Raw genomic sequence first — 115,343 nt, forward strand, 5'->3', positions numbered from 1 at the left:
ACATACACCCTTCTCGCCGATCGGATCGGTCTCGACGGCGGTGCTTTGAGCCAGGCGCTCGGAATGGTGAGCCGGTACTGCTCGCTGAAGCAGCTGCCTCCCCTTCCGGTCCTGGTGGTGCGCTCGGACGCCGGCATTCCCGCAGACGATCTCACCTGGACGACCGATGTCGACTTCGCGCGCGAGGCGGTCTACTCGACGGAGTGGTACAAGCTCAAGCCGCCCTCAGCGAACGACTTTGTCCTAGTAGAGAACATGGGCGTGGGAGAGAACTGAAGCCGGCGCCGAAAGGCGCAACTGCTGAAGACGCAACTGATGACGCGTCGTCCGGCAGTCGCGCCCTGCGTCTTCAGGATTTTTTTCGGGTCCTCTCGTCGACTTCACCGGTACGAGAATCCAGTGCGGCCTGCGTCGAGTCGAGTGACGTCATTCCTCGACCGATCACGCGACGGCCCGTCGTGGAACTGGAGGAGGCACTCCGCGAGCTACTGGTGCGCGACGAGCTGGAGGCGCTGCGTGCGCTGCTGACGTTCTTGCCTTGCGACTTGCTGCTGCCTTTACTCGAGCCGCCCTTTCCACCGCTCGCGCTCGTACCACCGCTGCTCCGTTTCGGCATGTTGATCCTCGGGTGAAAGACATCGGCATCGCGCGCACGCTGCGTGCCGCGCGGACGCGCGAAAATGGCGGGCGTTCAATCGGTCGTTACCTTCTTAGGCGCGCTTGCTTCTGATCGCAATCCAACGCCTCCGGTTCCGACTCTCGATGACGCTTCGCCGAGTCGCTCTGCTTCTCTTGCTTTCACCGATGCTCGCCGTCGCTCAGGTGCGGCCGCCGAGCGCCCAGAAACCTCCGGGTCCGCGCGTCACGCCGCCTAGCGAGCCTGGGAGCGAGCTGACCGTCACGCTGCTCACCATGGGTGTCGGCGAGCAGGTCTGGGAGCAATTCGGCCACAACGCGCTCTGGTTCCACCTCGAGCGAGCGCCCTCCCAGGGCGGTCCCGTCGATGTGGTCTACAACTGGGGAATCTTCGACTCGAGCCAGCCATACTTCATACCGCATTTCCTTCAGGGTCGGATGCTGTACTCGATGGGAGGCTATCCGCTTGAGGAAACCCTCATCGACTATCGCGAGCGGGACCGGGCCGTGTGGGCGCAGCAGCTCGACCTGACCAACGCGCAGAAGATTGCGCTGCGCGATTTCGTCGTCTGGAACTCGCAACCCCAGAACAGGAACTATCGGTACGACTACTACCTCGACAACTGCTCAACGCGCGTGCGCGACGCGCTCGATCGCGTGCTCGGCGGCGTGATCCGCGCGACGTTCTCCGGCCGGAAGACGAACTACACCTATCGGTCCGAGACGCTGAGGCTCACGCAACGCGAGGCTCTCCTCGCGTCCGGCATCGATCTCGGCCTGGGACGTCCCGCCGATCGCGACCTTTCGGCGTACGACGAGATGTTCCTGCCAATGCGGCTGCGCGACTACATCCGCGAGCTTCGTATCGACGACGGGCATGGCGGGACGCGTCCGCTCGTGAAGAGCGAACGCATGCTGCTCGGCACGGTGCGACACCCTGAAGCGACCGCGCCTCCCAACTGGCTGCCCGTCTTCCTGACACTCGGTATTCTCATCGCAGCGCTCTTCGCGGTGATTGGGTGGCGCGGCGCGCGTGGAAGCGCGCGGGCGAGAATTGGTGCTGGTGTCCTGTTCGCGACCTGGGCATTCGGCGCGGGTATTCTTGGTCTCATCCTCGCGCTTCTGTGGGGAGTGACCGATCACCACTTCGCCCATCGCAACGAGAACCTTCTCCTCTTCAATCCACTCTGGCTGCTGCTCTCGGTATTTGCGCCGATGACCGCGGTGAAGGGCGGGCTCGCACGAACGACGCGCTGGCTGACCTTCCTGCTGGCCGCGCTCGGAGTGATTGCGCTCTTGCTCCATCTCATTGGACTATCGCGCGAGTCGAATGGGCCGATTATCGCTTTTGTCTTGCCGCCGATGCTGGCGTTGGCGTGGGCCGTGCACCGAGCGACTGCGCGTCCCCGCGCGATCGAGCGTCGATGACGAGTTCACGCAAAGCAGTGGGAGACAAGTTCAAGGAGCGCAAGCAGGCAGCGGGACGCATCGGATTCGCAATGGGGTGTGTCGCCGCAATCGTTGCCACGGGCATCAACTTCGTTCGCGCGCCACGGCCACTCACGCTCGGAATCGAAATGCTGATCGTGCTCGTCGCGGCACTCAATATTCCGCTTGGCATTGCAATCGGTCTGTTAGGCGAACGGTTTTCGCGGCGCGTGGAGCGCTGAGGCCGGTCACGGCGCTATCTTCCACGCGCCCCCCGCCCCGCTCCCCGCATCACGCGTTCCGCTCAGATGTTCGCCGCAATTTCCCTCCTCGCACTCCTTCAAGCCCAAACGTCAGTCGAACAATCGCAGGCGCGCCCAGTGGCGCGACACGCGACGTACGACGGCCGCGCTAACCAGACGTCGCTTCGCGCGCCAAAGGCCGACGGACGCGACGCCGAGGTCACCATTGATGGGTCGCTCGACGAACCCATCTGGCGCGATGCGGCAGTACTCACTGGCTTTTCACTCTATGCGCCGATCGATCAACGACCCGCGCCGGATTCGACCGAGGTGCTGGTCTGGTATTCGTCGACCGCGATCTACTTCGGCATCCGCGGGTTCGAGCCGCACGGCGGCGGCGACGCCGTTCATGCGACGCTGGCCGATCGCGATCGCATCAGTGGAGACGACAACGTCGAGATTCATCTCGATACGTTCCACGACCAGCGCCGCGCATTCGTTTTTATAGTGAATCCCCTCGGCGTTCAAGCTGACGGGATGAAAAGCGAGGCCGGCGGCTTCATTCCCGGCTCGAATGTCATGCCCGGACAGAACGATCTCAGTGCCGATTTCATCTGGCAATCGAAGGGGCGCGTCACGCCATGGGGATTCCAGGTCGAGATTCGCATTCCGCTCAAGTCGCTGCGGTTCGCCGCACGCGACGTGCAGGATTGGGGACTTCAGATCCAGCGCAACGTCCAACACTCCGGATATCAGGAGACATGGACGCCCGCTCGTAAGGCATCGGCATCGTTCCTCGCGCAAGAGGGGACGATCGTCGGGCTCACCGGCATGCATCACGGTGAGGTGCTCGAGCTGAATCCGGAGCTGACGTCGACAACCGCCGGCGCGCCCCAGACGCTCGCGAACGGTGCGGCCGGTGCGTGGGGCTACGAGCAGTCCGCCACGTTAGGCGGCAACGTGAAGTGGGGAATGACGAGCAACTTCGTGCTCAACGGCACGATCAAGCCCGATTTCTCCCAGGTCGAAGCGGACGCGACACAGATCGCGAGCGATCTGCGCTTCGCGTTATTCTACCCGGAGAAGCGGCCTTTCTTCGTCGAAGGCAGCGATCAGTTCAACGTTCCGAACACGCTGGTCTACACGCGCCAGATCGTGCATCCGACGGACGCGGCGAAGATTACGGGAAAGGTGGGCGGAACGGATCTCGCCCTCCTTTCGGCCGTCGACGACCCGCAAGTGTCGCGAACGCCCGGCAGCAATCCCATCGCAACGATCCTTCGCGTTAGGCGCGACTTCTCCGGGCAATCGACGGCGGGCGTTCTCGTGAGCGATCGCGAGGAGGGATCGGCGTTCAATCGCCTCGCTGGTGGCGACGTCCGCTTCGTCTTCGGCCGGCTTTATTTCGCGCAATTTCAGGCGGTCGCAAGCACGACGCGTCTCAGCGATACGACGCGCACCGGCCCGATGTGGGAGGCGGTGCTCGATCGAACGGGACGCGCGTTTGGATTCCACTACAACATCATCGGTATTCATCCCGATTTCGCGGCGTGGAACGGCTTCGTGCCGAGAACGGGATATGTGCAGCCCAGCGTCTCCAACCGCTTCACGATCTATGGCCGGCCCGGTTCGGTCTTCGAGCGCTACAACGTTTTCATCACGACGAACGCGCTCTGGCGCTACGACGACTTCTTCTCGGGAAAAAGTCTGCTCGAGAGCAAGGCGTCGGCGAGCAACCAATTCCTCCTGCATGGCGGTTGGTCGCTCAACCTGAATCCGACGCTGGCGAGCTTCGCTTTTGATCCGGCTCAGTACGCAGGACTGGTGACCGTCGCTCCGCCCGGTCCGGGCTCGCCTCAGCTTACACCGTTCGTGCCATCTCCGCGCATAACCACATTCGTCATCGGCACGAGCGTGAATACACCGATCTATCAGGAATTCGACGCCTCGGTGAGCGCGACGGGAGGTAACGACGTCGACTTCAGCGAGACGTCGCGCGTCCACCGCTTCGACGCGGGCGCAACGGCCAACTGGCGGCCGACGGAAAAGGTCCGAGTGAATGCATCCTACGTGAGCTCGATGCTGACCCGCCGCGCCGACGACCGGATCACCACATTCATCCGCATTCCTCGGATCAAGGTAGAGTATCAGCTCGCGCGGCCCGTGTTCGTGCGATTCGTCGGCCAGTACACTGCTACCACGACTGGCGATACGCTCGTGCGCGACCCACGCACGGGGCTGCCGCTGACGACGATCGGCTCGTTAGGTCCGCAGAACGTCGAGCGGCTTCCATCGACGGCATTCCGCGTCGATTGGCTGTTCTCCTATCGACCGACGCCGGGCACGGTGTTCTTCGTGGGCTACGGAAGTAGCTTGACGGAGGATGATCCGTTGGCATTCTCGCGGCTACGGCGCGTCAACGATGCGTTCTTCGTGAAGGCGAGTTATCTGCTGAGGATGTAGAAAGCATGGCCGACCTTCTCGAGAATCTCTTCGCTCACATGTGGTGGGCGCATGACGAGTTGTTCGCGGAGCTTCGTAAGGAGCCGCCGGACGCGGAGACGCTCCGGCTCCTTGCACACGTCGTTGCAGCAGAGCATTTGTGGCTCGGTCGCATCGATCTCACCAAGGCAAGAGTCGCCGTGTGGCCGACACTGTCGCTCGACGACGTCGCGCAACTCGAGAGCGAGAACCGCGCGCGCTTTCGCGAACTGATCGGCCGGCGCGACGACACGCGTGAACAACGCGTGCGCTACCGGAACAGCGCCGGCAACGCGTTCGACAACAGTGTCCGCGAGATTCTCACGCACGTCGCGCTGCACGGCCATTACCATCGCGGACAGATCGCGCGCGTGATGCGAGCCGCGGGCCGTGAGCCAGTGTATACGGATTACATCGGCTTCGTGCGAAAGGGGCGCTAGCGTCCCATCGACTCAATCGACCGGCCAGCGCTCGCGGCGTTCGCGGTCGGTGAGAGCCGGTTTGCCGGACGACGACCGATCGGTGCTCGTCCGCTCGCCGCCACTCGAACTGTGGCGCCCGTTGCGGTACGAATCATCCTCCGGATTCGGCCCGCTCGGCGCTGAACGATTCGGCGGCGCGGTGTCACGATCCCGGTGTGTCCGGTCGTCCATGGCTCTCCAGCTCCTCGACTCTCGGGGACCTTTTCAGTTCCGCAGGCGATGTGCCGGATGCGTGTGCCAACCACGAAATTCTTGCGCTTAGCACCTACTAGCCCCTAGCCCCTAGCGTTACGCCCAGAGTCGAACGCCGCCAAGTATGCCAGCGGTGTTCGACACGACGCTCACGTCGCGAGGCAGAACGACGTCGAGCAAACGCGAATTGCCGCCGCCGATGTAGAGATGGTCGAAGTTCGTAAGATTGCGTAACGAGTCGATCGCTTCCAGCACGTGGCGCTGCCAGGAGTTGTCGCCGTCACGCTGGCGCGCAGCCTCGCCAAGCTCGTCCTCGTACGTCTTGTCTTTGCGGAAGTTGTGATGAGCAAGCTCGAGGTGTGGACCGAGATGTCCATCGACGAAGATCGACGAGCCGAAGCCGGTGCCGAGCGTAATCACCATCTCGACGCCCTTCCCCTTCACCGCGGCAAGTCCCTGCACGTCGGCATCGTTCTCGACGCGAACCGGCTTATGCAATCGTCGCTCGAGGGCCCGAGCCAGATTGAAGCCCTGAAAGCGCTCGGTGCCGAGGTTCGGCGCGGTACGAATGACACCGTTCCGGACGACGCCCGGAAAGCCGACAGATACGCGATCGAATCGCGGCAGTGATGGCACCAGCTGCGAAATCAGCGTCACGAGTTCCTGTGGCGTCACCCGCTTCGGTGTCTCGATACGCACCCGGTCGTGAATCATGCGACCGCGCGCGTCGAGCACCGACGCTTTGACGTGAGAGCCGCCAATGTCGACGGCGAGTGTCGCGGGGCCGGAGCGGGAGCGCGACTTCGCGCGCATCGCTCGCGAGGATTTCCTGGTCGCCGTTTTCTTCGTGCGTGGCATTGTGATCAGTCGTCTCGGAAGTCTCGAGAGATCGATTGTAAGCCAGTCGGAGCGTGCAGGCGAGGGCACCGGGCGAGGCGCTTGTAGGAATCATTGCTTGTTATGTTCCGGCGCGGCGTGCGGCACGCGTCGACCCATTGGTCGTGCTGAAGACCTGATGGCTATGCGCCGCGCACCACGCTCAACGCGCGCGGAATCTGGTCGACCGGCTCCGGCGCCGCGGCGAGCTTGCGAAGCGCACGTACGACGTCGGTGGCGAAGATCTGACCCGCACCACGCTCGATCTCCTCGACGGCGCCCCACGGCGAGAATGGCGGCCGGTTTGGGCTTGGCATCTGCAGCGTCTCGAATGCGTCGGCGACGGCGAGCACTTTCACGCCGAGGGAGCTGCGAACGAGATCGACGGGCCAATCAGCACCGACGTGCTCGTGGTAATGGCTGTACTCGCTCACGAGGTCGAGCGCCGCGCGCATCGACGTCGCGATTGGCAACTGGCGAACATCGCCAGGGAACTGCTCGAAGAGTCGCAGCAGCCGTGGGTCCTGCGGCCCCAGCTCATGGAGGAGTGCCGCGACACGAAGGTCTTCCAGCTCCTCACTGCGCATACCGAGTTCGCGGCCGAGCGTGACCGCGCGTGCGGCGACGCGGAAGCTGTGACCGGTATTGTGCCGTTCGCTGGACTCGAGATGGAACGTCAGCAGCTCCAGCATGGTCATGTACGCGCCCTTGAGATCCTCGAGCCGCGCACGCCGCTGATCGGCAAGCGTGCCGACGGCGTACCCGGTAAGGATGAGGAATCCTGCCCATGGGATCATCGTGAAGAGGAGCCGGATATTCAGCCCGCTTTCGAGCGCGGCCGAGCCATTGAGGCCCACGAACGCTTCAAAGAAGGCAACCAGGGCGACGATGAATACCGAAGACCAAACGGCGCTGCGCCGGCCGAGGTAGAACCCCGCGGCGATGACAGGGAGGTAGTAGAAGTTGAGAAAGGCGATCTTCTCGTCGATGAACCAGTGGATCGCGAGCATGCTGCTCACGAGCAGGAGCACGAGCACCAGCTCGAAATGCTCGAACACGAACCATCTGGCGCGATTGAGCGCCGTCTGGCGGATGGCCGGGTTGTCGAGAGAAGGTCGCATGCGGAAGATGGACGAGCAGCGATGCCGGCCTGCAACACCCAAAAGGGCTAGGGGCTAGGGGATAGGAGCCAGGGAGTGGCATTATGCATTGCTTCTTTCACTTCACCCTAACCCCTGGGCCCTAGCCTCTAGCTCCTCGTGAAAGCTTACGATTCCTCGTACTTCCACCGCTGGTATCGCGATCCACACACGCGCGTGACGTCGGAACGCACGCTCGAGCGGAAGGTGCATCTCGCGGTATCGGCCGCCGAGTATATGCTTGGCCGCCGCGTGCGAACGGTGCTCGACGTCGGATGCGGGGAGGCGCGATGGTGCGTCGCGCTCCGGCGTATGCGGCCCGGCGTCGGGTACATCGGCGTCGAATCGAGCGAGTACGCGGTGCGAACCTTTGGTGCGAGCCGAAACGTTAGGCAGGGAAGTTTCGGCACGCTCCGTTCGCTGAAGCTGCGCGGTCCGTTCGATCTCGTCGTCTGCGCCGACGTGCTGCAGTATGTGTCGAGGCCCGACCTGGGCCGGGGGCTCCGCGAGATTCGCCGCTTGTTAGGCGGCGTTGCCTACATCGAGGCCTACGCCCGCGAGGACGACATGGAGGGTGACATGGACGGCTGGATCTACCGCTCGGCTGCAACGTACCGGCGGGAGTTTCGAAACGCGGGTTTGACACACTGCGGGCTGTACTGCTTTATCGACGCGTTGAAGATCGAGGCAGTGAACGCCCTGGAGGTGTGCTCGTGACGCTTAGCGTCTTCGACCGACTCGATCTGTTGCGCCACGACCTACGGCTCGCCGCGCGTTCCTTGTCGCGGAGCCCAGTGTTCGTCGCGACGACTGTGTTGTCGCTCGCGCTTGGCATTGGCGCGAGCGCGGCGGCATTCAGCGTGCTCGAGGCCGTCCGCTTTCGCGCGCTTCCCTTCCCCAATGGCGACCGCCTCGTCGTCATTCAGGAAGTGCCGCTCTCGGCGAACGGCAGCGCGGCGGCCTGCCCGATCGGCTGCGATCCGTCGTACGAGACGTTTGCCCAGGTGCTGCGCAACCGTCCCTTCCATTCGCTCGACGCCGTCGCCGCGTTCACCTCCGGCGCCAAGGGTCTGGTCTTGGGCGACGAAATCGTCCCAATCCTCGGCGGCGTCGTGTCGCCTAACGTCTTTCCGCTTCTGAACGCACGAGCGACGCTCGGTCGCACCTTCAGCTCCGAGGATGACCGCCTCGGCACGACGCCGGTCGTGGTCCTGAGCTACGCACTCTGGACCGGGCGCTTCGCGCAGGATCCCGACATCCTCGGAAAGATCGTGAAGCTCAGCGACACGCGCTACACGGTAGTAGGGGTCATGCCGGCGGGTTTCGAGTTCGAGTCTGGCTCGCAGTTCTGGCTGCCCGTGGTGCCGACGCTCGATCCGAGCACGCGTCCGTCGATTCGAAATATGACGGTTGTCGGCCGACTCGCACCTAACGCGACCATCAGCATGCTTCGGAGCGAGCTGACGACGATCGCGCCCGCGGTGCAGATGACCGCGCGCGGCCAGCCGGTGTCGACGAAGCTCGCGGCCCAACCGCTTCGCGAGCGCTATGTCGCGTCGACGCAATCGCACGACGTGATTTTTGCCGGCGTCGTCGCGTGCGTGTTGCTGATCGCCGTCGCCAACGTCGCGACATTGCTGCTCGTTCGCACGGCGCACCAGGAGCGCGAGCTCGCGGTGCGAACCGCCCTCGGCGGCGGAACCGGCAACCTAACGAGATATCTTGTCGCACAGCAGGCGATGCTGGTCGCCGCCGGTGCCGTGCTCGGGCTCCTCCTTGCGAGTTGGCTGCTGCGCGGTTTGCGGTCGCTCGCGGTGCTCGACTCGATACGGCCGCTCGGCATGGAGTATCGAATCGACGGCACTGTCGCCGCCTTTGCCATTGCGCTCTCGCTCGGCATCGCGCTCGTGCTCGGCCTCTTGCCCGTACGCGCGGTGCGCCGGATGGATGTGCAGCGTGTCCTGCGTGAGAGCGCGAGCGGTGCGGGTGGTGGACGGCGCAGCCTCACCCAGCGGGCTTTTGTCGTCGCCGAAACGGCGGGCGCCGTCGTGCTGCTCGTCGGCGCGGCGCTCATGGCGCGAACGGTGCTCCGCCTAACGCAAGTCGACGTCGGCTTCGACGCCGCGCGATTGGTCCAGGGGACGCCGAGCTTCCCGCACAGCTGGCGCGTGAAGGAGACGTACGTGCCGGTGGCGAAACGGATCCTCGTGGATATGGGAGCGCTGCCTGGGGCGGCGTCGGCGGCGATGCGGGCGTCGAACTCGCTCGGCATACGCGGCGCGCCCGGTGAGATCCGCCTCGCGGGAGACGCGTCTCCGCTCGCGCCGTCGCTGACGCCGAAGAACGTCATCTCGGTGAGCTCTTCCTATTTCTCGACGGCCGGCGTTCGTCTCGTTGCCGGTCGCGAGTTCAACGACGCCGACCGCGAGACGACGGTGCCCGTCGCGATCGTGAACGAGTGGGCGGCGCGGAAGTGGTGGCCCGGGACGAACGCAGTCGGCCAGATGTTCCGCGTCGACAGCGCGCCGCGCGTGAGGGTAACGGTGACGGTTGTCGGCGTCGTCCGCGACAACAAGGCGACTCAGCCTAACGTGTTGCTCGCGATCGATGGACCCGAAGTGTATCGTCCGTATGAGCAGGCGCCCTCGGCCTTTCCGACTTATGTCGTTCGGGCCACGAATGGCCTGGCGCCACAAGCGCTGCTCCGTCCGACTCGTCAGGCGCTGATCCGCGCCGTGCCGGATCGGCCGCTCTTCACACAGCTCGTCGCCGAGCAGGTCGCGCTGCAGCTTGCGGGCGTGCGAACGAACGCGCTTCAGATCATGGCCTTCGCCTTGATCGGCCTTGTGCTCTCGCTCGTCGGCATTCACGGCGTGCTAGCCTACACGGTGAGCCGACGCACGCGCGAGATAGGAATTCGCGGTGCGCTCGGTGCAACTCGTGGAACGCTACGCGCGATGGTTCTGCGCGACGCGTTACTGCTCGTCGTGGTCGGGTTGGTGATTGGATTGCCGGCCGCCGCGCTTGCGGCGCCGGTGATCGGCGGCCTGATGCACGGCGGGCGTCTTGCGGACCCGCTGGTGTACTTCGCGGTCGCAGTGACTGTGCTGTTGGCGTCGTTCGTGGCGAGCTGGATACCGGCTCGGCGGGCGTCGAACGTCGATCCAAATATTGCGTTGAGGACTTGAGCGGCTCAAGCCTTACGAGCGTGCCATTCAGCAAGCACTTGCGCCTCGCGGTCCGCGGCAAGACCCGCGCGCAGCGTCTCCTGACGCGCGGGCGGCTGCGAGTGATAGTAGTCGAGCGTGTCGCGAGTCGTCACCGCGAGCGGGCGGAAGGTGATGCCTAACGCGAGCTCGGGCGAGATATCGAACCGCGCGAAGCCGAGATTCTTACCGCGCGCGGGCTGCCAGACGGGCATCTCTCGGTACGCGCGCACGTCACGGGCGATGAGGAAATCCGCGTCGACCCATGTAAATGTCGCCTCGGAGCTGGTCGCGGCCTTGATGCCATGGAGAAACTCGGCGAACGAACGCGGGTTTTTCGGACCGACGGCGTTGAACACACCAGGGGCATCTTGCTCGACCAGGCGAACCATCCATTCCGCGAGATCGCGCGCGTCGATGATCTGAACGGGATCGCTGCCGTCGCCAGGCGAGAGCACTTCTCCACCCCGCTCGATACGAACGGGCCAATAGGTGAAGCGGTCGGTTAGATCACCCGGTCCGATGATGAGCCCTGGTCGAACGATCGTCGTGCGACCCGGGAAATACTTCTGCGCCTCCTTCTCGGCGAGCGCCTTCACGAGACCATATGGCATCGGCTTGCTGCGATCCCAACGCGCCGTCTCTTCCGTGAAGACGGGTGCGTCCGAGGTCATCGGCACGCGGCTCAGGTCAGAGTAGACCGAACGCGTCGACACGAAGACGTACTGCTTGACGCTGTTCTTCAGCAGATCGGCGCTCAGCGTAACCCAATGCGGATCGGTCTGCACCGAGTTGTCGATCACCGCATCCCATTGGCGCCCCTCGAGCGACTTGAGGTCGCCATTGCGATCGCCGATGAGCTTCTCGACGGTCGGGAAGAGTTTCGGGTTCGTTTTGCCACGATTGAAGAGCGTGACCGTGTGACCGCGATCGAGCGCGTACTGCACCTGATAGGGCCCGATGAATCCCGTGCCGCCGAGGATGAGAATGCGGAGCGGACGCGGCGCCTTCTCTCGCGGTGGGGTGGTGAACTCGACGCGGTCGTTTGGTGGGATCTGCGCTGGATGCGCGCAACCATCGAGGTTGACGCCGAGGCCAACGGCGCCGCCAGCAATGGCCGTGGTTTTCAGGAAATCGCGGCGAGTGGTCATTCTGATCGCGGTGAGAGATGATGTTGGAGGCTACGTCTCAAGATGACCTACCGTTGTACCACGATCAATCGTAAGGCTTGCGCGATCCACGTACCCGGCCCATGCTCGTGCGTCTCCAACACCACCCTGACGAACCGATGAGAATTCGAGCCTTCCTCGTCTTCGCGCTCGCGGCGAATGTCGCCGGCGCGCAGCAGCCTGCGTCCGACAACGTACAGCGCTACGTGAAGACGAACGCCATGATCACGATGCGCGACGGCGTTCGCCTCAATACCGACATCTACGCTCCGCGAGATCAAGCAGGGCAGTTGCCAATCATCTTCCGACGCACGCCCTACGGCATCGACAACCTCGCCGGCGCGCTCGATGCCTCGTACAAGGAGCTCGCGGACGACGGATACATCTTCGTCTTCCAGGACATTCGCGGGCGCTTCAAGTCCGAGGGGCAGTTCGTAATGCAGCGCCCCGCGCGCGACGCAGCGCAGCGCAAGAACCCGAAAGCCATCGACGAGGCGACGGACGCGTACGACACGATCGACTGGCTCGTGAAGAACGTGCCCCAGAACAACGGCCGCGTTGGCATGTTAGGCGTTTCGTACGATGGATGGACAACCGCGATGGCGCTCACGGACCCGCATCCTGCGCTGCGCGCTTCGTCTCCTCAGGCATCGCCCTCGGACATGTGGCTCGGCGACGACTTCCATCACAACGGCGCGTTCCGCCTCAGTTACGGCTTCGAGTACGCGGCGATGATGGAGGCGGGCAAGGACGTCGAGAACTTCAATTTCGACAAGTACGACACCTATGAGTGGTATCTCACGTTAGGCCCGTTGTCGAACGTCAACGCGAAGTACCTGCACGGCAAGATTCCGACGTGGAACGACTACGTCGCGCATCCCAATTACGATCTCTTCTGGCAGCGACAAACGCTGATCCCGGCGTTGACGCAGGTCACCGTGCCCACGCTCAACGTCGCCGGATGGTGGGACCAGGAGGATTTCTACGGCCCGGTGCAGATCTACGAGCGACTCGAGAAGTTCGACACACAAAACAAGAACTTTCTCGTCGTCGGTCCGTGGAATCACGGCGGATGGAATGCGCAGTCGGGACAGAAGCTCGGCAACATCGACTTTGGCAGCCCGACGTCGAAGTATTTCCGCGATAGCATTCAGGCTCCGTTCTTCGCGTACTACCTGAAGGATCGCGGCAATCTGCATCAACCCGAGGCGATCACGTTCGAGGCCGGGTCGAATCAGTGGCGCCACTACGACGCGTGGCCGCCGAAGGCCAATGTCACCGCGCGCTCGATCTTCTTCCGCGATAACGGCGATCTGTCCTTCGACCCGCCCGTGGTGCAGCAGGGCGCGCTGGCTTATGACTCGTACGTCTCCGATCCCGCGCATCCGGTGCCATACCGGCATCGGCCGATCCAGGCGACGTACGATCCGCGGGGCTCCGGCTGGTACACCTGGCTCACCGAGGATCAGCGGTTCGTGCGGGACCGTCCCGATGTCCTGACGTGGGAGACGCCGGTGTTGACGCAGGACGTGACGATCGCGGGCGATGTCAGCGCCGATCTTTTCGCGGCAACATCAGGGAGTGATGCCGACTGGATCGTGAAGCTCATCGATGTGTACCCGGAGGAGATGCCTAACGATGCAAAGATGGGCGGGTACGAGTTCATGGTCGCGAACGAGGTACTGCGCGGGCGGTACCGCAAGAGCTACGAGCGCCCGGAAGCGATCACGCCCAATCAGACGACGGAGTTCAAGTACAGCCTGCACGGCCAGAGCTACCGGTTCCAGAAGGGACATCGGATCATGGTGCAGGTGCAGAGTACGTGGTTCCCGATCATCGATCGGAACCCGCAGACGTTCGTCCCGAACATCTTCGAGGCCAAGGCGTCGGATTACCGTCCGGCGACAATCAAGGTGTATCGCACGCCTCAGGCGGCGTCGCATCTCGTGCTGCCGGTCGTGAGCGATCTCAGGCCCGTACCATAGTCTCGCCGCGAGTTGAGCCGTTGCTGAACGTCGAACGGCGTTCGTCGATCATTGTCCGCATCATTGCGGTCTTCGTCGGCGTGCTCGGCGTGCCGCACGTGGCGCAGGCGGTGCTCGGCATGCGAGGAAATGGCGACCCCCGCCTTCTCGCACTCGAGCACCTCGACGTCGCCATTTTTTCGTTCGTCGCCGCATACGCGCTGTGGACCGGCAAACGGTGGGCGCCATGGGCGCTTGCCGTTGCCGGCGGCGCGACCGCGCTCCTCGTGTTTAGTCTCGGTCCGTTGCTGGCGCTGGATCCGGTGGCGCAGAAAGGGCTGTGGAGCGGAGCCGGATCGATCGCAGTGATGACCGCGATTGGGGTTTGGTACGTGCGCCGTCGCTCAGGATGACAAGAGGAGAGCCGCGGCAAAGCGTTCTGCCGCGTCAGGTGCGTGTAGCAAGAACAGCGACGGCTCGATCAGCTCGAGCTCGAGCAGCAGATACTCATCGCCAGCGGGTGCGAGGTCGACGCGCGAGTAGAGCAGTTCGTTAGGCGGGACGCCGGTGATCGCTCCGGCGGCCTCGAGGACGCGCTCCGCACACCGGCGAGCGCTCGCCGGCGCCTCGGCCGGAGCCGACTTCGGCATCAAATGTCCTTCGACCAGCGCCGAGCGACGCCGCACCGCGTGCGTGAACTGGCCCCGCGCGAAGAGCAGCGACAATTCGCCCTCCTCGGCGAGCGCCGAGAGGTGTGGTTGAATCATCACGTCGCGCGTCGCGAGCAGGCGATCGAGATGCACCTGACCTTGCGCGGTTTCGTTCGCATCGAAGCGGCGCGTCTCGTGTGCCGACGCGGAGACCGCGGGCTTCACGACGATGTCGGTCCAACCGTGGGCGCGAGCGACGTCGCTCAGGTCGAGACTCGCCCCCCCGTCGACGAACACCGTGTCGATCACCGGGACGCCGCGTTCCGCGATTGCGCCGAGATAGCGCTTGTGCGAGTTCCAGCGGACGACGCGTGCGTCGTTATGCAGCACGGTCTCGCTGCCGACGCGATCGATCCACCGGAGAAAATCCGGCCGACGCAGGTGATAGTCCCACGTCGACCGAATGACGACGGCGGCGCCGCTGGACCAAGCCGCCGCCGAATCGTCCCACACCACTGCCTTCACGCGCGCGCCGCGAAGCTCGACCGCGCGCGCGAACAACTGGTCGTCCTCGCTCAGCCCGGGCCGCTCGGCGTACGTCGCAAAGAGAACGAGTGGCCGCGCGTCATCGCTGGTCATTCCGCTTCGGCGCGCCTGCCTTGGTGTTCCCCGCCTGCACCGCTGCTTTGAGCGACTTGTTCGGATACGCAGGCGCGGCCGGCACCGGCACCGGATGCGCCTTGATCTCGCCCTGCAGATACGCGATCGCCGCGTCGAGCTGCGCGTCCTGACCTTTGAACGTCGCGTGTGGTTCGTTGTCGACGACCATGTCCGGATCGACGCCGTGGCCCTCGATGAGCCACTGCCGCTCGGGACCGTAGACGCCCATCTCCGCCGCCGTCGCGATGCCGCGATCGACGAGGTTGTTGCTCGACGAGAGCCAGATCTCGCCGCCCCACGTGCGGGTGCCGATCAGCTTTCCGAGGCCAAGCCGGCGGAAGCCTTCGCTGAACGCTTCACCGTCGGAAGCAGTATTCTCGTCGGTGAGCACAACCATGTGTCCGCGAAAAGCGTACTGCATGTTCCAGTACGGATTTCCGGTGCGGGCCTGCCAGAAGAACCACGCCTTGCGCATCAGCCGCTCGAGAAGCCAGCTGTCGATGTTGCCGCCGTTGTTGTGCCTAACGTCGATGATCAAACCCTGGCGGTTGAAGGCGGGGTAATAATCGCGGGCGAACTCCGCGATGTCGTTCTGTCCCATCGCGCGGAGATGCACGTAACCGATCTGTTCGGCGCTCTTCTTCTCGACCTCGACGCGGCGCGTGTACTCCCACTCCGAGTATCGAAGTCCCTGCTCGCGCTGCTGGCTGATCGGCGTGACGATGACTTCTCGTTCGCCACCGGTCTTCGGCTTGACGCGGAGCAGCACCTGTCGATCTGCTTCGTCGCGCAGGAGCGAGCCGATGTCAGCGCTGAGTGTCGGAATGCCGTTGACGGCTTCAATGATATCGCCTTCGTTCACGTTCACACCGAAGCGCGCGAGCGGCGACAGATCGCGCGGCGAGTCGGGATCGTTTTGATAGATGTGGTCGACGCGATAGCCGCCGCCGCTCTCGTCACGCGTCAGGCGTGCGCCGAGTGACGCGGGAGCGATGGCTTCGGAACCGCGGCGGAAGTCGCCGCCGTAGACAAAGATGTGGAGCGCCGAGAGCTCGCCGACCATCTGCGCGAGGATGTCGCTCAGCTCGGCGCGGTCGGTGACGCGGTCGACGAGCGGCCGATAGTGTTCTTTCATCGCCGGCCAGTCGACGCCGTTCATGCCGCGATCGTAGAAGTAGTCGCGCTCGAGTCGCCACGCGTCGGCGAACTCCTGCCGCCACTCGTCGCGCGGTTCGAAGTGCAACACCCAGTTCTGCAGATTGACTCCCGCCTTGGAGAGGTCGGTCGGCGCCTTCGCGCCGGCGTCGACGACGTAGATGTCATTGCCGCGCCTGACGAGGACTTTCTTGCCGTCGAGGGAGAGCTCGTAACCGCGGACGTCGGCCATGAACGTCTCTGGCTTCGGCTCCTTGTTCTCGATCGGGAAGGTCATGAGCTGCGGCCGCGCGGTGAAGCCCGCGTCGCGCGAGAGATAGTACAGACGCTTGCCGTCGGTCGAGAGGAGGCCGTAGTTGCCGGAGGGTGCGGGGACTTCGATGATGCGGCGGTCGATGCCGTCGAGGTCGACCGTTAGGCGCGGCGATGGCGGCACGCCCTGGCGCGTGGCGGGCGGCTTGATGCTGTCCGGTGCCGGCGACTTCGCCGTGCTGTCTGTCTTGATCGCGACTGGCTTTCCCGATCCGAGCTCGTCGTCCGGCTGGAAGGGGTTGCGCTCGTTGGGCGCGAGTGCCAAAGCGTAGATGAGCGTCTGCTTATCGAAATAGGGCTCCGGCGCACGGGCGCCCCACGGCCCGCCGACGAGCGATTGCAGGTTCCGATCGGACAGGAAATACAGCCACTTGCCGTCGGGACTCCACGTCGGACTCTCGCTGTCGTAGCGGTCGGACGTGACTGCCGTCGCCTTTCCAGTCTCGACAGAGTAGAGGAAGATCTGATCGAACTGGTTGTCGGCCGGCGCGGCGTAGGCCAGCCACTTTCCGTCGGGCGACCAGCGGACGCCGCTGAAACCGCCGTCCTTGTTCACCGCGAGGCGCGTGTTCTTCTTTGTCTGCGTGTCGAAGAGCCAGAGCTGCTGGTCTTTGTCCGTGTGCGCGATGTAGCGTCCGTCGGCCGACGGGATGCCGTCCCAGCGCAGCACCTTCGCGTCGTTCGTGATCTGCGTCGGCGTGCCGATGCCATTCGCCGAGACGCGCCAGAACTCGACTTCGCCACTCTGGTCGGTGAGCGCGAGGAGTCCTTTGCCGTCGGGCATGAAGCGCGCGTCGCGGACGCGGACCTTCTTGTCGCGGAATGCTTCGACGAGGCGGCCTTGCTGCACCGGCGCGACGAAGAGCTGGCCGCGCGCGGTGAGGACGACGCGATCGCCGTTCGGCGAGAGGTGAACGTCGGAGATCCATTCGACGGGATTCTTGATCCACTTCTCGCGCGTCTGGTCGAAATCGGAGACGAGGGTGATCGGCACCTGCGAGTCGTTGTTCGACGCGATGTCGTAGACACGGAGGTCTGCCCCCAGTTGATACACAATCTTTCCGTCGCCTAACGAGGGAGATTGGACGTCGAAGTTTGCGTGGCGCGTGAGCTGTTTGAGGTCTTTGCCATTCTCGTCCATCGACCAGAGGTTCATCGTCCCGTCGCGGTCCGAGGCGAAGTAGACGCGTCCCTTCCACACCATCGGCGAGCGGCTGGTGCCTTCGTAGTCTCCGGTGAGCGGCTGCGCGTGCTCGGCGTTCGAGGCGAAGCGCCAGATATTCTGCGCGGTGCCGCCGCGATAGCGCTTGGTGTTGCTGCCCTGCCAGGCAAAGCGCGTGAAGAAGAGCGTGGCGTTGTCATACGAGCCGTCGCTTGCCTGCGCGAGAGGCACGACCGCAGTGGCATTGGAGCGCGGATCGACGGTCGCGAGCTCGTTGTTGGGGAGCGTCGAGAAGTGGCGCGTCGAGTAGAGGACCTTGCCGTCGGGCGTCCACCCGGTGACGATGGCGGCACCGCCCTCGAATGTGCGTCGCGTCGGCGCGCCGCCGTCGATCGGCATCGTGTAGACCTCAGTCGGTCCTTCGTAGGACGCCGAGAAGGCGATGGTTTTGCCGTCGGGCGAGATGGCGGCGTGTGATTCTTCGCCCTGTGCGGTCGTTAGTCGCTGGGCGACGCCGCCGGCGATGGGGATGCGCCAGAGGTCGCCTTCGGCGGTGAAGACGATGGAATTGCCTGAGATCGTCGGGAAGCGGTAGTAGCCGAGCTGGGGCTGCTGCGCGGCGAGCGGTACCGCCACGAATAGTGCGGCAAGGATGCGATATGGATGCATGGTCAGTGTGGTACGGGAAGCACGAGCTTATCTGGTGCGCGCGCGCGGGGCAAGGAATTGGGATGAGGCGGCTTCGCCATGCGGTGAAACGATGGTGCGCGCTGCCGGTCGCACCGCAGACTGGAGTCGTGCTCATTCCCAAAGCGCATCTCGTTGGAGCGCCTGATCCGGTACGACGGTTTCGTCTGCTCGAACAGGTGCGTCGATGCGGTCGGGAGCGGCGGTATAGCGAACGGACTATCGCCGCGTACGTGCATTGGATTCGCCGGTTCGTGGTTCATTTTGGCCGGCGGCATCCGCGAGAGCTCGGGCCGCTGCACGTGCGTGAGTTTCTTGCGCACATGTGTGTGGAAGGGCGAGCGGCGCCGTCGACTCAGAATCAGGCATTGGCGGCGTTGACCTTTCTGTACGCAGGCGTGCTCCATGCGCCGTTCGATCGAATACCAGGGATCACGCCGGCGCGTCAGCAGCGGGGCGTTCCGATCGTCCTGTCGCAGCGCGAGATCGGACGTCTGCTCGAGCAACTCGAGCCGGTTCCGCGGCTCGCCGTATTACTGATGTACGGCAGCGGTCTGCGGGTGCTCGAGTGCCTAACGTTGCGCGCGAATGACATCGATCTCGATCGACGCGAGATCGTGTTGGGGAATGGGAAGGGTGGGAAGGACCGGCGCGCACCGATTGCGGTGGCGGCGCTGCCCGCGTTGCGACGTCATTTGCGCGAGCGGCAGCGCCAGTATTATCGTGACCTGAAGCTGAGCGTTCGCTGCACGGGACTCACCGTGGCTCTCGAGCGGAAGTATCCCAGGGCGAGCATCAGTTGGCCGTGGGCCTACCTCTTCGCGGCGACACGGACTTTTGTGGACACACTCGGCGTTCGCCGGCGTCATCATCTTCACATGACGGTCATCCATCGCGCCATTGCCCGCGCCGCGCGCGGTGCCGGCCTAACGAAGCGGGTGACGTGTCACGCCTTTCGCCATTCGTTCGCGACGCATCTCCTCGAGGCGGGCGCCGATATCCGCACGATACAGGAATTGCTGGGCCACTCGGATGTACGGAAAACGATGATCTATACGCAGGTGCTCAACCGGGGCGGGCTCGGTGTGACGAGTCCCGCCGATCTGCTGTGAGTATTGGCGCGTCCGACAGCGCGGCGAACGTGGTCGGGGCGGGGACTGGGGGTCCCTGCCGCGTGCTCGGCCTCGGGCGATGCCGCCGTACACCTTACATTGCAAGCGCGCGACATTAGACTGCAGGCGCTTCGGGAATGCGAGGCCGATCAGTCAGTGTTGTCAGCAGTTAAACAAAGAGGGAGCAATCCAGCTCGTAGCTTAGATTGCGAGCAGTGATGGGTTACGTATTTTCGAGTTTGTGAATCCCGCTATCTAATTAGCGTTGAACTCAATCCGCCTGCGGCGGATGGACGTTGCGCAGTGGCCACCCTTAGCGCGCGGTTGATGTTCCGCGGTCGCGCTGATCTGATCCTCTCCTCCCTTTCCCTGAGAGGATCATATGACGGCTCTACGCCGGCGCCTCACCGAGAACCTCCAGCTCCGAGGCTATGCTGAGCGGACGGTCGAATCATACGTCGCGGTCGTCGCTCGCCTGGCGCAGCACTATCGGCGTGCACCTGACCAACTGACGGAAGCCGAGCTGCGCGCGTATCTGCTCTATCTCACGTGCGAGCGTAAACTCTGTCGCGCGAGTTTCACGCAGACCTTGTGCGGGCTGCGCTTCTTCTACGAACAGACACTCGGTCGCCACTGGACCATCCTCGACGTGGCGCGGCCGAAACGGGACCGAAAACTTCCGGTCGTCCTCAGCCGGGACGAAGTCTGGCGCGTGCTCGGAGCGGTGCGCACGCCGATGTATCGCACCTGCCTCACGACCATCTACTCGTGTGGCCTCCGCTTGTGCGAGGCGCTCGATCTTCACGTCGAGCAGATCGACAGTGACCGCTTGCTCTTCCACATCCGGCGCGGCAAGGGGGGCGTCGACCGGATGGTGCCGATACCGCACGCCTTGCTCACGGTGCTCCGCGCCCACTGGCGCACGCATCGCAATCCGGTGTGGGTCTTTCCCGCGCCGCGTCGGCGGCCCCCACGCGCCGTCTCGGATCCGACGATTGGGCCAATCGATGCCACCGTTCTGCAGCGCGCGTTCACCCGGGCGGTGACCGATAGCGGCGTCCAGAAACGGGCGCACGTGCACACGCTTCGGCACAGCTACGCGACACATCTGCTCGAAGCCGGCGTGCCACTCGCGCTCATTCAGGAATACCTGGGGCATAGCAGTCCCAGTACAACGTCGATCTACACGCACGTGACCCGCGAGCTGCGCGACGCGGCCATCGATCCGATAAATGAGTTGATGCCGGCCCCGTAGCTCGCGTCGGCCGCGTCTCGTGCTCGAGCTGGCGGACATCATCCGCGCAGCAGGACCGGCGTACGTCGCTACGCACGCCGGCACGCTTCTGCCGTCCCAGCGCCGGGCACTCCATGACATCATCCAGTGTCGCACTGCAGCCCTCGGCGGCTCGCTGTATCGCTGTGACGATTGCGGCGCGCTCGACTACCGCTATCACTCCTGTCGCAGTCGCCATTGTCCAAAGTGCCAGACCGATCGTGCCCAGCGGTGGCTCGATCGAGTCCAGGAGCGCTTGCTTCCGTGCGATTACTATTTGCTCACTTTTACCTTGCCCGCGCAGCTGCGGACAGTGGCGCATCGTCATCAGCGCTCGGTTTATGGGGCGTTGCTCCGCGAGGCAGCTGCCACCGTACAACGCGTCGCCGCCGATCGCGCCTGGATCGGCGGGACGCCTGGCATCCTCGCCGTGCTCCATACGTGGTCACGCACGCTCGACTACCATCCGCACGTGCATCTCCTGGTGAGCGCAGGTGGTCTGACCGCGGATGGAGCGGCGTGGATTCGGCCAGCACACCCTCGGTTCCTTTTGCCAGGCTATGTGCTCTCCCGGATCTTTCGCGCGAAGATGCGCGATGCGCTGACACGCGCTGGTGTTGTCTCGAATATCGATGCCCGCGTATGGCACCGCCGCTGGACCGTCCATGTTGAGCAAGCTGGTACTGGTGCACACGCGACGCTATACCTCTCGCGCTATGTCTATCGCGTCGCGCTCACGAATCAACGACTCGAACGCTTCGCCGACGGGCGCGTCACGTTTCAGTACACGGACGCGCGGACGCACACAACACGCTCGCTCACGCTGCCAGTCGACGTCTTCCTGACTCGATTTCTGCACCACGTCTTACCACGAGGCTTCACCAAGGTCCGCTGGTACGGGCTCCTGAGCCCCAGTCATCGCGCGGATCTCGAACGCGCTCGCCATCTCATCGCGCATCATGCTTCATCCAGTGCGCGCGGAGCGTCGCCCTCCACCGCCGCCGCCGCGACCTCGACACGCGACGATCAGTCACCCCCTTCGTTCGTGCCGCTCGCGAACCGATGCCCCGTGTGCTCTCGCGGTCACCGTGTGCTCGTGCAACGCTACCTCCCTTCGCGCGCTCCGCCGCTATGCTCGCGCGTCGCGTAGCCACCTGCGCAGCGGCCGGCGCTCCGCTCACCACGCGGACTGCCCAGCCGGGCTGTGCCCACGTCCCTGTCGTGCACCGCGATCGCGCTCACGCCGACCACGTGCGACGCTCAGACTTGCTTCGACTCTGGCCAGCCGGCATCTTCGCACCAGCGGAACGGTCGTCCACGCGCTCTTCGATTTCGATCAAATTCCAAGTGTAGGTCCGTCGCACCATTCACGGCGGATCGAGTTCAACAGGAGATTCTTATCCGCGGCTTCGCGCGGCAAGAATCTCTACTGCGTTAGGTAGCGCCCAATTCTCCGGGGCGATACAGATATGCCTATCGGCGATGCGTCCGAGGCACGCCCCGCGAACACCACACGCGCTGCACCGCCGAGCGTTGCGGCCGTGGCGTCTCTGCTATCCTGGGTCGTCGGTGGCGCAGTCGGCTGGACGTTCTCGCGGCGGCATCCCGCCGCGCCAGCGTTGGAGTGGGCCGGTGTTGCGGTGGCGGGCGCTTCGATCGTGCTCAGCGTCTACGCCGTCTGGTGGCGCCGCAGCACTGGCCGGCCCCTGGTCACCCGCGCCGTGTGGCCTGCCCTGGCGACAACGATCGCGCTTAACGGACCGTTCGCCGTTCTGGTCGCGTGGATTCTAAGACTCGTGGACCGCGCTACCTAACGTCCGTTGAACCCGCCGAGCGCTGGGAGCATCCGGTGGGGAGGTGGCATCCGGTATCTTCCCTTTAGCATCGCGAACCGGTTGGGTTATGCGCTCGCAGGTTAACTCTGGCGTTGATATGACTGGGCTGCTGTCAAGGAGCGAATGAGGTCGCGTGGTCTGGAGCAGCATCGACGGTGAATCCTGCTGATATACGCCGGTCAGCACGTCGCCATGCCGGAGCCACAAGAATTGGATTCGTCGGGAGCTGGCCCCTTCTAGACTCGGGGATCTCGCGTCTTACCCGCGAGCCGCATAACGCCATCGGGAGTGCTCGCCCTTCGAGCCCCAGGCGCACGCGACCACATCTTCATCAATTCGTTAGGCGACGAGCGCGACCTCCGGCGCCGGCAGGTCCCGCATCACGGCCCACAAGAAGCCGACCAACTCTCGCGCCACCGCCACGACCGCGATCTGCGGCACCTTCCGATACGCGAGATGTTGATACCGTTGGTGTAATCGCTGCTGCGCCTTCCACGCGTGGGCGATGACCGTGGCCGGTTGGCCCTGTTGCCGCCGACGAATCTCGACGCTCAGGTTGGGGCGATAGTGATAGCACCACGCCGCCTGCACGAGCACGTGCCGGCAGTGGCTGTTCCCCGCTTTCGTGATCGAGCCTTTCCGCTCGCGCGGGCCACTCGAGTCCTCACGACAGACGAGACCGAGGTAGGCCGCGAGCTGGCCCGGCCGTTCGAAGCGCCGCCAGTCGCCGATCTCCGTCGCCAACACCATCGCCGCACGAAGCCCGATCCCGCGGAAGCACGGTAACCGCGCGACCGCGGGAGCGAGCGTCGGGAGGAGCGCGAGCTGCTCGATCTGGCGATCGAGCTCGTCGCGCCGCTGCAACTTGTACGCGAGCAGCGCATGGTACTCCCGGAACACGAGCCGATCGGCGGGCGCGAGCGGCGATTGCTCACTCGTGAGGTGCTCGAGCCAGCGGAGATGCGGCGTACACCAGTTCGTCCCGTCGCGAAAGACGAAGCCACGGCGGGCGAGGAACTTGAGAATGTAGTGCCGCGACTTCAGGATCTCGCGCTGGAAGGTCTCGCGACACCGCACGACGTCGCGCACGCGTTCCTCGGCCTCGGTGGGGATGCGAATCGCCGTGAGCTCGCCGGCGCGATAGAGCCGAGCCAGCTCGCAGGCGTCTCGCTTGTCGTGCTTCCGCTGGACGCCGGGGCGTTGCGGGATAAGCGACGGCGCGATCACCTCACACGCGTCGCCCCAGTCGCGCAGCGCGCGGTGGAGGACGTAGCCAGCGCCACTCGCCTCATAGCAACTGCGCAACTCACCCTGCCGGGCGAGTCGATCAAGATACCGTTTGAGCTTCGGCAACTCGTTAGGAAGCCGGTCGACGTGCCTCGGCGTCTTCGCGCCGACCGGCAGCACCGCGATCGTGATGGAGTCCTTGTGGACATCCATGCCGAGATAGATGATAAGGGCAGCAGATGACATGGGCTGGTCTCCGTGATGAGTGCGACAGTTCGATCGTCGCAGGTGGCTCTGGCAACTCCGGTTCGCACCGAGGAGCTAATCCACGTGAGAACCGGGGGCCAGCCCAGTCATATTTTCTAGGCTGCACACGCATCCAGATCATCGGTCAGAACATGGATCTCGTGCGGCCGACGCGCGAACACCTGGCGAGCTACGCGGATGCGCTCGATCGCGGTTGGTCGGCGGACACGCAGCGAGTTGAGGCTCGGCTCGATGAACTCCAGCGCATCGCTGCGGAGCCGGAAACCTTTCTCACCGAGCAAATCGACCCCGAGGGCCGCGGGCCGCCGATCACGCTTTCCGACGGGTCCATCGTTCCGCGCCTTCCGAGCTATCGGCTTTGGATGTGGGATGGCGCGTTCAGCGGCAGTATCTCGTTCCGTTGGCAACCCGGAACCACGGTGCTTCCGCCGCATTGCCTGGGCCACATCGGATACAGCGTTGTGCCGTGGAAGCGCCAACGCGGCTACGCGACGCGCGCGCTGAGCCTCATACTCCCGCTCGCGCGCGCCCAAGGGTTGCCGTTTGTTGAGCTCACCGCCGATCCGGATAACGTCGCCTCACAGCGCGTGATCATTAGTAACGGTGGTGAGCTGATTGAGCGCTTCATCAAGCCGGTGGGCCACGGCGGTGGTGAAAGTCTTCGGTTTCGGATTCGATTTTCGTAGTGGCTGTAGGCTAACGAACGCTGAAGCTGACAATGGAGCTATCGATGATGCGTGCTTCGCGCGCATCTTTGTATCTCCCTTGCAGCTGGCTAACGCGTGAGATGGGCACGAGCATCCAGGTGAGGAAGTTCTCATGAGCTCCGATGACCCCGACCATCCAGTGCTGTCCGATGCTTGGCGCTATGAGATCGTCGGCCTTCGACTTGAACTCAAACCCGAGAACAGCGCTGAGCCATTCCTCGATCTCACTGTGGACCTCGACGGCAGCCGCCGCACATTGCGCTTTTTCAGTCCGCAGTCGATCGAGATTGAGGAAGGGGGGCCTGTGAGCGGCGGATTGAAGATTTTGGACGTGTCAGAACGTCAGCTCGATCGGCTGGGCGTGCGCGTTGATGACTACGAAGGGCGTTCCGGCTCGTTACGGTTCTGGGCTCGCGATGTCGTGCCCATCTAACGTTGCGTTGCAGCTGGCAGCCACCGTGTTGTTTCCCGGACGCCTGTCCGCAACTACCAACTCGAGTTCATCGCGCAGGTTGCCTAACGAACACTGAGGCTGAGGAGTTCTGCATCTCGGCGGAATGGCGCCGGCCAACATCTCGATTTAGTCTTTGATATTGCGCATGGAGTGCTTGCAGCTTGGCAGGGGCGTTAGTTCGCAACAGGGGGTTGAATCGCAAGTCTCAATCGGTCAGCGATCCTCGTCATCCCGAAGCAGCCATACGCCGACTGGGCTAACTCGCTCGATGACCATGGCCCGCGGTTCAAGCTCTCAGAGGAGAGCGATGAACTCACCGTCTTCCTCGGTCCAGAGCTCGATACTGTCGAGGAAGTCGAGGCGTTTGTCACCAAGCATTTCGACTTCTTCTTCGAACACTGGCTCTTCGGCTGGTCCACGGACGAGACTCAGTGGCCGGCACGCCGGACCCGTCGCCTGTTTCGCGAATGGTTTGACGTCCGAGTTCACACGATGGTGGAGGACGTTATTGACGCGCCGTACGAGCTTGAGGACCTTTGAGCTCCTCGCGCCTGCGAGCTGACGAACGCCGAACGTGACAAGCGATCATTGCGTGCGGCTTTGCCGCATGATTGTGAAGGTGAGAGCTGAGCTCGATCATGGAGGAACACACAATGCGTGGCTCGAAGCAGACCGCAGTCGCCGCTCGTTTCGTCTCAGTGCTCGTACCGGTGGTCGCTTCCCTGCTCGTCGCGTCCGGCCTGCGGGCCGCCGGCGCCCAGGCGCCGAGCAATCCCTGCGCACAGGTCACGGTGGCCGAGGTGAGCGCCGCGCTCGGCGAGACCGTCGCGGCGGGACAACAGGCTGGCACGAAGACGTGCTCGTGGTCGGCCAACAAGCCGACGCATCAAGTCGTCTCCCTCATGTACTCGCCACCTGGCGACTGGCAGACGCGCAAGACGCGGCCGATGCCCGGCATCACGAAGACGAGCGTAAGCGGCGTCGGCGACGAGGCGTTCACCGAGACGGCCGGTAATTTCTCGACGCTCTATGTGAAGAAGGGAAGCACGACCTTCATGGTGCGCGTATACGGCGTGCCCGATCTCGGTCGGCAGCTAGCTATCCAGAAGCCGATCGCGCAGAAGGTCGCGGCGAAGGTCTGACGGCCGGCGGACAGCTGTCAGGGGTCCACTACGTTCATCGAGCCGTTGACCTACGCCGTCTGCACCTGAGTCGTGTACGCGAGCCACGCGTGGTACTGCGGCAGGCGGCCGTGCACAGCGTCGAAGTATGTCTGCTGGATGCGACGCGTGATCGGTCCCGGCTTGCCGTCGCCCACCGGACTGCCGTCCACCTCGGTGATCGGCGTGACCTCGATGGCAGTGCCAGTGAAGAACGCCTCGTCGGCGCCGGCGACGTCGTCGAGCGTGAGTGGGCGAACGTCGACGGGGACGCCAAGGTCGGGCGCGATCTGGAGGACGCTGTCGCGCGTGATGCCGAGGACGATGGACGCGTCGGCGTCGTTGGTGATGACGCGCCCGTCCTTCACGAGAAAGAGGTTGGCGCCGGAGCCTTCGGCAACGTCTCCCTTGTAGTTCAGCATCAGCGCATCGTCGAAGCCGCGCTTGTTGGCATCTTGCACGGCGCGCACCGAGTTGGTGTAGTGGCCGCATGCTTTCACGAACGGCGGGAGCGAGGCGGCATCGATGCGGCGCACGCTCGAGACGGTGACGCGCACGCCGCGCTCCGGGCCGCCCTGGATGTACGGCCGACCGGGCACGGCGATGATGGCGACGGAGACCGGGCACCCCTTGGGCCAGACGTTGAAGCTGTACGAGTCGAAGAAGGCGAGTGGGCGGAGATACGCGTTATCCAGCGAGTTCGCTCGGATGACGTCGAGCGACGCGGCGCAGAGTTGCTCGAAGGAGTAGGGCCACGCGATTTCGTAGTACGACGCAGACGCCGCGAATCGACGCATGTGGGCGTCGAGGCGAAAGATCGCCGGGCCATCGGCGGTGTCGTAGGAGCGCATCCCCTCGAAGACGCCGGTACCGTATTGCAGCGCGTGCGCACTGACGTGTATACGGGCGTCGTCCCAGGGTGTCAGTTCGCCGTTGAACCAAATGAGGTCGGATTTGGTAAAGGGGGGCATGGGCGGCGCCGGCCGGGGATAGGGTTGCATAGAATATGAGCTTCGCCTTCGATCCGACGATAGCCATGAAGTCACATCGGGCTCCAACGAACGGTCTTCGCCGCGAGCGACTGCGGGCGTCCCCGCGCTTCGACGGCCGAGTGTTTCGCAATACGTACCCCGTCTCGACAGGGCTCAAGGCGGGCGTCGAGCGTCCGACGATGCGCGACTTCCTCTGTCCCGACGAAGAGCGTGTGCCCTCGGCGCCGCTCCCGCTCGTCGACCCAGTCGGGTTCTGGGCAAAGCGACCGGCGTCCGGCCTTCGCGTCACGTGGCTCGGACATTCGACTCTGCTCATCGAGATCGACGGCGTGCGCGTCCTCACGGATCCGGTTTGGAGTGACCGAGCCTCGCCGCTGTCCTTCGCTGGACCCAAGCGATTTCATCCTCCTCCAGCGGCTCTCGCCGCGCTGCCGCCGCTCGACGCCATAATCTTGTCGCACGACCATTACGACCATCTCGATAGTTCGACCATTCGCAAGTTGGCCAGGACGCGCGGCGCCACGCCGTTCATCACCTCGCTCGGAGTCGGCGAGCGCCTCGAGCGCTGGGGCGTCCCGGCGAAGCGCGTCACGGAGTTGGACTGGTGGGAGACGGCCGAGGTGAAGGGCCTAACGATTACCGCGGCGCCGGCGCAGCATTTCTCCGGGCGAGGCATCCGGGACCGCAACATGACGCTCTGGTCGTCGTTCCACCTGCGCGGCGCGAGGCACTCCTTCTTCTTCGGCGCGGACAGCGGCCTCACGCCGGAATACTCGGACATCGCGCGGCGCCTCGGCCCATTCGACATGGTCGCCCTGGAGATTGGCGCGTATCACCCGTCGTGGGGCGACATCCACATGGGTCCCGTCAACGCACTGAAAGCGTATGAGCTGCTGGGAAGCGGCGACTTTCTGCCGATTCACTGGGGAACGTTCAATCTCGCGATTCACCCCTGGAGTGAGCCGGCGGAGACCGTATATCGGCTCGGGGCGGGTGTGCCGTTGATCATGCCGAGGCTCGGCGCGCCCACCGAACCGAGCGAGCCGAATGGCGTGGATCCGTGGTGGCGGGCGGTTGCGAGCACCGCTCCGGAGCCGCTCGCGGAGTCGGATGCTCCGGAGACCCTGGTGTCGGTGAAGCGCCTGATGGACTGAGCATGCTGGGCACCGGGCGAGCCGGAGCCGCGACGGTTTCTCCGCGGAATCAAGTACCATGCGGACGAGGTGATTCCACTGACGGGGTATCGCTGTCCGACGTGCGGCTATGTCGAGTTCTATGCGCGGCCTGCCTAACGAACGCCGAAGCTGCCAGAGGATCCATTGAATTGTTTGCGGCTCCGCCGTAAACTCTTATTGAATTTCGTTGCCGCTTAGCTCGGGCGTTCGATGGACACGACTCGCTCATGACGTTGAGGATTTCAAACACGCTCACGCCGCGCCAACGCTACCTTCTCATACTCTACGGCGTCGCAACCACATTCGCCGTCGTATCCACGCTTTGGGGCTGGCTCGGCGATTGTGCTCGACGCGAAATCGACGGCCAGTGCGGTATGTCGACGGCGTTCGGAGCCGCCATCGGCTTTGTCGGCGCCTGTATGATTCTCGCCTTCGGCCACTGGTTTCCCGTCCTTGCTCGGCTCGCAGGACTTTCACGCCCAGCTAACGATGTGACCAGGGGGCGCACTCTAACTACTTCTCGCGAGTGCCCGCCGAACCAGCCGCCCGCGTCTGACATCCTTCGTGTCCCGCTCCCGAAGAGTCCATCTGACGAACGCTGACGCTGGCCACGGGGTTTATTGAATTGCGAACGCCTTCGGGGTGGCGCCGGCGGCCCACGGTCGCAAAGCTCGATCTCACCCTCGCCCTTGCGATGCTCGTACTTGCAATCGGACTCTGTGTCGATGGCGCCCTCGCGGCGCGTGCCGCGGTTGCCGCCAATGGCTACAATGTTGATTCGGGCGTCTACGAACAGGCGTTCGCCGTGGTCGTGCTCGTCCCAATCGTTGCCGTCCTTCTACTTGCGGCACGCGCGAATAGTACGCGTCCCTGGACTCCCCGCTGGACGGGGCTCGTACTGCATTTTGCCGGCCTGCTGCTAGTGGGCCTGGTGGCCATGATCCTAGTCTTCGTAGCAGCTGCACCGCTCTTCCGCGACAGACAAACGCGACCCTCGCCGCCTAACGCGAACGTTGCTGCTGACTAGCGATTCATTGAAATGTGCGCTGCGCGTGCACTCTGATTGCGTTCCACTTGAAGCAGAACTGGCGCGGTAGCCGGCCAGTACAGCTTTCTAAGTCATGACCATTCGACTTATCGGCCGTGTGCAGCCAGGCAAGGGAGACGCGTCGAATTTGGCGAACGAGCATGATTGGCTCTGGACGCCGACGACAGCGGCGCGAGATCGGCCAGATCCGTGGGTCATCGAAATAATTGCGGCCGTCAATCTGCGGGCAACCTATGGGCTCGTCGACGGCGCATCTCTTGAAGTAGCGTCGCTCGGCGTGGCCCCACGCCCACGCTCACCGAGCGCGCCCCCGGCGGACGTCGCTGATCCTGCCCGCTAACGAACGTCTTGTCGAGGTGCTGACAGAAGGAGGACAGGTCATGAACCTGCATAACGTGCTCTGTCGAACCGCCACCCGCTTCGTGCCTGCGTTCGCGTCGCCAATTCAGTGTCTCGTGTGCGGGCGTGCTCGCACCCGTGCACGTCGCCTCGTTTCCGGACCGGCGCCACCCATTCATTCGGGGCAGAGGGTTCGCTGCGACTGGTGCCGAGCCCCGCGATTGTCCACGCAACTGCTGGCGCTTGGCCCGACGGCGGTTTGTACCGCATGTCTCGACTACATGCGAGCGATCGCAGTTGACGCGGGCCAGTATCGCGATCCTGACGCCTAACGTGGCGTTGCTTCTGCCGAGCGCCGATGTCAATCGCCGCCTCAAAGCAGTTTCCGCTTCTCATGGTCGGTGAGTTCGGCCTCGGCGGCATGCCCAGGGCTGTCGGGCAATTCCCGCCTTGCCGCTCGCCTGGCCACAGCGAGCGAACCAGAGGCGCAGACCGCGCAAGCAAGGGCGAACGTAGGGGCGATCGCTAGCACGTCGCCCCAGCCAAGGGACGCGGCCTTGGCGAAGAGGGCCGAGAGCAGAAGGCCGCCCATGGCACCCCACACCGCAAAGCGCCGAAGCGACATCTGATCAAACCTGCGACGGCGCTCGGTCAGCGCGAGGAACACGGAGAATATGACCCCGGCCATGAAACCGAGTACTCCAAAGATGAGCGGAAACGGCGCGTCGGCCTGGAAGCGAGTCACCACCGCCAGCACGAAGCCCGCACCGGACCACGCTGCTCCCCAAGTGAAGCCCATCCCGATTGCACCGCGAATGCGTCGTATCCAGTTCTGCATTATCAACTCCGACCTTAGAGTCTCACACCTTCGCGGCCTCCGCATTCGGACGAGTGCAAAAGCTCTTTGTGATGTAAAGTATCGCCTCACGTGGGCGGGATTCAAGAGCGGGCATCGCCGGTCTGACCGGCGCGTGGCGGGAGCCGGGCGCGTTTCTGTTGAGCGAAACGGCGTTCGTGTCGTATGAAGCCACGGTCGTGTCGTGCGAAGCCACGGTCGTGTCGTGCGAAGCCTCGGTCGTGTCATGCGAAGCCTCGGTCGTGTCATGCGAAGCCACGGTCGTGTCATGCGAAGCCACGGTCGTGTCATGCGAAGCCACGGTCGTGTCATGCGAAGCCGCGGTCGTGTCATGCGAAGCCGCGGTCGTGTCGTGTGCAATCGCGGTCGCCTCATGCATGGGCGCGGTCGTGTCACACATTGCCGCGGTGCACTCGCTCTGAGCCGACGTCGCCTTCAGTTTTGCGCGCGTCGCCTAACGAAGTGTTCCGGTCGCGCTCTATTTTGTCGCGGGCGGCTCACGATTTGGTAGCGACCGCTACCTATGCGGCACCGGCGCGCGAGTTATTGCCGCGGTCGCGTTCAGAGTTGGACCGGTCGCCTCCGAAGTTGGACCGGTCGCTCTTCAATGTGGAACGTTTTCCTTTCTTGGCGGAAGCGCGGCGCAGGCGCGAGGCCTCGTGGCGCTCGCTCAGCTCCTCGATGAAATCGTACCAGAGCGGGCGATCGACGTCGGTGAACAGTTCGACGACGTGCGCCAACTGGGCGCGCAACGAGCGTAGCGCGGCCTGGAGGTGGACGTCGTAGGTGTTCACACTGATGCCAAGGCGTAGCGCGACCTCGGCCCGTTTGCGTTCGTCGATGAAGGTTTCGAGGATGATCTGACGTTGCATCCACGGCAGGTCGGGCAGATGACAGCGAAGGATCCGATCGAGCTGCTGTGTGTCGTCTTTGGCGCGCTGCTCCGCAGGCGCGGGCGCGTCGTACTTGCCGTCGTCGTTCCGGACGATGGCAAGGAACCAACGGGGCACGCTTCTTAGGCTGCTGCAACGATTCAATGAAGAGAGGGCGCCAGAATTGACGACGTCCTCGACGCTCTGCCGCGAGACGAATTGGGCCGCCATGCGGCGAGCCGCGTCGAGGTTGGAGACGATGCCAGCCCAGAACGCAGAAAGCTGGGCCTCGGCGGCGCTGACGCGTTGCGTTTGCGTTTGGCTGCTCCAAAGTTTGGCTGACGACACCTTTTAGGAGCGATAAACTGATGCGCGGCATCGGCCAGTTCTTGATGGCGCTCGGCGCAGCCATCGGTGTTCTTGTAGCGGTGGCGATGGTCGCTCATCTCGGCTTTGCCGGTGCCCCATGGCTGGTGAACGTCGCGCTGGCGAAGCTCGGGCTGATCGCTGCCGGTGGCCTGATGGCCGGGGGCGCCGTAAGCGTCCGCCTTGCCCGACGACATGAGCAGCGCCAATTGGAATCGCAACTGAGCAGCCGGGATGATGGGTAACAGAGTTCGCGAGCACCCGTGCCTGCATTTAGCAAACAATAGCAGCTCAATCGCGATCCTCTCGCACCAGTACCTTCTTCCCGCGTAGCTTCGTTCCTCGAAGCGCCGCGATGATCGACTTGGCTTCGCTGTCGGGAACCTCGACGATCGAGAACTTGTCCGCTATATCGATCGCACCGATGCCGTCCGGACTCACTCCGGCCTCATTGGCGATGGCGCCGACGATGTCCGCCGGGCGCATTCCGCTCGAGCGACCGAGACCGATGAAGAGCCGCGTGATGTCGCCCCCGCCGCCGGAGCGGCGGCGTGCTGCGCGCGGTTCCTTGCGTTTCCTCTTGTGCCGGATCGGCTCGACATCGCGCGCTCCCCGCCCCTCCCGTTCCCTTCTCTCTGGCGCATGCTGCGGAGCTGGGATCTCCGTTTCGCTCGTCGCTTTGCCGCGTCCCCCCGCTTCGTGCAGCAGCTTCACCGCTGCCATCGCGACGTCCACGACGTCGTGCTCCGAGCTCAGGGTCTCGACGACGACTCGGTAGTCCTCGACCTCGCCGGCCTCGATCGCTTGCTCGATGGCGGCGCGTGTGAGGTCCAGCTTGCGCGCGCGCAGGTCGACGATCGTGGGAAGCTGCTCTCGTTCGATTTTCTGCTTGGTGAGGCGCTCGATGTTCCCCAGATAGCGATGCTCGCGCGGCTCCGCAAACGTGATCGCGACGCCTGCGCGCCCTGCGCGGCCCGTGCGGCCGATGCGGTGGACATACGCGTCGGGAGAGGAGGGCACGTCGTAGTTGACCACGTGTGACACGCCTTCGATGTCCAGACCGCGCGCGGCGACGTCGGTGGCGACGAGCAGTTCGACGCTCCCCTCGCGAAAGCGCTTCATCACCCGGTCACGTTCCTGCTGCGACAGGCCGCCGTGCAGCGCGGCAGCCCTATAGCCGTGGGCCGCAAGCGACTCCGTGAGCTCGTCCACCTCGCCGCGCGTGCGGCAGAAAACGATCGCCGACGACGGGTCCTCCATGTCGAGCACACGACCAAGGGCTGCGAGCTTGTGCTGGCGTCCCACGACGTACGCGGTCTGACGCACGCGGGGAACCGCCCCCTCCGCATGCTTCTCAGCTCGGATGGTCACGCGCACTGGATTGTTCAGATGGCGCTCCGCGAGAGCGGCGATGCGCGGCGGGATCGTCGCCGACAGCAACGCGGTCTGCCGCTCCTTCGGTACGGCTTCGAGAATGGCCTCGAGGTCCTCCGCGAATCCCATGTCGAGCATCTCGTCCGCCTCGTCAAGCACGACGACACGGACGTCCGAGAGCTCCAGCGTGCGGCGCGAGATGTGATCCAGGGCGCGTCCCGGCGTTGCGACGACGACGTCGACGCCGCGCTTGAGCGCACGCAGCTGCTGCTGGATAGCCTGGCCGCCATACACCGGAACCACGCACGTCCCGAATGCCGCATAGCCGTACTTGTGCACCGCCTCGGCGACCTGCATCGCGAGCTCGCGCGTCGGTACGAGGATGAGCGCCCGAGCGCGACCCGACTCGTCGTCGCCGCGCTCCTCGTCGTGGATGCGTTGAAGCAGCGGAAGCGCGAAAGCAGCGGTCTTCCCGGTACCCGTCGCTGCCTGCCCCAGGAGATCGCGTCCTTCGAGCAGCGGCGGTATCGCCTCACGCTGAATCGGCGTCGGCTCCTCATACCCCAGGGCACTCAGGGCGTCGAGCAGCTTCGGTGAAAGGCCGAGGCTGCGGAATCCGTCGGTGACTATCGTGCGCGCGTCTGACACTGTCATGTGGGTCGAGGCTGAAGCTGAGTTAGGATCCGTCATGAGGATCGTGGGCGGGAAATTCGCGGGATGGGACCTCACGTCGCCCAACGATTTCCGCGTCCGGCCTACCGGGGAGCTCGTGCGTGTAGCAATGCTCGACCGGCTGGTGAATGTACTCACGGGAGCCCGCATCCTGGATCTGTTTGCCGGCACAGGCGCACTGGGGCTCGAAGCGCTCTCACGCGGAGCCGCCACGGCGGACTTTGTCGAGACGCGCGCATCGAGTCTGCATGCGCTCAAGGCGAACATCGTATTGCTCCGTGCGCGCGACCGAACCCGCGTGTTCAAGAAAGACGCGCTCCGCTTTGCCGCCGCGCTCCGCGAAGGCAGCTATGACGTCGCCTTCGTGGACCCGCCCTATGAGTCGCGGATGCTGGACCGCGTGATCGAGGGTTGGCAGCTGACCCGCTTCTCCGCGATACTGGTCGCCCAGCACGCGACGACTCACACGTTGCCACCGGGCGCGGAGCTCGAGAGGTTCGGCGAGACGAGCGTGAGTTTCTACGGTTTGCGTGCCGCCCGATAGCACTTCCCAAGCGCCGCGGCGCGTCGTCGTCATCGGCGCGGGTGCAGCCGGCTCAATGGCAGCCATTTTTGCCGCCACGGCCGGCGCCGAGACCACGCTCCTCGAGCGCACTCGCGACGGCGGCCGGAAGATCCTGATCAGCGGCGGCGGCCGCTGCAACGTGCTCCCGATGCGCGTCGACGAATCTCGCTTCGTCACGGATTCCTCACCGCATCTGCTCCGGAAGATTCTCCGTTCGTGGCCGTTGGCCGAGCAGATCGCGTTCTTCGAACACGAGCTTCGCCTGCCGCTCGCCGAGGAACCGGAATCGGCGAAGCTGTTCCCGGTATCGAACAAGGCTCGCGACGTACGCGATGGACTTCTCGCGTACGCCGCACGAGCCGGCGCGACGCTGCGCATGAACACCCTCGTCGCCGGGTTCGAAACGCATGACGATTGTTGGCGCGTCGAGTGCAACGGCGCGCCGCCAATCGACGCCGATGCCGTCATCGTCGCGACTGGCGGCCTCTCGGTGCCGAACACGGGGAGCGATGGTCTCGGCCTTCGAGAGTTGGCGCGGCTGGGTCACACGATGCACCCCGTGTACGCCGCGCTCACTCCAATCACGGCTTCCGGCTCGATCTTCGGCGCGCTCAGCGGCGTATCGCTCCGCGTCACGCTATCGGCGCGTGATGACGTGGCGAAACGCAGCGCCACCGCGAGCGGCGGCTTCCTGTTCACGCATCAGGGCTACAGCGGGCCGGCGCTACTCGACGTGTCGCACGTCGCGGTTCGGTCACGCGCCAAATCGCCTGCGTTGGCGCGACTGACGGTGAAGTGGACGGAGCTCGGCGCCGACGAATGCGAAGCGGCGCTGCGCCCGCAGGGCAATCGCACGGTGACGGGAGCGCTGCGAGCGTTGCTGCCGGACCGTCTCGTCACGATGCTTCTGACGTTGGCGCAGGTCGACCCAACGCGGTCGCTCGCCGAGCTTCGAAAAGATGAGCGCCGCCGAGTCATTGATATCCTAGTGGCGACTGCGCTGCCTTGGAATGGCGACGAAGGATACCGAAAGGCGGAGGTTACCGGAGGCGGCGTCAGTCTCGCCGAAGTGGACCCGCGCACGATGGAGAGCCGGCGTCATGTGGGACTGTTCATTTGTGGTGAAGTACTCGATGCGTTTGGTCCAGTCGGCGGATACAACTTCCTTTGGGCCTGGGCGACGGGGCGCGCGGCAGGACTCGGCGCGGCAATGAGCGCGCGGTAATGCCGGGCGACGGCGCAACTCAAGCGTTGGGTATCTCTACTCCCACATCCGCCGGCGATTGAATCGCCCGCGCGCTCCGAAGTGCACGCACCGAGAGGATGACGCCAAAGGTCCCGGTCACGCCGAGTGCGTACAGGGTCCAAATGAAGAAGAAGGCTCCGGCGGACCTTTTGACGCCGACGCCCGCTCCTGTCATATGGATGACGGGCATGCCCACGGCCACGATCGATCCGAGGAGGACAATCACCTGGCCCGATCGCCGGTCGCTCAACAGCAGCGTTCCGCACAGATAGACGACGAGGATGGCGATGCCGAAGAGATTCGTGAGCCCTCCTGGCGCAAAACCCAGCACGATGTCCTCGGAAATGTGGAGCGACAACAAGAGGATTGAGAGGAGAGACGTCACGGTGAGCATGACGCTGGGTTTCATGTGATACCCGTCGTGTCGGTTTGCCGTGGGACTTCGTATGGGTTAGCCATACGAGAAAATCTCTTCCCGGTTTCGGAAGCCTCTTATGCAGTTACGCCGTGCTCTCGACAATGGCGAGGATGTTCCCCTCGGTGTCCTTGAACCATGCTGTCTTCGCGCCGCCTCCGGTCGCGATGCTGTCCTTCGTCCTGAGGCCCGGCATGTCGTACTCCTCGAATGTCACACCGCGCGCTTTCAGCTCGGCGACCTCGCGCGCGACATCATCGACTTCCCAGAATGCCTGGCTCGCGCGCGACGTCCCCGCGTTGGGAGTAGGGTACATGAAGCACGCCGTGCCGTTGCCGAAGTCGTAGTGCACGCCACCCGCGACCTCGTGGCCGCGCGTGAAGCCGAGTTTCTGCTCATAGAATTCGCGCGCCCGATGGAGATTCGTCACGGGGATATACGCATACATCGGGAATTTCTGCAGCATCGATGATTGCCTCACTGAAAGAAGTTCTTCGCGCTTTGATGTAGACGCCTAACGCCGATCTTCCTGTCCGCTGACCGAGGCACAGTCTCGGCGAGGCTGTCCCCGTGGTGAGAGAACTCTCCCGCGCTCCACCGAATCGCAATATGGCCCGCGCACGTCGGCGTCGGCTCCCCTGCCACCACGTCCGATCGCGGTCAGGCGCGGATTGGGGGTCCCTGCCGCGTGCTCGGCCTCGGGCGATGCCGCCGTACACCTTACATTGCAAGCGCGCGACATTAGACTGCAGGCGCTTCGGGAATGCGAGGCCGATCAGTCAGTGTTGTCAGCAGTTAAACAAAGGGGAAGCGATCCAGCTCGTAGCTTAGGATGCGTTGAAGCCACCGACCACGATGGAGCCGACGTGGACGCCGCAAGGCTTGTGTCGATGAGGCGGGACGTGGCCAATTGCGGCATCCGGCAAACAGAGACGTGGTCGACGCTCGCGTTCAATGGATCGTCGTCAGCCCGAGAATTCCTGACAGAATGTTGCTGAGGATCGAGGCCGAACCATTCGATAACGCACCGTACCGCAATCGGCTGCCGTACCCGTCGGAATAGCCGCGGCTGAAGCCTTGGCGGAAGTAGTAGTTGTAGTCGCTCTGCGCAATGTAGCTGCCGTTGTAGCCGTAATTGGCATCCTGATAGGCGAACGACCGCCGGTAGTTCGACGAGACTCCGTCGGAGCGATCGGCCTGACCCTGCTGATAGCCGACCCGGTATCCGTTATTGACGGCGGCGCGCAATGCGTCGGCTCCGTACTGATTCGTCTCGCGCGCTACGCCGTTGAAGCGGTAGCGGTAGGCAGGCGCCGCGGTTACGTACGGATCGTGTGCGTAGTCGCGCTGCCTCCGCAGTTGCTCCTGCTGTTGCTGCAATTCCTGCACGTAGCGTTCGTGCGCCTCGAGTTGCGCGCGCGTACGCTGCTGCGCCTGGATCTGCGCTGTTCGCGCCTGCGCCGCGCGCACCTGGGCGTCGAGCGACCGTTGATAATCCGTCTGACGCTTCTGCTCTTCGGCGATGCGCCGTTGCTGCTCCTGCGGCGACACTTGCCGTTGGGCGGGAGGATTGTGATGCTCGTCGTCGCGGTCTTTGCCGCGGTCTTTGCCGCGTCCCTGCGCGTTTGCGATCGTGCTGCCGAGCACCATCAGCGCTGCAACGGCTACGAGATCGTTGTACTTCATATAGGCAAGGCCTCGATTGCATGATGGAAAGGACGTACGGAGCCGATCATGCGAGGCATCGACCGTGCCGGGCGGCCTCTACTTCGGCCTCCTCGTGTACCGGATCTCCACTGCTTTCCACTCCGGCACCTTCCCGAAACTCAGAAAGCTGGTTGCGACCATCGAGTTCGCCGACGTCGGCTCGATGACCGTGCGCTGCGTCCACGTGTCGCCGGCCAGCTGGTACGACGCCTTCAGCTCGAAATGGCGCGCTTGCTCATCCCACGCGCCGGCTTCGGCAATCCGGCTGGTGTTCGTGCTGGCGATGCGTGTGGCTTCGTACTGATGAGTGCCGGTGTTGAACCCCGTCCATGCGAGCGTCGTGAACGGGGCACCGTTCAGCGCGCCCTCGATCTTCTCTTCGATGAACAGACCATCGAACAGAGGCCGGATCGTCGAAACGCCTTTGCTCACGACGGCGGGGCCGCCAGGCCGAAACCAGAACGTCAGCTCCACATCCCAGGTATCGCACATCGCAATGAGGCGCGCGTGCTCCGGGTCCGGACCGACCGACGTTCTCGTGGACCGCACCGATGCCTCGGCAACGGCGCCAGTGACGACGACAGCGCTCGCGATGACGAGGGCGCCGGTGACCAATCTGATGGTACGGCTCATTGTGGCTCTCGGGCTTGTGGGTTTCGAACGACGGTGCGTGAGTATGGCATCACGAGGCATCCGGCGACATCACCTGAATGGATGATTTTGGGGTCTCGTTATGGGAATTTCGACGATCGATGACATGATTGCGAACACTGCCTCTAGCCAGCACGCCGCGGACAGCCACGACCTGATCCGCGTCCAGGGCGCCCGCGAGAACAACCTGAAGGACGTCAGCATCGAGATTCCCAAGCGGCGGCTGACTGTGTTCACCGGCGTTTCGGGATCGGGCAAGTCGTCGCTGGTGTTCAGCACCATCGCGGCCGAGTCGCAGCGGCTGATCAACGAGACGTACAGCGCGTTCCTGCAGGGCTTCATGCCGACGCTGTCGCGTCCCGACGTCGACGTCCTCGAAGGCCTAACGACGGCGATCATCGTCGATCAGGAGCGAATGGGCGCGAACGCCCGCTCGACGGTCGGCACGGTGACCGACGCCAACGCGATGCTGCGCGTGTTGTGGAGCCGGATCGGCAAGCCACGCATCGGACCCGCGACCGCGTTCTCGTTCAACGTCCCAACGCGCAAGGCAAGCGGCGCGATGAACGTCGACAAGGGCAGGGGTGAACGCATCGTTGTTCGCGACATCGTCTACCTCGGCGGCATGTGCCCGCGATGCGAGGGGATGGGCTCCGTCAACGACATCGACCCGTCACAACTGTTCGATGATAAGAAGTCGCTCAACGAGGGCGCGCTCACGATCCCCGGCTACACCACGGACGGCTGGCAGGTACGCATCTTCGCAGCCGCGGGCCTCGACCCCGACAAACCAATTCGTAAATACACGAAGAAGGAGCGCGACGACTTTCTTTACAGCAAACCGAGAAAGGTCAAGCTCCAGAACATAAACCTCACTTACGAGGGACTGGTCCGGCGGATCCAGAAGTCGTTCCTGTCGAAGGACGTCGAGGCGATGCAGCCGCACATCCGTGCCTTTGTAGAACGCGCGGTCACCTTCACCACCTGTCCCGAGTGCGGCGGCACTCGGCTCAACGAGGCCGCGCGTTCGTCGAAGATCAAGAAGATCAGTATCGCCGACGCATGCGCGATGCAGATCAACGATCTCGCCGAGTGGGTGCATGGCTTGGACGAGCCGTCCGTCGCGCCGTTGCTGGCGACACTTTCGCATACGCTCGACTCCTTCGTGGAGATCGGGCTGGGCTACCTCAGCCTCGACCGGCCGTCCGGCACGATATCGGGCGGTGAGGCGCAGCGCACGAAGATGATCCGCCACCTCGGTTCGTCGCTTACCGACGTGACGTACGTCTTCGACGAGCCGACGATCGGGCTGCATCCGCACGACATCCAGCGGATGAACGATTTGTTGCTGCGGCTGCGCGACAAGGGCAACAGCGTCCTCGTGGTCGAACACAAACCGGAAGTCATCGCGATCGCCGATCATGTGATCGACCTCGGACCGGGCGCAGGCTCCGCCGGCGGCGAGGTCGTCTTCGAGGGCAACGTTGACAAGCTGCGCGCGAGCGGCACGCTCACCGGGCGACACCTGAATGACCGCGCGACGCTGAAGCAGTCAGTGCGAAAACCAACCGGCGCAATAAAAGTGCGCGGCGCCCGCACTCACAATTTGAAGAACGTCGACGTCGACATCCCGTTAGGCGTGCTGGTGGTGGTCACGGGCGTCGCTGGATCGGGCAAGAGCTCATTGATCCACGGCTCGGTGAGCGGCGGCGACGGAGTTGTGTCGGTCGACCAGACACCGATCCGTGGATCGCGGCGCAGTAACCCGGCGACGTACACCGATCTGCTCGAGCCAATCCGCAAGGCGTTCGCGAAGGCGAACGGAGTGAAGCCGGCGCTGTTCAGCGCCAACTCCGAGGGCGCCTGTCAAACCTGCAACGGCGCCGGGGTGATCTACGTCGACCTCGGGATGATGGCTGGTGTGACTACCGTTTGCGAGGAGTGCGAGGGTCGGCGTTTTCTTGCATCTGTTCTCGAATACCGGCTTGGTGATCTCAATATCGCCGAGGTGCTCGACCTCGCGGTCGATGACGCGTTAGGCTTTTTTGGCAACGGTGACGCGCGGACGCCAGCCGCGCAGGTTATCCTCGAGCGTATGGCCGACGTCGGACTCGGTTACCTGCGACTTGGTCAACCGCTCACCACGCTCTCGGGTGGCGAGCGCCAGCGGCTCAAGCTCGCGACGCACATGGGTGCGGAGGGCGGCGTCTACGTGCTCGACGAGTTGACCACCGGTTTGCACCTGGCGGACATCGAGCAGTTGCTCGCGCTCCTCGATCGGCTCGTCGACTCCGGCAAATCGGTCATCGTGATAGAGCATCACCAGGCGGTGATGGCGCACGCCGACTGGATCATCGACCTCGGACCGGGCGCGGGCCACGATGGCGGGCGGATCGTGTTCGAGGGCACGCCCGCTGACCTGGTGGCGGCGAGATCGACGCTGACCGGCGAGCACCTGGCGGCATTCGTTGGGCGAAGCAGATCACGCTAGTGCCTCCAGCAGGCGGTCGACGTCGTCCATGTCGTTGTAGATCGACGGCGACACGCGCATCCAGTTGTCGGCGACTCGTACGTCGACGCGCGCTCTGGCGAGCTTGTCAGGCACGTCACTCGCCGCGAGTCCCTTGCGCGCAAACGTAATGATGCTCGCTGTGGATCCCGGTGGTGTGACGCACGTGAAACCGCGCCGCGGGACTTCGGCTCGGAGTTTCTGGATCATCGGCTTGCGATACGCCTGGATGTTGGCGACGCCGAGCTCTTTCACGTAGGCGAGTGAAGCGGCGAGACCCGCGCCGAGGGCACCGCCGATGGAGCCCGTCTCGAAGTGGCCGGTCGCATCGTGCTTGAACGTCCACGACACGGGTTCGGACTCGCCCGCGATGTCGAACGGCGGCTCGTGACCGGTCATGTCCGCGGCCTGATAGTAGCCGATCTGCGGACGTCGGATTCGCTCGAGCAGATCGTCGCGCGCATAGAGAAAGCCAAGCCCATAGTCTGCCATGAGCCACTTGAAGCTGGAGCACGCGGCGAAATCGACACCGCTCGCTTTTACGTCGAACGGCTCCGCTCCTGCAGTGTGAATGATGTCCGCGTAGACATAAGCGCCATGCGAATGCGCGAGCTCGCAGACCGCTTTGAGGTCGTGCTGGAAGCCGTTGTACATTGCGGTGGACGACAGCTCGACGAGCTTCGTCTTGCGGTCGATCACACGCGCGAGATCGTCGATATTGATGCGAAAATCGGTCGTCGGTTTCACGATGCGGACATCGAGTCCGCCGCGCTTCAGCTCGAGGAGATGAACGAGCGCGCCGTCGAAGTGAAGCCAGTCGCTGACGACATTGAAGTCAGTCGGCCGATCGAGTCCGAGCGCGCTGACAACGAGATTCTCGCCCGCACTGGTGCTGGGAACGTACGCGATCTCGGATGTCTTCGCGTTGATCAGTTCCGCGAAGAGCGTTTTGGCATTGAAGCCTTCACCCGAGCCGCCACCGGATCCGGGCCGTGGCATCGCGAACTTGTTGCGTTGCGCGAGATACGCGCGCGCGGCGTCGGCGGCTGGCCGAGGGATCGGATGCGTGTACGCGGCGTTGAGGTACGTGAAACCGTCCGCAAGGTCGAAGTCCTGCTTTCGGGGCAGACCGGCGTTAGGCGTCACCGTAATTCCCAGAGCAGACGCTGGGCGAAGCTTCGCGAATGCCAGCGACGCGGCCATGCCGCTCACTTCTTTGAGAAGCTCACGACGATCGAGTGTCATAGCGAGGCCAATTGTATCCAACGAGAGAGGAAGAGGGTGAAGTCGCCTAACGACTAGGAGCATGTTGTCGCTGCTGTTCCGCCTCCGCCAACCATTTCGCCATCTTCTCGTCCTTGGCGGCGTACAGCGCCCAACCCCGCGCGGTACTGTTCCAGCGATAGTCCTCGATGGTCAGGTCGATGCCGCGGTCGATGAGAAATTGCATCGACTCGTAGTTCGCGGGATTCTCGCCAGTCCCGACCTGTCCGACCAACTCGTGCAGGATGCTCGCCGGCTCGTGGGAGCCCCATCTGGTGTTGATGTCCGCGCCGTGCGCGAGCAGAAAGTCCGCGACGTCGAAGTGGCGGTTGATGACGGACCAGGCGAGCGCCGTGTCGAGAATCGACTGGGTACGCGACGCGCTCCACTGGTAGTCGATCGCGGTGTGCGTGTTGTAGGGAAAGTGATTGTCGAGATTGCCCAGCGCCGGCGCGCCTGACTCGTCGAACCAATGCTTCACGCGCGCGATGTTTCCCATGGCTGCCGCGTGTGGCAGGTCGTCGGGCAGTGGCCAGATGCGCGTGAGGAGCGGAATGAGGTGCAGCTTCGCGTATGTGACGGCGAACTCGATTGCTCCAGACGGAGGCGGCGGCCGGCGCCGTCGTAAGGCGGGATCGAGATCGAGCAAAGCAACGATGAATTCGGCGCGATCCCGTATCGTGGCCCGCTCTATCAACCCCGCCTGAAACGGCACGTGCGCTTCGCCAAGCAGCCACGGTTCGCGTTGCAACCAACTGACGAACGCCGTCAGGTCGCCATCCTGCAGCGCGCGCGTGACCTGATCCATGAGAAAGGCCTGCCACGGGCCGCTCGGTGTGGCGTGCATGAAGGCGAGCGTTCGATTTCCAATGAGGTACCTGACGAAGGCGGAGCGCCCCACGCTTCCATCGACGTGTTTTCCGAGCGCGGGATCGAGTGCGATGGCTCGGTCGAGCAGAACGGAGGCGGCCGCTTCGTGCCCGAAGTGGCACGCGGTCATGAACCCCTCATTGACGACTGCGAGATCGTTCCCGTTCTCGTCGAGCGAGGCGTGAACCGCGTCGAGATCGCCTAACGCTGAGAAGAATCTGAGCGTTTGCGGCAGCAAGCCTCTCCGCCGAAACAATTGCAATAGTCCCCTGGCGCGCGATTCGACGAGTCCGTCGGGCACCGACGACGTCACGACCGCGCCGGCGTCGATCAGCAGCTCGGCGCACGCCGGCCGCGTAAAGGTCTGTTCTCTCTCCGGATCGAAGGCGTCGCCGTAGGCGCCCGTGGCGATTCCCAGCAGGCCACCGCTGCTATCCGAGTCGTCGCCAGTCCAGGAAAGCAACGCCGGGTACTCAGCCAACAATTGCTTCAAGTGCTCGACGTCGTTGTCGTGAATCGCGCGTCGCGCCTGTGTTACTGCCCACTCCAAGCCGTTGCCGAGGCGTTTGTTCACTTCAGCGGTGAGATCTTGCCAGCCGGCGTAGCCGTACTCACGCGCGATGATTAGTTGCGCATTGCGCTGCGTCAACGTCAGATCGACGTTAGGCAGCTGCTCGCGCGCACGTGCGACGGCAGCGGCGTCGCCGGCGGCGATGTCGCGCGTGAGTTTCTTTGCCTGCTTTCGGAGGGACTCGAGCGACGGGCGAGCGGGAAGCGACTTCATGGCGACCTCCTTTCATGAATCGCCTGTTCCCCGCTGAGGCCAGGCTGAAAGAAGGTGCGAACGCACGCGACTTTGGACCTAATCAGGTGGGAGTATTCCCTTGCCGCGGGTAGGTGGCGCCCTGTAGCGCTCTGCCAGCAGTATCAAGGGAGAGCGCTTCGATGTCAACCGCGGCGAGGTCTCCGGCGCCCGAGCTTATCTTGAGCGCATGACGTCCCCGTCCGTTCTCGTCGAGGCCTGTGTCGACTCCGTCGCGTCGTCGCTCGCGGCCGAGCGCGGCGGAGCACGACGGCTGGAGCTGTGCGATGCGCTCTTCGACGGCGGGACGACGCCGAGTGCCGGGATGATTGCCGCTTGCAAGGAAACGGTGTCGATCCCGGTCGTCGTGATGATCCGTCCGCGCGGCGGCGGCTTCGTCTACTCCGACGCGGAGCGCGACGTGATGCGACGGGACGTCGTCGTCGCCCGTGAGCTCGGCGCCGATGGCGTGGTGATCGGCGGCCTCCATCGCGACGGCACCGTTGATCTCGCGCTCGTGCGGCTCCTCGTGGAGGCGGCGCAGGAGCTGCCGGTGACCTTCCACCGCGCGTTCGACCTCACACCCAGTTTGGCGGAGTCGCTGGCTTCGCTCGCCGACGCCGGCATTGAGCGTGTACTCACCGCCGGTGGCGCGTCGACGGCCGCGGAGGGCGCGACGGCACTCGCCGATCTGGTCCGCCGGGCAGGGTCGCGGATCGTCGTGATGGCGGGCGGAGGCGTCCGGGAGGAGAATGTGCGTACTCTGGTCGAGACCTCCGGCGTGCGCGAAGTTCACGTGCGGCTCACTCGCCGGCGGCACGGCGGAGAAGTACCGTCTCGAAATGGACTGCGCGTGCGCAAGCCTTTACCCGAAGACGAGGCAGCCTGGGAAGAAACGGACGAGCAGCGCGTGCGAAGCTTCGTCAGAAGCGCCGCCGCCATATCGGGTCGCGGCGCCTAACGAGCCGAGTCATCGAAGAACGAGAAGAGCACCGGAGAGCGGGCAATGCGCATCGCAAGCTGGGGGCATGCTTTTTTTGCTGCGACGCTGATGGCGCTTGGAATCATCGGCCTGGTCCAACGCGACTTTCCGCCGACATGGACGGGCGTGCCCGCGAGTCTGCCCCTTCGTGAGCTACTGCTCTATCTCTGCGCTCTCGTGTCTCTGGTGACTGGCGTCGGCCTGCTCCTTCGGCGCACGGCTGTCGTCGCCGCCCGCGTGCTGCTCATCTATCTTCTGCTCTGGCTGCTGTTGTTCAGGATCTCGTACATCTTCGTCGCTCCAACTTCGACGGATGTGTGGTGGGCCTGCGGCGACACCGCACTGATGGCTGCCGCCGCCTGGGTGCTCTACGCGTGGTTCGCGGCCGACCGGGAAGGGACAGGTCTCCGTTTCGCTACCGGCGACAGTGGCCTGCGCATCGCGAGGGTGCTTTACGGTTTGGCTTTGATCCCATTCGGCGTTGCCCATTTCACGTATCTCGAGCACACCGCCGAGCTGGTGCCCGGCTGGCTGCCGTGGCATTTGGGTTGGGCGTACTTCACCGGCGGCGCGTTCATCGCAGCGGGCGTCGCGATACTCACCGGCGTCTACGCTCGGCTCGCAGCCGTCCTCTCGGCGTGGGAGCTTGGCCTGTTCACGCTGCTGGTGTGGGTACCAGTCGTCGCGGCGGGCCCCAACGCATCTCAATGGACCGAGTTCGTCAACTCCTGGGCGTTGACCGCGGGCGCGTGGGTGGTAGCAGATTCCTACCGCGGCACGCCCTGGCTTGCCGCGGAGTGGCGCTGGCGCCGATTGGACAATGAGAGATTGCTCGCTCGCAACTAAACGTTAGACGTTAGGCAACAACGTGAAGGGTCCCTGACGGGAGGTCGCAATGCGCACGCAGAACCTACTCGTGGTCACGGCAATACTCATCGTGGGCCTTGGTTCTGTCGCGGGCCTCGCTCGCTCAGTCGACGCGGCCGACGCTGCGCGACAACAAGCCGGCGCGAACGACATCACCGGCACGGTCTCGGGCCCACGCGGCCCGGAAGCTGGCGTGTGGGTGATCGCCGAAACGAACGAGCTCCCCACGAAGTTCGTGCGGATCGTCGTCACCGACGATCGCGGACGCTATCTCATCCCGGACTTGCCTGCAGCCACCTACGATGTGTGGGTGCGTGGCTACGGTCTCGTCGATTCACCAAAGTCTAAATCGACGATTGGAAGGACACTCGACCTCAAAGCCATACCGGCGCCTAACGCGCGCGCCGCGGCGGCGTACTACCCAGCCGGGTACTGGCTGTCGATGCTCCGCGTACCGGAGAAAAGCGAGTTCCCCGGTACTGGCCCGGAAGGCAATGGCATCGCGGCTAACGTGAAATCGCAGGACGATTGGATTCGCACGATCAAATCCGGTGGCTGTACAGCGTGCCATCAGCTCGGCACCAGAGGCACGCGGATCGTTCCCGAGGAGTACCGGAAGCTGGGCTCGAGCTTCGCGGCGTGGGAGCGTCGCGTGCAGTCGGGTCAGGCCGGCACGCAGATGCTCGGCACGATCGACAATCTTGGCCACACGCGCGCGCTGCAATTGTTCGCGGATTGGACCGACCGTATCGCCGCGGGCGAAGTGCCAGCGACGGCACCGCGTCGTCCACAAGGAATCGAACGAAATGTCGTGATCACCGAATGGGATTGGGCGGATCCGAAGTCGTACCTGCACGACGTGGTGTCGACCGATCGCCGCGATCCCACCGTGAACGCGAATGGCTTGATGTACGGCTCGCTGGAGCTGAGCTCCGATTATCTGCCGGTGCTCGATCCAATACACAACACGGTGAGTCGCGTGCCACTCACCGTGCGCGATCCCGCGACACAGCCGGCGACGGGACCGAATCACGGCGCGCCATCGGTCTACTGGGGCACGGAAACGATCTGGACGAGCAAGAACAACGTCCACAATCCGATGATGGACGAGACCGGGCGCGTGTGGATCACGTCCACCGTGCGCCCGGCGGACAATCCGGCGTTCTGCAAAGCGGGATCGACGCATCCATCGGCGAGGCTCTTTCCGCTCAATCGCTCCGGGCGGCAGCTCGCGATGTACGATCCGAAGATGAAGAAGCTGACGCACATCAGCACATGCTTCAGCACGCACCATCTGATGTTCGCCGAGGACTCGAATCGCACGTTGTGGACGAGCGGCGGCGGACCAGTCGTGGGCTGGCTCGACACCAAGCTGTTCGACGCCACGGGCGACGAGGAGAAATCGCAGGGATGGACGGCACTCATCCTCGACACGAATGGCGACGGCAAGCGCGGTGAGTACACGGAGCCCAATCAGCCGATCGACCCGACCAAGGATCATCGGATCAACGCCGGCTTCTACGCGGTCGCGCCGGCGCCGGACGGATCGATCTGGGGATCGACGTTAGGCTATCCTGGTGGGATTATCCGTCTCGTACCCGGAAGTCACCCTCCCGAGACGGCTTTAGTAGAGTATTACGAGCCGCCGTATCACAGCGCCGATCCGTCCAAGCGTGGCTTCTCGCCACGCGGAATGGACATCGACCGAAACGGCGTCGCGTGGGTCGCGCTCGCGAGTGGCCACATGGCGAGCTTCGATCGACGGAAGTGCAAGGCCCCGCTCAACGGACCAACGGCGACGGGCCAACATTGCCCGGAAGGCTGGACGCTCTATCCGGAACCGCTGCCGCAGTTAGCGAATGTGAAAGAATCGGGGAGCGCCGAGGCGAGCTACTACACATGGGTCGACCAGCAGGACGTGCTCGGCCTCGGAAAGAACACGCCGATCAACACCGGCAACGCGTCCGAGGGCCTGTTGGCGCTCAAGGATGGGCAGTGGGTGATCTTGCGCGTGCCGTATCCGACGGGTTTCTACACAAAATGGATGGATGGTCGTATCGACGACGCGAACGCCGGATGGAAGGGGCGCGGATTGTGGGCGACGGTCAGCACGCGCGCACCATTTCACATGGAGACTGGCAAAGGAACGACGAGCAAGGTGCTTCACTTCCAGCTGCGGCCGAGTCCTCTTGCTCGCTGACGTCGGAAAATGATTCCGAACACTGACTCTTGCATAACCATCCATATGGTGGCGAGCCTCGACGGCTTCATCGCCCGAAAGGACGGGAGCGTCGGCTGGCTCGAGACAGCAGACGAATTCGTGGGCGGGAAGACGATGGACCCGGGTGTCATCGCAGCGTTCCTCGAGACGATCGACTGCTATGTGATGGGAGCGCGGACATATGAAACCGCGTTGGGTTTCGAGGCCAAAGGGTTCGGGTGGTCGTATGGCAACAAGCCTACGTTCGTCCTGACTCACCACGAGTTGCCGCGGACTCGGCAAACCGTCGAGTTCTATTCCGGCGATCTCGCGCTTTTCGTCAACGAGCGCTTGCGACCTGCGTTCCGAAGTATCTGGTTTGTCGGAGGCGGTTGCGTCGCTGGGGAATGCCTTCGCCTCGGGCTCGCCGATGAAGTTCGTTATTCGATCGTGCCGATCCTGATTGGTGATGGCCTCCCTTTCTTCGAGAAGCTCGACGGAGACATCGCCCTCCACATGGCCGAGGTCACAGCCTATGTGAACGGCATGATCGAGCTTCGTTACGAAGTGCGAAAGACGCTCGCGAAGACGAGTTGATTGCAAGGGGAGACGCGACCATTCTCATTTATCGTATGCTCAACATCGCACAGTACCGCCTGACTCCCGTCGCCGTCCGGATGCTGATGCTCCTTCTCGTCGCGCCCGCGTCGGTACTCGCTCAAGCAGCCACGGAGCAACCGGCGGCGGTGGTGCCGCTACCGGCGACGCGGCTCCCGCGCACGCATCAGCCGCGACCGACGAGCGCCGCGATCTCCGCCGGCGACCTGATGACCCGCCTCTACATCTTCGCCGACGATTCGATGCAGGGACGCGAGGCCGGGACCATCGGGAGCGTGAAGGCGACGGCGTACATCGCCGGCGAGTTGAAGCGAATGGGGCTCGAGCCCGCGGGCGACAGCGGGACCTACTTCCAGGTGCTGCCATTCAAGATGCGCTCGGTCGATACGAATTCCGTAATCACCGTCGGTGACGTTAGGCTCCCGTTCGGACACGAATGGGGCTCGGCGCCGCCGACGGACATCGTCTTGCACGATCAACCGATCGTCTACGGCGGCGTGCTCGGCGACTCGAGCTTCATTCCACTGGACTCGCTCAAGGGCAAAGTCGTCGTCGCTCGCCTGTCGCCGACGAACATTCAGGGCGGGCTGCGCGTCATCGGCGAGGTCGCGTCGAAAAGCGCCGGCGTCATCGTCGTGGGGCCGGCGCAGTTTCTTTCCTTCTTCACGCAGCCGCAGCAGTACCTCGACGAGCCCGGCGCGTCGTCGGGCCCGCTCGGCTCCATGATCTACGTATCCGACAGCGCCGCGGCGCGTCTCTTCGAGACGCCGTTAGGCACGCTTGCTGTCGGCGGCGCGGGAAAGCCGGTTGGCATCGAGATCCACGTGCGAACGGAGCCGACCCCCTACGCCGCTCGCAATGTCGTCGCCATTCTGCCGGGGAGCGATCCGAAGCTGCGCGGCGAATACGTCGCGATCGGCGCGCACACCGATCACATCGGCTTCAATCACACACCGGTCGACCACGACTCGATCCGCATCTACAACCACACCGTCAGGCCGGGCGGCGCCGAGCAGCAGGGAGCGCGCGCAACACCGGAGCAGCAAGTCGAGGTGAACAAGGAGCTCGCCGCGTGGCGCGCGGCGCATCCGGGCGAGACACGGATCGATTCGATCTACAACGGCGCGGACGACGACGGCAGCGGCACAGTGACCGTGCTCGAGATCGCGGAAAAGATGGCGTCACTCCGGCCGGCGCCGAAGCGGTCGATGCTGTTCGTGTTTCACGTCGGCGAGGAGAAGGGCCTCCTCGGGTCGAAGTATTTCACCGATCATCCGACAGTGCCGCGCGACTCGATCGACGCGCAGCTCAACATGGACATGGTCGGCCGTGGCGATGCGTGGGACCAGACTGGCGTCGACAAGACCGGCAAGCCGTTGCACGGCGGTCCGCGTTCGTTGATGCTCGTCGGATCGCGGCGTCTCTCGACGGAGCTCGGCGATCTCGTCGAGCGGGTGAACACCGAGGGGAAGCATGGCCTCGCGTTCGACTACTCATTCGACGCGAATGGTCATCCGGAGAACGTCTATTGTCGGAGCGATCATTACGAGTACGCTCGCTACGGCATTCCGATCGTGTTCTTCACGACGGGCGTACACTCGGACTATCACCAGGTGACGGACGAGCCGGAGTACATCGATTACGATCACATGTCGCGCATCGCGTCGTTCATCGAGGACGTCGCGCTTCACGTCGCGAGTCTCGATCATCGAATCGTGGTCGATCACGCAAAGCCGGACCCGCGCGGCTCGTGTCAACAATGAGACGCTGCGGAAATCGTTGCTGACTTATCGCAGCCCGTAGACGACGACCTGATTCGAGAACGTAGGCAGATACACGTGGCCGTTGGCGATCGTCGGCGACGCGAATTTGGCGTAGTAGCCGGCGCCGTCACGGGCGAGATTCTGCTGATTGTTCCAGAGCTGCTTCGTGACGTCGTTCGCGTCGAATGCCCGCAGAATACCAGTGCTCACCGCATGCGCGGCGTCGCCACCGGACGCGTATGATGCCCAGAGGATACCCGTGCCGTCCTTGCTTCCGTTGGATGACACCGACAGCACCGCTCCGTTCTGTCCTGTCGGTCCGCCCACGTTGAACAGAGTCTGGCCGCTCTGATTCAGCTGGTTGCTACTGCGGTCGAATGGGATAGCACGCAACGCATCATTCTCGGACCACACATAGACGAATTCCTTGGTGGAACCTTTGTAGTACGCGGGCTGACAGTGCATGTTCGCATTCGCGCTCAACGAGATGACTTGCTGCACCCGGTTGCCTGACGACTGGTAGCCGCCCATGTCATCCTTGTTCAACAAGTAGAGAGTGCCGTTCTTGTCGCCCGTGAAGAAGTAACTCGAATTGGGAATCAGCATCGCACCTGGGCCACCGTAATCCAGGTCGTTGTCGTTGAGGTATTGGTAATTGTTGGGGGTGAAGTAGCTTGCGACGTGCAACGTCGCTCCGGTCGGCGTCAGTTTCAGGGCGCTCTCGCCGCGATCCTGCAGGCTCGTCGGATCACCGTTGTTCCCTACGGTGCCGTTTCCGACGACCACGAACAGGTTGCCCTGCGCGTCAGCGGCCATGCCGACTCCGCTCTCCCACAGGCCTCCGGCGCTTCCGTCGGGCGTCGCGTTGTAGACGATTCGCTGTTGTAGCGTGGCGGCGTCGTATCCCAGGATCCATCCGTGATACGGTCCCCAATCGCAGTGAGATGAAAACGTGACATACACGACGCCGTCGAGCAGCGTTAGGCCCTGGCGCTGGTTCTGGCGTTGAGCATCGAATGCGATCACGCCGTTGACGCTGCCATCGCCATTGCCGCCGTAGGTGGCACTGATTGCGACGGGGCTACCAGGCAATTCATTTCCGCTGACGATGTCGACGGCGTGGAGGTGTTGCACGAACGTGCTGTCGGCGGTGCTGCGCGCAACGAAATAAATGGCGTGTCTCGCCGCGTCGATCACTGGCGTGCCGACGATTCCGAGATTGCCGCTGAAATCCGCGTACGTCCCACCACACGCTCCGCTCAGGTCGGTATTCTTGGTCGGCCGCATGCCGGGCGCCGTGAAGCTTTTTCGCCAGTACAGTTGTCCGTTGTCCCCGTCATAGGCGTACAGCGTATTACTGACCGTGGCGATGTAGGCCACGTTGTGCGCGCCGTTGCCGATGCTGACGTTGCCGACGACCAACGGCTGGGCATACACCTGGTCGTCCACGGCGAGCCCGAACACTCTGCCGAAGTGCTGCGCGTCCACATTGCTCGTCGTCAACAGCGTTTCGTTGCTGTTCCACCCCGTCCGGGTGTTGTCGTTATGCTGCGTGAGCACCGAGACAGATTGGGGATTCGACGTGCTGCTGTCGTTCGCGCGATCGGTGATTGCGCTCTTGCAGGCAACCACCCAGGCGACGGCGACAAGCACAGTGCGTTTGTCCATGAGCGCGCTCAGAGGCCTCGGTGAAATCGCGACGCAGACGTGCACGCTGATGGTCGCGCTGACGATCAGTTTGCGCCGGGACGATAATAAGCGAACCGGGCTGCGGGGCGGCAAGGGGCCGCCGGCGTGAGTCGACTGGTACCGATGGGCCAATATGAACTCGACGACACCGAGCGAAGATTCGAAAGGCGAGCCGCTCGAGGTGCCGAATGTTCGCTGCTGCCCATATTAGAAAGTTTTCATCGATCATCGCGCTAGCTGCCTGTGCCGGAGCCTTTGCCATGGCAAGCGCGCAGGAGCAGCAGCCGGTGCCGGTCAAGACGCAGCCGGCCCGATCGCGCTCGGCTCCGTATAAAGACCCGGAGCTCGCGACCGTGGTCGGCGTTCTCGTGCCGGGTGGCGGGCAGCTCTATGCCGGGCGGTACGGGAAGGGGCTCGGACTCTTTGCCGCGAGCGCGGTCGGCGTCGCCCTCGCGCTCGACTCCAGGCACAGCAACCGGTGCAGCGTCGGCATCTCGTGCAGCAGCGACGCGCTCAAGGCCGGCGGGATCGTGATCGCGGCGCTGGGCTGGGGCTTCGGTTGGGCGACGGCGGCCCGCGACGCGCGTAAGCAGAATTCGCAAATGCTCAACAACGCCAGGTCGTGGGTGCCATTCCTCGAGCGGCGGGATGGACGGTTGCTGGCGGGCCTCGCTCTGGCAACACGATAGCGCAAGGGTTCGACCATAGATTGCTTCTTGGCGAGGTAGGGCGAGACCAAGGAGCCAGTGAAGCGATCAGCGGTGATCTCGGCGAATGGCCAGTATCGTTATGCGCTGCGCCGAGTGTGGGCCCCGGCGAAAGGAAGTGTCCTGTTCATCGGGCTCAACCCGTCGACGGCCGATCATCGCGTCGACGACCCAACGATTCGCCGCTGCGTGCAGTTCGCGCGGACGTGGGGGTTTGGCCGGCTTGCGGTGGCGAATCTCTTCGCGTTGCGAACATCCTCGCCGCGCGGACTTCGTCGCGTGAACGATCCCGTCGGTCCGCGCAATGATCGCTGGCTACGTCAGCTGATCGACGACGCCGCGGTAGTCGTCGCGGCGTGGGGCAACGGCGGCGCATATCTCGAGCGAGATCGAATGGTGCTCGGGATGATCCGCCGGCCGCGATGCCTAGGCATCAGCAAGCGCGGATTCCCACGGCATCCACTTTACATCCGCTCGACCACAGCGCTGATCGACCTTTCCGAGGCCTAACGTCTTGCGCAATTGATGTTCATCGCCGAATCCGACGACAGCGACGAGCCGCCATACCACGTACGCGATGAAGAAGACGTCCTCGCGGAGGGCGCTCACCGTGTTGCGCAGTTGGCGCATGCGGTTCTTATTTGACGCGCCCGCACCGACGTCGCGACCCAAAACACCACAATTGGAGCGGAAGGGTCGATGCGCCTAACGCGAGTGACACACGTTGCGATTGCTGTTCTCCTGTTCTGCTCGAGCCGATTGAGTTCCGCGCAGGCGGCAACGCAGGGCGTCGTACGACCGCATGAGGTCCTCAAACAGGTCGTGACGGGGATGCCGCGGGACTCGGCGCAGGAAATTCGCGTGATCACCGCGATCTTTCAGGCGGGCGACAAAACCGTGTTCCACACGCATCGGCAGCCCGTCACGGTTTATGTCCTCGAGGGCACGTTCACGCTGGAGATGGAGGGACGGAAGCCAGCCACGGTCCGAGCCGGCGAGGCGTTCGTCGAACCGCCGAACGTTCGCATGACGGGTCACGACTACAGCGCGACGGGGCGGACGCGGGTCGTTGTTTTTTACGTCAGCGAGCCGCGTGCGCCGTTCCTCGACCCGATTTCCTAGCCCGCCTGCAGTGTCCGGACAGCCGGTCTGCGCCTAGCCGTCGACGACTCGCCTAACGGCAACTGGCCCTCAACGTTTGTGGGCCCTTACGCGATATTCATAGGCAAGTCCCACACAACGGAGAAACTGAACATGCACAGACGCATCGTCCCGCTCTGTGCAGCGCTGTCGCTTGTGGCCGCCGCGAGTGTCGCGGCCCAGCGGCCTGTGCTGCCAGGAGAACGGGGGCGCGCGGGAGCCGTCGAGAATCCCCGCGAAGACTCGACCGGCATTCCCGCGATCGAGAAGGTATCGACGACGACTCACAACGTCACCGTCGGCGGCCAGGCGTTCGCCTATACGACGAACGCCGGCACGATGGTGATCCGGGATGACGAAGGCCGCCCGAAGGGCACCGTCTTCTACGTCGCTTACACGCGTGACAAGGAGGACGCCGCGCGCCGTCCGGTGACCTTCTTCTTCAATGGCGGACCGGGCTCGGCGTCGATCTGGCTGGACATGGGCCTCATGGCGCCGCGGCATCCGGAGATGGGCCCGAATGGCGCGCAGCCCGCGCCGCCATACGACCTCGTCGACAATCCGTACTCGCCGCTCGACGTCACCGACCTCGTCCAGGTCGACGCGATGATGACTGGTTATTCACGACCCGGCCCGGGCGTGAAGGTGGCGGATTTCACGGGCGCGACGAACGACATCAAGATGTTCGGCCAGTTCATCCGGAACTACCTCGACAAGTACAACCGCTGGGCGTCACCGAAGTACCTCTTCGGCGAGAGCTACGGGACCTTCCGGTCGGCGGGCCTCGCGTCCGAGTTGCAGAGCGGCGAAGGGATCGAGCTCAACGGCATCATGCTCCTTGGCACTGTGCTCGATTTCCAGAACATCCTGACGTCGCCATCGAACGACCTATCGTATGAGTGCTTCCTCCCGACGTACACGGCGACGGCGTGGTATCACAAGAAGCTTCCAGCCGATCTCCAGCGCCTGAGCCTCGACCAGGCGGTTCAGCAAGCTCGAACGTACGCTTTCGGGGATTACATGGCTGCGCTCGCGAAGGGGAACACCCTGTCGCAGGCCGAGCGAAACACGGTGGCGCAGCAGGTCTCGCGGCTCACGGGCGTTTCGCTTCAGTATGTTCTCAACACGAACCTGCGCGTCGACCCCGGCACCTTCCGGACCGAGTTGATGCGCGGCTCGCGCGAGACGGTGGGCCGATACGACAGCCGCATGATCGGTCTCAACGGTAACGCGGCGAGCCAGCGCCAGGATTACGACCCGTCGGACGTGGCGCCCTCCGGTGCGTTCATGTCGGCGTTCATGCGCTATCTGCACGGCGAGCTCGGATACACCAGCGATTTGCAGTACTACATGGGTGGGCACGCCGGACGGTGGGACTATTCGTCGCTGATTGGACCGGGCAATCTCGGCGGCGGCTATCCGAGCGAGACCGAGTCGCTCCGCGAGGCGATGGCGAAGAATCCGTATCTGCGCGTGATGGTCGGCGCTGGGTACTACGATATGGCGACGCCGTTTGCGAACGCGGAATACACGTTCAATCATCTCGGGTACGATCAGACGTATCGCGACCGTGTGGAGTTCAAGTACTACGAGAGCGGCCACATGGCGTACCTGAATCAGGATTCGGCGAAGCAGCTCAAAGCGGACATCGCCAACTTCATCAGGACGACGGCGCATCCAACCACGACGGTGAGCTCGAGGTAGCGTTTCGCGTCGTACAAATTCGGTGAATGAGGATACGCTCCGGTGCCGCGTGGTAGTGCGCAGTATCGGAGCGCTTCTTACGCCCGATCGGGCTGGCTCGATTGAGCCCTCATGGACCTGGGGAGCGTCGCTGCGAGCACCGCGAGGCTGGGCAGGAGTTTGTGCATGTTATAAACTGTAGCTGGAAGCCGCGGAGCGCGAGGACGTATGAATCGAACGCTGGCATCCATTAGTGCAATCCAACGCGGCGACGTCGCAGAGGTGCGCGCACTCCTTGCCGCACATCCAGAGCTCGCCACTGCGCGCGACGACACTGGCGCGACGGGTCTGCACTACGCTGCGTTCAATGCGAATCGCGAGATCATCGACGCGCTCATCGCCGCCGGCGGAGACGTGAACGCTCGCGACGCACGACACGGCGCAACGCCAGCTGGCTGGGCCGTCCACTTCATGCGCGAGCGCGGCGGCTTGCTCGCGATCGAGATCGAGGATGTCCGCTTCGCGATCGAGCGAGGGGATGTCGACTGGGTCGATCGACTCGTGACGCGTCATCCGGCATTGCTCGACGCCGTTGACCGTGAGGGCAAGCCGCTGCGCCAACATGCGGAGGAAAGCTCCAGTCCCCGGATCCGACAGATCTTTGACGTTCGTGCGATTGCGCGCGATGCGTAACGGCGAGCGCGCATCTCGCTGTCGTTTCTGCTCGATCTCGTCATCTCCACTTTTCTCCTCGCATACCTGTTCGGCCGCAAGCCGCTTGGTCGAGTGCGAGTCATTTCTCATTGCGCCGTCGTTTTGCTCCTTGGACTATGTGTGATATTCCCGCGGTGAACGAGAGCCTGGGCGGCGAAGCCGAGCGCCTCTGGCACACGGCGCACGAAGCCATCATCATGATTGGTAGCATGCTGCTCGCGATATCGTCGGTGATGCCGCTGCTCGTGCTCGAGCGGCGCGCAGCGCAGGTGTTGGCGGTTCGCGCGGCCTGAGGCCGCGGAAGGCGGACTCGGTGCAAGCATGAAGGCCCTAACGCGGGAGACATATGCCTGATCGCGCGACACCGGAAACGCGCGGCGCCATCGTCGACGGGACCGACGCTGTCGTCGCCACGCTCTCGGCGCGACTCGACGCGCTCCTTGCATCGTGGCAACTCGCGATCGATTCGAAACGCAAGGCGCCCGTTGGTACGGACAAGGTGAGGACCCCGACTGAGGTGCTCGCGGAGCTCGAGCGCGATCTCGCCGATCTCGAGCGACGTTGCGCGGACCAGCGACAGGCCTCCGAAGTCGAGACACAAGCCGCGGGCGATTGGGAACGTCGCGCGATGTCAGCCGTGCAGGATGGCCGCGACGATGTGGCGCGTGAGGCGCTCAATCAGCTCCGGAATCACCTGGACACCGCGAAACAGCTTGCAACCGAAGCGAGCGAGTTGGAAGTGCTGCGTGACTCCTATCGAAATGCGGTGAAAGCCGTTCGAGTGACAAGCGTCGGCGCCGCCACGGCGTGAGTCGGCCGACCGCGAGTCGGGCAATCGGCCTCGGCTGCATGCGTCTCTCGACGCGCGCCGATCGCGACGATGAGCGCTCGATCCAAGTCATTCGCGCCGCGCTCGACGCCGGTGCGACGTTACTCGACACGGCCGACGCCTATTGCCTCGACAACGACGACATCGGCCATAACGAGCGTCTCATCGCGCGGGCGCTCGATGGATGGAAGGACGCCCGCGCGCGCATCACCGTCGCGACGAAGGGTGGCATGCGCCGGCCGACTGGCGCCTGGATCCCCGATGGACGCGCCAAGCATCTTCGCGACGCTTGTCAGGCCAGTCGCCGCGCACTTGACGTAGACGCGATCGATCTCTACCAATTGCACGCCGTCGATCCGAAGACCGCGATCGAGACGAGTGTTCGGGCACTCGCGCGGCTGCGGGAGGAGGGCAAGATCCGCGACGTTGGTCTCTGCAACGTCACCGTGAGTCAGATTCGGGCGGCGCAGGCAATCGTACCGATCGCGTCGGTCCAGGTGAGCCTCTCGCCGCTCGACGATGACAACCTGCGTAATGGCGTGGCTGAGTACTGTCGCGACGCAGGCATCCGGTTGATCGCGTATCGGCCGCTCGGCGGCGACCGCGTTAGGCAGCTCGGGCGCGATGTGGTTCTGTCCCGCATCGCGGCCAAACGCGGCGTCACCGCCGAGGATGTCGTTCTCGCGTGGTTGATGAGCTTTGGCGAAGGCGTGGTGCCCATTCCCGGCGCGACGCGCGTCGAGACGGCAGCAGCGCTCGCGGGCGCTCTCTCGATCGAGTTGGACGATGAGGACCGCGCCGCGCTCGATGCACGCTTTGCCGGGCGCCTTCTCCGCGTGCCCCGCTCGAAGCGCCGGCCTAACGCGAATACCAGTGCCGATGTCGTGCTCGTGATGGGCATGCCGGGTGCCGGCAAGACGGACGTGGCTTGCGCGCTCGAATCGCACGGCTACGCGCGCCTCAATCGCGACACCGTTGGCGGATCGCTCGGGGATCTCGTACCGCAGCTCGACGAACTGCTCGGCGCCGGCCAGCGACGCGTCGTGCTCGACAACACGTACCCGACGCGCAGATCGCGCAACGAGATCATCGAGGCAGCATGGGAGCGCAGCGCGCTCGTACGATGCATCTGGCTGACGACCGACGTCGCGAACGCGCAGATCAACTGCATTCACCGCATGCTCGACGTACACGGATCACTGCCAACACCAGAAGAAATCCGTGAACGCGGCAAGCGCGACACGCGCTATCTGCTCCCCGACGCACAGTTCCGTTACGAGCGAATCCTCGAACCGCCGTCGACGGACGAGGGATTCGAATCGGTCGAGGTCCGGGAGTTTGTCCGCGCGCCAAGTCACGCTCGTGAACGCGCGATCATTCTCGATTTCGACGACTTCGTGGCGCGCGACACGCCGGCGTTGGCCGCGGCCGATGTCGTGCTCGATGAAAGCCGGCGTCAAAGGCTGATCCGACAACGTGAGGAGGGCTGGCGGCTCTTCGTCCACGCCTGGCGACCGCAAATCGTGCGCAATGAGACAACGCTAACCGCGGCCGACGGTTGCTTTGCGCGCCTTCGCGAACTGCTCGGTGACGTCGATATCGCCTATTGTGCGCATGACGCTGGTCCGCCGATCTGTTGGTGCCGAAAGCCGATCCCTGGCTCGGTGCTCGAGTTTGCACGGCGCCGAGACATCGCGCTCACGCGTTCGATCGTTGTCGGAAGGTCGACCGCGGACCGCACGATGGCAGAACGCATTGGCGCTCGCTTCGAGCCGGCGGCATCCTTCTTCGGATCTTTGGTCGTATAGCGCAGCACGTCGCGCGTCCCGACTTTCATTGATTCCGAAACGTGCCGAAGACGTCGCGTTGATCTTCGGCATTCGCGTGTGGCCGGGAATCGGTGGTCCTGCCCGCTGCTTGATGATTAGACGATCATAAGCCCGGCAGCTCGCCGCCCTGCCGATCGCGATTGAGGTGCACGAATGCTTCGGCGGCTGCCACGCCGATCTCGCGCCCCCGCCACTGCGCCATGATCTCGTGATGCTCGCGCCAGATGCCCTTGCCGTCCTGGCTCACGTGCGCGAACAGCGCCGACTTCTTCTGCTCGATGACCGGCGTGATATCCACGTACACGTTAGGCAGAAAGCCCTCCGTCTGGCTGCCGCTATTCACCTCGAAGAAGTACAGTGACGGCGCGGGGCGCATCGTCATCCAGGCGCGGATCGTGAGCATACTCGCAACCTGGTGATCCATGTGCGTGTCGACGGGCCAGTGGGTGAGCATGATGTCGGGCTTGTGCGACGCGAGCAATCTCGTCATCGCGTCGACGTGGACGTGCGTGGCCTCCGTCGCGCCGTCGATCTGACCGACGAACACCGGCGTCGCGCCGATGATCTTGCAGGCCGCCTCGCACTCCGCAGTGCGGATTCGCGCCGCCTCGTCGAGCGACTTGCCGGGGATCCCTCGTTCGCCACGCGTCAAGTAGACGACGACCACATTGTGACCGGCGGTCGCGTAACGCACGAGCGACCCACCGCAGCCGGACTCCGGGTCGTCCGGATGCCCGCCGACACAGACCACCGTGAGGCGCGCGGCAGTCGAATCGGATCGTCCTGAGGTCAGCGGCAGTGCGCCGGCCGCGGCAAGCGACTGCTTGACGAACGTTCGACGCGAGAGGTCGGTCTCCATGTTTTGAGCTCGCTGCGTATGGTTCCGTGATAGGAGAATGCTTTCCTGGAACATCCGACAGGGTGGGCGACGACAAGTCGATCAAATTGCTGCGGCTGTCCTCGCCAGACCCCGTCCCGCGTAGTAAGCTTGGCCCGCCCAGACCTTCGGACAGCCAAGCCCATGACCGAAGCAGCTTCGGTTTCCGCAGAAAAAGCCGTCTCGATTCGCCTCGGACGCTGGTGGCAGTTGAGCCTCGGCGTGATCTGCATGTCGATGATCGCCAACCTGCAGTACGGGTGGACGCTCTTCGTGAATCCGATTCACGATACACGCGGTTGGAGTCTCTCGGCGATTCAGGTCGCGTTCACGGTCTTCGTTCTCGTCGAGACGTGGCTGGTCCCGATCGAGGGCTATCTCGTCGACAAAGTGGGACCGCGCTTCGTCGGCGTCGCTGCGGGAATTCTCGTCGCGCTGTCGTGGGTGATCAACTCCGTTGCCGGCTCGCTGGCGATGCTCTACCTCGGTGCGATCGTTGGCGGGATCGGGGCTGGTGCGGTGTACGGCGCGTGCGTCGGCAATGCGCTCAAGTGGTTCCCCGATCGGCGCGGACTTGCCGCGGGGATCACGGCGATGGGATTCGGCGCCGGCTCGGCGTTCACGGTGTTCCCGATTGCAAACATGATCAAGTCGCAGGGCTACGAGGCGACCTTCTTCAAGTTCGGCATCGCGCAGGGCGCGGTCGTTTTTCTAGTGAGCTGGCTGCTGCGCGCGCCCGACGCGTCGTTTGCGGCAACGCGCGCGACGCCTTTACGGGGCTCGACCGCCGTTCGCACGCACGAGTACACGCCCATCGAGATGCTGCGCACCGCGCCGTTCTGGGTCATGTTCGTCATGTTCGTGCTCACGGCGGCGGGAGGGCTCATCGCGACCGCGCAGCTCACGCCGATCGCGAAAGACTTTGGCGTCGCCGATTCGCCGGTCTCGCTCGTCGGCATCACCTTGCTCGCGCTTCCCTTCGCGTTGTCGATGAATCGGGTGCTGAATGGTGTGAGTCGCCCGTTTTTCGGATGGGTATCGGATCAGCTCGGGCGTGAGCACACGATGCTGGTCGCTTTCACACTCGAGGGCGCGGCGATCCTGCTGCTCAGCAAGTTCGGCGGCAATCCGATGTGGTTTGTCCTGCTCACGGCGTTAGTGTTCTTCGCATATGGTGAGATCTACAGTCTCTTTCCCGCGATCTGCGGCGACGCGTACGGGCGGAAATTCGCATCTGCTAATGCGGGGTTGCTCTATGTGGCCAAGGGCGTCGCGTCGCTCGTGGTGCCGGTGAGCAGCGTGATCGGCGCTTCGGCAGCAGGATGGCATGGCGTATTTCTCGTCGCCGCGTTCATGAACTTCGCGGCGGCACTGTTGGCGATCTTCGTGCTTCAGCCGCTGCGCCGGCGCGAGACCAAGGCGTGACGTGAAGATCGCGGTCGTTGGCGCCGGCGCGATCGGAGGCTACGTCGGCGGATGGCTTGCCGCGGCGGGTGAGGAGGTCACGTTCATCGCGCGCGGCGCAAACCTCGACGCGATTCGCCGCGACGGGATGCGCGTCGTTGGCGAAGACGGATCCGTCGTGAACGCACGCGCGTCCGCGTTCGAGAAGACGCGCGATGCCGGACCACAAGACGTCGTTGTTCTCGCTGTCAAAGCGCATCAGGTCGCCGCGGTTGCGGGAGATCTCGCCGCGCTATGCAACGACGGCACCGCGATCGTGACGATGCAGAACGGAATTCCGTGGTGGTATTTCCACAAGCATGGCGGGGAGTATGAGGGTACGCCGATTCGGTCCGCGGATCCCGACGGCTCGATCGCGCGCCATGTCGACGCCAATCTCGTTGTCGGCTCTGTAGTGTATCCCGCGGCGACGCTCGAAGCGCCAGGGGTCGTGCGAGTCGTCGAGGGCAAGCGCTTCACGTTTGGCGAGCCCGACGGATCGGCGTCGCAGCGCGTTCAGGCAATCGCCGCGGCCTTCACGCGCGCCGGCTTCAAGGCGTCGGTGATTTCAGACATCCGAAGCGAGATCTGGCTCAAGCTCTGGGGAAACTTGAGCTTCAACCCGATCAGCGCGTTGACGCATGCGACGCTCGCCGGCCTGCTGCGCTTTCCATTGACTCGCGAGCTGAGCATCGAGATGATGCGCGAAGCCGAGGCAGTCGCGAAGAAGCTCGGGGTTACCTTTCGCGTCGGCATCGAGAAGCGCATCGCCGGCGCGGAGAAGGTTGGCGAACATAAGACGTCGATGTTGCAGGACGTCGAGGCGGGTCGCCCGCTGGAGATCGAGGCACTCGTGGGCGCGGTCGTCGAGCTCGGTCGCCTAACGGCGACGCCGACTCCGCACATCGATTCCGTGTACGCGCTTGTAAGCCTGTTGGCGAAGGAACTGGCAAATGGCGGCAAGCTCTCGATAGCGAGAAGCTCAGCGCCGATATCGCGAGCGCAGCCAGCGCTAGCACCAAGTACCTAACACCTGGCACCGACGATGTCCGAAGGAACAATTCTCGAGTTGTTAAGAGCCGGCGCCGATGGCGCTACGGCTCTGAGCGCGCCTGGTGGCGTGCCACCGCTCACCTATCGCGCGCTCCGCGCGCACGTTGCCGAGATCACGAAATTTCTCGCGTCGCAGGGGATCGGTCCCGGTGACCGCGTCGGGATCGTGCTCGACAACGGCCCCGAGATGGCCGCGTCCTTTCTCTCGATCGCGTCTGCCGCGACTGCCGCGCCACTCAATCCGTCGTATCGGGCCGAGGAGTTCGAGTTCTATCTCTCGGACCTCGGGGCCAAGCTGCTCGTCGTCGCCGCCGGGAAGGACTCGCCGTCGTTAGGTGTCGCCGTCAAGCTCGGCGTTCCGGTCGCGCGCCTCACACCACATGCGGAGCGTGGCGCCGGGAGCTTCTCACTGGAGTGCGAGACGCGCGCGACGCCCAAATCGGCGCGCGCGGCGACGCCAAACGACGTCGCGCTCGTGCTGCACACGTCGGGTACGACGTCGCGTCCAAAGATCGTTCCGCTCGCGCACAAGAACATCGTCGCGTCGGCGGGCAATATCCGTCGAACGCTCACGCTCACCGCGCAGGATCGCGGCCTCGTGATCATGCCTCTGTTTCACATCCATGGTCTCATCGCCGCGCTCTCGGCGCCGATCTCCGCTGGTGGCGAGGTGTGCTGCACGCCGGGCTTCAGCGCGCTCAAGTTCTTTGGTTGGGTGGACGAGATGAAGCCGACGTGGTACACGGGCGTGCCGACGATGCATCAGGCCATTCTCCTCCGTGCGCCAGGAAACGCCCAAGTGCTCGAGCATCACCGGCTGCGATTCATTCGCTCGTCGTCCTCGGCGCTTCCACCGACGGTGATCGCTGAGCTCGAGCGCGTTTTCGGCGTGCCCGTCGTCGAGGCGTACGGCATGACCGAAGCCACGCACCAGATGGCGAGCAACCCGTTAGGCGGACCGCGCAAGGCCGGCACGGTGGGACCGAGCGGCGGCCCGGAGATCCGCATCGCCGACGACAGGGGCGAGACGATGCCGCGCGGCCAGACGGGAGAGATCGTCATTCGCGGGCCTAACGTCATGACGGCCTACGAGAACAACCCGAAGGCCAATGCCGACGCCTTCTACGGAGATTGGTTCCGCACCGGCGACCAGGGCGTGATGGACGCCGACGGCTACGTCGCCATCACCGGGCGTCTCAAGGAGATCATCAATCGCGGCGGCGAGAAGATCTCCCCGCGCGAAGTTGACGAAATTATCATGGAGCACCCGGCGGTCCATCAGTGCGTGACGTTCGGGCTGCCGCATGATATGCTCGGCGAAGACGTCGCGGCAGCGATCGTGCTGCGTCAGGGCACCGCGGCGACGGATAAGGAGCTGCGCGAATTCGCGGCGGCGCGGTTGGCGCCGTACAAGGTGCCACGAAAGATTGTCATTCTGACGGAGATCCCGGTTGGCGCAACGGGGAAGCTGCAAAGGATCGGATTGGCGAAGAAATTGGGATTGGCGTGATCCCTGGTTTTTTGGAGCCTGAGGCAGCGACAAGGCGACTATGACTGAAGCAACCGTGGTATCGGAGGTCGGACCGCCCAGACTGAATCCACCCCAGCGCCTCTTGATGGGCCCGGGACCGAGCAATCCAGATCCGCGTGTACTCGCCGCGATGGGCGCGAATCCGGTCGGACATCTCGATCCCTATTTCGTCGAGCTGATGGACCAGACGATGGGCGCGCTGCGCGCGGTGTACGGCACGCACAACCATCACACGTTGCCGATATCGGCAACGGGATCGGCGGGGCTCGAGACGATCATGCTCAATCTCCTCGAGCCGGGGGACAGCGCGGTTATCGCCGTCATGGGCTACTTCGGAGAGCGGCTGGCCGAGATGGCTCGGCGTGCCGGCGCCGATGTCCGCACCGTCAACGTTCCGCCGGGCGAGATCGTCGATCCGGCGGAAATCGAAGCGCAGCTCGAGGAGCGTCCGGCGAAGCTCGTCGCGTTCGTCCATGTCGAGACGACCACTGGCGCGTGCCAGCCGATCGCTCCGATGGTCGAAGTGGCGCACCGTCATGGGGCGCTCGTCGCCATGGATTGCGTGACGTCGTTAGGTGGTCTGGCGATCGAGATCGATACGTTAGGCGTCGACGCTGCGGGCTCGTGCAGCCAGAAGTGCATCGGGGCGCCACCGGGCTTGGGGCCAATCACGGTCGGGCCACGAGCGATGGAAGCGGTTCGCGCGCGAAAGCACAAACCGTCGACGTGGTACTTCGATCTCAATCTGCTCTTCCAGTATTGGGGCGAGTCGACCGGTGCGCGGAAGCGCGCGTTCCATCACACGGCGCCCGTCGCCGCGATTTACGGCTTTCACGAAGCCTTGCGTCTGATTCTCGAGGAAGGCCTCGAGGCGCGTTGGACGCGGCATCAGAGGGCGCACGACGTGCTCGTTCGAGGTCTCGATCGGTTAGGCATCTCGCTCTTTCCACCCGCGCAGAACCGGTGCGCGACGATCAATGTCGTCAACGTTCCCGCAGGCGTCGACGACGCGCGCGTGCGTGCGCGGCTGCTCGACGCGGGCGTCGAGATGGGCGGCGGACTCGGCGCGCTCGCCGGCAAGGTGTGGCGCATCGGCGTAATGGGGTATAACGCGCAGGCATCCACCGTGGAGCGGTTTCTCGGGGCGTTGGAAATAGCGCTTTAGCCGCGCAACGATCCTCAAGGGGCCTCCAGCTTCGCAGCTTTACCCCACGCACCCCTGCGTCGCGATCGTCATAACGACGAAACACGCGCCACGCTCACCAGAGCGCTAGCGATCGCGCTTTAGTTGAACGACGATGACTTCGACCGGCTTCGAGCCCGGATTCACGTCGGCGTGCATCTGTCCCGGCGGATCGACGCCGAGCCACATCGCCGTTCCTGCCTTGAGATGGTAGGTGTTCAGCACCTTGCCATTCTTGTCGACCACATCGAGCTGCCCATCGTTGAGCGCGACCAGCGCGCGCCCGTGCTCGTGCCGGTGCAGCGTCAAAGGCTGCTTCGGCATTACGATGGACTTCCACACGCTCACCTGATCGTTCTCGAACTGCGGTTCGCGCCGCGAGCCGCCTTGCTGCTGCGCCCACATCACGCCGCCGCCCGCAACGAAGCAAATGGCACAAGCGATACTTGTCGATCGAGAGAAAGTCATGGATGTTTGCGTTGAACGTTGAACGCAAACAATGCCCGATCATCTCGACCCGTCAAGACGCGAATTCATCGCTGCATCGGCGCTCGGCATCCTCGGCTTCGCCAACTTCGGCCGCGGCGCCGGGTCGCGCTCCGACAGCGAGCTGCTTTACGTCGGGACATACACCGAAGACAAACGCACCGAGGGAATCTTTCTCGTGCGGTTCGACACGCGTTCAGGTGAGCTTCATCTCGACCGCGGAGTCGATGCGGGCCCGAATCCTTCGTTTCTCGCGATTCACCCCAACGGCCGTGTACTCTACGCGGTGAACGAGGTCGACCAGCGCAACGGCAAGGCGAGTGGCGCGGTCAGCGCATTCGCCATCGCAAGTGACACGGGCACGCTGACGCGAATCAACGAGCAGGCGTCCGAAGGCGGCTCGCCCTGCTACGTGAGCGTCGATCGCAGCGGTCGAGCCGTGCTCGTCGCGAACTACGTCGGCGGCAGTATCGCCATGCTTCCAATCGCTCGCGATGGCTCGTTAGGTGCGGCGATCGGCGTCGATCAGCACCGCGGCAAGGGGCCCAACGCCGAGCGGCAGGAAGCGCCGCACGCGCATTGCATCGTTACCGAGCCCTGGAATCACTTCGCCTTTGCGACCGATCTCGGTCTTGATACTGTTTTCGTCTATCGTATCGACGTCGATGGTGGTGCCCTCACTATCGTCGACGACGCCGATGGACACGTGAAAGCTGGCGCGGGCCCACGTCACCTCGCCTTCCACCCACAACTGCCAATCGTCTACGTCGTCAACGAACTGGACTCCACGATCACGACGTTTCGCTTGGCGCGCGGAGCTGGCGCGCTCACGCCGATCGCGACGCACTCGACACTGCCGGTGGGATGGACGGGCAGCAGCTTCGCCGCCGACCTCCACGTCGCGCCGTCGGGACGCGTGCTCTACACATCGAATCGAGGCCACAACAGCATCGCGGTGTTCTCCATCGACGAATCCTCGGGCGCACCCGCGCTCGAGCAAACGATTTCGACCGGTGGCGACTGGCCGCGCAACTTCACGCTCGACCCAACTGGCCGCTGGTTGCTCGTCGGCAATCAGAATTCGGGCTCGATCGTCGTCTTGGCGCGCGATGAGAAGACTGGTAAGTTGTCGCCCACGCAGCAACGTATCCAGTTGCCGAGTCCCGTCTGTGTTCGCTTCCGTGCGCACGTTGGCGTAACGACTTGAATCGATCTATGACGACACCCCGACCGCAGTGAGTCGCCGCGTTGCCCTTGTCCTCTCGGTCGTCGCTGCACTTGTTCTCGTTGCGGCCGGTTTCTACGTCGCACGCAACCCAGAGCGAAAGACGCTCGATGCGGCCGCGCGAGCGGGCGTTCCCGGCAGCTTCGTGCGCCTGAGCGACGGCATCACGCAATACGATCTCTCCGGTTCTGAAACGGGGCGCGTGATCGTACTGCTCTCGGGCGCGAGCGTCCCGTTTTATATCTGGGACTCCACGAGCACGGCACTCGCCGCGAACGGCTTCCGCGTACTGCGCTACAACTATTACGGACGCGGCTACTCCGACCGACCCGATCTTCGCTACGATCTCGCGACGTACGATCGCCAACTCACCGACCTGCTCGACGCGCTCGGCCTCGGCGGTCGTGTCGACGTCGCCGGGTTGTCGATGGGCGGCCCGATCGCCGCGAACTTCGCGGACCGTCATCCCGAGCGCGTTCGCACGCTCACACTCGTCGATCCAGCCTTTAGTATGTTCTCACGCGCACCACTCGCAATCCGGGCGCCTGTCGTCGGCAAGTACTTGCTGACCGTTGCTGCCGCGCCGGGAATGGCGAAGGGCCAGTACGACGACTTCCTGCATCCTGAGCGCTACCCCGATTGGGCGACGCGTTACGAAGTACAGATGCAATACAAGGGCTTTCTCCGAAGCCTACTGCAATCGAGGCGCGGCGACGTGCTCACGCGACCGGCGTCGAGCTTCACGTCGCTCGCGCGAAGTGGGATACCCGTACTGCTCCTCTGGGGAAAGCAAGATCACACCGTCCCCCTTCCAAAGAGTGACAGCATCCGCTCGGCGTTTCCGCGCGCCGAGTTCCACGCGATCGACAGCGCAGGGCACCTTCCCAACATCGAGGAAGCGGCGCAGGTCGACTCGATTCTCATAAGCTTTCTTCGCGCGCACGTATAGCCAATGCCGGACACCGAGTGGTGGCAGCGCCGCCGCTCTCGCTAACGCGGTAGCGCGACATTTCCCGTGTAGGGCCCGAGCAGCTCGCGGCGCCACCACGCTCCCGTGGCACGCTTCGTCGCCTCATCCGTGAACCAGTACTGCCAGATCACCGTTCGCACGAGCGTCGGAGGCTGCCCCTTGAAGGGATCGTTCCGGAATAATCGCAGGACGCTCGGACTACCTTCGGTGAGTCGAACCTGCGCGTTGACGACCCACGGCGACTGCTGCCACGGACCTAACGACGCGAACCAGAGATTCCAGTCGAAGCGCGGCTGGTACGGCGCGTAGATTCCTGGCCGTTCGTTCACATCCTGTGGTTTGTACTTGAACGGATAGGCGACCCACGTCGTCCCGTCGCGGCTCCCCTGGAATTCGATCTCGTAACGTCCCTCCGTCATCACGGCGAACAGCCCATACGCATTCGCGATCCGAAACGGCGCGAGCAGCCGCGCCGGCCAGCCCAGGAGCGGAATATCGGGGACGAACGCCATCACCGTCGCATACAACACGACCGCCAGCGCGGCCGTCTCGGTAACGCGGAGCCATCGCGGCCGCCTAACGACCCGCACGGCCTCCCCGACCCGGAATCGTAATCGGGTGAGCGTCTGATCGTCGAGGAGCAGCACGCCAAGCAACAAAACGAGGTGGTTCAGAAACGCGTAATTGGCCGTGGCGATGATCGCGATCTGAAGCGCCGTTACGATCACGAAGCAGACGATTCGGAAAGGACGGGCAAGCCAGACCATCCACACGAGTACCAGCTCGACGAAGAGCGTGAGAATTACGGTTCCCGCGTGAAACCCGTGCGGCCAGTGCTGCACGTACCATCCGATCCAGGTCGGCAGCGGACCATTCTGGTAGTACTCGTCCATCGCGGTCAGATTTCGCCAGTGCGGATCCCCACTCGCAAACTTGACGATCCCCGACTCGAGGTAAATCCGGAACCACTCCCAGCGCAGCATGAAGAGACTGAAGCGCGAAGGCGGGTCGGTCGCGCCGAGGCCGGGACGCAGCCCGCGCGGCGCGAACCAGAAGGCGATGAATCCCGCCTCGAGGAGCATGCCGTCGGACTGATATGACGAGAAGTCCTGGAGCGCGGCGACGCACGAAAGAAAGAACAGCGTACAGAGCGCGGTCGTTAGGCGCGGCCAGAGGTTCGCGGTCAGGAGGAGCGAGCACAGGATGCCAGCACCGACGACGATCGCCAGCGCATAGTCTCCGGCACTCACCCAGAACAGGCTCGGCGCGTACCAGATCCCGCGCACCAGCCCGAGCGCGCCCCGCACGTTGTGCAGATATTCGCCGGCGGGCAGAATCGCGTGCTCGCCGATGAGGCCCTGGATCTGAAAAGCGAGCGAGTAGAACGCCGAGAAGAAGATCAGGCCGAGCCCGCGGAAGACGATCCAGCGCGGCCAGAAGTACGTGGAGGCCGGCTCGTCCTCAGTGGCGAGAAATCGCTCGAGTCGCATTGCATCATATTGCTAGCGACTCCCGGGCGCGACGTATAGGCTACGGTGTCGTCGCGGCTGAACCTGGTCGACCAGAGGGGGCTATTCGCGTGGAGCGATTCATCCAGGACCTCAAGTATTCGCTGCGGACGCTTCGCCAGCAGCGCGCCTTCACCATTGCCGCCGTCGCCGCGCTCGCGTTAGGCATTGGCGCCACGACGTCCGTCTTCTCGGTCGTCGACGCGATTCTGCTTCGCCCGTTCCCATATCCCGATCCCAGTCGGATCGTGATGTTCATGAACACGTTTGCGAACGGGCAAGGTCCCGGTGCGTCGCCGATCAAGTTCGTGCATTGGGAACATCAGACCAGCGTCGTCGAGGACGCGTCCGCCTTTCGCAATGTCACGATGAATTACACCGGCGGCGATGTACCGGAGCAGGTGAACGCGGGCAATGTGAGCGAGGCGTTCTTCCGGCTCTGGGGCGCGAAGACGCTCCTCGGCCGCACGTTCTCGCCTGACGAAGACCGGCCGGGTGGTCCCCGCGTCGCTGTGCTCTCATACGGTTGGTGGACGCGCCGCTTTGCCGCCGATCCCGCGATCATTGGCAAGGCCATTCTCCTCAGCGGCGATCCCTACGTGGTCGTCGGTGTGATCAACCGCGGCTTCGACGTTTCCGAGTTCCTCGACCCACCCGACGTCTGGACGGCCTTTCAGATCGATCCGAACACAACGAGCGGCGCTCACTACTTCCGCTCTGCGGGACGCATCAAGCCCGGCGTCACCCTCGCGCAGGCGCAAGCCAAGCTCCGTCAGTCAACCGGCGAATTTCGGGAGAAATTCCCGAACCAGATCGGCCCGAGGGACGCCTTCAGCGTCGAACCGATCCAGAACGTGTTCGTGCACAACTCGCGAACGCTGCTGGTGATCCTCCTCGCGGCCGTGAGCGGGGTGCTCCTGATCGCGTGTGCGAACGTCGCGAACCTGCTCCTGGTGCGGTCCACGGTTCGTCGGCGTGAGATGGCAATTCGCGCGGCAATGGGCGCCAATCGCAGCCGGATCATCAGACAGTTGATAACTGAAAGCGTGTTGCTCGCGGTTGTCGGCGGCGCGCTCGGTCTCATTCTCGGACTCTTCGGCATTCGCTCACTCCTCTCGATCAACACCGCGGGGCTGCCCCGCCTCGGTGAGGGCGGGGCCGCCGTCCATCTCGACTGGCGGTTGCTGGCCTTCACCGCGCTCGTCTCGATTGGGACGGGACTCCTGTTCGGTGTCATGCCCGCCATTCACGCTGCACGACACGATCTCAGCGGAACACTGAGAGACGGCACGGGCGCGTCTGGCGGCGGCGCCAGCAACCACGTTCGGTCGGCGCTCGTGGTCCTCGAGATCGCGCTCGCGCTGACGCTTGTGATTGGCTCGGGGCTTCTGATTCGCACGTCGCTCGCATTGCGCGCCGTCGACCCGGGATTCGACGCGAACAACGTGCTGACGATGCGGATGGCGTTTACAGGCCCACGCTACGAGAGCGCAGTGGCCGTCGATCAGGTCATTCAAGCCGGCGTTGAGCGTTTGCGCGCACTGCCCGGCGTCGTCAATGCGAGCGCGGCCTGTTGCTTGCCGCTCGAGGGCGGCTACGGACTCGGCTTCAGGATCGTCGGCCGGCCGCTCGAGCCGGGAAGAACCAACCACGGCGGTGTGTCATGGATGACGGTGTCGCCGGGATATTTCGAAGTCTTTAAAATCCCGGTGATTCGCGGGCGAACTTTCACGACGCTCGACACCAAGGCATCGCCGCCCGTCGTCGTCATCAACGAAGCAATGGCGAAACAGTACTGGAAGACCGGCAATCCACTGAACGACTTCATCACGATCGGCCGCGGTGGCATGAAGGAGTTCGCCGCCGAGCCCGATCGACAGATTATCGGCATCGTCGCCGATAGCCGGGATAACGGCCTGAATCAGGAGGCGGACCCGAAGGCGTTCGTGCCGCAGGCGCAGGTACCCGACGCGGTCAACGCGCTCAACATGCCGATCTCGCCGATCGCCTGGGTCATCCGGACGAAGGTCACGCCGCTATCGCTCAGCGCGGCCGTACAAGATCAGCTTCGTCAGGCAACGGGGCTTCCGGTTGCCGACATTCGCTCCATGAGCCAGATCGTGTCCGGCTCGATCTCGCGTGAGCGCTTCAATACTTTGCTCATGACCGTCTTTGCGTTGTCCGCGCTCGCGCTGGCCGCGATCGGCATCTACGGGGTCATGGCGTACGCGGTGCAGCAGCGGACGCGGGAGATCGGCGTCCGGCTCGCACTCGGCGCGCAGCCGGGCGCAGTACGAACGATGGTCGTCCTTCAGGGAATGCGACTGGCCTTGATTGGAGTCATCATCGGTGTCGCAGCCGCGTATGCGCTCTCGCGATTCATGAGTACTCTCTTATTCGGCGTCGAGGCGCGCGATCCGTTGGTGTTCGTGGGCGTGCCATTGCTTCTCGCGCTCATCGCTCTCGTCGCCGTGTGGGTTCCCGCGAATCGCGCGAGCCGCATCGATCCGCTCGGCGCCCTGCGCTCTGCCTGACGTGTCATCATCGGACGCTCGTGGGATAGTGTCGCTCGATAACACATAAGGTGAGACTTATGTCGACATCGATCTACTGCCCGAAGTGCGAGTGGGCACCTGGTCCGCACGATCGCTGGATGTGTTATCCAGGATGCAGCACGGTCTGGAACACCTTCGAGACGCACGCCTGCTGCCCTGGATGCCGCAAGCAGTGGCAGGTGACGCAGTGCCTAACGTGTCACGCCACCTCGCCGCACGACGACTGGTATCACGACCACGACGTCGACGCCGAGCGTGGCTGGGACAACGTCGAGCAGGAACGCGAGCTCGAGCTTGTCGACGTCTGACGATACCTGCGAGAATGCCGGCATCGCCACGTGAGTTGATGCGCATGCATGTCGAGGCACTCTTCACCCATGACGGTGCCGGTGATCTCGTGAGCGTGAACGAGCCGACGGTCGGTGACACGCCTGCGCCGCGTTTCTTCCTCGGTGTAACGGAGGATGGATGCCTGTTGCGCTTCCGCAATGACCTGAGCGCCGCGTTGCGCGCCGAATTGATTGTGGGAGCGCGAGAGGAGCACGCTGGCGTTGCAATCCCGCCGGTCGCTACGAGATACGAGGACATCGTTGGTCGCGACGCACCCGCGAACAAGACATGGGCTGGTCCGGCCTTTACGTTCCCCGCTCGACTCCCGGCAGTATTCGGGACGACGTTGATCGACGCATCGACTGCGTCGCTCCTCGAGCCGTTGCTCTCGCCGTGGATCCCTGACGTGTCGGCCTGCCAACCGATGGTCGTGATGGTCGTCGGTGGCAAAGCGGTGTCGATTTGCGCGAGCGTCCGGATCACCGACGACGCGCACGAGGCGGGCGTCGACACGGCTCCGCTGCATCGAGGCCGCGGCTACGCGGCGCAAGTCGTCGCTACGTGGGCGAACGTGGTGCGCGAGACGGGCCGAGTTCCGTTCTACAGCACGTCGTGGAGGAACGCGGCATCGCGGTCGGTCGCGCGCAAGCTATCGTTGATCCACTTCGGCAACGACCTGCATATCACGTGATCGGCGCGGCAAGCGCGTTGAAGAGCCTGCGCCAATCATTGGTTCGAGAATCAGCTCGCCTAGCGGTTCGTCACCGCGCCTCGACGCTGCGAGCACGTCATGCGCTGGTCGGCCCTCGTTGCTGGACCGCTCGAGGACGAGAAGGCATATTCGCGGCATGAGCTCTCGAACAGTTTCGCTCTTGCTCCGCACCTGGCTCACGATCGCTCTCATCGACTTTCTCTTCGCGAGCTGCCTGAGTGTCTTCGTGTATGGGTCGACCTTCTCGCGGTTGTGGCAAGGTGTCGCCTCCGCGGTGCTCGGGCCATCCGCATTGCAAGGAGGCACGAGCACTGTGCTCGTCGGACTGCTGCTGCACGCCTGCGTGGCGTTCACGTGGTCAGCGGTCTTTCTGGCACTGGCGAAGTCGATCCCGGCCGTGCAGGCCCTGATCGCGAAGCCGGGAGGCATCGTCGGCGTTGCCGGGCTCTATGGGCCAACGGTCTGGCTCGTCATGTCGCTGGCCGTCATTCCGCGCGCCTCGGGCCGTCCACCGTCGATCACCGTCCGCTGGTGGATTCAGCTCTTCGCGCACATCCCCTTCGTTGCGTTACCGATCGTAAGCGTTGTGGGCCGAGGGCTCAACACACGCGAGCGCGCACGCGCGATGCATGTCGCCTCCGTCGAAGCGTGAAGACGGACTAACGTGAACCATGCCAACGGTCATCCTGAGCGAAGGGAAGGCGCTCCGCTCGTCAGGATGACACTTGTGCGGCAGGCGTGCCTAACGTTCGCGCTGATGGCGAACGCCGCCTCGAAGCAGCGCCACGCTTCCGTCTGGAAGCGTCCGAACCCGAGTCCGCCTCGATCGAATACCCTCCGATGGGCGAGCCAGACGACGAAGCTCGTTGCCCAAAACAGAATTCGCTGGAACGCCATCGTCATCATGTAGAGGCGCGAGCCGCGATGCGCTCGCAGAATGCCGAGCCGCTCCGCCTGAAACTCGACATGTCGGGCTTCATCACTGAGTATCTGCTCACAGAGGCGCTGGAGAATCTGTGACCGTGTCGCTTGGCGCAGTGCGTCGTAATACACCTGCGCCATCAACTCGGCGGTAATGAGCACGCCAATCGAGATCTCGAGCGTGCCGAAGATGTTGCGGAGGCGCCGGAACACCGCGTCGGCGAAGCTCGCGCGGGCGAGTGGAATGCGATGGAGCTCGAGAACGCGGCGTAGATCGCGCGCGTGTCGTTGTTCCTCGCGAATGAAGAGTATGATTGCGGCGGCGTAGTCGCGATCGCCCGTTCGCTCCGCATACTTCTGGGCGTAGCGAATGAGATGACGACCTTCCCCGCTCTCGCCGCGCTGGAATTCCGCGATCGAGGGGCCAACAGCGATGATCTCGTCCGGCGTCAGCTCCGCAACTCGCTCCCAGGGGATGTCGAGTAGCTGCCCCGCGTTGCTCTCGAAGTATCGAAGCCATTCCGTCGACGTGCGCATCGGGATCACCCTGGACTTTATATAATAAAGTACTCTACTCGAGGGACCCTCCACCCGTCAAGCACATGAGCCGACTCCCCACTCGCTGCTCCCGCGGGCGCGTGTCGACTGGCCTCTCATGACAGGCGTCCCGGCCCTTGTTGTCGCGCTCGCGCCGGCTACACTTGGGAGCCGCATCCACGAATCACCAACGACCAGACACGAACCACCGACCACCAGCCAGGAAACCTAACGAGCCACTGTCATGACGACTGAGGTCAGGAGCAAACCCGTGGTCGGCGAGAAAGCGAGCCGCACGCTCACGCTCACCGAACATCACGTGCGGACTTTCGCCGAGCTCACGGGCGATTACAATCCGCTCCACTTCGACGCCGACTTCGCGAAGCGCACGCGTTTTGGCGGCCTCGTGGTCCAGGGTGGACTGACGACGGGTCTCCTCCACGCGCTTGTCGCGATGGACCTGCCGGGACCAGGATCGGTCTTTCTCAGCCAGCAATGGAAATTCACGGCTCCGGTCTACATCGGAGACACCATCACCGCGGAAGCCGAGGTGATGAGTGTCCACGAAACCAAGCCCGTAACCCAGCTCCGCATCGTCGTCACGCGACAGACCGGTGAGACGGTGCTCGAAGGCGAGGCCTGGTGCTACACGATGCGCCCTACTTCGACGTGACGAGAAGGGCGATCCGCCGATTCTGCGCGCGCCCGGGCTCGGTTGAATTGTCGCCGATGGCGTGAGCCTCGCCATATCCCTCCGACTGCACGCGATTCACGGCAATGCCCTGATGCAGGAGCGATCGCTTCACGGCATCGGCGCGTTTCTGCGACAGCCGAAAATTCGTCTTCGCGTTACCGACATTATCGGTGTAGCCACCGACTTTCACGTGAGCATTCGGAAACGCCTTGAGAATCGCGACGAGGTTGGCGAGCTGCTCCTGCGATTCGGGAAGGATGTTGGCCGAGTTGGGCGCGAAGTTCACGCGATCGAGCTCGAACCAGGTTGTCTTGTCAACCTGGCGCGACGGATCATCGATGAAGCCGACGAGCTTCGATTCGGTGCCATTGAGCGGAACGCGAATCAAGACGCCGTTCGGCAACGCTTGCTTCGTGAAGGCGCCCGTGTTCTCGAAGGGCGTGCTCACTTCGCCGCCCGACGTCGACGGCACCGTGCCAACGTGGTACGACGTATCGACCACCGCCGTGCCCACCGGCATGCGCGTGTTCTTGTGCGAGATCGCGAGCCACACGAGCGCAAGCGTCGCCAGGCCAATGACCGGCCACACCCACTTCCGGCCTTCGGACTCGTGCCGATCGGCGAACTGCCGCGGCGTGGTCGTGTCGCGATTCCACTCCGGCGTCTCGACGAACGACGGCGGTGCCGCGGTGCTCGAGATGAGACTCGACAATCCCGCCGGCATCGCGGCGAAGATACTGTCCTTCTCGCCCGTGAACACGTTCGCGAGACCGCTCGAATCCAGATGGTCGTCCCGGACGCGCTTTCCGAGGACGCCGAGAACGAGCGGAGCCGCGAGCGTGAGCAACGTCGACGCCGACGAGGCGTTCTTGAAGCCGTTCACGCGGTTGAGCAAGTTCGCAACAGCGTTCGTCTGGCCACCGAACACCTGGTTGAGGAATTTCGTACCAGTTGCCGCCGCACCGCCGCCGGCGATGAACGAGCCCAGCACGCTCGCGGCATCGGCGGGCAGATCGGAACCAGCGGGACGGCTCGTGATCAGGTCGAACACCTGACGGAACGAGCCCGGGTCTTTCGCTTTCGTGACGAGTCCTCCGAGGACCGACGCGAAGGTACTGGGAAGCGCACTCGAGACCGTGGCCTCCGACTCCCCTAGCCGGTCGGCGAGCTGCCCGGTCGCCGGCGTCACGAGAGTAGTCAGTGTATCCAACAACGTGGCCATAGGCGAAACCTCCCGGCGCGAGGCCGGCGTGTAAGACTACTCGGAAATTGGATTCGCCATGGCTCGAGACAGTATGGGCTGTACGGCCTACACGCGCTCCGACACGAGCCAGACGCATTTCGATTGCGTCGCGTTCGCAGTACTTTGGGGGCCTCTCATTCGATGAGGGCGGCATGGGCTTCTCGGTCACCCGGCTCGACGACAGAGTGATCATTCACGTGCCCGAGTGGCTCATCACCGCCAACAAGGGCGTGCTGCGTCAGCTGGCGCTCGATGCGCTGGACGAGGGTGGGCGCCGATTCACGGTCGATCTCGTGGACACGACCTATATCGACAGCTCTGGATTGGGCACGCTGGTCGGCATCTCCAAGAAGATTCATGAACAGCAGGGGAACATCCGCCTGGTGCATCTCAGCGACGACATCAGTACGCTCTTCCGCCTCACCAAGCTCGACGCGTACTTCGATGGGCTCGGCGGCGGACCGTCCGCCGCGTGACGTCACGCGTGCCTAACGAACCGACCGCAACGGTCCCTCGCGGCGCCGGCATCGAGCCTCCCGCGCCCGGCGAGCACGGCCAGTTACCGAGGCGCTTCGGCCTCGTGAGCGCGACGGCGCTCAACATGACGAACATGATCGGCGTGGGTCCGTTCATCACGATCCCGCTGCTCATGTCGGCGTTAGGTGGCCCACAGGCGATGCTCGGCTGGATCGTCGCGCTCGTGATCGTGATCTGCGACGGGATGGTCTGGAGTGAGCTGGGCGCGGCGATGCCCGGATCGGGAGGCTCGTTTCATTACCTGCGCGAGGCGTTCGGCCGAGCGCGCGTCGGACGGTTGATGGCCTTCCTGTTCGTGTGGCAGTTCGTGCTCAGCGGTCCGCTCGAGATCGCGTCGGGATACATCGGTTTCGCCGACTACGCGAGTTTCATATGGAATGGTCTGACGCGTACCGGCGTCATCGTCCTCGTGTCGGTGATCGGAGTCATCAACGTTGCCCTGCTCTATCGGCGTATTCATTCGATCGTGCGCATTACCGTGTCGCTCTGGGTCGGGACGCTCGTGACCGTCCTCGCCGTGATCGTTACCGGCGCCACGCATTTCAACCCACGCGTCGCCTTCGATTTCCCGCCCGGCGCCTTCACGTTCTCGTTAGGCTTCTTCCTCGGCCTCGGCGCAGCGTCGCGGATTGGCATCTACGACTACCTCGGCTACTACGATGTCTGCTACATCGGCGACGAGGTGCGCGATCCCGGCCGCGTGATCCCGCGATCGATTCTCATCAGCACCGCGGCGGTCGCGCTCATTTATCTCGGCATCAATCTCTCGATCGTCGGCGTCGTCCCGTGGCGCGACTTCGTTCCGGCATCGGCGCACCCCGAGTCCAACTTCGTCGTCTCGGTCTTCATGCAGCGGATCTATGGGTCGCGCGTGGCAACGCTCTTCACGCTGCTGGTTTTGTGGACGGCGTTCGGGTCGGTCTTTGCCCTTCTGCTCGGATACTCACGCATCCCCTTCGCCGCGGCGGAGAGCGGCTATTTCTTCCGCGTGTTTGGCCGGCTGCACCCGACGAAGCAATTTCCGTACGTGTCGCTCCTCGTGCTTGGCGCAATCTCGATCCTCGCTGGTTTCTTTGCGTTAGGCACCGTAATCGACGCGCTGATCGTGACGCGGATCCTCGTGCAGTTCATGGGGCAAGTCGTCGGCTTGATGCTCCTGCGACGCCAGGCGCCGGAGCTGCCGCGTCCCTACCGGATGTGGCTCTATCCGCTGCCGGCACTGGTCGCCCTGCTCGGCTGGATCTTCGTGTTCGCGACGACGGATGTCCGCGTAATTCTGTTCGGTGTGGGCGTCCTCGCGCTGGGCGGATTGACGTTTCTCGTTTGGGCACGGCGCGGACATCAGTGGCCGTTTGTCGCATCGCGACCGGTCTAACGATCCTACGAACTCACAGGAGACACTCGTGGTCAGGGAATTCACCCGCACGCCGCGCGTGGACGCACACATGATGCCGGGCACGGCGACCCTCGCCGCGATCGAGGGGCTCGTCGAATTGGGAATGACCCGGCACAGGCGATCGTCGCGGCGACGAAGAATGGCGCGCGCGCGTCGCAAGGCTCGAAGGATTTCGGGACGCTCGAAGTCGGCAAGTACGCCGACATTCTGCTGCTCGATGCCGACCCGCTAGCCGACATTCACAACATCCGCAAGTTGTCGATGGTGATGAAGGACGGCCGAATTGTCGACCGCGACCGATTGCCGCAGAAGGTCGTCTGGACGCGGACCAAGCCGAAAGCCTAGGATTGTGTCATGACCGATCGACAGAGCCGCAGGGAGTTCGTGAGCCTCGCAGCGTTAGGCGTCGCCGGCGCGTTGACGTCACGTCGTGGGACAGGCATCGCCGCTCTCCTCGGTGCCGCGTCGCCCGACGTGGACCTCGTGGTGCTCAACGCCAAGGTGATCACGATGGACCCTGGGCTACCACGCGCCGAGGCATTCGCGATCAAGTCCGGTCGATTCGTAGCCGTCGGCCAGAGCGCCGATATCCGTGGGCTGATTCGCAATGGCACACAGACCTACGACGCGAAGCGAATGACGATCGTCCCCGGCTTCATCGACACGCACAACCACGCGGGCGGGACGACGCTCCTCTACGAGGTGCTGGTCGGCAATCCCTTCGAGGTCGAGTTTGTCGCCATCTCCAGCATCGTCGACAAACTCCGTGTGAAGGCGCGTGAGACACCGGCTGGTACCTGGGTCGACGGCTATTTCTTCGATGACACGAAGCTCAAGGATAAGCGTCCGCTCAACATCCACGATCTCGATCAGGTCTCGACCGAGCACCCGGTCGTCGTGCACCATCGCGGCGGCCACACCTCGTTCTACAACAGCAAAGCGTTCGAGTTGGCGCGCGTCACGCGAGACGCGCCGAATCCCGCCGGCGGCACCTTCGACCGCGACGAGAATGGTGATCTGAGCGGCCGAGTGACCGATCGCGCCCGGAGCGTCTTTAATAACGTCGGGCAACGGCCGCAATTCACGGCCGCGCAGCGGGCGCAGCGGGAGCGCAACGGCATCGAGCACATCTCGAAGCAGTTCGTTCGCTACGGCCTGACGAGCGTCCACCACGAGGGCGGCGATCTCGCCGCCATCCAGGACGTCCACGCCCGCGGCGAGCTGCACCATCGCGTGAGCTACGAGCCGAACGAGCGCATGGTCGACACGATGATCGCGGACGGGATCAAGACGGGCTTCGGCGACGAGTGGATCAAATTCGGCGCGACGTCGGAGCATACCGTCGACGGATCGTTCTCGGAACGCACGATGGCGCTGAGCACGCCGTACGCCGGGACGCAATACAAGGGCAACGTCACCGAAACACAGGACGACCTGAACGCCTGGGTTGAAAAGGTGCATCCCGCGGGAATCCAGGTGAACTGCCACGCGAATGGCGACGTCGCGATCGACATGTACCTCACGGCGATCGAGCGCGCGCAGCAGCTGGCGCCGCGCGCCGACGCGCGTCCGAAGATCACGCATTGCACGCTGATCAACGACGACCTCGTCCGGCGGATCAAGGCCGTCGGCGCAGTGCCGGCGATGTTCACGACCTACGCGTACTACAACAGCGACAAGTTCGTGTTCTACGGCGAGGAGTTGATGAAACGCTGCATGGCGTATCGCACGTTGCTCGACGCCGGCGTCCACGCCGCGGCCGGCTCCGACTTCAGTCCCGGTCCATTCGCGCCACTCATGGGAATCCAGGGAATGGTCACGCGCACCGGCTGGGACGGCAAGACATGGGGCGCGAATCAGCGCATCAGTGTCGACGAAGCGATCAGGGTCAACACGATGAACGGTGCGTACGCCTCGCATGAGGAAACGCTCAAGGGCTCGATCGCTGATGGCAAGCTCGCAGACTTCGTCGTGCTCGCGGACGATCCGCATACGGTGAGTCCGGAGAAGATCAAGGATATTCAGATCGTGCGGACCGTCGTTGGGGGAAGCGCGGCTTATCAAGCCTGAACGCGCCCGCCGCGCGAACAAAGTCCCAGCGTCATTGCCTCCACACGCAAGGGGTGGTACCCTCAACGGAGGTCTCCGAAGGAGTGCGTCATGAGCAGCACCGCGACCCGCGAAGCGACCGTGGTTCAGCGTCCAACGCTTGCCGAGATAGACGCCTTCGGCGTCACGCATCCGGGGCTCGTCCGTAAGACCAATGCCGATCAGTTTCTCGTCGCGAGCCTGCACCGCACGCTCCATGTGCATTGCACGAGCTTGGGCGGCGGCGTCGGTCCTGAGGAAACCGAGTCGCGCGGATTCCTGCTTCTCGTTGCCGACGGCGTCGGTGGGCTCGCCGGCGCCGAGGAAGGCAGCGCGCGCGTCGTGTCCACCGTGGCGCAACATCTCCTGCACGCGACGGAGCTCTGTTCGCAGATGGCGGTCGAGCACGAGAGCGAGGCAATGAACAGCCTCCGCGACGCCGTGGCGGGAGCTCACCGCGCGTTACTCGCCGCGACCGACGACGAGGGGGCGCCCCAAGCGTCGACCCTCACGATGTTCGCGTCATTCTGGCCGCGCGCGTTCGTCGTCCATGTCGGCGACAGCCGCGCCTATCGGTATCGCGACGGCAATCTCGAACGCCTAACGACTGATCAGACCTTCGCCCAGATGATGGTCCAGGCGGGGGCGCTCACGCCCGCCGGAGCCGAAGCGTCGCACCTCAAGCACATTCTGTGGAGTGCGATCGGCAGTCAGGAGGTCGTGCCCGAGGTCCAGGTCACGGACGTCACGCGTCGCGGCGTCGTCATGCTGTGCACCGATGGCCTAACGACCCACGTCTCCGACGACGAGATCAAGGCGCATCTCGCGCAGTGTACGTCGGCCGAGGAGACCTGTCACAAGCTCGTTGATTTGGCGCTCTCGCGAGGTGGGCAGGACAACGTCACGGTGGTGATTGCGCACGTCCGAAATGGTGAGGAGGGTCAGCGCCACTAGGGCGAAGCCAGAGTCCGCGCTCGGCGGCGGGCTCGCCGCGGCTACCTGACTTCCGCAATGCGCTTTGGGAGGTAGTGTATTGTCCGACTGGACGGCCATCCTCCCATACCCCGCTCCATGAAACCAAAAGAACTGACGATCCGGGGCTTGATCCTCGGCGCGCTCATCACGACCGTCTTCACCGCCGCCAACGTCTATCTCGGCCTCAAGGTCGGGCTCACCTTCGCGTCGTCAATCCCCGCCGCAGTCATCTCGATGGCGATCCTCAGCGCGGTCAAGGATTCGACGATCCTCGAGAACAACATCGTGCAGACGGTCGCCTCGGCGGCGGGGACACTCTCGGCGATCATCTTCGTGCTACCTGGGCTCGTAATCGTCGGGTGGTGGACAGGGTTCCCGTTCTGGCAATCGTTTCTCATCTGCCTGAGCGGTGGAATCATCGGCGTGCTATTCACGATCCCGCTGCGCCGAGCGCTGGTGACGACCTCGGATCTTCCCTACCCCGAAGGCGTCGCCGCAGCGGAAGTGCTGAAGGTCGGATCGGGCACGCGTGGCGAGACGAAGGACGACACGGGTGAGGCGCGAGAAGGACTGATCGCGGTGATACTCGGCTCGATCGCGTCGGGCGGGCTCGCGATTGTTCAGGGGACACGCATCATCGCCGGGACGCTCACGGGTTTTTTCCCGATCGGAAGCTCCGCGTCGACGGGCTATGATTTCGCTTGGTCGCTCGCGCTCCTCGGTGCGGGGCATCTTGTTGGGCTCTCTGTCGGTATGGCAATGCTCACGGGGTTGATCATCGCCTGGGTCATCGCTGTGCCGATCCTGACGTCGATGCAACCCGCTGCCGCGGGCGTCGCGCTCGCGACGCACACCCTAACGATCTGGCGAACGCAGGTGCGCTTCATCGGCGCCGGCGCGATCGGTATCGCGGCACTCTATACGCTCGCGAGCCTAACGAAGCCGGTGATCGGTGGACTCGTGAGCACGCTCGCGGCGTCGCGACGGGCCGACACGGGTGACGATCTCGATCGCGATATCTCGCCGCCCTGGATCATCGCGCTGACGATCGCGTGCCTGATCATCGCCGCGTACCTCGCTTATACCTTCGCCAAGTCGACGGTGCTCGCCGGCAGCGCGTTCGGACTCACGGTTTTCGCCGTTCCATTCGTGCTGCTTGCCGGTTTTCTCATCGCCGGGATCTGCGGCTACATGGCGGGACTCATCGGGGCGTCGAACAGTCCGATCTCGGGTGTCGGCATTCTGTCGATCGTCATCTGCGCTTCGCTCGTCATTTTCGTCGTCGCGCCGACGCAAGGAACCCAGTCGGCGCTCGTCGCCTTCTCGCTCTTCATCACGGCAATCGTCTTCGCCTGCGCGACGATCTCGAACGACAATTTGCAGGATTTGAAGACGGGCCAGCTCGTCGGCGCGTCGCCGATGCGCCAGCAGATCGCGCTCATCGTCGGTGTCGCCGCGGGCGCGTCGGTGATTCCAAGTGTGCTCAACCTGCTCGCGAAGGCGTATGGGTTCGCCGGGGCGGCGAACGTCGGCGTCCTCGCGCCGAATCCGCTGCCCGCGCCCCAGGCGACGCTGATCGCCGCCCTCGCACAGGGTGTGATCGGGGGTCAGCTCAACTGGACGATGCTCGGCATCGGCGCGGTGGTCGGCGTGGGTCTCATCGTGCTCGACGCGGCGTTAGGCGCGATGAACAAGCTCCGCATCCCACCGCTCGCGGTTGGTATCGGTATCTATCTTCCGATGTCGGCGACGTTCGCGGTGGTGGTGGGAGCGACTCTGTCACACTGGTACGACGGCAAGGCGAAGACGATGGCGAACCCCGGACGGGCCGAGCGGTTGGGCACGCTCGTCGCCTCCGGACTGATCGTGGGCGAGAGCTTGTGGGGAGTGATCAACGCAGGGCTGATCGTCGGCCTTACGACGGACGCGCCGATCGCGCTTGTCCCGGAGAATTTTGGACCGGCACCGTGGCTCGGCGTGCTCGGGTTCATCGGTGTGGTCGCGTGGCTCTACGGCTGGATGCTGCGCCGGTCGCGACAAGCCGGTTAGGTCACCGTCGGTGTCGGTGATCTGGGATCCGGTCGACCGCGTGATGAGGTCGCACCACGCTGGCCTAACGGTTCCACTCGTCGTCGGGTTCGTCACGTGCGCCGCGTTGCTCGTGTTGCGTCACCTGATTGGCGAGGATGCCGAAGGCAAGGTCCTGCTGATTGCGATTGTGGCAGCCGCTCTGCACGGCGGAATCGCCAGAATCGCGGTGTGGAGCTGGCGGCGCCTCTGGAGGGACGCGCCCCGAGAAGGCGACCGCTGGAATTGGGTCGTGTATGATTTCGGCGTGAAGCGCTTCGGTGGAATGATGGCGATCCTCATGCCTCCGCTGAACGCGCTGACCGTCGGCTGGAGCGACAGCTCGCAGGGACGCGATGTCGCGACGATCATGGTCGTGCTCATGCTGTGGGTCGGCTTCTTTCTCTGGCTGTCGCTCGGGCTCTGGGGAGGCTACTGGTGGGGACGCGTGATGGCGCGCGCGTGGGGACTCACGCCGCCGGGATCGTCCACTTAAGTCTCGCCGTGTTATCCCGGGCCGCCTCGCGAAGGATGGATTCGCATTTCAGTGCCACCCAATGGGCGACCAGCTCGAACATACCTCTGGAGGTAAATCACCGATGCGCGGACTCATGACGACGACGGCCCTCATCGCCCTCGGCGTCGCAAGATCGCCGGCGATGCCGCAGCGTCCGACTCCGCCAGCCCGCGATCCACGCGCACCAGGATTCGTCGCCGCCACCGAGCTTCCCGACGGCACCGTGCCTTCGCCCACCGCCGACGGAAACTTCATCATCGGGCCGACGCACGCACCCGCGCCCGAGATGGCCGTCCGTAGCGACGTGCCACACGGCGCCGTCTACACGTTCACGATGCGGTCCGCCGACAGCCGGATCTATCCCGGCATCGCGCGCGACTCGGGGACATTCGGCGTTCCCGATCCCGCCGACTCGGCGAAGCTCATCGTGAAGACGAGCCATCCCGCGCCCTACACGCGTCGCGTCGCCGTCTACGTACCCGCGCAATACGTCCGCGGCTCCGTTGCGCCGTTCATCGTCGGTGCCGACGGACCCGACTCCCTTCTCTTCGTCGCCCTCGACAACCTCATCGCCGCGAAGCGGGTCCCAGTCATGATCGCCATCTCGATCGGGAACGGCGGCGGGGACGCGCAAGGGAGCGAGCGTGGACTCGAGTATGATACGATGTCTGGACGCTACGCCGAGTTCGTCGAGACGGAGGTGCTGCCACTCGTCGAGCGGCAGTACGGCGTGACGCTCACGAAGGACCCTAACGAGCGAGCGACCACGGGAAACAGCTCGGGTGGCGCCGCGGCGCTCAGCATGGCGTGGTATCGCACCGATCTCTATCATCGCGTGCTCGCCTATTCGCTCACCGCGGTGAACCAGCAGTGGCCGCCGAATCCCGAGACGCCGCACGGAGCCTGGGGGTATCACGAGCAACTGATCCCGAACAGCCCGGCGAATCCGATCCGTATCTGGATGATGGTCGGCGATAAGGATTTGCTCAATCCGAACCCGATGCGCGACGGGATGCACGACTGGGTGCTCGCGAACGAGCGCCTGGCTGCAACACTCGCCGCCAAAGAGTATCATTATCAATTCGTCTTCGCGCGCAACGCGCTGCACGTCGACCGCGGGGTGCGGCAGCAGACGTTGCCCGAAGCGCTCGAATGGCTATGGCGTAATCAATGACAACTCCCTCATCGACTCTCCGCGAGTACGACGTCGCCGCCGGATCGACGGCCGTGTTTGGCCGCGTCCTGTGTAGCGTGCGGGACCATCACTATGTCATCGATGGGCCGGTGCAGAATGGTTGCCCCGGCGAGGAGGTCACACCCGTCGAGGCGTTCCTCTCCGCCGTCGCGGCGTGCGGTGTCGAGCTCATTCACGTCATCGCCAAGACGGAGAGCAGGCCGCTCGACCGCGTTTCCGTGAAGGTCCATGGTTGGTCGGACCGCGCCAAGCAGACGCGGACCGACGTCAGCACACTGAACGGCGTCACGCTCGACTTCAAGCTCTGGGGCACCGACGACGCGAATGCGGCGGTCCTCATCGAATCGTTCAAGCGGCGGTGACCGTTGTACGGTACGGTCGCGGTCGCGACCGCAGACGTTCAGGTCCGATACGCGCTCGGCGACTAGCGACGGGCCCCGGCACAACGCGGCCTGATGCGCAATCAAGGACTGCTCTAACGATTCGCAATGCGTTACCTAGACGCTAAACCTTAGCCCATGACACGACATCTCCTGATCTTCGCCATCGCAGCCGCGGCCGGCAGCTGCGCAAGCGGCTCGAATGGCGCGGCGTCCCGGGCCGCGTGCGCGCTCGAATCTGGCGACTCCGTATACCTCGTGCGCGGACCGGTCTATCGTGATTGTGCGGTCGACGAGCGCGCGGCAGTTATTGACCGTTCCGGACATCCGAACTTCAGTCCCTCTTCACCGCCCCCTGGAGGCCGTGCGTGTTATACGGCTGAAGTCGAGTTCGTGGTGGATACCCAGGGGATACCGGAGATGGAGACGGTGAAGCTAGTCCGCACGAATAACCCGGATTACGCCCAGGCAGCGGTGCCGGTAGTTGCTGGGTGGCGCTACAAGCCAGCGATCCTTCACGGAGTTCCGGTTCGACAGATCGTACACGAGAGTGAAACCATGGCCGTCGCGGTCGTTGCGGCGCCGGCTGGGGAAACCCCGCGGCCGCCGACGCGCGCACCGCTGTGCTAACTTCGCAACCATCGATGGGTTCAGCGCCATCACGCGGGATCCTGCCTCTACAGAGGGATGCTCATGAGCGACGTGAATGAATCGGCTGACGACATCAAGCGGCGAGACTTCGTTCAGGGCGCGGTGACGGCAGCAGCGGCGCTGGTCGTCGGCTGGAGACCGTCGCTGAGCATACCGCGCCGCCCGCCAGACGACGTGATCGCGCAGATCGCGCTCCAGCATGACAAAACTCTAAAGATCCTCCAGGACTGGATCGCGCTGCCCTCGATCGCCGCCGAGAATCGGGGCTATCCGCAAGGCGCCGAGTACATGGCGCAGCTCGCGCGCGACGCGGGGTTCACGCACGTCGAAGTCGTGCCGACGACCGGGAAGCCCGGCGTGTTCGCGACCCTCGATGCCGGCGCGCGGACGTCGCTCGCGATCTATTTCATGTACGACGTCAAGCAGTTCGATCCCGCGGAATGGTCGTCCCCTCCACTCGAGGGGCGACTGGTCGACAAACCAGGACTCGGCAAAGTGATCGTCGGACGCGGCGCGACGAACACGAAAGGGCCGCAGACCGCGTTTCTCGCCGCGCTGCACGCGTTCAAGGCCGCGGGCAAGAAGCCGGCGGTGAATATCGTCCTCGTCTGCGAAGGCGAGGAGGAGATCGGTTCACCGAATTTCTCGCAGATCGTCTTCAAACCCGAAGTCGAAGCCGCGCTCCACAAGTGCCTCGGCATCATCATTCCGTTCGGGAGCCAGGACCTCGACGGCTCCGTCCAGATCAACCTCGGCGCCAAAGGCGTCGTCGAGTTGGAGCTGGTGTCGAGTGGCGAGAAGTGGGGACGCGGCCCGAGGCACGACGTGCACTCGAGCCGCGAGGCGCAGCTCGACAGTCCGACGTGGCATCTCGTTCAGGCTCTCAACACACTCGTCGCCGCCGACGGCCACACACCGGCCGTGGAAGGATTCTTCGACAAGGTGCGGCCACTCACGGCGACGGAGAAACGCGTCCTGGAGGACGCGATCCCGAAGCGCAACGAGGCGGCAGCGAAGAAGTCGTTGGGCGTCGAGCACTGGTACAAGGACGAGTCCTGGCACGATTCGCTCGTTAGGCTCGTGTCGCAGCCCACGATCAACATCGAGGGGCTCGTCGGTGGTTACACGGGCCCCGGCGGGAAGACGATTCTTCCTCACCGCGCCGTCGCGAAGATCGACATGCGGCTCGTGCCCGACATGACCGCCAAGGGTACGCTCGAGTTGCTGAAGCAACACCTCGCCAAGCACGGCTTCGGCGACATCGACGTGAACATGAGCGGCGGCTACGATCCGACAGAGACACCGGCTGATTCAAAGTTGGTGAGTGCAATGACAGCAGCATTCCGCAAATCGGGCGTCGAGCCGGTTCTGTGGCCGCGTCTCGCCGGCTCCTGGCCGGGCGTGACGTTCACCGGCGCACCGCTCAAGCTACCGGCCGGACAGTTCGGCATGGGTCACGGCGATGGCGCGCACGCGCCTGACGAGTACTGGGTTATCGAGTCGTCAAATCCGAAGGTCGCGGGGATGGACGGCGCCGTCAAATCGTATGTCGAGTTCTTCCAAGCGTGTTCTGAAGGGGCTAGGGCCTAGCCTGTCTCTTCATCACTCCTCGCACTGCCCCTTCGATCATCCGATTCACCGCCGCGAGCGACAAGCCGCCAGAATCAGTGGCGGGGATCGTCGCGAAGCCGATCGCGGACGCCTTCGGATAGCGCGCGAAGATCTGCTCGAAGAGCCGCGCGAGCTGCTCGCTCGATGGACCGTTAGGCACCTTGTTCACGTGACCCATCACCTCGCGGGGATCGAGCACGTCCATGTCGATGTGAACGTAGATCTTGTCGACCGCTCGGCTGAGGCGGTCGAGCTGCGCGAAAACCGCCGGTGTCATGTTGCGCAAATCATCGACGCTCAGTTGCGCGATAACTGACTTGTCGAGTAGCTCCTGCTCGAGCGGATCGGTGAGGCGGACGCCGCCCATGACGACATCGCGATCCGCGAGTGGCGGATCGAGCTTCGCCTCGACGCGCATGCGTTGGAGCGCGCGGCCCGTCGCGACGGCCACCGGCATGCCGCCGAGATTCCCGCTGCGCGTCGTCTCGGGCGTGTTGAAGTCGGGGTGCGCGTCGAGCCAGAGCATGCCGACTCTGATCGGATCGCGTGTTGGGCCGGAGTGCTGGAGTCCGCCGACGAGCCCGGGCATCGATGGACAGGTCGCCTCGAGTCCAACGGTGAACCAGCCCTGGCGCTCGTTCTCCGCGACGATGTCTGCGAAATGTCCGAGCGCCATGCTGAGCCGCTTCCAGCCGCCATACTCGGTGTCCTCCTGTGCCGTGAGCTTCACCTCAAACAGTCTCACGGTGGCACCGGCCGCGGCGAGGCGCGGCTGGATGCCGCCGTCGGCCATCGTCGTCGGCCCGACAGATGTTCCGTTAGGCAGATAGGGCTGCTTCACGAGCGCAACCCGGAGGTGCCCGCTCGGATCGGTATAGCGCTGCGCGCCAGCGGAGTGCACCGAAAGGATCAGTGCGGCGAGGACGATAGCGGCGGTCCGCATCGAGTTTGAGATCATAGGACGGGATGTTGCTGCTCTCGACCGCCGAGCGCAAATCCAACTTGTTTCTTGTAATATGCCTTGACAGCAATATTGCTAATGAGGCATATTATGGACGTGAGCACCGTCCTCTTCGAAGTCCTCGCCGAGCCAAATCGCCGGCAGCTGCTCGACCTTCTGCGAGAGCAGGAGCGCACCGTCGGCGAGCTCGTCGACGCGCTCGACATCGGGCAGCCCGCCGTGTCGAAGCACCTGCGCGTGCTACGCGACGCGGGACTCGTCGAAGCACGCATCGATGCTCAGCGTCGCGTCTACAGCTTGCGGGCCGAGCCGCTCGCCGAAGTCGACGCGTGGCTCGCACCCTACCGGAAGTTCTGGCGCGGCCGGCTCACCGCACTCCAACGCCACCTGGCCAGTGACCGCTGACCCTTCACCCGAGAGTACAAACATGACCACGATGACCGTTCCCATGAGCGACCAGATCGAGGAGCAGGTTCTGCTCGATACGCCGCGTGCCCGCGTGTGGCGCGCTCTGACGAATGCCGACGAGTTGGGCGCCTGGTTCGGCGTCAACATCGCAGGCGCGACAATCGCCCCCGGGGCGCACGTTGTCGGACACATAACGATTCCGGGCTATGAGCACGTCGTGTTCGACATCGCGATCGAGGAGATGGTCGCCGAGCGGCGCTTTGCGTGGCGCTGGCACCCGAACGCGATCGACCCGAAGGTCGATTACTCGGCAGAGCCCCGAACACTCGTGACGTTCACGCTCGAGGACGCGCCTAACGGAGGAACGCTACTTCGGGTCGTCGAATCGGGCTTCGAGGCATTGTCGGCCGCGCGGCGCGGTCCGGCATTCACCGGCAACAGCAAGGGTTGGCAGGGACAGCTGCAGAAGCGCTTGCCAGCGTATCTCGCGTCGGCCTAACGAGCTGACCACGAGGTTCGATTGATGGACAGAGCGGGCGGCAATCCAGCCGCCCGCTCTGCGTCCAGCATCCTCCGGCCCTCCCGGGAGCGCCCGCCGTGTGCCACATTGTGAGCGAATCACTCACACCAATCCATCAGGCACATGCTCGTAACGACGACAGAACGCGCGGAAGGCTATCAGGTCAAACGAGTCCTTGGTCAGGTATTCGGCGTGGTCGTGCGCAGCCGCAGCCTGGTCGGCAACGTCATGGCTGGCTTCCGAGCCCTCGCTGGCGGCGAAATCACCGAATACACGCGGCTCGTCGAGGACACGCGTCGTCACGCCATCGATCGCATGATCGAGAATGCGCGGCTGATGGGCGCGAATGCCGTGGTCATGATGCGCTTCGATTCTTCCGAGATGGGTCAGACGATGTCGGAAGTCGTTGCGTATGGCACTGCAGTGGTGTTGGATCCGCCACCCGCCGACTGAGCGTGGACGATGTCTCTCCTGCTTGCAGTTCCCGCGGCGGTGGTGTGCATCGCGCTCTACGTCATTTACGACAAGCGCTATCACGGGAAGACTTCTGCGTCCGGGCTTCGGGCGACGAAGGAAGTGTTTCGTGACCCGACCACCGGCAAGCTGATGCGCGTGTACGAAGACCCGCGCACCGGTGCTCGCGAGTACGTGAACGAGGACGAGTGACGAGCAGTCGAGTCGCGCGGATTAGATGGTCACTTTGCCGACGCGGGGAACGCCGGCAGCTTCCCGATATCGCGGGCGTCGTGCTGAATGATCACCGTGGCGTGCAGGTTTTTCGCGATCTGCTTGAAGCGATCGAGTGACGCGAGCGTCGCGGCGCGATCGGTGTTGAAGCTTGGCACGCCGTTCGAGTCGTAGTTCTCGTGAAAGTGCGCGAGGTCGCCGGTGATGAGCACCGGGCCCATGTCCTTGAGCCTAACGAGCAGGCTGTGGTGACCGGGCGTGTGGCCGGGCGTGTTGAGGATGACGACGGTGCCGTCGCCGAAGACGTCCTTGTCTCCCGACAGTGGCTCGACCCTCCCGCCGCCAGTGATCCAGTTGGCGAATGGCGCCGGATTCGCCGCAGCGGCGGACTTCCCGTCCGTGAGAACATCCCAATCGCCTTTGCCGATGAGCAGCGTGGCGTGCGGGAACGCGCTGACCTGACCTGTATGATCCCCGTGGTAATGACTAATGGCGACGTACTTGACCTGATCGGGTGTGACTTTCAGCTGGCCGAGCAGGTCGACGAGGCTCGTCTTGGGAGCAGTCGGGGTGTTGCCGACAGGATTTCCCGTGTCCCACACCATGTAATCGTCGCCATGCCTGACGAGGTAGCAGCTGAAGGTGAGTTGCACCTTGAGGCCGCTGAACGCATACGTGTCGGACATCCGGCCGCCGACGTCGGTGGGGGCGGTGTTGTTGCCGCAGTCGAGACGCGCGAGGGTCACGGCCGGTGTAGTCTGCGCCCGCGCGGCGCCGGCAAGCACCGTCAATGATACCATCGTCAACACTCGCTTCATCGGTCGGCCTTGAGGGATGGAGAGGCCACGAACATGCTACCGTGGGCCGCTCACTCGCAACCAGGTTGCGTGCCCGGCGACGAACCATCCTCGGCGAGTTTATTGTCTCTTGAAGCTCACCGTGCCGATCTGAATGGAACCGCCGTTCGGCAAGGACGTGGCAATCGCTTCCGGGCGATCCGGGGTGCCAAGCTTCATGTAGATCGAATCCCCGTGCACGGCGTACACGCCGGAATTCATGGGATCGGCGCGCCGCGCGCCAGCAAAATCGAATCGCGACGGGTCGTTGCCTGGCACTTTGAGCTCGTCGTAATGGCGATAAACGCGACCGTCGGCCGAGAGCAGGTAATACAGCAGTGCATTCGTGTAGTAGCCGTACGCGGGACCGCGCTGCAGGTCGGTCATGTACTTGCGCGCGAATCCCATGTAGAGCCCCGCGATCGCGCGGCCCACGCCGGGAGGCGGCGCGTCGTACACCGGCTCGGGCGTACCGGCGACCACGCGCAAACTTGACGCGAAGGTGTTGAGTGGTTGCAAAACTCGCTGCCAGCTCACCGCGCTGATCGCCTGCGCGTCGACGATCGCGATCGCATTGTTCTCGCCCACGATCACCATCCGCATTCGCTCGCGCGCAAGGCCGACGACGACTTCGTTGAACCGCACGCGCAGCGCCATGCGCGCGCCGGGAATCGCAACCGCGTCGATCCTGGCGCCCGGCGCGACATTGGACTCCACGTAGCGGGGATCGATGAACTCGCGAAAGAGCGTGCGCGAAAACGCCTGCTGGATATTTCCGGTGAATGCGCGGAAGGGGTAGACCTGAAGCGATGCGTTCACTTCGCGCGAGGAGAAATCCGCGGGCGGGTAGATGGCGCTTCGATAGAAGTTGGGTGGGTCCTCGAACTTGAGCTCGGGGACCGTCTGCGCGCCGCCGCGAGCCGCGACGAGCGCGATGGGCATGAGCAGCATCCAGCGTGGAAAGCGCATCATGGCAGCCTCCCCTTCCCCGGTTGCGGAAAAACTCACGTCGTCCCATCGTAACCGTGAATCGCCTTGAACGAGTTGTCAAGAAAGCCCCGCCTCACGCTTCACGCGAGTCGTCATCCTTCATGGAAACCGTTCAGCCCAATTCCGTAGCCATTTCCGACGAATCCGAAGCGGGGGCCGTCGCTCGCGGCTTCGCCTTCCTCGGCGCGCTCGTGGTTCTCATCATCGGCGCGATTTTCTCGTTAGGCGCCGTCCTTCTCGCCCCGGCCGGGATGGCGATCGGGGCGTACGTATGGCGACGCCGCGGCCGGAGGCTGCCGGTGATGGGTCACTGGGTCGCCGCGGCGTGCGCATCCACACTGGTGCTCCTCGCCTACGCGGGCGTCGCGGCCAGCCTCATTCCGAAGGGAAGCTGGGAACATGCCAGACAAGCCGCGGACTCGGCGCAGAAGGTCTCGGCAAAGCAGGCGACGCCCGCGTGGCTCGAGCGGATTGCACCAGGGACGGCAAGGCGCGCCGCGGAGGCGCCGACGTCGGAGCGCGCACAGACGTTCGGGATCGCCGCCGGCGCCGCTCTCGCGACGATGTTCTTCGTCGGCTTCTTCGGCACCGTCGGCTGGCTGGGGGGCATGTTGCTCGGCTTCGCATTCTTTGGACGTTGGCCCGGTGGCAAGACGGCCGTCCTCGCCGGATGATCGCACGGACCGCGTGTCGAGGTTGATCGGCCATCGAAGCCGGAGCCTCAGCGTTAGCTCTCCGCAGCGCGGCGCATCGTGCACACGCGGTCCGTTCCGATCCCGCTCGCGAAGAGCCGCTCCTTGCTGTCGCTGAGCAATCGCTGCGTCCAATCGACGCAACCTCCGTCGACGAGTTGAATTGGCTCGGCTCCTTCACTTTCACTGACGATCCAGAAGCAAAGCGTACGATAGTAGGCGCGCCCCGCCGTTCGATCATGATCGACGACCGCCGTGACGCCTGGAAGCGCGCGGCGCAGGCGGTCCAACAATCGCTCGATCGCGGAATTCAATGTCGTCGCCGAGTCCAGCGGAGTGACGGACAGTTGCAGTGGAATGGAGTCGCCCAGATGGGCACGAATCGCGGAGAGATAGAACTTGACGTGCAGCCCCAGCGCCTCCGTGTCGAACTGAAAGCTGCCGCGATCCCGGCCCGCGCTGCACAATGAGAAAACCCTAAAGTGCTGCGAGAGCCGTGGATCGCTGTAGCGTCTGGTGCGGAGGAGACGGTGGCTTGCGGCAAGGTGAACAGGCTCGCCAGAGCGCGGGTCGGCGCGCCTGAGCTCACGCCGCCGGCGCGCCGCTTCGAGCGAGAGCACGTTGGTCGAATCGGAGACGACGTCCGTGTTGCGGATCGTCGACAGCGCCCAGTCCTGTCCCAGACCAGCCATCGCCGACGACGCGCCCAACGGACAAACAGGCGAGAGCTCGAGCGCCTCGAACTCGGAGGGCAGCAGCGAAAGCGCCAGACGCTCCCATTCGAGATACGCCGCGGGCCGAATCGTCGACGGCCGGACGAAGCGATTGGTGTCGAAGTCGGCGAGCAGGCTCGGCGTCGTCCGGTGCATAACGATGCGGCGATAAACGTCCAGTAGCAGGGACTGTAAATCGGATGGATCGAGGCGCTCGGCGAGCAGCGAAGCAATTCCGGGGAGGCCGAGCTCGCGCTCGATGCGGTTGGTGATGGAGGTCATGGGCACGTCCGTGAAATTGCTCGGTGCATCGTCGTCGCCAGCGCGTTCACCGCCATCGCCTGCGCGAGACACGCCCGCAGCGTCTGGCGCGCGTCAGAACGCCCGCCGGCGCGGACGTTGAGCTGCGGTTCGTCCTGTCGAAATAGACGCCTAACGTGGACCGTTAGCGGACGTCGCGCGTGCCGCGCGTGTCCGGCAGATATGGCGTCTGCGGGCAGAAGCGGTCGAGGAGCGCCTGGGCCTTCTGCGTCGTCACGAGCGACACCTCCTGCCCCGTGTCGAGCACGAGCGGATCGTCCTTCGCCGCCTCGAGCAGCGCGGCGCGGAGGCGCGGCACGTCCTGCTTCCAGTGGACGAGCAGCTTCTCGCGCATCATCGCCGATTCGTTCGCGCGATAGCGGCGTAGCAGACCATCGATGATCGCCTGCACACCGGCGTTCGAGATCACGAACGTATCCTTCGACTCGAAGAGATCCCTGAGCATCACGCCGACCTGTTCGGCGACGTCGTGCCGTTCGTTCGACTTCGGCAGCGGTCTCTCGGTATCGAGCATGGGTGGTTGCGGAGGCGGGATCATCCTGGGTGCGCTGTTCTCGGTGGTCGTGGAGAAAATCGAGCGCACGAAACCCTCGAGCTCGTCGCGAAGGCTCGGCTCGCTCGATGCAGATTGGACGTTGTCGTCTTTGGCCATGAGTACTCCTGATCGCGGCCAATCTATTCGTCGCGCATGGCCCCCGCGAGCAGCGCCCCGCTACTGGCTTCGATGACGATGCTCCACCGCCTGCTCCTCTCCGGATCGCCGTCGCGCGACGTTTGCGTCGAAGGTAGCGCGCTGGTCCGCCGCGAGTAACTGGCGCACTTCGCCGTACTCCCGGTCCTGCAGGTCGTGGCCATACTGGACGAGCGTGTCGAGCCGGGCCAGGTTCGGCGGCTCACTCTGCGCATGAGCGTCGTCGAACACTTGCTTGGCCGCGTTCACGTATCCGCGGAAGTTCTCCTTGTATGTCTTCTCAATTCGTTTGATCGAATCATTGGCCGCTTTCTCGACCCTGACGTCCTTGAGCACCTCCTTGGTCGACGCCATGTCCTCGAAGCGCTGCGTCCACCGCTTTGATGCGTCGTCCTCATGGCGGGCGGCTTGATCGCCGTTCTCACCACGGCCGTGGCGTCCTCCGCCACCCATTCCGCCGCCGCGACCCTGCGCCTCGGCCGCCACTGAAGTGACCGCAATGAGCAGAATGCCTGCCCCGAGTCGAATCACGTTGCGTTTTAAAGTCATTGTCTGCTGCATCCGCTGCTCAAGTAGTCGGTAATACAGACGAGAAGCGCCCCGCGTTGGCCGCATTGACGATCCGTAACGAGAACGCCCTCCTCTCAGCGACGACGTCCCCGGACCACGTCCAGGTGCAGCAGATCAGGGCGTGAGTAGTGCCCCGCAACATCGAGTGCCATGCGCTCGCCGGAGAGCCGAGCAAGATCGAGGTCGGCCGTGATGGTGCGCGGCTCGTCGTACACGGGCTCGACGATGTAGCGCCCATCCGGCCCGATCACGCCACTTCCGCCGCGCATCACCCACTGATCGGGACGCCTAACGATCTCGGGGTGCGGCTCGAGCTCGGGCGGCAGCGCCGACGCCCGCGAGAGCGATCCAGCGACGAGCACGTAGCAACGCCCCTCGAACGCGTACGCGCGGCTGGCGAGCTGCAGCTGTTCGTGCGCCGTCGGCCACAAGGCCACATGAACGTCCTCGCCGCTCTCATGCATCGCCTGGCGCGCCAGTGGCATCCAATGCTCCCAGCAGACGAGCGCTCCGACCCGGCCGTTAGGCGTGTCGACTGCCTGGAGGCCGTCGGCATCCCCCTGGCCCCACACCAGGCGCTCGGAGTAGGTCGGCATGAGCTTCCGATGATGGTTGAGCAGCCGGCCATCCGGGCCGAACGTCAACGCCGCGTTGTAAAGCGTGCCATGGCCAGGTCCCGCGTCGACTCGTTCGATGACGCCGACGACCAACGTTACGCCCGCATCGCGAGCGATCGCGCCTAACGCATCAGCCCCGTCGCCCGGAACGGCGACGGCGTTGGCCGCCATCCGGGCGTGGACTGCCTTGACCGGCGGATGATCCCACAGCGCCACGTCGCGGCAGACGTCGAGCCAAACCGGGTAGCCCGGCAGCCACGTCTCCGGAAAGACCACGAGCTGCGCCCCCTCGCGGGCCGCCGCCAACGTGCGGTCGCGCGTGCGAGCGAGACCGTCCGCGAGAATTGGCACTGGCTCGTCCTGGACGATGGCGATGCGGACCATGCGATTGCTAACCCACGTGCCTCGTTAGGTGACCTTCCGATATCGAAGGACCGCGCCGATGATAGCGAGCGCCAATCCCACAACTACGAACCCGCCGTTTCCTGTCCGAAAGGTAAGGTCGACGACGATCGGCGGGCGACGAATTATCTGATTGATGACGGCGAGCACAATCAGGGCGACTCCCGAAGCCAACGATATCGGTGGCGCCGAGAGTATCGCACGTGCGGGAACGGCATCGACGAATCGAGCCATGCGCACCCTCGTTGCCGTCCAAAGCACGACGAACAGAATCGGAGCCAGGATCGAGCACACGATGACGCTTCTCAGAAAGCCGCCCGGCCGTGGCCCGGCGGTTTCACTTGGCCACGCAACGCGGCCTATCTGTGAGAGGACGAGATGGTGGTACCGGAAGATCTCGAGATACAGACCGAACCAACTCAAAATCGCAATCGCGCCGAGCGCATTGGCAAACCTTCGCAGCGTGCTAGGAGGGAGGCTGGTCAACGACGAAGGGCTCACCGTGAGAGAGGCGCGCGCCCGAGGTCGATCATCTCCAGTGAGCGTGACGCAAAGTTCGTCACGAACAGCGTGCGTCCGTCGGCCGTTAGGCGGAGCTCGCGCGGGAAAGCGCCCGCGGGGATCGTTCCGACGACCGATGGCGCGCCCGCGCGCAACTTCCCCGCATCGACGACGGTGAGCGGCTGACGATCGTTCGCGCCCCCGCTGAATCGATTCGAGCTCGTGACGACGACGCGCGCGCCGCTGTCGATCACCGCGACGCCAACGGGAGCAACGCCAACCTCGGCGCGGCCGACGAGCGCGTGCCCGCCGTCAGTGACGAGGCGCTGCGTGTCGAACACCTCGAGCGCGTTGTCGTCACGCGCGCTGACGTATGCGACGTCGCCGCGCGGCGAGAGCACGAGCCGCACGGGGTTGCAGCCGGCGGCGACCCGCGACACGGCCGCGTGCGAGGGATCTTTGAGTATTTGCGAAACGTCGAAGATGATGATTGCGCCTTGCGGATGATTCGCGGCGTTGCGTCGCGCGTTCGGGTTCTCGGGGCGGCAGGTGGTCGGCCAGCCCCACGCCGGGAGCGCCACCTCGCTCGTCGTGTACAGATAGCGGCCGTCGGGGGAGAGCGTCACGGCGATCGGCGCGATGCCGACATCGAGCTTCGCGACGCCGCCACGCGTGTTGAATCCACCGGCGCGCACCTGCTCCAGATCGACGACGAGAATCGCCGCACCACTTTCGGCCGCCGCGAACAGATATCGGTCGTCGGCGCTGACGTTGACGTAGATGTATCCCACCGGCGACCCGTTGCCGATGTAGCCGAGCACGGGATCGGCGTCGCCGGATTCGAGGCGAGCCGCGTCGAGAAACGCGAGGTAGTCGCCACTGGCGACGATGAGCAGCTTTCCATCGTGGGTGAGCACGGCGCCGGTAGGATTGCCCTTGAGCGAAAACGTACGAGCAACCGACAACGCGCCGCCGGAGCGCCGCACGACCGAGACCTGTCCACCATTCGCATTACCGCCGGACGTGATCGTCACGAAGACCCAGCAACCGTCCGCTGAGATGACGGGCTCGAATGGCCGGCCGGGCATATCGAGTTGGACGAGCGGGTCTTTTGCTGGCGCGTTGCAGGCGTCCTGCGCTCGCGCAGCCGGGGCGGCGGCGAGGAGGAGTGCCACGCTGGCGACGAAGAGGTCACGCATCGTATGACCTTGTCGAGAAGTTCGTCGTTTGTGAAGCCCTTCGCCGCCGACCGTTTGTGGTGCATCGGCATGCGAGGTAAGTTCTCCCCGCCCTCCAACGACTCACCGGTGCCGACGATGCGCACACTCCTGATCGCCGCCTGCGTCCTGCTCTCCGCTGGCCTCGCTCCCACGCGTTCCATAGCTCAGCAGAAGCCCAAGCAGGAGCTGAAGGAAGTGAAGCCACCAGAGATTGATACGGCGGTTTATCAAACACTCAAGTACCGGTACATTGGTCCCGAGGGAAATCGCGTCACCTCCGTTGCCGGCGCGGCGGGCGATCCGAACACCTACTACGCTGGCGCGGCGTCGGGCGGGCTATGGAAGTCCACCGATGGCGGGATTCACTGGGACCCGATCTTCGACAAGGAGCCGGTGTCTTCCGTCGGCTCGATTGCGGTGGCGCCGAGCGATCCGAACGTCATCTACGCGGGCACGGGCGAGCCATTCACGCGGAGCCACATCTCCGCGGGCTGGGGCATGTTCCGCTCGACAGACGCGGGCAAGACCTGGTCGCGCGCGGGATTGGAGAACACCGGACGCATTGCGCGCATCGTCGTGAACCCGACGAACCCCGATCTCGTGTACGCTGCCTCGTTAGGGTTCGCGTACGGCCCACAACCAGAACGCGGGATCTATCGGTCGAGCGACGGCGGCAAGAACTGGGATCGCGTCTTGTTCGTCAACGACTCGACTGGTGCGTGCGATGTTGTCATGGATCCAACCAATGCGCGCATCCTGTACGCGGGGTTCTGGCAGATCGAGATCCACACGTGGGGGCGCTTCAGCGGCGGTGCCGGGAGCGGGATCTGGAAGTCAACCGATGGTGGGACGACGTGGAAGAGGCTCGCCGGCGGTCTGCCTAACAAGACAGTCGGCAAGATCGGACTCGGCATCAGTAAGGCAATGCCGAACCGGATCTACGCCGAGGTCGAGACGGGCGACGGCGTGCCGACGCCAGAGGGCAAGCCGACGGACAGCGGCCGCCTCTTCCGCTCCGACGACGCCGGCGATACCTGGCAGCTGGTAAATAGCGATCGGCAGATGGCAGGGCGCACCCACTACTACAATCGCATGGGTGTCTCGCCCGATAACCCTAACGAGGCGTACTTCCTCGCCTCGAACTGGTCGAAGACGCTCGACGGCGGCACGACGATCATCGATCCCCCCTTCACCGAGTATCCGGGCGGCGATCACCACGACATCTGGATCGATCCGACGAACGGCAATCGCATGATCGTGAGCCACGACGGTGGTGTTTCGATTTCAGTCAACCGTGGCAAGTCGTGGAATATGGAGCAGCTGCCGCTCGCGCAGATGTATCACGTGGAAATCGACAACAAGGTCCCCTACAACGTGTACGGCAACCGGCAGGACGGTCCCTCGGCGATGGTGACGAGCAACGCGCGCGCCGGCGACGGCTTTGGCGGTGTCGCCTTCCCGACGATCACGCGTGGTCACATGCTCACCGTGGGCGGCGGCGAGAGTGGTTGGGCGTGGCCGGACACGGTCGACGGCAATCTGATCTGGTCGAGCGCATCGGGCTCGGGCTCGATGGGCGGCATCGTCACTCGTTATGATCGGCGGACGCATCTCGTGCAGACCGTCGAGGTCTGGCCGCTCTCGACGATCGGCTGGCCGGCGGACAGCCTCAAGTACCGCTTCGTGTGGACCGCGCCGGTGACGCTCTCGTCACACGATCACAATGTGCTCTACATCGGCAGCCAGCACGTGCACATGACGAAGGACGGCGGGAATCACTGGGCCGAGATCTCGCCGGACCTGACGCGGAACGACAAATCCAGGCAGAAGATCTCCGGTGGTCTGACGCCGGACAATATTGGTGTCGAGTACGCGGGAGTTGTCTTTGCGATTGGAGAGTCGCCGATTGACGCAAAGGTCCTCTGGGCGGGCACGAACGACGGCTTCGTCCACGTGACGCGCGACGGCGGCACGACTTGGACAAACGTTACAAGCAACATTCCGAACTTGCTCAACTGGGGCACGATCGCGAACATCGAGCCGTCGCGGTACGACGTCGCCACCGCGTATCTCACCGTCGACGGGCACCAGGTCAATAACCGCGAGACGTGGGTCTACAAGACGAACGACTTCGGGAAGACATGGAAGCTGATCACGAATGGTGTCCCGAAGTCGCCGCTGTCGTACGCGCACGTCGTGCGCGAGGACCCCGTTAGGCGCGGCTTGCTATATCTCGGAACGGAGAACGGGCTGTACGTGTCGTTCAACGACGGTGCGAGCTGGCAATCGCTGCAGAACAATCTGCCGCACGCGCCGGTGTACTGGATCGTGATCCAGCCGCAGTTCAACGATCTCGTCGTGGCGACGTACGGGCGTGGCTTCTGGATCATGGACGACATCACGCCGCTCAAGACGTTGAGCGCGACGGTGACATCGAAGGATGCTCATCTCTTCGCGCCGCGCGTCGCGTATCGCCTGCACGACACCGAGCAGCCGATGTCGGTAAGCTACGATCCATCGGCTGGATTCAGCCCGCCGGCGGGCACGCCGATCAATTTCTATCTCAAGACGGCGAGCGACAGCAGTGTGCGCGACAGCGCGGGCACGAAGCTCGTGACCAAAGACTCGATCGCCATCACGATCGCCGACGCGAGCGGTGGCGTCGTCCGCACGATGAAGGCGCCGAAGAACGCCGGCATCGGTCGGGTGTGGTGGAACTTCCGTGGCGATCTGACGAAGCAGGCGAAGCTCCGGACAAGTCCCGAGTACGCCGAGTGGTACAAGGTCCCGCTCGAGGGGCGCAATGCGCCGACAGTGGGTAGGATTGGCGTGCTCGAGCCGCCAGGAACCTACACGGTGCGGATTGCGGGGACGAACGAGTCACAGCAACTCGTGTTGAAGCGCGATCCCAATCAGCTTGACGCGTCAGACGCGGGGTTGGGCGAGAATGTGGCGCTGCAGAGGCAGATTGCGTCGGATCTCGATGCGTCGGTGGCGATGATCAATTCGTTGGAGAATGTGCGCGGGCAGCTCGCTGCGCTCAAAGCGACGGTGTCGAGCGATTCAACACGAAGGGAGGTCGCGGCGGCGGCTGATTCGTTGGATCAGAAGCTACGGGGAGTGGAGCGGAAGCTCTTTCAAACTCGATCAACGAGTCGGGGTCAGGACGATCTGCGCTGGCCGCAGCGATTGAGTGAACAGTTGCAGTATTTGTCGGGGGAGATCGAGGGGTCGGACTACGGCCCGACCGAGAGCCAGAGGCAGGTGGCGACGTTGTTGAATGCGCAGGTGAAGGCGGTGCGGTCGGAGTTTGACAGGGTGACGACGGGCGATGTGACGGCGTTCAATCAGATGTTGCAGCAAAGGAAGGTGCCTAACGTCATCACGAATTGAGAGCGCGTCGAACGTGGCCGGCAGCTGACGAGAACAGTCGAATGACATTACTGAAGCGGTAACATCCCGACGCAGTCCGGGGAGAGGTCGCGTAGCGTCACGGATACCAGGAACTTCGCTTCATCGGACTGCGCCTCCTCAAACTCCACTGTCTCACCGAGCCGGCGCGAGAGTGACGCGAGCTCGCCGAGGTCGATGAAGGCCATCGACGCGACCTGCAGCGTGACGCCGCCGAGATCGCGCAGTTCGACTTCACTCAACACGCGGCCAATGTCTATGATGTGCGCCCCCGCGGCCGTGGTCTCGAAAAGCTGCTCGACGATCTCAGGCGGCGGGTCATCGGCGGGCAAGCCGCGACGGACCAGTTCTTCCTTGAGCTCGAAACCCGCGGTCAACATTCCGCATAACCGGGGGAGCAGGCGCTGGCCATACGCCGTTGGATGAAAGCTTCCGACCAGGTGGCATCGCTCGCCACGCTGCGGAGCGCTTTCGCCGTTCTCCTGCTCGAAATCCGTCTCGCCGATCAATTGCTTTCGGTGCCAGAGTGTGTAGGTCATACGGGCAAGAATAGACGTTCCAGGGCCGAACGTCGTATCCGAATCACGCGAGCCGGTTCATTTTGTTTCAGAACCAGGGAAGTGTCAGCATCGGCACCCTCGGCCCACATATAGAGCGGCCACGAAGCGCTCATGCCTCTTACAACTTCTTTCGCGACAAGAAATCTTCTCATCAATGACAGCGCCACGAGCGGCCGTCCAGACGGCAAGAACGATCCGTATTATCCACGCCGCAATGGTCACCGGCATGGTGCTCTTCGCTCTGGTCGGTCACTTCGTGATGAGGCCTTCGGTGGCGGCGGATTTGGTAGACTTCCCGGCCGCACTGCTCCGCGCGCTCATCGGCGTGTCGCTCGGTGCGTGCTGCCTATCGCTGCTCCTCCGGAGGCGCGTCCGCCGGCGAGCAGCCGATGAGTCGGCGGACTCGTTCTGGATGACGGCCGCTGGACCGGCACTGGTTACCTGGGCATTTCTCGACGCAGCGAGCCTGCTCGGGATCTTGCTCTATGCCCTCACGGGTTCACCGTCGGGCCTGGGCGTCACGGCAGTTGCCGTCGTGCTGTTCGTTATACTGAATCCGGCCCATCTCGAGAGACGCTAGTGCGTGCTGTAACGTCGCCGCGCACGGAGCATCGCAATGTTGACCGCTGATCACAGGGCGCGCCTGCGTCGGTCGCTAGACTCTTTTATCGAGGAGGACACGCCGCGAGCGCGCAAGCTTCGTCGCGTCGCGAAGCAACTCGCCATTCTCCCGATCACGGACGACTCGGATCGTCATTTCGGAATCAGGCTGTCTGACGGAAAAGTCGTTTCGTTCAACGGCAACGAACCCTTCGATCTCCAAGTCGTCGTTCTTCCAAACGCGCAGCTTGCGGTACTGGGACGCGCATGGACAGAGTTTCCAGAGCTGGCGCTATTGGTCCCAGCCCGACCCGCCGACGCGATTGATTGTCCGGCGTGTGGGGGTTCCGGATTGATCCGACACGGGGATTCTCCTGCCGGATTTTCTTGCTATTGCGGTGGACTCGGTTGGCTGTTTTCCGACGGCTGGCTAGCGCGGACGTGAAGCACCGATGGGGCTTATTCCTCGTCGCGGCCCGCATACGTCGTCGCGACGCTCGTCAGCGTCTTGACGTACAACGCGACCCGTGAAAGCTGAGCGCCCCAGCCGCACCGCTCATTTCGTCGCCCTCGGCCGCGCCATCGCCGATGTTGGCATCTCGCACGTCGCGGATTTTCACGACCCAACGGCGCGCGTTTTTCTCAACGAGAAGGGAAAGCAGAATCTCGCCAAGATCGAGCGCGCGACTCGAGTCGGACAGCGCAGTATGCGACTCGAAATGGCGCGTGGCATGGCCGACATCATGGCCCTTCGCACAGCGGCGATCGACAAGGCGGTCCGCGACGCGATTGCCGGTGGCGCGAAGCAGGTCGTCATACTCGGAGCCGGTTATGACGGCCGCGCATGGCGAATGCCCGAGATGGCCGGCATGAAAGTCTTCGAGGTCGATCATCCGGCCACGCAAGGCGAAAAGCGCGCGCACCTCGCCGAGCTGCCGCCAGCCATCGGAATGGTCAGCTTCGTCTCAATCGATTTTGAACGGGAATCGCTCGACGCCGTCCTCGAGCGCGCCGGACACGATCGCTCGCTGCCAACGTGCTGGATCTGGGAAGGAGTCGTTATGTACCTAACGCGAGACGCAATGCGTGCGACGCTCGCCAATATCGCCGGCAGGAGCGCGTCCGGCGGCTCGGCCCTGATCGTGAACTATCACACGGCTCATCGCCGGCTCATCACGCGGCTGATGTTCTGGTTGATGGGAGAACCGCAAATCAGCGCCTGGTCGCGCGAGGAGATGGCCGCGGACCTTCGATCCGTCGGTTTTAGCGTCGGCGACGATTCCGGCATGGCCGACTGGAACAAACAATTCGCTCGGGGCGACGCGAAGGTCGAGCGCGCGCTCTACATGCGAATCGCGGTCGCTCACACCTGACGCCGGACATTTTGTCGTGCACCGATCCCGACGCGTCGAGCGGTGTAACACATTCTCAGGCATGTCGACACAACGGACGACTCGACGCGCGGCCTCGCTCGGCGCAATCGCCATCGGTATCGCGGCGTGCACGAGCGCGCGCCCCGGTGCGCCGGCCGCGCCGGCGGTAGCGTCGTGCGTCATCGGCGCGGCGCGAGCCAACGCTGGCGACACGCTCGTGCTGGCCACGATGGCCCCGGTCATTGGCAAGCACGTGCCCGAGGCGACGAACGCCGCCGAGCGACTCGTGTTCGCTCAAGCTTACGAGACGCTGATCGACATAGACTGTGACGGTCGCGCGCGACCCGGGCTGGCCGCGTCATGGACGCTCGACGCAACGAGGTCTCGCGTCACCCTCGCGCTTCGCAGCGGTGCGGCGTTCTGGAGCGGCAAACCCGTGACAGCTGGCGAGGTCCTCGCGGCGTGGCAGGCGACGGCCTCGGGGTCGACGGCTTCGACTCGGCTCGCGCGCGAAATGGTAGGAAGCACCACCATCGTTGATGACCACACGCTGATCGTCTCGCTGCCCGACACCGCGTGGCCTGTGCTGTCCGACGGCGCGCTCGCCATATACGAACCGCAATCCGGCGCTGGATGGCCGGAAGGGTCGGGTCCCTATCGCATCGCCAGGAACGCGGCGGACACTCTGGCGGGAGGGTTGGTGCTGACGCCATTTGCGTCATCGTCCGATCCGTATCTGGTGACTCGGCGCATGAAGAGCGGTGATCCGCGCGACGCCATCGACGCCGGTAGCGACGTGCTTGTCACCGACGATCCCGTCGCCGTCAGTTACGGTGCCGCGCGCGCGAATCTCGTCGCCGTTCCGCTGCCGTGGACGCGCACCTACGCGCTCGCTGTGCCGAGCGCACCGAAGATCTCGCCGACGCTGCTCCAGCCGGATTCCCAGTCCGTTGCGCTGCGAGCGTCGCTGGCGCACGACGCCGTGCACGCTGAAGCCCGCGCCGCGCAACCGCCGTACTGGTGGGATGGCGGCGGTACCTGCATCGCGAACCTGGATTCGCTTCCGGCGCGGGCCTCCGCCGATGGCCGCTCCAACCGTGTCGTCTACCGTCGCGACGATGGCATCGCGCGCGGACTCGCCGAGCGGCTCGTCGCCCTCGACCCACGCACCGTGGCGGCGGGGCTCGCACAGGACGATTTTGCACGCGCGCTTCGTGACGGCGGCGAGCTGGCCTATGTGCTCGACCTGCCGCGCGGGTCCCTGTCATTGTGCAACGACGTCGGCGAGCTCCGGTCGGCAGCTCCCTGGCTGTTGAGAGGCGGCGCGGACGTTAGGCTCGTTCCGCTCATCGACACGCGCCAGACTGCAATCGTGAACCGCCACCGCGTCTCGGCAGCCGTCGACTGGCGCGGCACGCTCCATTTCTCGGACATCGGGAGCCGTCCGTGAGCTTTCGGGCCAGGCTTCTCCTCGCCTTTGCGGCCGCGACGCTTCTCTCGCTGACACTGCTCGCCGTCGGCATTCGGCGGCAGGTCACCGCGCGCCTAACGGCGCAGAATGAACGGCGTGTCGACGCGCTCGCCCGAGTCGCCATTCAGGACCTCGCGCGCGAGAACGCAGACGTGTCGGCGCGCCTTCACTCGCTCGTCGGCTCGCTCGCCGACGACAACCGCTTTCGACTCGCTGTGCAAGGCACGCCGGCGGAGCGCGCGTTCCTGCTCGACTGGGCGGGCGGCGCGATGCGCGTGAGCGGACTCTCGATGCTCCAGCTACAGGATGAAGCAGGACGGATCCTCAGCTCCGGCCATTTCCGGAACGAGTACGATCGCCTGGAGCCGCAACTCCCGTCGCTCCTCGCGAGCGCCGCAGACCGCCCGACGGTCGTACGCGTTCGCGCGCCGGAGGGGCCGATGCTCGTACTGGCGCGCGTAGACTCGACGCGCATCGGCGCGCACGTACTCACACTCGTCGGCGGCATAACGATCGATCAGAGTTTTCTCAATCGGTTCTCGCGCGACACCGCGGTAACCGTGTCGCTGGTCACGCCGGACGGCACGATCTCGTCCGACAGCGCGCAGGCGGCCGACACGTTGATGGTCTCGGCGGCCGAGCAGCTCGCGTACATCGGCGCGCTCGGCGACTCGATGCAGGTGGCGCCGGCACGCATCGTCGTCACCCACACGAGCGGCGAGGTCGAAGCGCTGCGGCGAGACATCAATAGCTGGTTCGCAGTCGCGCTGGCTGCGGCCGCGCTAGCCGGCCTCGCCCTCGCGTTCTGGCTGTCGGCGGGACTGAGCAAGCCGCTGGCCGCGCTCACGCACGCGACATCGTCGATCTCGCTCGAGGGTCCGGAGCTGGAGCTCGCCACCGGGCGTGACGACGAGGTCGGAACGCTCGCTCGCCGCTTCGGCGCGATGGGCCGGCGGCTGCGCGTGAGCGCCGCGCAGCTGCTCGACGCCGAGCGGCGGGCGACGAGAGGCGAGATGGCGCGTCAGGTCAATCACGACGTGAAGAACGGGCTCATCCCGATCCGAAACGTCGTGCAGCATCTCGCGCAGGTGCAGGAGCGCGAGCCCGAGCGGCTTCCGGCGGTGTTCGCCGAGCGTCGCGCGACCCTCGATTCGAGCATCGCCTATCTCGACACGCTCGCGCGCAACTATGCCCGCCTAACGCCGCGCATCGATCGCCGCACCTTCGACGCCAGCGCCGTCGCGCGCGATGCCGCCCGCTCGGCGAGCTCCGACACCGTCATCGTGCAAACCCGGATCGCTGAGGCGCCGGCGACAGCGTTAGGCGATCCCGTGCTGCTTCGTCGAATTCTCGACAACCTGCTTCGGAACGCGATCGAGAGCCTTCCGCCATCGGGCGGGGAAGGCGAGGTCAGGCTCGAGACGGCGCGTACGCCCACGGGCGGCGTGCGCGTGATCGTGGCCGACACCGGCCGCGGCATGTCCGACGAGGAACTGACGCACGCGTTCGACGACTTCTATACGACCAAGGCAAGCGGCACGGGTCTCGGTCTATCCGTCGTCCGCCGTCTCGCCGCGGATCTCCAGGCCGACCTGCGCGTGGAGAGTGCCCCGGGCCGCGGGACGACATGCGTGATCGATTTGCCTCCGCCTTCAGAATCCCCTGCATGACGACCGTTCTCATCGTGGACGACGTACGGCCCATGGCCGAGCAGTACGCATACGATCTCGCGCGGATCGGCGGCTTCGACACCCTCGTCGCCTTCGACGGCGACCAGGCGCTCGCGATGCTCGGCGGAGAGGCCGTGGACTGCGTCGTGCTCGACCTCGAGATGCCGGGTAAAGACGGCTTCGCCGTGTTGCGCGCGATGCGCGAGCGCAAGCTGGAGACGCCGGTGGTCGTCTACACCGGCACGGGCGACTTCGATCGCTGCACGCAGGCGATCAAGCTCGGCGCATACTCGTTTGTCGACAAGTCGGATCCGGTCGAGCGCGTCGCTCGCGAAGTGGAGAACGCAGTCGAACATCGCCTCCTCGTCGACGAGGTCGTGGAGCTGCGTCGTTATGCAGCCGAGGACACGCCGCTCCGCGGCACGAGTCCGGCGATGAAGAAGCTCAAGGACGCCATCGCGCGTGTAGCGCCGATCCCGAGCACGGTGCTCATTGTCGGAGAGAGTGGCTCGGGCAAGGAGCTCGTCGCTCGAGATGTGCACCGCCTGAGCGGTCGGGAGCGTGAGCCATTCGTCGCCGTCAATTGCGGTGCGCTCGCCGAGAGCCTCATCGAGAGCGAGTTGTTTGGCCACGAGCGCGGCGCGTTCACCGGCGCGAATGCGACGCGCAAAGGCGCCTTCGAGTCGGCAGGTAAAGGGACAATCTTCCTCGACGAGATTGGCGAGCTCCCGCCCGCCGCGCAGGCGAAGCTGCTACGCGTGCTCGAGGAGCGACAGGTCGTGCGCGTGGGCTCGATGCACCCGATTCCCGTGCCCGCGCGCGTCATTGCCGCGACGCATCGCGAACTCGAGGAGGACGTTGCGGCGGGGCGCTTCCGTCAGGACCTGCTCTTTCGCCTCGCGGTGCACGTGCTACGCGTGCCGCCATTGCGCGAACGATTGTCGGACCTCCCGGAGCTCGTCGACGTAATTATCACGACCACGTGTGCGCGATTTGGCATCCGTCGGAAATCGATTGCGCCCGAGGCACTCGAACTGCTCGCGGCCTACGACTGGAAGCGGAACAACGTGCGCGAGCTGCGCAACGTCGTTGAGCGTATGATCATCGCCGCGGACGGCGACCGGATCGGGGCAGAGCATGTACCGGCGGAAATTTTAGAAGGCTCGCCGAGCCCGGCGAGCCGGCCCGAGGCGCGCACCTTCCTCGAGCGCAAAGCCGAGGCGGAGCGTCAGATCATCGTCGCTGCGCTCGAGCAGAACGAGTGGCACATCACGCGAACCGCGCAGCAGCTCGGCCTCGCTGACCACGCGAGTCTCCTCAAGATCATGCGCCGGCACGGCATCAGCAGCCGCTGATCATTCGTCGTGTGTCCAAGTGGACACACTGGCGCCGGAAAAACGTGTCCGCGCGAACACGACGCCGCGAACGCGGCGAACGACGCCCCAAGCCACGTCGTTGAAGCACAGGGAGTTACGCCGCCCTCCGATTCCTCCGTGGGTCGGGACATCCGCTTGCCTTTCCATGGTCCCGCGATGTCACCGACAACCATACCACAGGAGGATTTTATGTATCGCGCGGATCGATTTTCACGAGTCAATAACTCAGGCCACACTCCCTTCATCGTGACGACGGTCGCACTGTCGATCGTTGCGATCGCCAGCGCGTGCTTCTCGCGCGGAGAGAAGCAGAAGGTCGATACGACCGCGTCGGCTGCGCCTGCCGTCGTCACGCCCGCGGTGTCGCCGGGCGACGTCGACTCGGTGCGGACAGAACCGCCCGTCGTGACGTTCGCTTCGGCGCAGACCTCGTACACGCAGCGGAAGTACGGCGAGGCGGAGCAGTCGTTCGGCGTCTACGTCGAGGGTCATCCCGACAATGCCTTCGGCTATTACATGCTCGGCTTGTCGGCGTGGAAGAACGGTGATCTGGATCGCGCGAAGGAGGCGCTGGAGCACTCGGTCGCGCTCGATTCGACGAACGTTAAGACTTTGCTAAACCTCGGCCGCGTGCTACTCGATCAGGGCCGCCCGGACGACGCCCTGGTGCGGATCGAGTCGGCGGTCGCACTCGACTCGGAATCCGCCGAGGTGCATCGGATGAGGGGACGAGTCGAGAGCGCGCTTGGCCATCGCGATTCCGCGGAGGCGTCATATCGGCTCGCGCTGTCGATCGAACCGAATGACAGCTGGTCGATGAACAATCTCGGGCTCCTGCTCATCGACGAGGGTCGTTATGACGAAGCGCTGATGCCACTCGCACGTGCCGTGGAGCTTCGCCCCGCGGCGCCGTCGTTTGCGAACAACCTCGGCGTGGCGCTCGAGCGAACAGGTCACCCCGGTTCGGCGGCGCTCGCGTACCAATCCGCGCTGGCGGCGGACAGCACATACGCGAAGGCACAGACGAGTCTCGAACGCGTGTATGGAATGGAAGACGAAATGCCGATCGACGTCTCGCAATTGGCCGCGCAGTTCAAGGAGGACCTGGAGAGAGCATCGCAGGTGCGGCTCTCGGCGAAGACGGCAGTGGTGAAGTCGGAGCCGTGAAGTCGATGATGGACGCGAGCGAGGCGCCACTACGAAAAGGGGCACAGAGGAGATCATCCTCTGTGCCCCGCGTCCTTTCGTTTCGGTAGGGCCGGGAGCATCGTGCATCCGCTTCGTCGGGCTAGAAGTTCGGACGAAGTACTCACTACTGGACTTCGTCAAGCGTTGGGTCAATCGTAGAATCACCGCCACCGAAACCGGGCCCTGCGTGCATATCACCGACCAGCTCAACGCCGAACTGGCGCCTCGATACGAAATCGAACAGCAAGTCGGGGAGGGCGGCATGGCAATCGTGTACCGTGCCCGCGATCTCCGTCACAACCGTGCTGTCGCGGTCAAGGTCCTGAAGCGCGAGCTCGGCGCACTGCTCGGCACCGAGCGCTTTCTTGCGGAGATCGCGGTCACCGCGAGCCTCCAGCATCCGCACTTGCTCCCGTTGTTCGACTCGGGTGAAGTGGACGGCTTGCTGTATTACGTGATGCCATATGTCGAAGGTGAGACGCTGCGCGCCCGGCTGGCGCGCGAACACCAACTGCCGGTCGACGAAGCCGTCCGTCTCGCGCGCGGTGTCGCGAGTGCGCTGGATTACGCACACAAGCGGGGCGTGATTCATCGCGACCTCAAGCCTGAGAACATCCTGCTGCACGGCGACGAACCACTGGTGAGCGATTTCGGCATCGCGTTGGCGGTGTCGAACGCGGCCGGAGAGCGCATCACCCAATCCGGCATAACGCTCGGCACACCGCAGTACATGAGTCCCGAGCAGGCGTCCGGCGATCACCGAATCGATGCACGTAGCGATGTGTATTCGCTTGGTGCCGTGCTCTATGAGATGCTTGCCGGTGAACCGCCACACACCGGACCGACACCGCAGTCGATCATCGCAAAGATCGTCGCAGAGGATCCGAAACCTGTTTCGGCATCGCGCAAAGCTGTCTCGCCGGAAGTCGATGCGGCCGTCGAGCGCGCTCTGGCGAAGCTGCCTGCGGACCGCTTCGCCACCGCGGGCGACTTCGCGGCGGCGCTCGGCGAGTCGACAACAAGGCGCTACCGGTCGACTGACCAGGCGCCGAGGTTATTCCCTTCGCTGTTCAACCGAAGCTCCTCGCGGCGATCGTAACCGCTGCCATCACCGGAGGGTTATTCACCTACGCCCTCATTGCGACGATGGGCGCACGCGTCGGGCTGACGGACTGGGGGACCGGGTCTGGGCGGGGCGTCGCTGCTTTTGCTACGTCGAGAACGATTGTCTCGCAGCTCACGAACTACGACGGTAACGAGACGGGTGGCGCCATTGCTCCCGACGGACGCTCATTTGTCTTCGTCTCTAATCGCAGCGGCCAGCCCGACATTTGGAGACGCCAGATCTCAGGCGGAGAGCCTGTCAGGTTAACCAACGACGACGCGATCGAGTCCGACCTCGTCTTTGCTCAGGACGGCGAATCGCTCTACTACACGCGCTCAGCCGGAGCAGACGTCTTGATCTGGCGAATTGGCGCGTTGGGCGGCCAGCCTCGCAAGGTGATCGGCGAGGCCAGCGCGCCATCACCATCCGCCGACGGGCGACGTCTCGCTTGGTTCGCACCGATCCCAGGCGGCTCTTTTTCATTGATGGTGGGCACCGTCGACGGCACCGGAGCACGCACGCTTGTGAAGAACGTTCAGGACATCAGCCGCGCGAGCTGGTCGCCCGATGGTACGTTGCTCGCGTACTCCTCCGGTGGACTATTTGCGCCGAGCAATCTGTTCGTGGTCGGCGTCATCGATGGTGTAAGACGACAGGTCACCCACTTCGAACGAGGTCTCGAGGGGCCGCGCACGCAGGCATGGCTACCCGATAACCATCACCTCGTGATCTCGTACTTCGCGTCCACGCAGCCTCAGGGCGCGGCCGATCTCGGCATAGTGGACGCTCGGACCGGATTGATCGTGCGCGTCACGACAAACGTGGCCGAAGGCTTTGACGCGCCAAGTCTGTCCGCTGATGCGACGCGCTTGATCGTGACGATGCGAGAAGTGTGGCGAGTGCCTTACGGCTCAGACCCAATCGCCAACGGCCGCAACGCAGTGCGGCTTCTCGATGCCTCGCTTGACCCGATGTGGACGTTCGTAACGCGTGACGGGCGCACGCTGCTCTTCAACAATGCTCTAGTTGGAAGCCGCAATCTCTGGATCATGTCTCTCGACGGCAACGCCCAACCTCGCCAGATCACGTTCATGGGCGGCAATGCTGTGATGCACTCGTCGCTCTCGCCAGACGGTACGGCCGTCGCGTTTGCGTCGACGACTGCGGGTACCTCTGACATCTGGCTACAGAACGTGGATGGATCGGATCTCCGACAGCTAACCAACGACAGTGCTGCCGACGCGTGGCCCGTGTGGTCGCCTGACGGACGGTCAATCATCTTCGGCTCGCTTCGCGATGGAGCCTGGCTCACCCGGCGTATTTCACCCACGGGAGGAGCGCCGGAGAAGGTCGTGGATGGATTCTTTCGAGGAGATTGGATCACCCGACCTGATCGCACGGGAACCTGGATCGTCACATCTATGCAGGGCGGTGGGCTCAGACTTCTCGATGGGGAACGGCACACGGTCGTCTGGCAGGACGCGATGCCCGGAAATGCGCTGCCCATGTTTAGTCCGGACGGCAAAGCCATCAGTATCCCGTATCGAGAGACGCGCGATCGTGACGCGATCTGGGTGTACGACGTGGCGACCGGCGCCAAACGCGTGGCTGTTCGATTCCCGCATCAGTTCCACATCAGCTTTCGCGCGAATTGGGTCGATAACGGCCGAGCCTTCGTGGTCAATCGATTTGAGAGCACGTCCCACATCGTTCTGTTCGATCGCTTCTGGCTCGAGAGTGGCGACGCAGCAAAGAGGTGAGCAACGTCCGCCGCTCCCAGCTCAACTTCAAGCGTTAGGCGGCCACGGACTCCGTCGAATGTTTCTGTATCCTGCGACGCCGATGTTCAGAGTACTGACACGAGTCATCGCCGACGCAGCGGTCGTCGCGATCGTATTGTTCGTTGCGGCCGGTACGCTCGCGTGGCAACGAGCTTGGCTAGTCCTCGCCGTGCTGCTCGTCGTCAGGACTATGAGCGCCATCGCAGTGTTCCGCGTCAATCCCGCGCTGCTCACTGAGCGCGCCACGGTGCTGATCCATCGACATCAGCCCTGGATCGACAGGCTGATTCTGCTCGCGTTCATGGGGACTGCGTTCGTGGGAGTGCCAGCTGTTGCGGCGCGCGATGCATTCCACTGGCACGTGCTACCGAGTCCACCGCGCGTGCTGGCCAATATAGGGCTCGTCCTGTTCGTCCTTGGTTGGACGATCATCGCCGCTGCTCTTCGCGAGAACCCCTTCGCAGTCACTGTCGTGCGCCTTCAGAACAAGCGACAGCATACGGTGGTCGCCAGCGGGATCTACAGCGTCGTGCGTCACCCGATGTATGCCGGAAATCCATTGGTGAATGTGGGTCTGAGTTTTTGGCTGGGATCGTATACCGCGGCGCTGTTCGCCGCGATTCCGCTCGGGCTCTTGATCGTAAGGATTGGACTCGAGGAGCGTTTTCTGCGACGCGAATTGCCGGGCTATCCTGAGTATGCGGCGCGCGTGCCATATCGGCTGCTGCCCGGCCTATGGTAACGGACCCAGGTAAGTCGCACACGTGCCGCGAGATGAAGGGCGGCCGCACGGAGTGGGAGTGCTGAGAACTTCCTAATCGCCGCCCGGGCCCACTATGACCCACCCTTTTCGCACTCGGATCGTCGGCCTCCTCGCGCTCGTCGCCGCATGCACCGCGCGCGACCGAGCGCCGACGCTCAGCGGCGATTGGGACGCGTACGTCGCCCTCGGCTCCGTTCCGCGCGGCGGCTTCGAGGGCTGGCGCCGCATGGGCTTCGCGCACTTCGCGGGCGCGGATTCCGGCTTCGTCGGTGCGATCCGCCGGCGCACGGGTGAGCCCATGCTCGCGGTTGAGCGCGTCAGCGTGCGTAACGATTCCCTGCTCCTCACCGACGACGCCACACACGCGCTGAGCGCGGCGTGGCATCATGATACCCTCTCGGGCGTTATGCTCGCCGACGGCAAGCCGGCGGGACGCCGGATCCGCCTCGTGCGCCGCGTCACCGCCTTCGTGCCCGAGCAGAACTATCTCCTCTGGCCGGGCGCGGTGTCGGACTCGCAGTACGCCGTCACCGAGGACACCGCCGTCTTCATGAAGACGCGCGACGGCGCGCGGCTGGTGAGCTACGTTACGCGGCCGGTCGGCGACGGACCATTCGGCGTCGTTATGCAGCGCACGCCGTACACGCGCATCCTCCATCTCGCCGGCCGATACTGGGCGTCGCGCGGCTACATCTTCGTCGCGCAGCACGTGCGCGGGCGCGACATCTCGGATGGGAGCGATTTCGGCGATTACGACACCGACGTGCGGGACGGCTACGACGCCGTCGAGTGGGCGGCGAAACTGCCTGGCGCGAATGGCAAGGTTGGATTGATCGGTCACTCAGACGAAGGACGGCTCGCCTGGTACGCCGCCGTGAGCGCGCCGTCCCATCTCGCGGCGATCGCGCCGTCGGCCGCGAGCGCCGATCCGTGGCGCATCGCGCCTTACGAGGACATGGTGCTCTCGCCGATCAATGTCGATTGGGCGTGTCTCATGCGCACGCGCACGCTCGAAAACACCTCGGAGCTGGACATCGGCACGGCGATCACTCACCTCCCTCTCATCGATCTGCCGCAGCGACTCGGCTGCGGTCGAGTGGCACTGTGGGACCGGTGGCTCGCGCACCCGACGCTCGACGCGTATTGGCGAGCGCACGCCGTCACGACCAACATCGCGAAGGTGCGCGCGCCCGTGCTGCAGATCTCCGGCTGGTATGACGACTCGCGCGGACCGATCGACTATACCAACGCGCTCGCGAAGGTACCCGGCCACCCGTTCATTCGCGTGGTGATGGGGCCGGGCGCGCATAAAGGCGTCGACTACGTCGCCGGCGATTTCGGACCGCAATCGCGTGTCGAGACGCGCCGCCTGCAGCTGCGCTGGTTCGACCACTACCTCCTCGGCAAGAATAACGGTGTCGACACCGAGCCGCCGTTCGACCTCTTCGTCCTCGGCGACAACATGTGGCGCAAGGAAGTCTCGTGGCCGCTCGCGCGCGCGATCCCGACGAAGTGGTACGTCTCGTCAGGCGGCCGAGCCAACACGAGCGCCGGAGACGGTGTCCTCGACACGATTCCACCATCCGGGGCGCCCGCCGACACGTTCACCTACGATCCCGCCAATCCCATACCGTATCCGATCGATTCGCGCGAGCTCGAGACGTCGCTCAACGAGGATTTCAGTTCTCTCAACACCGCGCGTCCCGACGCATTGGTCTTCACGTCCAGAGCGCTCACCAAGTCGGTCGAGGTCACGGGCCCGATGTCGGCCACGGTCTGGGCGGCGACAGACGCGAAGGACACGGACTGGAACGTCATGTTGCTCGACGTCTTTCCGGACGGCCGCGCCGAACGCGTGCAGGATGCTGTCGCGCGCGCACGCTTTCGGCGAGGGTTCGACAAGGAAGTCCTGTTGACGCCGGGCGGCGTGGAGCGTTACGACATCGACCTCTGGTTCACGTCGCGCGTGTTCGAGCCGGGCCACCGGATCCGGCTGACGTTGTCGTCGTCGC

Annotated in this window: 109 protein-coding genes (2 of these 109 cut by a window edge); 75 read left to right on the forward strand and 34 right to left on the reverse strand. The window is 64.1% G+C overall.

What is annotated here, in order from left to right; all coding sequences use genetic code 11:
• The 6 genes from VGH98_18835 to VGH98_18860 form a co-directional block, all read left to right on the forward strand.
• On the forward strand, positions 1-276 hold the 3' portion of the coding sequence (locus tag VGH98_18835; protein ID HEY2378038.1) for a hypothetical protein. The gene continues 72 nt to the left of window position 1, outside the view; 276 of the gene's 348 nt are visible here — the last part of the coding sequence; the start codon falls outside the window, past its left edge; the stop codon is at positions 274-276.
• 182 nt (positions 277-458) lie between these two features.
• Positions 459-632 carry a hypothetical protein gene (locus VGH98_18840; GenBank protein ID HEY2378039.1) on the forward strand — a complete coding sequence of 58 codons (174 nt, stop codon included), beginning with the start codon at positions 459-461 and terminating at the stop codon, positions 630-632.
• A gap of 130 nt (positions 633-762) precedes the next feature.
• On the forward strand, positions 763-2,064 hold the full coding sequence (locus tag VGH98_18845) for a DUF4105 domain-containing protein (GenBank protein HEY2378040.1): 1,302 nt from the start codon (positions 763-765) through the stop codon (positions 2,062-2,064).
• Entirely contained in the window at positions 2,061-2,306 is a 246-nt protein-coding gene (locus VGH98_18850; protein ID HEY2378041.1) for a hypothetical protein, read from the forward strand. The genes VGH98_18845 and VGH98_18850 overlap by 4 nt, the downstream gene beginning before the upstream one ends.
• A gap of 138 nt (positions 2,307-2,444) precedes the next feature.
• Positions 2,445-4,769, forward strand: a complete 2,325-nt coding sequence (locus VGH98_18855; protein ID HEY2378042.1) for a DUF5916 domain-containing protein — start codon at positions 2,445-2,447, stop codon at positions 4,767-4,769.
• Between the two features lie 5 nt (positions 4,770-4,774).
• On the forward strand, positions 4,775-5,227 hold the full coding sequence (locus tag VGH98_18860; protein ID HEY2378043.1) for a DinB family protein: 453 nt from the start codon (positions 4,775-4,777) through the stop codon (positions 5,225-5,227).
• A 12-nt stretch (positions 5,228-5,239) separates the two neighbouring features.
• Here VGH98_18860 and VGH98_18865 read toward each other — a convergent pair whose 3' ends face one another.
• From VGH98_18865 to VGH98_18875, 3 genes are all read right to left on the reverse strand, one after another.
• Positions 5,240-5,440 carry a hypothetical protein gene (locus VGH98_18865; GenBank protein HEY2378044.1) on the reverse strand — a complete coding sequence of 67 codons (201 nt, stop codon included), beginning with the start codon at positions 5,438-5,440 and terminating at the stop codon, positions 5,240-5,242.
• Positions 5,441-5,557: 117 nt separating this feature from the next.
• Positions 5,558-6,319 (reverse strand): ROK family protein, encoded by a 762-nt coding sequence (locus VGH98_18870; protein HEY2378045.1) that lies wholly within the window; start codon positions 6,317-6,319, stop codon positions 5,558-5,560.
• Positions 6,320-6,480: 161 nt separating this feature from the next.
• Positions 6,481-7,458, reverse strand: a complete 978-nt coding sequence (locus VGH98_18875; GenBank protein ID HEY2378046.1) for an HD domain-containing protein — start codon at positions 7,456-7,458, stop codon at positions 6,481-6,483.
• A 138-nt stretch (positions 7,459-7,596) separates the two neighbouring features.
• Between VGH98_18875 and VGH98_18880 the strand changes: the two genes are divergently transcribed.
• Positions 7,597-8,193 carry a class I SAM-dependent methyltransferase gene (locus tag VGH98_18880; GenBank protein ID HEY2378047.1) on the forward strand — a complete coding sequence of 199 codons (597 nt, stop codon included), beginning with the start codon at positions 7,597-7,599 and terminating at the stop codon, positions 8,191-8,193.
• Positions 8,190-10,664 (forward strand): ADOP family duplicated permease, encoded by a 2,475-nt coding sequence (locus tag VGH98_18885; protein ID HEY2378048.1) that lies wholly within the window; start codon positions 8,190-8,192, stop codon positions 10,662-10,664. The genes VGH98_18880 and VGH98_18885 overlap by 4 nt, the downstream gene beginning before the upstream one ends.
• Positions 10,665-10,669: 5 nt before the next feature.
• Here the strand turns inward: VGH98_18885 and VGH98_18890 are convergent, their stop codons facing one another.
• Positions 10,670-11,833: an NAD-dependent epimerase/dehydratase family protein gene (locus VGH98_18890; GenBank protein ID HEY2378049.1), complete on the reverse strand. Its 1,164-nt coding sequence runs from the start codon at positions 11,831-11,833 to the stop codon at positions 10,670-10,672.
• A gap of 137 nt (positions 11,834-11,970) precedes the next feature.
• Between VGH98_18890 and VGH98_18895 the strand changes: the two genes are divergently transcribed.
• Complete coding sequence (locus VGH98_18895; protein ID HEY2378050.1) at positions 11,971-13,836, forward strand: CocE/NonD family hydrolase; 1,866 nt, start codon at positions 11,971-11,973, stop codon at positions 13,834-13,836.
• Positions 13,837-13,856: 20 nt separating this feature from the next.
• Positions 13,857-14,228, forward strand: coding sequence for a hypothetical protein (locus VGH98_18900; GenBank protein ID HEY2378051.1), 372 nt, complete (start codon positions 13,857-13,859; stop codon positions 14,226-14,228).
• Here VGH98_18900 and VGH98_18905 read toward each other — a convergent pair.
• Both VGH98_18905 and VGH98_18910 read right to left on the reverse strand, forming a co-directional pair.
• Positions 14,220-15,104, reverse strand: a complete 885-nt coding sequence (locus VGH98_18905) for a hypothetical protein (protein HEY2378052.1) — start codon at positions 15,102-15,104, stop codon at positions 14,220-14,222. The two genes, VGH98_18900 and VGH98_18905, sit on opposite strands and share 9 nt — an antisense overlap.
• On the reverse strand, positions 15,091-18,423 hold the full coding sequence (locus VGH98_18910; protein HEY2378053.1) for a S41 family peptidase: 3,333 nt from the start codon (positions 18,421-18,423) through the stop codon (positions 15,091-15,093). Before VGH98_18910 ends, VGH98_18905 begins: the two co-directional genes overlap by 14 nt.
• Positions 18,424-18,485: 62 nt before the next feature.
• Here VGH98_18910 and VGH98_18915 point away from each other — a divergent pair, with 62 nt between their 5' ends.
• From VGH98_18915 to VGH98_18930, 4 genes are all read left to right on the forward strand, one after another.
• Entirely contained in the window at positions 18,486-19,553 is a 1,068-nt protein-coding gene (locus VGH98_18915) for an integron integrase (GenBank protein HEY2378054.1), read from the forward strand.
• Between the two features lie 382 nt (positions 19,554-19,935).
• A complete protein-coding gene (locus VGH98_18920) occupies positions 19,936-20,808 on the forward strand; it encodes a site-specific integrase (protein ID HEY2378055.1) in 873 nt (290 codons plus the stop codon).
• A gap of 19 nt (positions 20,809-20,827) precedes the next feature.
• Positions 20,828-21,976, forward strand: coding sequence for an IS91 family transposase (locus VGH98_18925; protein ID HEY2378056.1), 1,149 nt, complete (start codon positions 20,828-20,830; stop codon positions 21,974-21,976).
• A gap of 319 nt (positions 21,977-22,295) precedes the next feature.
• The gene (locus tag VGH98_18930; protein ID HEY2378057.1) at positions 22,296-22,640 is read left to right on the forward strand and encodes a hypothetical protein; all 345 of its coding nucleotides are present in this window, start codon (positions 22,296-22,298) and stop codon (positions 22,638-22,640) included.
• Positions 22,641-23,000: 360 nt separating this feature from the next.
• On the opposite strand, the gene VGH98_18935 is transcribed toward VGH98_18930, so the two are convergent.
• On the reverse strand, positions 23,001-24,134 hold the full coding sequence (locus VGH98_18935) for an IS110 family transposase (protein ID HEY2378058.1): 1,134 nt from the start codon (positions 24,132-24,134) through the stop codon (positions 23,001-23,003).
• 152 nt (positions 24,135-24,286) lie between these two features.
• Between VGH98_18935 and VGH98_18940 the strand changes: the two genes are divergently transcribed.
• On the forward strand, positions 24,287-24,841 hold the full coding sequence (locus VGH98_18940; protein HEY2378059.1) for a GNAT family N-acetyltransferase: 555 nt from the start codon (positions 24,287-24,289) through the stop codon (positions 24,839-24,841).
• Between the two features lie 133 nt (positions 24,842-24,974).
• Complete coding sequence (locus tag VGH98_18945; protein ID HEY2378060.1) at positions 24,975-25,295, forward strand: hypothetical protein; 321 nt, start codon at positions 24,975-24,977, stop codon at positions 25,293-25,295.
• A gap of 315 nt (positions 25,296-25,610) precedes the next feature.
• Here VGH98_18945 and VGH98_18950 read toward each other — a convergent pair whose 3' ends face one another.
• Entirely contained in the window at positions 25,611-25,805 is a 195-nt protein-coding gene (locus VGH98_18950) for a hypothetical protein (GenBank protein ID HEY2378061.1), read from the reverse strand.
• A 164-nt stretch (positions 25,806-25,969) separates the two neighbouring features.
• On the opposite strand from VGH98_18950, the gene VGH98_18955 reads away from it, so the two are divergent.
• Positions 25,970-26,458: a hypothetical protein gene (locus VGH98_18955; protein HEY2378062.1), complete on the forward strand. Its 489-nt coding sequence runs from the start codon at positions 25,970-25,972 to the stop codon at positions 26,456-26,458.
• Between the two features lie 50 nt (positions 26,459-26,508).
• Here the strand turns inward: VGH98_18955 and VGH98_18960 are convergent, their stop codons facing one another.
• Entirely contained in the window at positions 26,509-27,447 is a 939-nt protein-coding gene (locus VGH98_18960) for a branched-chain amino acid transaminase (GenBank protein ID HEY2378063.1), read from the reverse strand.
• A gap of 65 nt (positions 27,448-27,512) precedes the next feature.
• Here VGH98_18960 and VGH98_18965 point away from each other — a divergent pair, with 65 nt between their 5' ends.
• The 3 genes from VGH98_18965 (at position 27,513) to VGH98_18975 (ending at position 30,031) form a co-directional block, all read left to right on the forward strand.
• Complete coding sequence (locus VGH98_18965) at positions 27,513-28,622, forward strand: MBL fold metallo-hydrolase (GenBank protein ID HEY2378064.1); 1,110 nt, start codon at positions 27,513-27,515, stop codon at positions 28,620-28,622.
• Between the two features lie 646 nt (positions 28,623-29,268).
• The gene (locus VGH98_18970; GenBank protein ID HEY2378065.1) at positions 29,269-29,670 is read left to right on the forward strand and encodes a hypothetical protein; all 402 of its coding nucleotides are present in this window, start codon (positions 29,269-29,271) and stop codon (positions 29,668-29,670) included.
• Between the two features lie 94 nt (positions 29,671-29,764).
• A complete protein-coding gene (locus tag VGH98_18975; GenBank protein ID HEY2378066.1) occupies positions 29,765-30,031 on the forward strand; it encodes a hypothetical protein in 267 nt (88 codons plus the stop codon).
• 372 nt (positions 30,032-30,403) lie between these two features.
• Here the strand turns inward: VGH98_18975 and VGH98_18980 are convergent, their stop codons facing one another.
• The gene (locus tag VGH98_18980) at positions 30,404-30,868 is read right to left on the reverse strand and encodes a hypothetical protein (GenBank protein ID HEY2378067.1); all 465 of its coding nucleotides are present in this window, start codon (positions 30,866-30,868) and stop codon (positions 30,404-30,406) included.
• A gap of 539 nt (positions 30,869-31,407) precedes the next feature.
• Complete coding sequence (locus tag VGH98_18985) at positions 31,408-31,896, reverse strand: sigma factor-like helix-turn-helix DNA-binding protein (GenBank protein ID HEY2378068.1); 489 nt, start codon at positions 31,894-31,896, stop codon at positions 31,408-31,410.
• A gap of 230 nt (positions 31,897-32,126) precedes the next feature.
• Between VGH98_18985 and VGH98_18990 the strand changes: the two genes are divergently transcribed.
• Positions 32,127-32,369 (forward strand): hypothetical protein, encoded by a 243-nt coding sequence (locus tag VGH98_18990; GenBank protein HEY2378069.1) that lies wholly within the window; start codon positions 32,127-32,129, stop codon positions 32,367-32,369.
• 46 nt (positions 32,370-32,415) lie between these two features.
• Here VGH98_18990 and VGH98_18995 read toward each other — a convergent pair whose 3' ends face one another.
• Positions 32,416-34,152 carry a DEAD/DEAH box helicase gene (locus tag VGH98_18995; protein ID HEY2378070.1) on the reverse strand — a complete coding sequence of 579 codons (1,737 nt, stop codon included), beginning with the start codon at positions 34,150-34,152 and terminating at the stop codon, positions 32,416-32,418.
• Between the two features lie 34 nt (positions 34,153-34,186).
• Between VGH98_18995 and VGH98_19000 the strand changes: the two genes are divergently transcribed.
• Positions 34,187-34,714: an RsmD family RNA methyltransferase gene (locus VGH98_19000; protein HEY2378071.1), complete on the forward strand. Its 528-nt coding sequence runs from the start codon at positions 34,187-34,189 to the stop codon at positions 34,712-34,714.
• Entirely contained in the window at positions 34,701-35,960 is a 1,260-nt protein-coding gene (locus VGH98_19005; GenBank protein HEY2378072.1) for an aminoacetone oxidase family FAD-binding enzyme, read from the forward strand. The genes VGH98_19000 and VGH98_19005 overlap by 14 nt, the downstream gene beginning before the upstream one ends.
• A 19-nt stretch (positions 35,961-35,979) precedes the next feature.
• Here VGH98_19005 and VGH98_19010 read toward each other — a convergent pair whose 3' ends face one another.
• From VGH98_19010 to VGH98_19025, 4 genes are all read right to left on the reverse strand, one after another.
• The gene (locus tag VGH98_19010) at positions 35,980-36,390 is read right to left on the reverse strand and encodes a hypothetical protein (GenBank protein ID HEY2378073.1); all 411 of its coding nucleotides are present in this window, start codon (positions 36,388-36,390) and stop codon (positions 35,980-35,982) included.
• A gap of 91 nt (positions 36,391-36,481) precedes the next feature.
• A complete protein-coding gene (locus tag VGH98_19015; protein HEY2378074.1) occupies positions 36,482-36,862 on the reverse strand; it encodes a VOC family protein in 381 nt (126 codons plus the stop codon).
• A gap of 485 nt (positions 36,863-37,347) precedes the next feature.
• Positions 37,348-38,082, reverse strand: a complete 735-nt coding sequence (locus VGH98_19020; GenBank protein HEY2378075.1) for a hypothetical protein — start codon at positions 38,080-38,082, stop codon at positions 37,348-37,350.
• Positions 38,083-38,160: 78 nt separating this feature from the next.
• Positions 38,161-38,736: a DUF1579 family protein gene (locus VGH98_19025; protein HEY2378076.1), complete on the reverse strand. Its 576-nt coding sequence runs from the start codon at positions 38,734-38,736 to the stop codon at positions 38,161-38,163.
• Between the two features lie 100 nt (positions 38,737-38,836).
• On the opposite strand from VGH98_19025, the gene VGH98_19030 reads away from it, so the two are divergent.
• Positions 38,837-41,245, forward strand: coding sequence for an excinuclease ABC subunit UvrA (locus VGH98_19030; GenBank protein HEY2378077.1), 2,409 nt, complete (start codon positions 38,837-38,839; stop codon positions 41,243-41,245).
• Here VGH98_19030 and VGH98_19035 read toward each other — a convergent pair.
• Together VGH98_19035 and VGH98_19040 are read right to left on the reverse strand one after the other, a co-directional pair.
• Complete coding sequence (locus VGH98_19035) at positions 41,237-42,508, reverse strand: aminotransferase class V-fold PLP-dependent enzyme (GenBank protein ID HEY2378078.1); 1,272 nt, start codon at positions 42,506-42,508, stop codon at positions 41,237-41,239. The two genes, VGH98_19030 and VGH98_19035, sit on opposite strands and share 9 nt — an antisense overlap.
• Positions 42,509-42,554: 46 nt before the next feature.
• The gene (locus VGH98_19040) at positions 42,555-44,180 is read right to left on the reverse strand and encodes a hypothetical protein (protein ID HEY2378079.1); all 1,626 of its coding nucleotides are present in this window, start codon (positions 44,178-44,180) and stop codon (positions 42,555-42,557) included.
• A gap of 208 nt (positions 44,181-44,388) precedes the next feature.
• Here VGH98_19040 and VGH98_19045 point away from each other — a divergent pair, with 208 nt between their 5' ends.
• From VGH98_19045 to VGH98_19065, 5 genes are read left to right on the forward strand one after another with little or no spacing between them, the layout of a single operon-like run.
• Complete coding sequence (locus VGH98_19045; protein HEY2378080.1) at positions 44,389-45,159, forward strand: copper homeostasis protein CutC; 771 nt, start codon at positions 44,389-44,391, stop codon at positions 45,157-45,159.
• Positions 45,160-45,204: 45 nt separating this feature from the next.
• Positions 45,205-46,026: a hypothetical protein gene (locus tag VGH98_19050; protein HEY2378081.1), complete on the forward strand. Its 822-nt coding sequence runs from the start codon at positions 45,205-45,207 to the stop codon at positions 46,024-46,026.
• Positions 46,027-46,075: 49 nt separating this feature from the next.
• Positions 46,076-48,247 (forward strand): carboxypeptidase-like regulatory domain-containing protein, encoded by a 2,172-nt coding sequence (locus VGH98_19055; protein ID HEY2378082.1) that lies wholly within the window; start codon positions 46,076-46,078, stop codon positions 48,245-48,247.
• Between the two features lie 9 nt (positions 48,248-48,256).
• Positions 48,257-48,844 carry a dihydrofolate reductase family protein gene (locus VGH98_19060; GenBank protein HEY2378083.1) on the forward strand — a complete coding sequence of 196 codons (588 nt, stop codon included), beginning with the start codon at positions 48,257-48,259 and terminating at the stop codon, positions 48,842-48,844.
• Between the two features lie 35 nt (positions 48,845-48,879).
• Complete coding sequence (locus tag VGH98_19065) at positions 48,880-50,628, forward strand: M20/M25/M40 family metallo-hydrolase (GenBank protein ID HEY2378084.1); 1,749 nt, start codon at positions 48,880-48,882, stop codon at positions 50,626-50,628.
• Between the two features lie 24 nt (positions 50,629-50,652).
• Here VGH98_19065 and VGH98_19070 read toward each other — a convergent pair whose 3' ends face one another.
• Complete coding sequence (locus VGH98_19070; protein HEY2378085.1) at positions 50,653-52,296, reverse strand: hypothetical protein; 1,644 nt, start codon at positions 52,294-52,296, stop codon at positions 50,653-50,655.
• On the opposite strand from VGH98_19070, the gene VGH98_19075 reads away from it, so the two are divergent.
• The 9 genes from VGH98_19075 to VGH98_19115 all read left to right on the forward strand — a co-directional run bounded on the left by VGH98_19075 (position 52,295) and on the right by VGH98_19115 (position 59,198).
• Positions 52,295-52,426: a hypothetical protein gene (locus VGH98_19075; GenBank protein ID HEY2378086.1), complete on the forward strand. Its 132-nt coding sequence runs from the start codon at positions 52,295-52,297 to the stop codon at positions 52,424-52,426. The two genes, VGH98_19070 and VGH98_19075, sit on opposite strands and share 2 nt — an antisense overlap.
• Positions 52,427-52,577: 151 nt before the next feature.
• Positions 52,578-53,006, forward strand: coding sequence for a hypothetical protein (locus VGH98_19080; protein ID HEY2378087.1), 429 nt, complete (start codon positions 52,578-52,580; stop codon positions 53,004-53,006).
• 57 nt (positions 53,007-53,063) lie between these two features.
• Complete coding sequence (locus tag VGH98_19085) at positions 53,064-53,534, forward strand: DUF1643 domain-containing protein (protein ID HEY2378088.1); 471 nt, start codon at positions 53,064-53,066, stop codon at positions 53,532-53,534.
• Positions 53,535-53,723: 189 nt separating this feature from the next.
• Complete coding sequence (locus VGH98_19090) at positions 53,724-54,146, forward strand: cupin domain-containing protein (GenBank protein ID HEY2378089.1); 423 nt, start codon at positions 53,724-53,726, stop codon at positions 54,144-54,146.
• Positions 54,147-54,278: 132 nt separating this feature from the next.
• Positions 54,279-55,868 carry a hypothetical protein gene (locus VGH98_19095; GenBank protein ID HEY2378090.1) on the forward strand — a complete coding sequence of 530 codons (1,590 nt, stop codon included), beginning with the start codon at positions 54,279-54,281 and terminating at the stop codon, positions 55,866-55,868.
• Positions 55,869-56,075: 207 nt separating this feature from the next.
• Positions 56,076-56,540 carry an ankyrin repeat domain-containing protein gene (locus VGH98_19100; GenBank protein ID HEY2378091.1) on the forward strand — a complete coding sequence of 155 codons (465 nt, stop codon included), beginning with the start codon at positions 56,076-56,078 and terminating at the stop codon, positions 56,538-56,540.
• A gap of 137 nt (positions 56,541-56,677) precedes the next feature.
• Positions 56,678-56,854 carry a hypothetical protein gene (locus VGH98_19105; GenBank protein HEY2378092.1) on the forward strand — a complete coding sequence of 59 codons (177 nt, stop codon included), beginning with the start codon at positions 56,678-56,680 and terminating at the stop codon, positions 56,852-56,854.
• Between the two features lie 53 nt (positions 56,855-56,907).
• Positions 56,908-57,372, forward strand: coding sequence for a hypothetical protein (locus tag VGH98_19110; protein HEY2378093.1), 465 nt, complete (start codon positions 56,908-56,910; stop codon positions 57,370-57,372).
• A complete protein-coding gene (locus VGH98_19115) occupies positions 57,369-59,198 on the forward strand; it encodes an aldo/keto reductase (protein ID HEY2378094.1) in 1,830 nt (609 codons plus the stop codon). Before VGH98_19110 ends, VGH98_19115 begins: the two co-directional genes overlap by 4 nt.
• Before the next feature lie 124 nt (positions 59,199-59,322).
• On the opposite strand, the gene VGH98_19120 is transcribed toward VGH98_19115, so the two are convergent.
• Positions 59,323-60,078: a PIG-L deacetylase family protein gene (locus VGH98_19120; protein ID HEY2378095.1), complete on the reverse strand. Its 756-nt coding sequence runs from the start codon at positions 60,076-60,078 to the stop codon at positions 59,323-59,325.
• A gap of 162 nt (positions 60,079-60,240) precedes the next feature.
• Here VGH98_19120 and oxlT point away from each other — a divergent pair, with 162 nt between their 5' ends.
• Genes oxlT through VGH98_19140 form a run of 4 tightly spaced genes read left to right on the forward strand, consistent with a single transcriptional unit; the run spans position 60,241 to position 65,288 of the window.
• On the forward strand, positions 60,241-61,521 hold the full coding sequence (oxlT, locus tag VGH98_19125) for an oxalate/formate MFS antiporter (GenBank protein HEY2378096.1): 1,281 nt from the start codon (positions 60,241-60,243) through the stop codon (positions 61,519-61,521).
• A gap of 1 nt (position 61,522) precedes the next feature.
• A complete protein-coding gene (locus VGH98_19130) occupies positions 61,523-62,569 on the forward strand; it encodes a 2-dehydropantoate 2-reductase (GenBank protein ID HEY2378097.1) in 1,047 nt (348 codons plus the stop codon).
• A 15-nt stretch (positions 62,570-62,584) separates the two neighbouring features.
• Positions 62,585-64,102 carry an acyl--CoA ligase gene (locus VGH98_19135; GenBank protein ID HEY2378098.1) on the forward strand — a complete coding sequence of 506 codons (1,518 nt, stop codon included), beginning with the start codon at positions 62,585-62,587 and terminating at the stop codon, positions 64,100-64,102.
• A 40-nt stretch (positions 64,103-64,142) separates the two neighbouring features.
• Positions 64,143-65,288, forward strand: coding sequence for an alanine--glyoxylate aminotransferase family protein (locus tag VGH98_19140; GenBank protein ID HEY2378099.1), 1,146 nt, complete (start codon positions 64,143-64,145; stop codon positions 65,286-65,288).
• A gap of 105 nt (positions 65,289-65,393) precedes the next feature.
• On the opposite strand, the gene VGH98_19145 is transcribed toward VGH98_19140, so the two are convergent.
• Positions 65,394-65,774, reverse strand: coding sequence for a hypothetical protein (locus VGH98_19145; GenBank protein HEY2378100.1), 381 nt, complete (start codon positions 65,772-65,774; stop codon positions 65,394-65,396).
• A 31-nt stretch (positions 65,775-65,805) separates the two neighbouring features.
• Here VGH98_19145 and VGH98_19150 point away from each other — a divergent pair, with 31 nt between their 5' ends.
• Complete coding sequence (locus tag VGH98_19150; protein HEY2378101.1) at positions 65,806-66,999, forward strand: lactonase family protein; 1,194 nt, start codon at positions 65,806-65,808, stop codon at positions 66,997-66,999.
• Between the two features lie 28 nt (positions 67,000-67,027).
• Entirely contained in the window at positions 67,028-67,966 is a 939-nt protein-coding gene (locus VGH98_19155; protein ID HEY2378102.1) for an alpha/beta hydrolase, read from the forward strand.
• A gap of 41 nt (positions 67,967-68,007) precedes the next feature.
• Here the strand turns inward: VGH98_19155 and VGH98_19160 are convergent, their stop codons facing one another.
• Complete coding sequence (locus VGH98_19160) at positions 68,008-69,477, reverse strand: lipase maturation factor family protein (GenBank protein ID HEY2378103.1); 1,470 nt, start codon at positions 69,475-69,477, stop codon at positions 68,008-68,010.
• A gap of 89 nt (positions 69,478-69,566) precedes the next feature.
• Between VGH98_19160 and VGH98_19165 the strand changes: the two genes are divergently transcribed.
• The 4 genes from VGH98_19165 (at position 69,567) to VGH98_19180 (ending at position 73,744) form a co-directional block, all read left to right on the forward strand.
• Positions 69,567-72,029 carry an ABC transporter permease gene (locus VGH98_19165; protein HEY2378104.1) on the forward strand — a complete coding sequence of 821 codons (2,463 nt, stop codon included), beginning with the start codon at positions 69,567-69,569 and terminating at the stop codon, positions 72,027-72,029.
• A gap of 59 nt (positions 72,030-72,088) precedes the next feature.
• Complete coding sequence (locus tag VGH98_19170) at positions 72,089-72,358, forward strand: hypothetical protein (GenBank protein ID HEY2378105.1); 270 nt, start codon at positions 72,089-72,091, stop codon at positions 72,356-72,358.
• Between the two features lie 14 nt (positions 72,359-72,372).
• The gene (locus tag VGH98_19175) at positions 72,373-73,071 is read left to right on the forward strand and encodes a GNAT family N-acetyltransferase (protein ID HEY2378106.1); all 699 of its coding nucleotides are present in this window, start codon (positions 72,373-72,375) and stop codon (positions 73,069-73,071) included.
• A 157-nt stretch (positions 73,072-73,228) separates the two neighbouring features.
• On the forward strand, positions 73,229-73,744 hold the full coding sequence (locus VGH98_19180) for a hypothetical protein (GenBank protein HEY2378107.1): 516 nt from the start codon (positions 73,229-73,231) through the stop codon (positions 73,742-73,744).
• Positions 73,745-73,773: 29 nt separating this feature from the next.
• On the opposite strand, the gene VGH98_19185 is transcribed toward VGH98_19180, so the two are convergent.
• A complete protein-coding gene (locus VGH98_19185) occupies positions 73,774-74,550 on the reverse strand; it encodes a ferritin-like domain-containing protein (protein ID HEY2378108.1) in 777 nt (258 codons plus the stop codon).
• A gap of 244 nt (positions 74,551-74,794) precedes the next feature.
• Here VGH98_19185 and VGH98_19190 point away from each other — a divergent pair, with 244 nt between their 5' ends.
• A complete protein-coding gene (locus tag VGH98_19190) occupies positions 74,795-75,223 on the forward strand; it encodes a MaoC family dehydratase (GenBank protein HEY2378109.1) in 429 nt (142 codons plus the stop codon).
• Here VGH98_19190 and VGH98_19195 read toward each other — a convergent pair.
• Positions 75,210-76,466, reverse strand: a complete 1,257-nt coding sequence (locus tag VGH98_19195; GenBank protein HEY2378110.1) for an OmpA family protein — start codon at positions 76,464-76,466, stop codon at positions 75,210-75,212. The genes VGH98_19190 and VGH98_19195 overlap by 14 nt on opposite strands.
• A 173-nt stretch (positions 76,467-76,639) precedes the next feature.
• Here VGH98_19195 and VGH98_19200 point away from each other — a divergent pair, with 173 nt between their 5' ends.
• The 10 genes from VGH98_19200 to VGH98_19245 all read left to right on the forward strand — a co-directional run bounded on the left by VGH98_19200 (position 76,640) and on the right by VGH98_19245 (position 87,883).
• Positions 76,640-76,963, forward strand: a complete 324-nt coding sequence (locus VGH98_19200) for an STAS domain-containing protein (GenBank protein HEY2378111.1) — start codon at positions 76,640-76,642, stop codon at positions 76,961-76,963.
• On the forward strand, positions 76,960-78,399 hold the full coding sequence (locus tag VGH98_19205) for an APC family permease (GenBank protein ID HEY2378112.1): 1,440 nt from the start codon (positions 76,960-76,962) through the stop codon (positions 78,397-78,399). Before VGH98_19200 ends, VGH98_19205 begins: the two co-directional genes overlap by 4 nt.
• A gap of 375 nt (positions 78,400-78,774) precedes the next feature.
• The gene (locus tag VGH98_19210; protein ID HEY2378113.1) at positions 78,775-80,490 is read left to right on the forward strand and encodes an amidohydrolase; all 1,716 of its coding nucleotides are present in this window, start codon (positions 78,775-78,777) and stop codon (positions 80,488-80,490) included.
• 90 nt (positions 80,491-80,580) lie between these two features.
• Positions 80,581-81,462 carry a PP2C family serine/threonine-protein phosphatase gene (locus tag VGH98_19215; GenBank protein HEY2378114.1) on the forward strand — a complete coding sequence of 294 codons (882 nt, stop codon included), beginning with the start codon at positions 80,581-80,583 and terminating at the stop codon, positions 81,460-81,462.
• Positions 81,463-81,579: 117 nt separating this feature from the next.
• A complete protein-coding gene (locus VGH98_19220; GenBank protein HEY2378115.1) occupies positions 81,580-83,532 on the forward strand; it encodes an oligopeptide transporter, OPT family in 1,953 nt (650 codons plus the stop codon).
• A 40-nt stretch (positions 83,533-83,572) separates the two neighbouring features.
• A complete protein-coding gene (locus VGH98_19225; protein HEY2378116.1) occupies positions 83,573-84,046 on the forward strand; it encodes a hypothetical protein in 474 nt (157 codons plus the stop codon).
• A 103-nt stretch (positions 84,047-84,149) separates the two neighbouring features.
• On the forward strand, positions 84,150-85,241 hold the full coding sequence (locus VGH98_19230; protein ID HEY2378117.1) for an alpha/beta hydrolase-fold protein: 1,092 nt from the start codon (positions 84,150-84,152) through the stop codon (positions 85,239-85,241).
• Complete coding sequence (locus tag VGH98_19235) at positions 85,238-85,624, forward strand: OsmC family protein (GenBank protein ID HEY2378118.1); 387 nt, start codon at positions 85,238-85,240, stop codon at positions 85,622-85,624. The genes VGH98_19230 and VGH98_19235 overlap by 4 nt, the downstream gene beginning before the upstream one ends.
• A 156-nt stretch (positions 85,625-85,780) precedes the next feature.
• Positions 85,781-86,272 (forward strand): hypothetical protein, encoded by a 492-nt coding sequence (locus VGH98_19240; protein HEY2378119.1) that lies wholly within the window; start codon positions 85,781-85,783, stop codon positions 86,270-86,272.
• A 63-nt stretch (positions 86,273-86,335) separates the two neighbouring features.
• Positions 86,336-87,883: a M20/M25/M40 family metallo-hydrolase gene (locus VGH98_19245; GenBank protein HEY2378120.1), complete on the forward strand. Its 1,548-nt coding sequence runs from the start codon at positions 86,336-86,338 to the stop codon at positions 87,881-87,883.
• Here VGH98_19245 and VGH98_19250 read toward each other — a convergent pair.
• Complete coding sequence (locus VGH98_19250) at positions 87,873-88,847, reverse strand: arginase family protein (GenBank protein HEY2378121.1); 975 nt, start codon at positions 88,845-88,847, stop codon at positions 87,873-87,875. The genes VGH98_19245 and VGH98_19250 overlap by 11 nt on opposite strands.
• A 114-nt stretch (positions 88,848-88,961) precedes the next feature.
• On the opposite strand from VGH98_19250, the gene VGH98_19255 reads away from it, so the two are divergent.
• From VGH98_19255 to VGH98_19270, 4 genes are all read left to right on the forward strand, one after another.
• On the forward strand, positions 88,962-89,270 hold the full coding sequence (locus VGH98_19255; GenBank protein HEY2378122.1) for a metalloregulator ArsR/SmtB family transcription factor: 309 nt from the start codon (positions 88,962-88,964) through the stop codon (positions 89,268-89,270).
• A 22-nt stretch (positions 89,271-89,292) separates the two neighbouring features.
• Positions 89,293-89,772, forward strand: coding sequence for an SRPBCC family protein (locus VGH98_19260; protein HEY2378123.1), 480 nt, complete (start codon positions 89,293-89,295; stop codon positions 89,770-89,772).
• A 144-nt stretch (positions 89,773-89,916) separates the two neighbouring features.
• Positions 89,917-90,246, forward strand: a complete 330-nt coding sequence (locus tag VGH98_19265; GenBank protein ID HEY2378124.1) for a YbjQ family protein — start codon at positions 89,917-89,919, stop codon at positions 90,244-90,246.
• Between the two features lie 9 nt (positions 90,247-90,255).
• Positions 90,256-90,459, forward strand: coding sequence for a hypothetical protein (locus VGH98_19270; GenBank protein ID HEY2378125.1), 204 nt, complete (start codon positions 90,256-90,258; stop codon positions 90,457-90,459).
• 29 nt (positions 90,460-90,488) lie between these two features.
• Here VGH98_19270 and VGH98_19275 read toward each other — a convergent pair whose 3' ends face one another.
• Positions 90,489-91,298: an N-acyl homoserine lactonase family protein gene (locus VGH98_19275; protein HEY2378126.1), complete on the reverse strand. Its 810-nt coding sequence runs from the start codon at positions 91,296-91,298 to the stop codon at positions 90,489-90,491.
• Between the two features lie 99 nt (positions 91,299-91,397).
• Positions 91,398-92,288 carry a hypothetical protein gene (locus tag VGH98_19280; protein HEY2378127.1) on the reverse strand — a complete coding sequence of 297 codons (891 nt, stop codon included), beginning with the start codon at positions 92,286-92,288 and terminating at the stop codon, positions 91,398-91,400.
• 119 nt (positions 92,289-92,407) lie between these two features.
• On the opposite strand from VGH98_19280, the gene VGH98_19285 reads away from it, so the two are divergent.
• Complete coding sequence (locus tag VGH98_19285) at positions 92,408-92,980, forward strand: hypothetical protein (protein HEY2378128.1); 573 nt, start codon at positions 92,408-92,410, stop codon at positions 92,978-92,980.
• Positions 92,981-93,033: 53 nt separating this feature from the next.
• Here the strand turns inward: VGH98_19285 and VGH98_19290 are convergent, their stop codons facing one another.
• The 6 genes from VGH98_19290 to VGH98_19315 all read right to left on the reverse strand — a co-directional run bounded on the left by VGH98_19290 (position 93,034) and on the right by VGH98_19315 (position 98,012).
• Entirely contained in the window at positions 93,034-93,993 is a 960-nt protein-coding gene (locus VGH98_19290; GenBank protein ID HEY2378129.1) for a hypothetical protein, read from the reverse strand.
• 163 nt (positions 93,994-94,156) lie between these two features.
• A complete protein-coding gene (locus VGH98_19295; GenBank protein ID HEY2378130.1) occupies positions 94,157-94,684 on the reverse strand; it encodes a hypothetical protein in 528 nt (175 codons plus the stop codon).
• Positions 94,685-94,744: 60 nt separating this feature from the next.
• Positions 94,745-95,272, reverse strand: a complete 528-nt coding sequence (locus VGH98_19300; protein HEY2378131.1) for a hypothetical protein — start codon at positions 95,270-95,272, stop codon at positions 94,745-94,747.
• Between the two features lie 95 nt (positions 95,273-95,367).
• Complete coding sequence (locus VGH98_19305) at positions 95,368-96,294, reverse strand: carbon-nitrogen hydrolase family protein (GenBank protein HEY2378132.1); 927 nt, start codon at positions 96,292-96,294, stop codon at positions 95,368-95,370.
• A 24-nt stretch (positions 96,295-96,318) separates the two neighbouring features.
• Positions 96,319-96,546: a hypothetical protein gene (locus VGH98_19310; GenBank protein HEY2378133.1), complete on the reverse strand. Its 228-nt coding sequence runs from the start codon at positions 96,544-96,546 to the stop codon at positions 96,319-96,321.
• A gap of 263 nt (positions 96,547-96,809) precedes the next feature.
• A complete protein-coding gene (locus VGH98_19315) occupies positions 96,810-98,012 on the reverse strand; it encodes a beta-propeller fold lactonase family protein (protein HEY2378134.1) in 1,203 nt (400 codons plus the stop codon).
• Positions 98,013-98,129: 117 nt separating this feature from the next.
• Here VGH98_19315 and VGH98_19320 point away from each other — a divergent pair, with 117 nt between their 5' ends.
• Entirely contained in the window at positions 98,130-101,426 is a 3,297-nt protein-coding gene (locus tag VGH98_19320) for a hypothetical protein (protein ID HEY2378135.1), read from the forward strand.
• A gap of 47 nt (positions 101,427-101,473) precedes the next feature.
• Here the strand turns inward: VGH98_19320 and VGH98_19325 are convergent, their stop codons facing one another.
• Positions 101,474-101,983 carry a hypothetical protein gene (locus VGH98_19325; GenBank protein ID HEY2378136.1) on the reverse strand — a complete coding sequence of 170 codons (510 nt, stop codon included), beginning with the start codon at positions 101,981-101,983 and terminating at the stop codon, positions 101,474-101,476.
• Between the two features lie 175 nt (positions 101,984-102,158).
• Between VGH98_19325 and VGH98_19330 the strand changes: the two genes are divergently transcribed.
• The 10 genes from VGH98_19330 to VGH98_19375 all read left to right on the forward strand — a co-directional run.
• Entirely contained in the window at positions 102,159-102,584 is a 426-nt protein-coding gene (locus tag VGH98_19330) for a hypothetical protein (GenBank protein ID HEY2378137.1), read from the forward strand.
• 547 nt (positions 102,585-103,131) lie between these two features.
• A complete protein-coding gene (locus VGH98_19335; protein HEY2378138.1) occupies positions 103,132-103,977 on the forward strand; it encodes a class I SAM-dependent methyltransferase in 846 nt (281 codons plus the stop codon).
• A 61-nt stretch (positions 103,978-104,038) separates the two neighbouring features.
• Positions 104,039-105,427, forward strand: a complete 1,389-nt coding sequence (locus VGH98_19340) for an ABC transporter substrate-binding protein (GenBank protein ID HEY2378139.1) — start codon at positions 104,039-104,041, stop codon at positions 105,425-105,427.
• A complete protein-coding gene (locus VGH98_19345; GenBank protein ID HEY2378140.1) occupies positions 105,424-107,118 on the forward strand; it encodes a HAMP domain-containing sensor histidine kinase in 1,695 nt (564 codons plus the stop codon). Before VGH98_19340 ends, VGH98_19345 begins: the two co-directional genes overlap by 4 nt.
• Positions 107,115-108,473, forward strand: a complete 1,359-nt coding sequence (locus tag VGH98_19350) for a sigma-54 dependent transcriptional regulator (protein ID HEY2378141.1) — start codon at positions 107,115-107,117, stop codon at positions 108,471-108,473. The genes VGH98_19345 and VGH98_19350 overlap by 4 nt, the downstream gene beginning before the upstream one ends.
• 177 nt (positions 108,474-108,650) lie before the next feature.
• Positions 108,651-109,661 carry a tetratricopeptide repeat protein gene (locus VGH98_19355; protein ID HEY2378142.1) on the forward strand — a complete coding sequence of 337 codons (1,011 nt, stop codon included), beginning with the start codon at positions 108,651-108,653 and terminating at the stop codon, positions 109,659-109,661.
• Positions 109,662-109,869: 208 nt separating this feature from the next.
• Positions 109,870-110,781, forward strand: a complete 912-nt coding sequence (locus VGH98_19360) for a serine/threonine-protein kinase (GenBank protein ID HEY2378143.1) — start codon at positions 109,870-109,872, stop codon at positions 110,779-110,781.
• 47 nt (positions 110,782-110,828) lie between these two features.
• Positions 110,829-112,547 (forward strand): hypothetical protein, encoded by a 1,719-nt coding sequence (locus tag VGH98_19365; protein ID HEY2378144.1) that lies wholly within the window; start codon positions 110,829-110,831, stop codon positions 112,545-112,547.
• A gap of 58 nt (positions 112,548-112,605) precedes the next feature.
• Complete coding sequence (locus VGH98_19370) at positions 112,606-113,310, forward strand: isoprenylcysteine carboxylmethyltransferase family protein (GenBank protein ID HEY2378145.1); 705 nt, start codon at positions 112,606-112,608, stop codon at positions 113,308-113,310.
• A gap of 94 nt (positions 113,311-113,404) precedes the next feature.
• On the forward strand, positions 113,405-115,343 hold the 5' portion of the coding sequence (locus tag VGH98_19375) for a CocE/NonD family hydrolase (GenBank protein HEY2378146.1). Its footprint extends 137 nt past the window's final position; only the first 1,939 of its 2,076 coding nucleotides appear in the window; its start codon is at positions 113,405-113,407; the stop codon falls past the right edge of the window.

It is taken from the genome of Gemmatimonadaceae bacterium (genome assembly GCA_036496605.1).
In the GTDB taxonomy this organism is placed as follows: domain Bacteria; phylum Gemmatimonadota; class Gemmatimonadetes; order Gemmatimonadales; family Gemmatimonadaceae; genus AG2.

Coding starts and splice junctions, on each gene's coding strand:
- VGH98_18845 (HEY2378040.1), top strand. CDS start 763: ATGACGCTTCGCCGAGTCGCTCTGCTTCTCTTGCTTTCACCGATGCTC.
- VGH98_18850 (HEY2378041.1), top strand. CDS start 2,061: ATGACGAGTTCACGCAAAGCAGTGGGAGACAAGTTCAAGGAGCGCAAG.
- VGH98_18860 (HEY2378043.1), top strand. CDS start 4,775: ATGGCCGACCTTCTCGAGAATCTCTTCGCTCACATGTGGTGGGCGCAT.
- VGH98_18865 (HEY2378044.1), bottom strand. CDS start 5,440: ATGGACGACCGGACACACCGGGATCGTGACACCGCGCCGCCGAATCGT.
- VGH98_18870 (HEY2378045.1), bottom strand. CDS start 6,319: ATGCCACGCACGAAGAAAACGGCGACCAGGAAATCCTCGCGAGCGATG.
- VGH98_18875 (HEY2378046.1), bottom strand. CDS start 7,458: ATGCGACCTTCTCTCGACAACCCGGCCATCCGCCAGACGGCGCTCAAT.
- VGH98_18890 (HEY2378049.1), bottom strand. CDS start 11,833: ATGACCACTCGCCGCGATTTCCTGAAAACCACGGCCATTGCTGGCGGC.
- VGH98_18895 (HEY2378050.1), top strand. CDS start 11,971: ATGAGAATTCGAGCCTTCCTCGTCTTCGCGCTCGCGGCGAATGTCGCC.
- VGH98_18905 (HEY2378052.1), bottom strand. CDS start 15,104: ATGACCAGCGATGACGCGCGGCCACTCGTTCTCTTTGCGACGTACGCC.
- VGH98_18910 (HEY2378053.1), bottom strand. CDS start 18,423: ATGCATCCATATCGCATCCTTGCCGCACTATTCGTGGCGGTACCGCTC.
- VGH98_18915 (HEY2378054.1), top strand. CDS start 18,486: ATGAGGCGGCTTCGCCATGCGGTGAAACGATGGTGCGCGCTGCCGGTC.
- VGH98_18920 (HEY2378055.1), top strand. CDS start 19,936: ATGACGGCTCTACGCCGGCGCCTCACCGAGAACCTCCAGCTCCGAGGC.
- VGH98_18930 (HEY2378057.1), top strand. CDS start 22,296: ATGCCTATCGGCGATGCGTCCGAGGCACGCCCCGCGAACACCACACGC.
- VGH98_18935 (HEY2378058.1), bottom strand. CDS start 24,134: ATGTCATCTGCTGCCCTTATCATCTATCTCGGCATGGATGTCCACAAG.
- VGH98_18940 (HEY2378059.1), top strand. CDS start 24,287: ATGGATCTCGTGCGGCCGACGCGCGAACACCTGGCGAGCTACGCGGAT.
- VGH98_18945 (HEY2378060.1), top strand. CDS start 24,975: ATGAGCTCCGATGACCCCGACCATCCAGTGCTGTCCGATGCTTGGCGC.
- VGH98_18955 (HEY2378062.1), top strand. CDS start 25,970: ATGCGTGGCTCGAAGCAGACCGCAGTCGCCGCTCGTTTCGTCTCAGTG.
- VGH98_18960 (HEY2378063.1), bottom strand. CDS start 27,447: ATGCCCCCCTTTACCAAATCCGACCTCATTTGGTTCAACGGCGAACTG.
- VGH98_18965 (HEY2378064.1), top strand. CDS start 27,513: ATGAAGTCACATCGGGCTCCAACGAACGGTCTTCGCCGCGAGCGACTG.
- VGH98_18975 (HEY2378066.1), top strand. CDS start 29,765: ATGACCATTCGACTTATCGGCCGTGTGCAGCCAGGCAAGGGAGACGCG.
- VGH98_18980 (HEY2378067.1), bottom strand. CDS start 30,868: ATGCAGAACTGGATACGACGCATTCGCGGTGCAATCGGGATGGGCTTC.
- VGH98_18990 (HEY2378069.1), top strand. CDS start 32,127: ATGCGCGGCATCGGCCAGTTCTTGATGGCGCTCGGCGCAGCCATCGGT.
- VGH98_18995 (HEY2378070.1), bottom strand. CDS start 34,152: ATGACAGTGTCAGACGCGCGCACGATAGTCACCGACGGATTCCGCAGC.
- VGH98_19000 (HEY2378071.1), top strand. CDS start 34,187: ATGAGGATCGTGGGCGGGAAATTCGCGGGATGGGACCTCACGTCGCCC.
- VGH98_19010 (HEY2378073.1), bottom strand. CDS start 36,390: ATGAAACCCAGCGTCATGCTCACCGTGACGTCTCTCCTCTCAATCCTC.
- VGH98_19015 (HEY2378074.1), bottom strand. CDS start 36,862: ATGCTGCAGAAATTCCCGATGTATGCGTATATCCCCGTGACGAATCTC.
- VGH98_19020 (HEY2378075.1), bottom strand. CDS start 38,082: ATGAAGTACAACGATCTCGTAGCCGTTGCAGCGCTGATGGTGCTCGGC.
- VGH98_19025 (HEY2378076.1), bottom strand. CDS start 38,736: ATGAGCCGTACCATCAGATTGGTCACCGGCGCCCTCGTCATCGCGAGC.
- VGH98_19030 (HEY2378077.1), top strand. CDS start 38,837: ATGGGAATTTCGACGATCGATGACATGATTGCGAACACTGCCTCTAGC.
- VGH98_19035 (HEY2378078.1), bottom strand. CDS start 42,508: ATGACACTCGATCGTCGTGAGCTTCTCAAAGAAGTGAGCGGCATGGCC.
- VGH98_19040 (HEY2378079.1), bottom strand. CDS start 44,180: ATGAAGTCGCTTCCCGCTCGCCCGTCGCTCGAGTCCCTCCGAAAGCAG.
- VGH98_19045 (HEY2378080.1), top strand. CDS start 44,389: ATGACGTCCCCGTCCGTTCTCGTCGAGGCCTGTGTCGACTCCGTCGCG.
- VGH98_19050 (HEY2378081.1), top strand. CDS start 45,205: ATGCGCATCGCAAGCTGGGGGCATGCTTTTTTTGCTGCGACGCTGATG.
- VGH98_19055 (HEY2378082.1), top strand. CDS start 46,076: ATGCGCACGCAGAACCTACTCGTGGTCACGGCAATACTCATCGTGGGC.
- VGH98_19060 (HEY2378083.1), top strand. CDS start 48,257: ATGATTCCGAACACTGACTCTTGCATAACCATCCATATGGTGGCGAGC.
- VGH98_19065 (HEY2378084.1), top strand. CDS start 48,880: ATGCTCAACATCGCACAGTACCGCCTGACTCCCGTCGCCGTCCGGATG.
- VGH98_19075 (HEY2378086.1), top strand. CDS start 52,295: ATGAGCGCGCTCAGAGGCCTCGGTGAAATCGCGACGCAGACGTGCACG.
- VGH98_19070 (HEY2378085.1), bottom strand. CDS start 52,296: ATGGACAAACGCACTGTGCTTGTCGCCGTCGCCTGGGTGGTTGCCTGC.
- VGH98_19080 (HEY2378087.1), top strand. CDS start 52,578: ATGGCAAGCGCGCAGGAGCAGCAGCCGGTGCCGGTCAAGACGCAGCCG.
- VGH98_19090 (HEY2378089.1), top strand. CDS start 53,724: ATGCGCCTAACGCGAGTGACACACGTTGCGATTGCTGTTCTCCTGTTC.
- VGH98_19095 (HEY2378090.1), top strand. CDS start 54,279: ATGCACAGACGCATCGTCCCGCTCTGTGCAGCGCTGTCGCTTGTGGCC.
- VGH98_19100 (HEY2378091.1), top strand. CDS start 56,076: ATGAATCGAACGCTGGCATCCATTAGTGCAATCCAACGCGGCGACGTC.
- VGH98_19105 (HEY2378092.1), top strand. CDS start 56,678: ATGTGTGATATTCCCGCGGTGAACGAGAGCCTGGGCGGCGAAGCCGAG.
- VGH98_19110 (HEY2378093.1), top strand. CDS start 56,908: ATGCCTGATCGCGCGACACCGGAAACGCGCGGCGCCATCGTCGACGGG.
- VGH98_19120 (HEY2378095.1), bottom strand. CDS start 60,078: ATGGAGACCGACCTCTCGCGTCGAACGTTCGTCAAGCAGTCGCTTGCC.
- oxlT (HEY2378096.1), top strand. CDS start 60,241: ATGACCGAAGCAGCTTCGGTTTCCGCAGAAAAAGCCGTCTCGATTCGC.
- VGH98_19135 (HEY2378098.1), top strand. CDS start 62,585: ATGTCCGAAGGAACAATTCTCGAGTTGTTAAGAGCCGGCGCCGATGGC.
- VGH98_19140 (HEY2378099.1), top strand. CDS start 64,143: ATGACTGAAGCAACCGTGGTATCGGAGGTCGGACCGCCCAGACTGAAT.
- VGH98_19145 (HEY2378100.1), bottom strand. CDS start 65,774: ATGACTTTCTCTCGATCGACAAGTATCGCTTGTGCCATTTGCTTCGTT.
- VGH98_19150 (HEY2378101.1), top strand. CDS start 65,806: ATGCCCGATCATCTCGACCCGTCAAGACGCGAATTCATCGCTGCATCG.
- VGH98_19160 (HEY2378103.1), bottom strand. CDS start 69,477: ATGCGACTCGAGCGATTTCTCGCCACTGAGGACGAGCCGGCCTCCACG.
- VGH98_19170 (HEY2378105.1), top strand. CDS start 72,089: ATGTCGACATCGATCTACTGCCCGAAGTGCGAGTGGGCACCTGGTCCG.
- VGH98_19175 (HEY2378106.1), top strand. CDS start 72,373: ATGCCGGCATCGCCACGTGAGTTGATGCGCATGCATGTCGAGGCACTC.
- VGH98_19180 (HEY2378107.1), top strand. CDS start 73,229: ATGAGCTCTCGAACAGTTTCGCTCTTGCTCCGCACCTGGCTCACGATC.
- VGH98_19185 (HEY2378108.1), bottom strand. CDS start 74,550: ATGCGCACGTCGACGGAATGGCTTCGATACTTCGAGAGCAACGCGGGG.
- VGH98_19190 (HEY2378109.1), top strand. CDS start 74,795: ATGACGACTGAGGTCAGGAGCAAACCCGTGGTCGGCGAGAAAGCGAGC.
- VGH98_19195 (HEY2378110.1), bottom strand. CDS start 76,466: ATGGCCACGTTGTTGGATACACTGACTACTCTCGTGACGCCGGCGACC.
- VGH98_19200 (HEY2378111.1), top strand. CDS start 76,640: ATGGGCTTCTCGGTCACCCGGCTCGACGACAGAGTGATCATTCACGTG.
- VGH98_19210 (HEY2378113.1), top strand. CDS start 78,775: ATGACCGATCGACAGAGCCGCAGGGAGTTCGTGAGCCTCGCAGCGTTA.
- VGH98_19215 (HEY2378114.1), top strand. CDS start 80,581: ATGAGCAGCACCGCGACCCGCGAAGCGACCGTGGTTCAGCGTCCAACG.
- VGH98_19220 (HEY2378115.1), top strand. CDS start 81,580: ATGAAACCAAAAGAACTGACGATCCGGGGCTTGATCCTCGGCGCGCTC.
- VGH98_19230 (HEY2378117.1), top strand. CDS start 84,150: ATGCGCGGACTCATGACGACGACGGCCCTCATCGCCCTCGGCGTCGCA.
- VGH98_19235 (HEY2378118.1), top strand. CDS start 85,238: ATGACAACTCCCTCATCGACTCTCCGCGAGTACGACGTCGCCGCCGGA.
- VGH98_19240 (HEY2378119.1), top strand. CDS start 85,781: ATGACACGACATCTCCTGATCTTCGCCATCGCAGCCGCGGCCGGCAGC.
- VGH98_19245 (HEY2378120.1), top strand. CDS start 86,336: ATGAGCGACGTGAATGAATCGGCTGACGACATCAAGCGGCGAGACTTC.
- VGH98_19250 (HEY2378121.1), bottom strand. CDS start 88,847: ATGCGGACCGCCGCTATCGTCCTCGCCGCACTGATCCTTTCGGTGCAC.
- VGH98_19260 (HEY2378123.1), top strand. CDS start 89,293: ATGACCACGATGACCGTTCCCATGAGCGACCAGATCGAGGAGCAGGTT.
- VGH98_19265 (HEY2378124.1), top strand. CDS start 89,917: ATGCTCGTAACGACGACAGAACGCGCGGAAGGCTATCAGGTCAAACGA.
- VGH98_19270 (HEY2378125.1), top strand. CDS start 90,256: ATGTCTCTCCTGCTTGCAGTTCCCGCGGCGGTGGTGTGCATCGCGCTC.
- VGH98_19275 (HEY2378126.1), bottom strand. CDS start 91,298: ATGAAGCGAGTGTTGACGATGGTATCATTGACGGTGCTTGCCGGCGCC.
- VGH98_19280 (HEY2378127.1), bottom strand. CDS start 92,288: ATGATGCGCTTTCCACGCTGGATGCTGCTCATGCCCATCGCGCTCGTC.
- VGH98_19285 (HEY2378128.1), top strand. CDS start 92,408: ATGGAAACCGTTCAGCCCAATTCCGTAGCCATTTCCGACGAATCCGAA.
- VGH98_19290 (HEY2378129.1), bottom strand. CDS start 93,993: ATGACCTCCATCACCAACCGCATCGAGCGCGAGCTCGGCCTCCCCGGA.
- VGH98_19295 (HEY2378130.1), bottom strand. CDS start 94,684: ATGGCCAAAGACGACAACGTCCAATCTGCATCGAGCGAGCCGAGCCTT.
- VGH98_19300 (HEY2378131.1), bottom strand. CDS start 95,272: ATGACTTTAAAACGCAACGTGATTCGACTCGGGGCAGGCATTCTGCTC.
- VGH98_19305 (HEY2378132.1), bottom strand. CDS start 96,294: ATGGTCCGCATCGCCATCGTCCAGGACGAGCCAGTGCCAATTCTCGCG.
- VGH98_19310 (HEY2378133.1), bottom strand. CDS start 96,546: ATGGCTCGATTCGTCGATGCCGTTCCCGCACGTGCGATACTCTCGGCG.
- VGH98_19315 (HEY2378134.1), bottom strand. CDS start 98,012: ATGCGTGACCTCTTCGTCGCCAGCGTGGCACTCCTCCTCGCCGCCGCC.
- VGH98_19320 (HEY2378135.1), top strand. CDS start 98,130: ATGCGCACACTCCTGATCGCCGCCTGCGTCCTGCTCTCCGCTGGCCTC.
- VGH98_19325 (HEY2378136.1), bottom strand. CDS start 101,983: ATGACCTACACACTCTGGCACCGAAAGCAATTGATCGGCGAGACGGAT.
- VGH98_19330 (HEY2378137.1), top strand. CDS start 102,159: ATGACAGCGCCACGAGCGGCCGTCCAGACGGCAAGAACGATCCGTATT.
- VGH98_19340 (HEY2378139.1), top strand. CDS start 104,039: ATGTCGACACAACGGACGACTCGACGCGCGGCCTCGCTCGGCGCAATC.
- VGH98_19350 (HEY2378141.1), top strand. CDS start 107,115: ATGACGACCGTTCTCATCGTGGACGACGTACGGCCCATGGCCGAGCAG.
- VGH98_19355 (HEY2378142.1), top strand. CDS start 108,651: ATGTCACCGACAACCATACCACAGGAGGATTTTATGTATCGCGCGGAT.
- VGH98_19365 (HEY2378144.1), top strand. CDS start 110,829: ATGGGCGCACGCGTCGGGCTGACGGACTGGGGGACCGGGTCTGGGCGG.
- VGH98_19370 (HEY2378145.1), top strand. CDS start 112,606: ATGTTTCTGTATCCTGCGACGCCGATGTTCAGAGTACTGACACGAGTC.